Annotated in this window: 102 protein-coding genes and 3 tRNA genes (2 of these 105 cut by a window edge); 63 read left to right on the plus strand and 42 right to left on the minus strand. The window is 33.2% G+C overall.

Annotation, left to right across the window (positions count from 1 at the left end; all coding sequences use genetic code 11):
• Window positions 1–304 carry the 5' portion of a LacI family DNA-binding transcriptional regulator gene (locus IR010_RS12610; RefSeq protein ID WP_194604305.1) on the minus strand. The gene continues 743 nt to the left of window position 1, outside the view, so only the first 304 of its 1047 coding nucleotides appear in the window; its start codon is at window positions 302–304; its stop codon lies beyond the left edge, outside the window.
• 221 nt (window positions 305–525) lie between these two features.
• On the opposite strand from IR010_RS12610, the gene IR010_RS12615 reads away from it, so the two are divergent.
• A complete protein-coding gene (locus tag IR010_RS12615; protein ID WP_194604307.1) occupies window positions 526–3156 on the plus strand; it encodes a glycoside hydrolase family 3 C-terminal domain-containing protein in 2631 nt (876 codons plus the stop codon).
• A 6-nt stretch (window positions 3157–3162) separates the two neighbouring features.
• Here the strand turns inward: IR010_RS12615 and IR010_RS12620 are convergent, their stop codons facing one another.
• Window positions 3163–4260 (minus strand): AI-2E family transporter, encoded by a 1098-nt coding sequence (locus tag IR010_RS12620; RefSeq protein ID WP_194604310.1) that lies wholly within the window; start codon window positions 4258–4260, stop codon window positions 3163–3165.
• Window positions 4261–4743: 483 nt separating this feature from the next.
• Between IR010_RS12620 and IR010_RS12625 the strand changes: the two genes are divergently transcribed.
• A complete protein-coding gene (locus IR010_RS12625) occupies window positions 4744–6327 on the plus strand; it encodes a murein L,D-transpeptidase (RefSeq protein WP_194604313.1) in 1584 nt (527 codons plus the stop codon).
• Between the two features lie 133 nt (window positions 6328–6460).
• On the opposite strand, the gene IR010_RS12630 is transcribed toward IR010_RS12625, so the two are convergent.
• A complete protein-coding gene (locus IR010_RS12630) occupies window positions 6461–7426 on the minus strand; it encodes a hypothetical protein (protein ID WP_194604316.1) in 966 nt (321 codons plus the stop codon).
• A 383-nt stretch (window positions 7427–7809) separates the two neighbouring features.
• Between IR010_RS12630 and IR010_RS12635 the strand changes: the two genes are divergently transcribed.
• The 12 genes from IR010_RS12635 (at window position 7810) to IR010_RS12690 (ending at window position 17396) form a co-directional block, all read left to right on the plus strand.
• On the plus strand, window positions 7810–8004 hold the full coding sequence (locus tag IR010_RS12635) for a hypothetical protein (RefSeq protein WP_194604319.1): 195 nt from the start codon (window positions 7810–7812) through the stop codon (window positions 8002–8004).
• Between the two features lie 54 nt (window positions 8005–8058).
• Window positions 8059–9768, plus strand: coding sequence for a tetratricopeptide repeat-containing sensor histidine kinase (locus IR010_RS12640; protein ID WP_194604322.1), 1710 nt, complete (start codon window positions 8059–8061; stop codon window positions 9766–9768).
• Window positions 9769–9775: 7 nt separating this feature from the next.
• A complete protein-coding gene (locus IR010_RS12645; protein WP_194604325.1) occupies window positions 9776–10444 on the plus strand; it encodes a response regulator in 669 nt (222 codons plus the stop codon).
• 396 nt (window positions 10445–10840) lie between these two features.
• Window positions 10841–11068, plus strand: a complete 228-nt coding sequence (locus IR010_RS12650; RefSeq protein ID WP_035667255.1) for a DUF4236 domain-containing protein — start codon at window positions 10841–10843, stop codon at window positions 11066–11068.
• Window positions 11065–11307, plus strand: coding sequence for an excalibur calcium-binding domain-containing protein (locus tag IR010_RS12655; RefSeq protein WP_029272850.1), 243 nt, complete (start codon window positions 11065–11067; stop codon window positions 11305–11307). The genes IR010_RS12650 and IR010_RS12655 overlap by 4 nt, the downstream gene beginning before the upstream one ends.
• 12 nt (window positions 11308–11319) lie before the next feature.
• Window positions 11320–11715 (plus strand): hypothetical protein, encoded by a 396-nt coding sequence (locus tag IR010_RS12660; RefSeq protein WP_029272849.1) that lies wholly within the window; start codon window positions 11320–11322, stop codon window positions 11713–11715.
• Between the two features lie 2 nt (window positions 11716–11717).
• On the plus strand, window positions 11718–12986 hold the full coding sequence (locus tag IR010_RS12665) for an ABC transporter permease (protein ID WP_194604328.1): 1269 nt from the start codon (window positions 11718–11720) through the stop codon (window positions 12984–12986).
• Window positions 12987–12990: 4 nt separating this feature from the next.
• Window positions 12991–13887 (plus strand): hypothetical protein, encoded by an 897-nt coding sequence (locus tag IR010_RS12670; RefSeq protein WP_194604331.1) that lies wholly within the window; start codon window positions 12991–12993, stop codon window positions 13885–13887.
• A gap of 165 nt (window positions 13888–14052) precedes the next feature.
• A complete protein-coding gene (locus IR010_RS12675; RefSeq protein ID WP_029272846.1) occupies window positions 14053–15108 on the plus strand; it encodes a type I restriction endonuclease in 1056 nt (351 codons plus the stop codon).
• Window positions 15109–15192: 84 nt separating this feature from the next.
• Window positions 15193–15606 (plus strand): hypothetical protein, encoded by a 414-nt coding sequence (locus IR010_RS12680; protein WP_194604334.1) that lies wholly within the window; start codon window positions 15193–15195, stop codon window positions 15604–15606.
• Between the two features lie 17 nt (window positions 15607–15623).
• Complete coding sequence (locus IR010_RS12685; RefSeq protein ID WP_194604337.1) at window positions 15624–15833, plus strand: hypothetical protein; 210 nt, start codon at window positions 15624–15626, stop codon at window positions 15831–15833.
• Between the two features lie 210 nt (window positions 15834–16043).
• Complete coding sequence (locus IR010_RS12690) at window positions 16044–17396, plus strand: GH1 family beta-glucosidase (protein ID WP_194604340.1); 1353 nt, start codon at window positions 16044–16046, stop codon at window positions 17394–17396.
• A 14-nt stretch (window positions 17397–17410) separates the two neighbouring features.
• On the opposite strand, the gene IR010_RS12695 is transcribed toward IR010_RS12690, so the two are convergent.
• On the minus strand, window positions 17411–17776 hold the full coding sequence (locus tag IR010_RS12695; protein WP_194604342.1) for a hypothetical protein: 366 nt from the start codon (window positions 17774–17776) through the stop codon (window positions 17411–17413).
• Between the two features lie 365 nt (window positions 17777–18141).
• Complete coding sequence (locus IR010_RS12700) at window positions 18142–18771, minus strand: hypothetical protein (protein ID WP_051662776.1); 630 nt, start codon at window positions 18769–18771, stop codon at window positions 18142–18144.
• Window positions 18772–19098: 327 nt separating this feature from the next.
• On the opposite strand from IR010_RS12700, the gene IR010_RS12705 reads away from it, so the two are divergent.
• The gene (locus IR010_RS12705; RefSeq protein ID WP_194604345.1) at window positions 19099–19290 is read left to right on the plus strand and encodes a hypothetical protein; all 192 of its coding nucleotides are present in this window, start codon (window positions 19099–19101) and stop codon (window positions 19288–19290) included.
• 51 nt (window positions 19291–19341) lie between these two features.
• A complete protein-coding gene (locus tag IR010_RS12710; protein ID WP_194604348.1) occupies window positions 19342–21051 on the plus strand; it encodes an ATP-binding protein in 1710 nt (569 codons plus the stop codon).
• Between the two features lie 106 nt (window positions 21052–21157).
• Here IR010_RS12710 and IR010_RS12715 read toward each other — a convergent pair whose 3' ends face one another.
• From IR010_RS12715 to IR010_RS12735, 5 genes are all read right to left on the minus strand, one after another.
• A complete protein-coding gene (locus IR010_RS12715) occupies window positions 21158–22597 on the minus strand; it encodes a TolC family protein (RefSeq protein ID WP_029272838.1) in 1440 nt (479 codons plus the stop codon).
• On the minus strand, window positions 22590–25757 hold the full coding sequence (locus IR010_RS12720) for an efflux RND transporter permease subunit (protein WP_194604351.1): 3168 nt from the start codon (window positions 25755–25757) through the stop codon (window positions 22590–22592). The genes IR010_RS12715 and IR010_RS12720 overlap by 8 nt, the downstream gene beginning before the upstream one ends.
• Before the next feature lie 134 nt (window positions 25758–25891).
• Window positions 25892–26974 carry an efflux RND transporter periplasmic adaptor subunit gene (locus IR010_RS12725; protein WP_029272836.1) on the minus strand — a complete coding sequence of 361 codons (1083 nt, stop codon included), beginning with the start codon at window positions 26972–26974 and terminating at the stop codon, window positions 25892–25894.
• Window positions 26975–27149: 175 nt separating this feature from the next.
• Entirely contained in the window at window positions 27150–27533 is a 384-nt protein-coding gene (locus tag IR010_RS12730) for a hypothetical protein (protein ID WP_029272835.1), read from the minus strand.
• 259 nt (window positions 27534–27792) lie between these two features.
• Window positions 27793–28197: a GNAT family N-acetyltransferase gene (locus IR010_RS12735; RefSeq protein WP_029272834.1), complete on the minus strand. Its 405-nt coding sequence runs from the start codon at window positions 28195–28197 to the stop codon at window positions 27793–27795.
• A gap of 173 nt (window positions 28198–28370) precedes the next feature.
• Between IR010_RS12735 and IR010_RS12740 the strand changes: the two genes are divergently transcribed.
• Window positions 28371–28934: an outer membrane beta-barrel protein gene (locus tag IR010_RS12740; RefSeq protein WP_194604353.1), complete on the plus strand. Its 564-nt coding sequence runs from the start codon at window positions 28371–28373 to the stop codon at window positions 28932–28934.
• Window positions 28935–28969: 35 nt separating this feature from the next.
• Here the strand turns inward: IR010_RS12740 and IR010_RS12745 are convergent, their stop codons facing one another.
• The 4 genes from IR010_RS12745 to IR010_RS12760 form a co-directional block, all read right to left on the minus strand.
• Window positions 28970–29584, minus strand: coding sequence for a tetratricopeptide repeat protein (locus IR010_RS12745; RefSeq protein WP_194569904.1), 615 nt, complete (start codon window positions 29582–29584; stop codon window positions 28970–28972).
• A gap of 152 nt (window positions 29585–29736) precedes the next feature.
• Window positions 29737–31608 (minus strand): M1 family metallopeptidase, encoded by a 1872-nt coding sequence (locus IR010_RS12750; RefSeq protein ID WP_194569906.1) that lies wholly within the window; start codon window positions 31606–31608, stop codon window positions 29737–29739.
• A gap of 230 nt (window positions 31609–31838) precedes the next feature.
• A complete protein-coding gene (locus tag IR010_RS12755; RefSeq protein ID WP_194604356.1) occupies window positions 31839–33419 on the minus strand; it encodes an NADP-dependent glyceraldehyde-3-phosphate dehydrogenase in 1581 nt (526 codons plus the stop codon).
• 75 nt (window positions 33420–33494) lie between these two features.
• Window positions 33495–33806, minus strand: a complete 312-nt coding sequence (locus IR010_RS12760; protein WP_029272829.1) for a rhodanese-like domain-containing protein — start codon at window positions 33804–33806, stop codon at window positions 33495–33497.
• 386 nt (window positions 33807–34192) lie between these two features.
• On the opposite strand from IR010_RS12760, the gene IR010_RS12765 reads away from it, so the two are divergent.
• On the plus strand, window positions 34193–34834 hold the full coding sequence (locus IR010_RS12765; RefSeq protein ID WP_194569910.1) for a Crp/Fnr family transcriptional regulator: 642 nt from the start codon (window positions 34193–34195) through the stop codon (window positions 34832–34834).
• A 208-nt stretch (window positions 34835–35042) separates the two neighbouring features.
• The gene (locus tag IR010_RS12770) at window positions 35043–35825 is read left to right on the plus strand and encodes a sulfite exporter TauE/SafE family protein (RefSeq protein WP_194604359.1); all 783 of its coding nucleotides are present in this window, start codon (window positions 35043–35045) and stop codon (window positions 35823–35825) included.
• A 431-nt stretch (window positions 35826–36256) separates the two neighbouring features.
• Here IR010_RS12770 and cydB read toward each other — a convergent pair whose 3' ends face one another.
• The 3 genes from cydB to IR010_RS12785 all read right to left on the minus strand — a co-directional run bounded on the left by cydB (window position 36257) and on the right by IR010_RS12785 (window position 39639).
• Window positions 36257–37333, minus strand: coding sequence for a cytochrome d ubiquinol oxidase subunit II (cydB, locus tag IR010_RS12775; RefSeq protein WP_029272825.1), 1077 nt, complete (start codon window positions 37331–37333; stop codon window positions 36257–36259).
• Between the two features lie 2 nt (window positions 37334–37335).
• Window positions 37336–38682: a cytochrome ubiquinol oxidase subunit I gene (locus IR010_RS12780; protein ID WP_029272824.1), complete on the minus strand. Its 1347-nt coding sequence runs from the start codon at window positions 38680–38682 to the stop codon at window positions 37336–37338.
• Window positions 38683–39045: 363 nt separating this feature from the next.
• The gene (locus IR010_RS12785; RefSeq protein ID WP_194604361.1) at window positions 39046–39639 is read right to left on the minus strand and encodes an HD domain-containing protein; all 594 of its coding nucleotides are present in this window, start codon (window positions 39637–39639) and stop codon (window positions 39046–39048) included.
• 227 nt (window positions 39640–39866) lie between these two features.
• On the opposite strand from IR010_RS12785, the gene IR010_RS12790 reads away from it, so the two are divergent.
• From IR010_RS12790 to IR010_RS12890, 21 genes are all read left to right on the plus strand, one after another.
• A complete protein-coding gene (locus IR010_RS12790) occupies window positions 39867–41282 on the plus strand; it encodes an MBL fold metallo-hydrolase (protein ID WP_194604364.1) in 1416 nt (471 codons plus the stop codon).
• An 88-nt stretch (window positions 41283–41370) separates the two neighbouring features.
• Window positions 41371–41934: a YeeE/YedE family protein gene (locus tag IR010_RS12795; protein ID WP_194604367.1), complete on the plus strand. Its 564-nt coding sequence runs from the start codon at window positions 41371–41373 to the stop codon at window positions 41932–41934.
• Window positions 41935–41944: 10 nt separating this feature from the next.
• Window positions 41945–42424, plus strand: a complete 480-nt coding sequence (locus IR010_RS12800) for a DUF6691 family protein (protein WP_194604369.1) — start codon at window positions 41945–41947, stop codon at window positions 42422–42424.
• A gap of 481 nt (window positions 42425–42905) precedes the next feature.
• A complete protein-coding gene (locus tag IR010_RS12805) occupies window positions 42906–43367 on the plus strand; it encodes a MarR family winged helix-turn-helix transcriptional regulator (RefSeq protein ID WP_194604372.1) in 462 nt (153 codons plus the stop codon).
• 5 nt (window positions 43368–43372) lie between these two features.
• Window positions 43373–44005, plus strand: a complete 633-nt coding sequence (locus IR010_RS12810; protein WP_029272818.1) for an NAD(P)H-dependent oxidoreductase — start codon at window positions 43373–43375, stop codon at window positions 44003–44005.
• Between the two features lie 32 nt (window positions 44006–44037).
• Complete coding sequence (locus IR010_RS12815) at window positions 44038–44604, plus strand: YceI family protein (protein WP_194604375.1); 567 nt, start codon at window positions 44038–44040, stop codon at window positions 44602–44604.
• Between the two features lie 205 nt (window positions 44605–44809).
• Window positions 44810–46090, plus strand: a complete 1281-nt coding sequence (locus IR010_RS12820; protein WP_194569922.1) for a hypothetical protein — start codon at window positions 44810–44812, stop codon at window positions 46088–46090.
• A 297-nt stretch (window positions 46091–46387) separates the two neighbouring features.
• On the plus strand, window positions 46388–47788 hold the full coding sequence (locus IR010_RS12825) for an anthranilate synthase component I family protein (RefSeq protein ID WP_194604378.1): 1401 nt from the start codon (window positions 46388–46390) through the stop codon (window positions 47786–47788).
• An 87-nt stretch (window positions 47789–47875) separates the two neighbouring features.
• Window positions 47876–48319, plus strand: a complete 444-nt coding sequence (locus IR010_RS12830) for a hypothetical protein (protein ID WP_194604381.1) — start codon at window positions 47876–47878, stop codon at window positions 48317–48319.
• Between the two features lie 85 nt (window positions 48320–48404).
• Window positions 48405–48971: an anthranilate synthase component II gene (locus tag IR010_RS12835; RefSeq protein ID WP_194569926.1), complete on the plus strand. Its 567-nt coding sequence runs from the start codon at window positions 48405–48407 to the stop codon at window positions 48969–48971.
• A 100-nt stretch (window positions 48972–49071) separates the two neighbouring features.
• Window positions 49072–50064 carry an anthranilate phosphoribosyltransferase gene (trpD, locus tag IR010_RS12840; protein ID WP_194604384.1) on the plus strand — a complete coding sequence of 331 codons (993 nt, stop codon included), beginning with the start codon at window positions 49072–49074 and terminating at the stop codon, window positions 50062–50064.
• Window positions 50065–50154: 90 nt separating this feature from the next.
• A complete protein-coding gene (gene trpC, locus IR010_RS12845) occupies window positions 50155–50940 on the plus strand; it encodes an indole-3-glycerol phosphate synthase TrpC (RefSeq protein ID WP_194604387.1) in 786 nt (261 codons plus the stop codon).
• A gap of 99 nt (window positions 50941–51039) precedes the next feature.
• The gene (locus tag IR010_RS12850; RefSeq protein WP_194569932.1) at window positions 51040–51672 is read left to right on the plus strand and encodes a phosphoribosylanthranilate isomerase; all 633 of its coding nucleotides are present in this window, start codon (window positions 51040–51042) and stop codon (window positions 51670–51672) included.
• Window positions 51673–51684: 12 nt separating this feature from the next.
• On the plus strand, window positions 51685–52866 hold the full coding sequence (gene trpB / locus IR010_RS12855; RefSeq protein WP_029272808.1) for a tryptophan synthase subunit beta: 1182 nt from the start codon (window positions 51685–51687) through the stop codon (window positions 52864–52866).
• Between the two features lie 137 nt (window positions 52867–53003).
• Window positions 53004–53321, plus strand: a complete 318-nt coding sequence (locus tag IR010_RS12860) for a gamma-glutamylcyclotransferase family protein (protein WP_029272807.1) — start codon at window positions 53004–53006, stop codon at window positions 53319–53321.
• Window positions 53322–53337: 16 nt separating this feature from the next.
• Window positions 53338–54075, plus strand: coding sequence for a carbon-nitrogen hydrolase family protein (locus IR010_RS12865; protein ID WP_194569936.1), 738 nt, complete (start codon window positions 53338–53340; stop codon window positions 54073–54075).
• 243 nt (window positions 54076–54318) lie between these two features.
• Window positions 54319–55080, plus strand: coding sequence for a tryptophan synthase subunit alpha (trpA, locus tag IR010_RS12870; RefSeq protein ID WP_194604390.1), 762 nt, complete (start codon window positions 54319–54321; stop codon window positions 55078–55080).
• 278 nt (window positions 55081–55358) lie between these two features.
• Window positions 55359–55988 (plus strand): TetR/AcrR family transcriptional regulator, encoded by a 630-nt coding sequence (locus IR010_RS12875; RefSeq protein ID WP_029272804.1) that lies wholly within the window; start codon window positions 55359–55361, stop codon window positions 55986–55988.
• The gene (locus tag IR010_RS12880) at window positions 55978–57309 is read left to right on the plus strand and encodes a TolC family protein (protein ID WP_194569940.1); all 1332 of its coding nucleotides are present in this window, start codon (window positions 55978–55980) and stop codon (window positions 57307–57309) included. The genes IR010_RS12875 and IR010_RS12880 overlap by 11 nt, the downstream gene beginning before the upstream one ends.
• Window positions 57310–57321: 12 nt before the next feature.
• Window positions 57322–58401: an HlyD family secretion protein gene (locus tag IR010_RS12885; RefSeq protein WP_029272802.1), complete on the plus strand. Its 1080-nt coding sequence runs from the start codon at window positions 57322–57324 to the stop codon at window positions 58399–58401.
• A 1-nt stretch (window position 58402) separates the two neighbouring features.
• On the plus strand, window positions 58403–59989 hold the full coding sequence (locus IR010_RS12890; RefSeq protein WP_194604393.1) for an MDR family MFS transporter: 1587 nt from the start codon (window positions 58403–58405) through the stop codon (window positions 59987–59989).
• Between the two features lie 165 nt (window positions 59990–60154).
• Here IR010_RS12890 and yaaA read toward each other — a convergent pair whose 3' ends face one another.
• Window positions 60155–60913 (minus strand): peroxide stress protein YaaA, encoded by a 759-nt coding sequence (gene yaaA / locus IR010_RS12895; protein ID WP_194604396.1) that lies wholly within the window; start codon window positions 60911–60913, stop codon window positions 60155–60157.
• Window positions 60914–61232: 319 nt separating this feature from the next.
• Here yaaA and IR010_RS12900 point away from each other — a divergent pair, with 319 nt between their 5' ends.
• On the plus strand, window positions 61233–62666 hold the full coding sequence (locus tag IR010_RS12900) for a CCA tRNA nucleotidyltransferase (RefSeq protein ID WP_194569942.1): 1434 nt from the start codon (window positions 61233–61235) through the stop codon (window positions 62664–62666).
• Between the two features lie 110 nt (window positions 62667–62776).
• Entirely contained in the window at window positions 62777–63802 is a 1026-nt protein-coding gene (locus tag IR010_RS12905) for a COX15/CtaA family protein (RefSeq protein ID WP_194569944.1), read from the plus strand.
• On the opposite strand, the gene IR010_RS12910 is transcribed toward IR010_RS12905, so the two are convergent.
• The 8 genes from IR010_RS12910 to IR010_RS12945 form a co-directional block, all read right to left on the minus strand.
• Window positions 63783–64550 carry a LytR/AlgR family response regulator transcription factor gene (locus tag IR010_RS12910; protein ID WP_029272797.1) on the minus strand — a complete coding sequence of 256 codons (768 nt, stop codon included), beginning with the start codon at window positions 64548–64550 and terminating at the stop codon, window positions 63783–63785. The genes IR010_RS12905 and IR010_RS12910 overlap by 20 nt on opposite strands.
• A 37-nt stretch (window positions 64551–64587) precedes the next feature.
• Window positions 64588–64956, minus strand: coding sequence for a 2TM domain-containing protein (locus IR010_RS12915; RefSeq protein WP_194604399.1), 369 nt, complete (start codon window positions 64954–64956; stop codon window positions 64588–64590).
• A gap of 15 nt (window positions 64957–64971) precedes the next feature.
• On the minus strand, window positions 64972–65289 hold the full coding sequence (locus IR010_RS12920) for a 2TM domain-containing protein (protein WP_194604403.1): 318 nt from the start codon (window positions 65287–65289) through the stop codon (window positions 64972–64974).
• The gene (locus IR010_RS12925) at window positions 65280–65546 is read right to left on the minus strand and encodes a 2TM domain-containing protein (RefSeq protein ID WP_255526355.1); all 267 of its coding nucleotides are present in this window, start codon (window positions 65544–65546) and stop codon (window positions 65280–65282) included. Before IR010_RS12925 ends, IR010_RS12920 begins: the two co-directional genes overlap by 10 nt.
• A gap of 65 nt (window positions 65547–65611) precedes the next feature.
• Entirely contained in the window at window positions 65612–65914 is a 303-nt protein-coding gene (locus IR010_RS12930; RefSeq protein ID WP_029272793.1) for a 2TM domain-containing protein, read from the minus strand.
• 2 nt (window positions 65915–65916) lie between these two features.
• Window positions 65917–67275 carry a 2TM domain-containing protein gene (locus IR010_RS12935; RefSeq protein ID WP_029272792.1) on the minus strand — a complete coding sequence of 453 codons (1359 nt, stop codon included), beginning with the start codon at window positions 67273–67275 and terminating at the stop codon, window positions 65917–65919.
• Window positions 67276–67295: 20 nt separating this feature from the next.
• On the minus strand, window positions 67296–67919 hold the full coding sequence (locus IR010_RS12940) for a hypothetical protein (protein WP_194569950.1): 624 nt from the start codon (window positions 67917–67919) through the stop codon (window positions 67296–67298).
• 361 nt (window positions 67920–68280) lie between these two features.
• Window positions 68281–70446, minus strand: a complete 2166-nt coding sequence (locus tag IR010_RS12945) for a TonB-dependent receptor (protein WP_194569952.1) — start codon at window positions 70444–70446, stop codon at window positions 68281–68283.
• A 139-nt stretch (window positions 70447–70585) separates the two neighbouring features.
• Between IR010_RS12945 and IR010_RS12950 the strand changes: the two genes are divergently transcribed.
• From IR010_RS12950 to IR010_RS12985, 8 genes are all read left to right on the plus strand, one after another.
• Entirely contained in the window at window positions 70586–71044 is a 459-nt protein-coding gene (locus IR010_RS12950; RefSeq protein ID WP_029272788.1) for a DinB family protein, read from the plus strand.
• A 17-nt stretch (window positions 71045–71061) separates the two neighbouring features.
• Window positions 71062–71637, plus strand: coding sequence for a sugar O-acetyltransferase (locus tag IR010_RS12955; protein WP_194569954.1), 576 nt, complete (start codon window positions 71062–71064; stop codon window positions 71635–71637).
• A complete protein-coding gene (locus IR010_RS12960) occupies window positions 71637–72026 on the plus strand; it encodes a VOC family protein (RefSeq protein ID WP_029272786.1) in 390 nt (129 codons plus the stop codon). Before IR010_RS12955 ends, IR010_RS12960 begins: the two co-directional genes overlap by 1 nt.
• A 383-nt stretch (window positions 72027–72409) precedes the next feature.
• A complete protein-coding gene (locus IR010_RS12965; RefSeq protein ID WP_194604409.1) occupies window positions 72410–73690 on the plus strand; it encodes a chloride channel protein in 1281 nt (426 codons plus the stop codon).
• 90 nt (window positions 73691–73780) lie between these two features.
• Window positions 73781–74380, plus strand: a complete 600-nt coding sequence (locus tag IR010_RS12970) for an HPP family protein (RefSeq protein WP_194604412.1) — start codon at window positions 73781–73783, stop codon at window positions 74378–74380.
• A gap of 208 nt (window positions 74381–74588) precedes the next feature.
• A complete protein-coding gene (locus tag IR010_RS12975; RefSeq protein ID WP_029272783.1) occupies window positions 74589–75128 on the plus strand; it encodes an IS1096 element passenger TnpR family protein in 540 nt (179 codons plus the stop codon).
• A 91-nt stretch (window positions 75129–75219) separates the two neighbouring features.
• Window positions 75220–75579, plus strand: coding sequence for a four helix bundle protein (locus IR010_RS12980; RefSeq protein ID WP_194569960.1), 360 nt, complete (start codon window positions 75220–75222; stop codon window positions 75577–75579).
• A gap of 45 nt (window positions 75580–75624) precedes the next feature.
• Window positions 75625–76683: a nucleoid-associated protein gene (locus IR010_RS12985; RefSeq protein ID WP_029272781.1), complete on the plus strand. Its 1059-nt coding sequence runs from the start codon at window positions 75625–75627 to the stop codon at window positions 76681–76683.
• Window positions 76684–76774: 91 nt separating this feature from the next.
• Here IR010_RS12985 and IR010_RS12990 read toward each other — a convergent pair whose 3' ends face one another.
• Window positions 76775–77356, minus strand: a complete 582-nt coding sequence (locus tag IR010_RS12990; protein WP_194604416.1) for a TetR/AcrR family transcriptional regulator — start codon at window positions 77354–77356, stop codon at window positions 76775–76777.
• Between the two features lie 72 nt (window positions 77357–77428).
• Window positions 77429–78181, minus strand: a complete 753-nt coding sequence (locus IR010_RS12995; RefSeq protein WP_194569964.1) for an SDR family oxidoreductase — start codon at window positions 78179–78181, stop codon at window positions 77429–77431.
• Window positions 78182–78410: 229 nt separating this feature from the next.
• Between IR010_RS12995 and IR010_RS13000 the strand changes: the two genes are divergently transcribed.
• Window positions 78411–80780 carry a GAF domain-containing protein gene (locus IR010_RS13000; protein WP_194604419.1) on the plus strand — a complete coding sequence of 790 codons (2370 nt, stop codon included), beginning with the start codon at window positions 78411–78413 and terminating at the stop codon, window positions 80778–80780.
• A 22-nt stretch (window positions 80781–80802) separates the two neighbouring features.
• On the opposite strand, the gene IR010_RS13005 is transcribed toward IR010_RS13000, so the two are convergent.
• A complete protein-coding gene (locus IR010_RS13005; RefSeq protein WP_194604422.1) occupies window positions 80803–81981 on the minus strand; it encodes a Pycsar system effector family protein in 1179 nt (392 codons plus the stop codon).
• A gap of 26 nt (window positions 81982–82007) precedes the next feature.
• Between IR010_RS13005 and IR010_RS13010 the strand changes: the two genes are divergently transcribed.
• Window positions 82008–85742 (plus strand): metallophosphoesterase, encoded by a 3735-nt coding sequence (locus IR010_RS13010; RefSeq protein ID WP_194569970.1) that lies wholly within the window; start codon window positions 82008–82010, stop codon window positions 85740–85742.
• Window positions 85743–85905: 163 nt separating this feature from the next.
• On the opposite strand, the gene IR010_RS13015 is transcribed toward IR010_RS13010, so the two are convergent.
• Window positions 85906–86772 (minus strand): SdiA-regulated domain-containing protein, encoded by an 867-nt coding sequence (locus IR010_RS13015; protein ID WP_194569972.1) that lies wholly within the window; start codon window positions 86770–86772, stop codon window positions 85906–85908.
• A 57-nt stretch (window positions 86773–86829) separates the two neighbouring features.
• Window positions 86830–87882: a hypothetical protein gene (locus IR010_RS13020; RefSeq protein WP_194604425.1), complete on the minus strand. Its 1053-nt coding sequence runs from the start codon at window positions 87880–87882 to the stop codon at window positions 86830–86832.
• A 96-nt stretch (window positions 87883–87978) separates the two neighbouring features.
• On the opposite strand from IR010_RS13020, the gene IR010_RS13025 reads away from it, so the two are divergent.
• The 4 genes from IR010_RS13025 to IR010_RS13040 all read left to right on the plus strand — a co-directional run bounded on the left by IR010_RS13025 (window position 87979) and on the right by IR010_RS13040 (window position 96714).
• Window positions 87979–88887, plus strand: a complete 909-nt coding sequence (locus tag IR010_RS13025; protein ID WP_194569976.1) for an ABC transporter ATP-binding protein — start codon at window positions 87979–87981, stop codon at window positions 88885–88887.
• Between the two features lie 7 nt (window positions 88888–88894).
• The gene (locus tag IR010_RS13030; RefSeq protein ID WP_029272772.1) at window positions 88895–89731 is read left to right on the plus strand and encodes an ABC transporter permease; all 837 of its coding nucleotides are present in this window, start codon (window positions 88895–88897) and stop codon (window positions 89729–89731) included.
• 15 nt (window positions 89732–89746) lie between these two features.
• On the plus strand, window positions 89747–92071 hold the full coding sequence (locus IR010_RS13035; RefSeq protein WP_194569978.1) for a T9SS type B sorting domain-containing protein: 2325 nt from the start codon (window positions 89747–89749) through the stop codon (window positions 92069–92071).
• A 146-nt stretch (window positions 92072–92217) separates the two neighbouring features.
• Window positions 92218–96714, plus strand: a complete 4497-nt coding sequence (locus IR010_RS13040; RefSeq protein ID WP_194569981.1) for a T9SS type B sorting domain-containing protein — start codon at window positions 92218–92220, stop codon at window positions 96712–96714.
• A 128-nt stretch (window positions 96715–96842) separates the two neighbouring features.
• Here IR010_RS13040 and typA read toward each other — a convergent pair whose 3' ends face one another.
• On the minus strand, window positions 96843–98639 hold the full coding sequence (gene typA, locus IR010_RS13045; RefSeq protein ID WP_029272769.1) for a translational GTPase TypA: 1797 nt from the start codon (window positions 98637–98639) through the stop codon (window positions 96843–96845).
• Between the two features lie 223 nt (window positions 98640–98862).
• Between typA and IR010_RS13050 the strand changes: the two genes are divergently transcribed.
• Complete coding sequence (locus IR010_RS13050) at window positions 98863–100518, plus strand: PAS domain-containing sensor histidine kinase (RefSeq protein ID WP_228515162.1); 1656 nt, start codon at window positions 98863–98865, stop codon at window positions 100516–100518.
• Window positions 100519–100523: 5 nt separating this feature from the next.
• Complete coding sequence (locus IR010_RS13055) at window positions 100524–100937, plus strand: response regulator (RefSeq protein ID WP_194569982.1); 414 nt, start codon at window positions 100524–100526, stop codon at window positions 100935–100937.
• A gap of 145 nt (window positions 100938–101082) precedes the next feature.
• Here IR010_RS13055 and rpsT read toward each other — a convergent pair whose 3' ends face one another.
• From rpsT to proS, 5 genes are all read right to left on the minus strand, one after another.
• A complete protein-coding gene (rpsT, locus tag IR010_RS13060) occupies window positions 101083–101334 on the minus strand; it encodes a 30S ribosomal protein S20 (RefSeq protein WP_173966087.1) in 252 nt (83 codons plus the stop codon).
• Window positions 101335–101491: 157 nt separating this feature from the next.
• A tRNA-Glu gene (locus IR010_RS13065) sits at window positions 101492–101563 on the minus strand.
• 45 nt (window positions 101564–101608) lie between these two features.
• Window positions 101609–101680: transfer RNA gene (locus IR010_RS13070), tRNA-Glu, on the minus strand.
• 44 nt (window positions 101681–101724) lie between these two features.
• Window positions 101725–101796, minus strand: a tRNA-Glu gene (locus IR010_RS13075).
• 77 nt (window positions 101797–101873) lie between these two features.
• Entirely contained in the window at window positions 101874–103352 is a 1479-nt protein-coding gene (gene proS, locus IR010_RS13080; protein ID WP_194569984.1) for a proline--tRNA ligase, read from the minus strand.
• Window positions 103353–103453: 101 nt separating this feature from the next.
• On the opposite strand from proS, the gene IR010_RS13085 reads away from it, so the two are divergent.
• The 5 genes from IR010_RS13085 (at window position 103454) to IR010_RS13105 (ending at window position 108984) form a co-directional block, all read left to right on the plus strand.
• On the plus strand, window positions 103454–104428 hold the full coding sequence (locus tag IR010_RS13085) for a hypothetical protein (RefSeq protein WP_194604428.1): 975 nt from the start codon (window positions 103454–103456) through the stop codon (window positions 104426–104428).
• Window positions 104429–104470: 42 nt separating this feature from the next.
• On the plus strand, window positions 104471–105973 hold the full coding sequence (locus IR010_RS13090; RefSeq protein WP_194569988.1) for an OmpP1/FadL family transporter: 1503 nt from the start codon (window positions 104471–104473) through the stop codon (window positions 105971–105973).
• 176 nt (window positions 105974–106149) lie between these two features.
• Window positions 106150–107463 (plus strand): 30S ribosomal protein S12 methylthiotransferase RimO, encoded by a 1314-nt coding sequence (rimO, locus tag IR010_RS13095; protein WP_029272762.1) that lies wholly within the window; start codon window positions 106150–106152, stop codon window positions 107461–107463.
• 39 nt (window positions 107464–107502) lie between these two features.
• Complete coding sequence (locus tag IR010_RS13100) at window positions 107503–108045, plus strand: hypothetical protein (protein ID WP_194569990.1); 543 nt, start codon at window positions 107503–107505, stop codon at window positions 108043–108045.
• Window positions 108046–108078: 33 nt separating this feature from the next.
• Complete coding sequence (locus IR010_RS13105; protein ID WP_029272760.1) at window positions 108079–108984, plus strand: N-acetylmuramoyl-L-alanine amidase; 906 nt, start codon at window positions 108079–108081, stop codon at window positions 108982–108984.
• A gap of 288 nt (window positions 108985–109272) precedes the next feature.
• Here the strand turns inward: IR010_RS13105 and IR010_RS13110 are convergent, their stop codons facing one another.
• The 5 genes from IR010_RS13110 to IR010_RS13130 form a co-directional block, all read right to left on the minus strand.
• On the minus strand, window positions 109273–110349 hold the full coding sequence (locus IR010_RS13110) for an outer membrane beta-barrel protein (RefSeq protein WP_029272759.1): 1077 nt from the start codon (window positions 110347–110349) through the stop codon (window positions 109273–109275).
• Window positions 110350–110935: 586 nt separating this feature from the next.
• A complete protein-coding gene (locus IR010_RS13115) occupies window positions 110936–111901 on the minus strand; it encodes a glycoside hydrolase family 5 protein (RefSeq protein ID WP_194569992.1) in 966 nt (321 codons plus the stop codon).
• 10 nt (window positions 111902–111911) lie between these two features.
• Window positions 111912–113147: a glycoside hydrolase family 27 protein gene (locus IR010_RS13120; RefSeq protein WP_194604431.1), complete on the minus strand. Its 1236-nt coding sequence runs from the start codon at window positions 113145–113147 to the stop codon at window positions 111912–111914.
• Window positions 113148–113242: 95 nt separating this feature from the next.
• Window positions 113243–114301, minus strand: coding sequence for a hypothetical protein (locus IR010_RS13125; RefSeq protein WP_194569996.1), 1059 nt, complete (start codon window positions 114299–114301; stop codon window positions 113243–113245).
• A gap of 17 nt (window positions 114302–114318) precedes the next feature.
• A protein-coding gene (locus IR010_RS13130) for a RagB/SusD family nutrient uptake outer membrane protein (RefSeq protein ID WP_029272755.1) crosses the window boundary here: on the minus strand, window positions 114319–115343 show its 3' portion. 574 nt of this gene lie beyond the right edge of the window; the window shows 1025 of its 1599 coding nt (coding positions 575–1599); its start codon lies off the right edge, out of view; it ends in the stop codon at window positions 114319–114321.

The raw sequence follows: 115343 nt of genomic DNA on the forward strand, positions 1-115343 counted from the left end.
TTTGGGTGATCATGACGCTATAGCCTGCCTTTTGTGCGGTTTCTTCAATACCGCTGATCAAGGAAGAAATAAAAGGCCTGTTGATTCTGGAAACTAAGACGCCAATTATTTTAGTTTGATTGCCACGCAGGCCAGCGGCTAAAGTATTTGGGCGGAAACCCATTTCTTCGGCTGCTTTTTTTACTTTTTTTATCGTTTTATCACTTATTGTATGATGATCCTTTAAAGCTCTTGAAATTGTCGAAGTTGCAAGATTTAACCTCTGGGCAATGTCATAAATGGTAACATCTTTACTCTCTTCCATAAAAAATTTAATAAATAAAATAATTCGCAAATATACGTTTTTTAAATCTACACTAAAAGCTGAAGGAGATCAACTGAATGTCATTTCTAAGATTTAAATTCTTACTTTTTTGCGATAAAATTAAATTATTTTTTCTTTCTTTACACAATCGGTTGCAATTAAATTTTATCTCATCATTTGCTTACCGGAATTCTAACTAAATTGACTAAAAATAAGATCCTATGAAAAAATTAGCTACTGCTTCTCGAATCCTTATATTTTTATTTATTTCAATTTACTGCCAAGCACAGGAAAAAAAAGAAAAATTCCTTTCTCAGGATACGAATTTAACCTTCGAAACCAGAGTAAACGATCTTGTTAGCCGATTAACTCTAGAAGAAAAAGTTTCTCAGATGCTGAATTCATCTCCGGCTATTCCGCGTTTAGGAATTCCGGCTTACGACTGGTGGAATGAAACACTGCATGGCGTAGCACGAACTCCTTTTAAAACTACTGTTTACCCGCAGGCCATTGCTATGGCGGCGACATTCGATAAAAACTCACTTTATAAAATGGCCGATTATGCTGCTCTGGAAGGAAGAGCCATTTATAACAAGGCTGTTGCTTTAGGCCGAACTAATGAGCGTTATCTGGGGTTAACCTATTGGACTCCCAACATCAATATTTTTCGTGATCCACGTTGGGGACGCGGGCAGGAAACTTATGGCGAAGATCCTTTTTTGACAGCTGTATTAGGAGATTCATTTGTTGAAGGTTTGCAGGGAGACGATCCAAAATACTTAAAAGCCGCCGCTTGTGCCAAACATTACGCCGTACATAGCGGGCCTGAACCTTTGCGCCACACATTTGATGTAGATGTAACGCCTTATGAACTTTGGGATACGTATTTGCCAGCGTTTAAAAAATTAGTAACCGAATCAAAAGTAGCCGGCGTAATGTGTGCCTACAATGCTTTTAGAACACAGCCTTGTTGTGCTAGCGATCTTTTGATGAATGATATTTTGCGCAAGCAATGGAAATTTGATGGCTACGTAACATCGGATTGCTGGGCGATTGACGATTTCTTTAAAAATCACAAAACACATCCTGATGCTGAAGCTGCTGCTGCAGATGCTGTTTTTCACGGCACTGATATCGATTGTGGTACTGATGCATACAAAGCTTTGGTACAAGCTGTTAAAAATGGCAAAATAAGCGAAGATCAAATTGATATCTCGGTAAGAAGACTTTATATGATCCGATTTCGACTTGGAATGTTTGATCCGGTTTCTATGGTAAAATATGCTCAAACTCCGGAATCTGTTTTAGAAAGTAAAGAACACGCAGCTCATGCATTAAAAATGGCACAGCAATCGATGGTTCTCCTTAAAAATGAAAACAACACACTGCCTTTCAGCAAAAAATTAAAAAAGATAGCCATTCTTGGTCCTAATGCTGATAATTCGATTGCTATTTTAGGAAATTACAACGGAACTCCTTCTCATTTGTCAACTGTTTTGCAAGGTATAAAAGAGAAAGCAGGAAAAGATACGGAAGTGATTTATGAAAAAGCCATCAACTTTACGAGTGATACTCTGCTCGTGTATTCTGATTTTAAAAACCAATATAATTTTGAAGGCAAACAAGGTTTTAAAGCCGAATATTACAATAATAAAAACCTATCTGGAGAACCCGTTTACACCAGAACTGAATCAGCAATTAATAATTTATGGCAGGAAGGCGAAGCTGTTGCAAAAGACATTAAGGCCAATAATTTTGCAGCACGATACACAACTAATTTCACCGCCAATCAAGACGGCAAAATTACATTTGAACTTACTGCAGATGACGGTTACCGCTTTATTATTAATGGAAAAGAAGTTTTAAATGCATGGACAAAAAATCGCTGGGGCGGACAAACTTTTCAATTAAAAACAACAAAAAATACAGTTTACAATTTAGTTGTAGAATATTGGCAGGGAGACGGAAAAGGAAATGTAGCGCTGCATGCAGGAAATTATCAAAAAACCGATTTCAATGCGCTGGTTAATCGCTTAAAAGATGCTGATGCTTTTGTTTTTGTCGGCGGTATTTCACCTCAGCTTGAAGGCGAAGAAATGAAAGTAAATTATCCTGGGTTTTCTGGTGGAGACCGTACTTCGATTTTATTGCCGGCTGTTCAGACTGATTTAATGAAAGCATTAAAAACAACAGGAAAACCAGTTGCTTTTGTAATGATGACAGGAAGTGCCATTGCCATTCCGTGGGAGGCAGAAAATATTCCTGCAATTTTAAATTCATGGTATGGAGGCCAATCTGCAGGAACTGCGGTGGCTGATATTCTCTTTGGAGATTACAATCCTGCCGGAAGACTGCCGATTACTTTTTATAAAGGCGATCAAGATTTACCTGCTTTTGTAGATTATAAAATGGATAATCGTACTTATCGCTATTTTAAAGGAACGCCTCAATACGGATTTGGTTACGGACTCAGTTATACCACTTTTAAATACGACGAATTAAAAATACCTGCTAAAACAGTCAAAGGAAAAACTATTTCGGTTACGGTTCGGTTAACAAATACTGGTAAAATCGCTGGAGAAGAAGTCGCTCAACTTTACATCATAAATCAAGATTTAGCTATAAAAGCACCTTTAAAAACTTTAAAAGGTTTTCAGAGACTTTATCTTAAAGCAGGAGAAAGCAAAACGATACACTTTACACTTTCTCCTGAAGATGTTTCGTATGTTACCGCAGAAGGTAATTATCAACAATATCAAGGCGAATTAAAAATAGCCGTTGGCGGTCACCAGCCGTATGAACCTAATCAAGCAACGAGCAATATTATCAGTAAAACTATTTTAATTCAATAACAAGATTTATTCATCATGCAACGGAATGTCCTCTTCAAGCAAAGGTTCATTTTCCGGCTCCTCATCAAGCCAGGCTATAAATAATTTATAACCTATTGAAAAGACAATTGGTCCAACAAATAATCCTATAAATCCAGACATTATAAAGCCGCCAATAACACCTAAAAAAATAATAAGCATAGGAACCATTGCGCCTTTTCCTAATAAAAGCGGTTTTAAAATATTATCTGAAAGTCCGCTTATAATAAAGTAGGTTGTCCAGAAAATAGCATAGACTGAGTTTCCTGTTGAGAAAAGATAAATTATAATTCCAATATTGATTATAAAAGGGCCAATTTGCAGGATTGAAAATATCAGGCATAAAAGAGTTAATAGTCCTGCATAAGGAATCTCTGCAAAATAAAGGCCGATTGCCTGAATAATAGTTTGAATAATTGCCACTCCAATAATACCTTTTACCACTTGATAGGTTGTCGAAACCAAAATCGCTAAAATTTCTTCGCCTTTATTTCCTGCAATTCTCATAACAAATTTAGTAGCCATTGTTTTGGCGGAAGTAGATACAAGCAAAACTCCCGCAATAACAACCGATAAAAGAAACTGAAGAAACGCCAATCCCGAACTTAATACTCCAGCCATAATTACTTTTGAAACATCTTTGATTTCCTCACCGTATTTTAGAAGACTGTTTTGCAGATCAGAAGATAATGAATCTAAAAAATTGTGCAAAGGTTTTCCGATTACTGGCCAGTTTTTGATATATTCTGACGGCGTGCTAATTTTGAGTGCTCCGTCTTCAAAACCGCGTTTTAATTCTAAGAAATTGGATGTAACTGAGTTTAGGAAATACAATACAGGCAAAATCATCAATATTATAATAGAAACTGTAATTACAATTGAAGCCAAAGTTTTACGTCCTCTAAAAACTCTCTGAAGAAAATTAAAAAACGGATGCAAAATGATCGCCAATATTACCGCCCAAATCATAGGCATTATAAAGGGCAACATTAATTTGAAACAAAAGCCGACAATCAGGAAAATAAAAAAAAGATGCAAAATAGTTTCAAAAAGCTCTTTCCGGTTAGTCATTTTAGAATTTTTCATTTTTATTGTTTTTGAGGGATATTGTTTACATACTTTTTTTTAATTCCGAAATTCTCCACTATCAAATTGGGATTGGCTCCAGTTCTACCCTTTCAATTGGTCTACGCCAAAGCTTAAAAAGCAGAATAATTATAATGGGCAAAAAGCATACTGCTGTCATAACGAGACAAATATCTTTATAAGCCAATAATATTGATGCCTGTGCAGTTTTGTTAGAAAGACTTTTTTGGCGCTGCTGACGCTTCTTAAAAATAAGTCTTTTTATGTTAAATAAACTTCTTTATTTTTCATTTCAAATTACCGTTCTCTTTAGAGTTAACGGCTAAAATTATATTTCCTTGATTTACTCGAAAATCTGAAAGATATTTTTTATAAATTTGATGTAGAAAATTTTTTTCTATAGCATTTACCCCAAGTCATTTTTTTTAAATTTCCCGTTTTTGTATCAATTTTTAAAAGACTTAGTAACGAAAAATATAAAAAATGAAAAATTTTACCCTTACTGCCATTTTTTTAATGAGTACTTTTTTCATCACTACTTTTGCTCATTCAAAAAATAATTTAGAAACAGCGAAAACTATCATAGCAGAACCAACTATAAACAGCGCTTCGATCGTTGCTTTTTTTAAAAAATACACTGAATTAAAGGAATACCAAAACGACGTTGCTGCACTATATACAAAAAAAGCATACAAAGCAATTTGGTATGATGGCAATGATATAAACGAATTTGGGCATTTGTTATATCATAAATTAAATTCGACTTACGAAGAGGGCGTTCAAATAAAGATTCCGTATAAAGATAAAATTGATGAAGTTTTTGATGAAGATTCAACTTCAAAAATTTCAGATTCTGACACTGAACTTCTATTAACTTCGATGTATATTTTATATGCAAAACATGTCTATCAAGGTATGGATGCGGCGGAACAAGATAAAATTCAATGGTATTTGCCAAAGAAAAAAATATCTTATCAAACCTTGCTCGATTCTATTGTTACTAATCCGAATTTATTTCAGAAAAATGATAAGGTACTTTTCAGTCAATATTATAAACTTCAGGAAGTACTGAAAAAATATCGAGCCATCGAAAAAAATGGAACATGGAATAAAATAGCTATGGATACGACTTTTCAAGATTTAAGACCTGATGCCACTTCACAAACCATTGCAGACATAAGACAGCGTTTGGCTGTTGTTGGAGATTTAGCCAAAGATTCTAAAAGCAATTTCTACGACCAAGAGCTAATGGATGGAATCATGAAATACAAAGCACGTTATGCCCTTAAACCAAATTATATCATTACAAAAGATTTTATAGATCAGATGAATGAGCCGATAAGCGACCGTATTAAAACGCTTATGCTAAACATGGAACGTTGCAGATGGATTCCGCCAACGTTAGAAAAGCAGGATGAATTTGTCATGGTTAATATTCCGTCTTTCATGCTTTATTATGTTAGAAACGGAAATTATGATATTGTTTCGAATGTTTTTATCGGAACTCCATTAACTAAAACTGTAATTTTTAGCGGTCAGATCGATCGTATTGTTTTTAGTCCGTATTGGTATGTGCCGAGCAGTATAATTAAGAACGAACTGAAACTAAAAATGGCTGAGGATAAAAATTACCTAGCCGATCATAATATGGAATGGAACGGCGGGAATGTCAGACAAAAACCGGGTCCACAAAATGCTTTAGGTTTGGTGAAATTTATGTTCCCAAATCCGAATGACATTTATATGCATGACACGCCATCTAAAACCTTGTTCGGATTTGAAAAACGCATTTTCAGCCACGGATGTATTAATGTTGAAAAAGCAAAAGAATTGGCTATTTCTATGTTAAGAGATTATCCAGACTGGCCAGTTGAAAAAATTAACGCAGCAATGAGCGGTGAAAAAGAAACACCTTGTATGCTTAAGAAAAAAATTCCGATCTACATTGGTTATTTTACGGCTTGGGTAGATCGAGATGGTCAAATTGGCTTTTTTCCAGATGTTTATGATAGAGATACTCATTTGAATAGTATTTTATTTCCGGAGGATACTGGGTTTAAGAATTAAGAAGTAAAAGAGTTAAGAACAAAGAGAAAAGAGGAAAGAGGAAAGAACAAAGAGGAAAGAACAAAGAGGAAAGAACAAAGAGGAAAGATTAAGATTATATAAAAACCTCCAAAATTAGTTTTGGAGGTTTTTTTTATTCCTGCTTTTTATTATTGATGTATTTATCTAAAATATATTTTGTAACAGGTTTTAGCGGACTATTGTTTTCAGGATGCCTTCCATGACTATTAAAAAAATCTACACCATTTCCTCTTTTCGCATACCAAATAATTGCATTATGATTTTTATCAAAATAAACTGTCGTATCGCAAATCTTTACTTTCTTAAGGCCAACTAAATTTTTATCTAGCACCTCAACAGGATTGGCTGTTATTAATCCTTCTCCTTTAAAATTACAATCTACAATTTCATAGTGATCACCTGACCACTGCATACATTCTTTTTGTCGCAAGGCTAAATAAATAATTAAACATAATCCGAAGAGAATAGTAATAATTACTGCATATCTTACTCTTTTGAATATTGATTTATTGCCTACAGTAACAAAAGTCGATAGTATGTTTGGTATTGGTTCAGCTTCCTGACTTTTAAATAGTTCTGGTTTTTCCCTAACAAAATCTGTTGTTGAATCATTTAAAGTTTCTATTTCTAGTTGATCCCTCAAAATATCAGAAGAAATATCTTTATCAAAATTAGTAAGTCTCAACTCATTTATCAATTCTAAATCTTCCTTATCTATTTTTTTCTTAAACTCATTAAAAGGTCTTGGCTGAAGATCTACAAGTATTGCTGCCAATCGAATAGTATCTTCGGCTGGCTTCTCTGTTTTTCCTAAAAAAAACCTCTTAACGGCTTCTAATTTATTCAGCTCTTCTTCCCCAAATAAATTTTTTTTATCCTTATCAAATGGAAAATCAAAGAAAGATTCAAAAGTAATTAAGTCTTCTTTATTAGTATTTGATGTAAATCTTTTGATACATAAATTTCTAAGATTTGCAGTAGTTGGCGAACTTAAATTATTTGAATAATCCCCTTCAATTTCTTTTTCATATTTAGCTTTTATAGCTTTTCTGTAATCTTCAAAAGTAAAGTTTGACATACACATTTGAACTTTTTAAAACTTTTTCTAAAGCACTTTATTCTACTTTTTACGACTTCTTATGACTTCTTAGAACTTACCTCGACTTTAAAAAAATACATTAGACTTTCCTGACTTTCTGACCAATCCAGCGTTAAACTCCATATAAATTTGCCTTAACAAAATTAGTTAATGTTTTGGTCTGCAGGTCAAAAACAAATGTACAAAACTAGTTCTATTAAAAGTACGGAAAACCGTAAGACGGAATTTATCTGGGAAGTATAAATGAAAATCTTACTGTTCTACGCACTTCACTTCCCAAACAAAACTTGGTATTGCCATTTAACAAATTTCGGAAAAGTTCCGAACGGCCCTACCCATGTCCAATTTTTAAATCTAAAAAAATGAAAACATTATATTTATTGGGAGCGTGCGCGCTATTGTCAACTACATTATTTTCTTGTACAGCTGACGAAGATACGACAGAAAACAAAGCTGCAACTGAGGTAAAAAAAGCGGTAAGTCCTACACTGCCATCTTATGCTGATGGTCCAGATGATGATCCGATTAAGGTACCACCACCGCCAACTAAGGACTAAATAAAATTAGTTTTACTATAAATTTAATTAGTAAATTCGGGGAAAGTAAACTTTATGTTACGATCCCCGTTTTTATATTTATTTATTTTTCTTTTTCTTCTTTCCTGTGAGGAAAAAACGGGATCTATTAGTGGTAAAAACTCTCTAAATAAAGAAGCCAAAGCTTTTCGAGAAAAAGGAATAACAAATCTCGAAAAAGAAAATTTTAATAGCGCCTTTTATAACTTCAATAAATCAAAAATAGCTTTTGAAACGCTAAAAGATAGTGCCAATATCGTTTACAATCTAATTCAGATGGCTTCTATTCAGCAGATCAATGGCGATTATTATGGAAGCAAAGAAACGTTGACTGAAGCATTGCCTTTTGTTACAAAAAAAAATGTTTACAGTGCTTCTATCAATAATTTTTTCGGAATAGCAGATAAAGAACTTGCTATTTATAATGATGCAATCTATTATTATAAAGAGGCAATTAAAGACTGCACTGATTCCATATCAAAACAATCTCCATTAAATAATATCGCAGTTGTTTATATTCAACAGAAAAAATATGATAAAGCGATCCTTATTTTAGAATCTATTTTAAGCAAAAAAATATTAAACGATAATTCGCTAAAAACAACCAAAGCCAGAGTTACAGATAATCTGGGTTATGCTTATTTTAAAAAGGGAATTAACAACAAAGGTTTTTTGTTGATGAATGAAGGTTTTGATTTAAGAAAAGAAATAAACGATTCCTATGGCACTCTTCAAAGTAATCTTCATTTAGCCGAATATTTTATTAATACAGATCCAAAGAAAACAAATCAATACGCATTAGATGCTTATAATGAGGCAACAAAATTAAATACTATTGATGAACGTCTAGATGCATTATCGCTTTTGATTTCAAATAATTATAAAAATCAAAGCACTAAATATGCAAAAAAATACATCACGCTAAGTGACAGCATTATAAAAATCCGCAACAACTTTAAAAACAAATTTGCCAAGATTAAATACGACTCTAAAAAAGAGAAAGATGAAAACCAGAAACTTCGTTTAGAGAAAGCTGAAAATTTATTAGAACTTCAGGAAGCAAAATACCAAAGAATTTTGTTTGCCTCCGGAATCATTATATTATTCTTCGCCTTAATTTATCTGAGAAAATACTATAGAAATAAAAGCAGAGTCGAAAAAATAAAAACGGCGTATGATACTGAAACCAGAATTGCCAAAGATATTCATGACGAATTAGCGAACGACGTTTTTCATGCCATTACGTACACGCAGACACAGCCTTTAACTAACGAAAGTTCTAAAGAAACCTTACTACAAAAACTAGATCATATTTACAATCGAGTCAGAGGGATTTCACGAGAAAACAATGATATAGACACTGGTGCTAATTATCCGAATAATTTAAAAGAAATGCTTTCGACCTATAATAGCAGCAACACAAATGTTATTATTAATAATATAGAAAAAGTAAATTGGGATTTGGTTGAAGACCTAAAAAAAATTGCAATACAGCGCGTATTGCATGAATTGATGGTCAACATGAAAAAACATAGTGAGGCTTCTATCGTGGTTGTAAAGTTTGAAAGCAACTCAAATATTTTATTTATAAACTATACTGATAATGGAAAAGGCCACGAAAAAACACAAATTATAAAAAATGGTCTGCAAAATATGGAAAACCGTATTCTGGCAAATAAAGGAACTATTACTTTTGACACTGAACCAGATAAAGGTTTTAAAGTAAAAATAACGCTGCCTAAATAAAAGCCATATGTTTAAAAAAGTAATAATTGCCGAAGATCTCGACGTGATGAATTTAGGAATTCAACAAGTTTTAAAAGATTTGAATATAGTAGATTTTCAGCATTCAAAATTTTGTGACGAAGCATTTTTAAAAATACGCGCTGCAATTCATCAAAATGAACCTTATGATTTATTGATAAGCGATCTTTCATTCAAAGCTGATCATCGCAAAGCAGAAATTGTTAATGGAGATGAGCTTGTTCAAAAAGCTCGCGAACTGCAGCCTAACATTAAAATTATAGCCTATTCTGTAGAAGACAAAAGCTACCGAATCAAATCTCTTTTTGATAATGCAGGAATTGATGGTTTTGTATTAAAAGGCTTAAATAGTATCGAAGAGCTTAAAAAAGCGATCAATATTATTTCGAGTTCTGATCAAAAATTTATTTCACCTGAAATTGCTTCTGCACTTCATGAAAAAAACAATTATGAAATAGACGATTTTGATATTTTAATTCTAAAACATTTATCATCTGGAACACCACAAGACGATATTATAGTTATTCTTAAAGATTTAGGCTTAAAACCGAGCAGTAAAAGCGCCATGGAAAAAAGACTTTCTAAACTCAAAGACTTTTTTAAGGCAAACAATACTGTGCATTTGGTTTCTATTGTAAAAGATATGGGGATTATTTAGATCTCATTCCTATTATAAATTTTTCAAGCTCCTTCGGGAGCTTTTTTTATTTCTTGAAGATAAAAATTACGGATTATGGATTTCCGTAAAATACTGGTTTTAAATAGGTTTAAGTTTGAATTGTTAAATCAATAAAATTTAAAATTATGAAAAAATTAGTCGTTTTGTTTAGTTTATTCTTCTTAGTTCTAGGAGGCAGTATTGAAGCCCAAAGTGGCCATTACAAAAGTGGAAAAGGTAGTTCTCATAAAGGAGGAAAGTACAAGAATTCAAGTACTAATAACCACTATAAAAAAAGAAAATAATACTCTTGACTTCGATTGACATGAAAAAAGGAAACGTCAAAAGAAGTTTCTAAACAATAAAAAAAACTTTAATTAACTCAACCTAAAAATCATGGGCTTTCGATTTCAAAAAAGAATTAGACTTGGAGGAGGACTTGGATTAAACATTAGCAAATCTGGAATTTCTCCAAGTTTAAAAACAAAAATAGGAACATTTAGCAAAAATGGATATTCAACAAGAACTGGTATTCCTGGAGTACGATATCAAAATAGCGGATGCATGTTAGTTTTTGCATTCATTGGGGCATTAACATCTTTAATTTATATTATAAAATCATGAAAAATAGAATAAAATATACCTTAATATTTTTATCCCTAATAATATTAGGAGTAGTAATCTCATGTTCGGAGTCAGCAGAACCTTTAGGTACTCTACCTAGCTCAAATTGCCCAACAAAAACATGTGGCGATTTTACCTCTCAGGCTCAAGCACAAGCTACTTATAACAGTAATAGATCATGTTACAAAAATCTAGATGGTGACAGTGACGGAATTGCATGTGAAAACTTATCTAAATAAACATCTTAAACCATGATAACAATAGAACTAAAAAGCCATTTTTTGCGATTATATCAAATGGCATTATCTGACGATCAATTTGATGTATTAGAACTGCAAATGATGTATCATTTTGCTGATGAAAGAGGAATTCCGCGTGAAGAACTGGATAAACTTTTTTTAAATCCGATTAATACGGAACTTCTTATTCCTGAAGAATTAAATACAAGAATAGAGTATTTATATGACTTTACGCGTATCATTTGGGCAGATGGAAAAATTACAGATGACGAATTAAATATGCTTAAAAAATACTGCAGAAAATTTAATTTTCTCGACGAAAACATCAACGATTTATCTAATTATCTCATTGACTGTGTTCAGAAAAACATTCAAAAAGAAGAAATTATCAATCAGCTAAACTCTTAAAAATGAAGTCACTTACACAATTATTTAGCTTGAAAAAAGTAGAAGATGCGCCAGCAAATACTTTTGGAGAAGATGAAAATGACAGAGAACAAATAAGAATAACCTATTATCAAAGTGGTTTTGCTGCATCAGTAAAGGCAACGGGAAAACCTATTGTTCTAAAAGCATGCCTTCAAAATTTATATATGAGTTTTGAAGATCAATGCCGAAAACAAAAACTAGAACAAGACAGATTAAAACAGCCTTACAGAGAAGAACAGGAAAAAAGCAGAACTGAACTTAAAAAATCTGAAGCTGCAATTGGTATTTACGAAAAGAAAGAACAAGATATAAACGATGAAATCGATCAAATAAAAAGTGACATTATTGAAGTCAAACGCAATCCTGATAAATTCGGAATTGAGGATGGGAAAGGATTAAAAGCGCAATTTTATATCGGATTATTTTTGCTACTGCCGATAACGCTTTATTTATTAGTATTTTATATCTCAGCATCATATTCAGCTTTTTTCAAAGAATTTTCAAATGATAGTTTAACAGCGGCCATTTTTGACGCAGATGCGCTGACAAATTCTTTTATGGCAAGCTGGCTCGAGGGTGTTTTAGTAATCACGATTCCGTTTGTTTTTATGGGTTTGGGCTATATTATTCATATGGTACAAAAGAGCAAAGGAATTAAAAATGTCTTCAGAATGATTGCCTTGTTTGCAACAACATTTTTGTTTGATGCATTACTGGCTTACATAATAGAAAAGAAAATATATGAATTCAACAAAACAACAGAATCTTCTCCATATGATTTAAATATCGCGCTTGGCGAATCTGAATTCTGGATGATCATATTTGCTGGATTTGTAGTGTATATTATTTGGGGACTTGTGTTCGATTTTGTTATGAAAGAATTTGAAAACATTGATAAAATCAGGGCTTTTATTAGAGGTAAAAAAGAAAATTTATTAAACCTAGAAAAATTTAAAACAGAGTACATTAATAAAATCAATGATTTTAAAGAGCAAATTGTTACTATAAATGGGAAGATTTCAGAACTTCAATTAAAAATCGATGGTTTTGTGTTTCCAGTAAAGGAGTATCTGCATTATCATCATCAATACAAAGAAGGATGGTTTCAAGCCATTAATACTGAAATCGCTTTACCTCATAAAGAAAAAGTAGAATTGCTCGAAGGATGCGAAAATCTATCCGAAGAACATCTTGGAAGACTGAATTTAATCGATCCTGATTTTCAACATTTAGTATATTTTAAAAACTAATATTATGAAAAACACTTTACTAAAAATGGCAATGTCGTTGTTATTGATTTTATTTTTTTCATGCAAGAAAGATTCTGATAAAGAAGAAAAAGAAATTCCAGTTAAAAATTCTGTGGCAGAACATTATAACATCAGTATACTTCTTGATTTATCAGATCGAATAAGTTTAGAAAAAAATGCTAACCCAACGATGGAATATTATCAAAGGGATTTGGGATATATAAAGTCAGTTTCCGAAGCTTTTACAGAGCATTTAAAATCAAAAAGGATAAGACAAATGAATGATAAAATGCAATTATTTTTTAATCCTGAACCAAAAGATCCAGAGATAAATTCAATTGCTGAAAATTTAAAAATTACTATTGATAAAAATAATGCCTCAAAAGAATTTTTGAATTCAATTACCAAAAATTATGCGTCTAGTACATCAAAAATTTACCAGTCGGCTATAAAAGACAACAATTATATTGGTTCAGACATTTGGAGTTTTTTTGACAATAAGATACAAGATCAATGTATCGACAAAAAATACAGAAACATACTTATTATATTAACTGATGGATACATGTTTTACGATAATACTGTCATAAAAGAAGGAAATCGCACATCATACATCACTCCAGAGTTAATTAGAAAAAATGGATTAAATACTGTAGACTGGGAGAAAAAATTACACGACCAGGATTTTGGTTTTATCAAAACGAATGATAACTTATATAATCTTGAAGTTTTAGTTGTCGGAATAAATCCGAGCAAAAGTAATCCTTATGAAGAAAAAGTGATTCGCACATATTGGAGCAAATGGTTTACTGAAATGAAAATAAAACATTTTGAAATCAAAAATGCTGATCTGCCATCTAATATGGATAAAATAATTAAAGATTTTATTTTAGAGAAATAATAAACTCAAAACGATAGGTGTAAAAAGAGGAAATACAATGTCCTCTTTTTTTGTTTTAAATTCATATAATAAAACTTCATTATAAAATATCTCAATTACGGATTTCCATAAAATACTGATTTTGATTGGTTTTACATTTGAATAATTAATTTAAACTAAAAACCAATGGAAATTAATATTCAACTTAAATCATTAGCAGATAAAATTAATCAGCTTAAAAGTAAAATTGAAACTGAAGAATCTACAAAGCATGCTTTTGTACTGCCATTTATACATGTATTGGGATATGATGCTTTTAATCCACTTGAAGTTGTTCCTGAGTTTACTGCTGATCTGGGACTGAAAAAAGGCGAAAAGGTAGATTATGCCATCTTTCAGAATGGAGAACCAATTATAATTGTAGAATGCAAAAGCTGGAAAGAAAAACTGACCATACATAATTCACAATTATTTAGATATTTTCATGTTACTAAAACTCGTTTTGCTCTTTTAACAAATGGTATTCATTATCAGTTTTTCACTGATTTAGATGATCAAAACAAAATGGATCAAAAACCATTTCTGGAATTTGATATTACAAATCTCAAAGAAAATACTATCAATGAAATTGCAAAATTTCATAAAGCAAACTTTAATGTTGATAATATCATAAGCAATGCAAGTTCATTAAAATATATTAAAGAAATTAAAAAACTAATAAGCGCAGAGTTAGAAAATCCTTCAAACGATTTTACAAAACTTTTTGCTAATAAAGTATACGCAGGCAGACTTACTGAAAAAGTGGTTGATGAATTTAAAGACTTAGTTCAAAAATCAGTAAATCAATTTATTAATGATAAAATTAATGATCGATTGAATGCAGCTCTTACTAAAGAAACAATTAAACAGCAGGACGAAGAAGTTACAGCAGTTGAAGATGACAATAAAATTAATACAACTGAAGAAGAATTAGATGCTTATCGTATAGTAGTCGCAATCTTGAGACGAAAATTACCAACAAACAGAATTGTACATCGCGATACACAATCTTATTTCGGAATTTTGTTGGATGATAATAATCGTAAACCTTTATGCCGACTTCATTTAAATGGAGGCAAAAAATACATCAGTCTTTTTAACGATAATAAAAACGAGACAAAGTTAGCTATTTCGACTATCGATGATATTTATCAATTTGAAAAAGAATTGCTAGAAACTGCAGCGCTTTATGAAACAGAATAAAACACATTAATCACGTATAAATACGCTTTCAAACAATACTAGTTCCAACTACTTTTATCGAATACGTACCCTTATACAACGCCTATGCTAAAAAACTACCTGATTTCTCTTATTTTATTCGTTACAATTTCCTGCCAAAAAACAGATGGGCCGCCTTCATCTCAAATTAATACATTTTATAAGGAGGTAATTACTGCTGACGACCGCAAAGTAATTACTGCAGAAGAAGCAAAAACCTATCATGTTGACAAAAAATGCAAGTATGAATACAGAACCGGAAAATGTGGCCATTATGAATATAATTATGATGTAGTAGGCATTAATGTAAAAGGAGATTCGGTTTCTGGAAACATTAATATCGAAGGAAAGTACGGTGCCGGAATTTTGATTTCTGATTCGATAAAAGATCTCGAAATTAAAGCAGAGTGGATTGGATACGGAAAACTCAAAGCAACGGACCAAAAAGGAAATGAATATTATTTGATCGTACATCAATGATCACCAAATCTTATCAAATGAAAAAACTGACAATCGTGTTTTTTATTTTGCTGACATCTTTTAATACTGTTGAAACAAAAGTATATATCTGCGGTCCAACGGGAGCAAAAAAGTATCATTACAGCGAAAACTGCCGAGGTTTAACAGCCTGCCGGCATCAAATAACAAAAGTTTCCGTGGCTCAAGCCCAAGGCTACGGACTCACACTTTGCGGATGGGAAGATTAGTCGTGTTGGTTAAAATTTATATTTAATCATTTGATAATAATCACTTTACAATAAATTCACATTAGTTTTATTAATTTGAGTAAAACTAAATGTTATGAAATTCTTCAATCTAAATTTTTTGGTTTCATTCAAAGAATGGCTTTTTTTAAGAGCTATGCATTCTACTTTCCTTCATTAATAATTACAAGTTTAAAAGGAAAGTACATTTGAATGAATAAAGTTGAAAACTCATTTTTGCATAAAGACCAATTTGGAGACGATTTCTTGTGGGGTGTCTCAACTGCTGCTTTCCAAATTGAAGGGGCACATGATGCTGACGGAAAAGGCGCTTCAATCTGGGATGTTTTTACATCTCAAAAAGGAAAGATTAAAAATGGTCATCATGCTATAACCGCTTGTGATTTTTACAATTCGTATCAAAGCGACATCGATTTAATAAATCAATTAAATATTCCGAATTTTAGGTTTTCCATCAGCTGGACTCGAATCATGCCAACCGGAATTCATCCTGTAAATCAAGCCGGAATTGATTACTACAATAAAATCATCGATTCTTTACTTGCACAAGGCATAGAACCTTGGGTAACGCTTTATCATTGGGATTTGCCTAACGCGCTCGAATTAAAAGGCGGATGGACCAATCGCGAATCGGTTTCTTGGTTTTCAGAATATGTCGAAGTTTGTGCAAAACATTTTGGAGATCGCGTAAAAAATTGGATGGTGATTAACGAGCCATCTGTTTTTACAGGAGCCGGGTATTTTTTAGGCATTCACGCACCAGGAAAAAAAGGAATAACAAATTATCTAAAAGCCATGCATCACGTTACTTTAGCTACTGTTGCCGGCGCAAAAATACTTCGCGAAAAAGTAACTGATGCGAATATCGGAACTACTTTTTCCTGCACTCACATTGAGCCTTTCTCTCAAAACCAAAAAGATATTGAAGCCGCAAAACGTGTCGATACTTTACTAAACAGAACTTTTATAGAACCGCTTTTAGGTCTTGGTTATCCGCAGAAAGATTTGCCTGTTCTTAAAAAACTCAATAATTATATTTTAAAAGATGATCTAAATAATCTTGCGTTCGATTTTGATTTTATTGGTCTGCAATGTTATACACGAGAAGTCGTAAAATCTTCATTATTGATTCCGTACATAGGTGCCGAGTTAATCAGCGCTGAAAAAAGAAACGTCATAGCGACAGATATGGGTTGGGAAGTATATCCTCCTGCCCTATACAATATCTTAAAAAGATTTAACGAATATCAAGGCATCAGGAAAATTATAATTACTGAAAATGGTGCTGCTTTTCCAGACACCGTTACAAACGGAAAAGTATACGATATTAAGCGAACACATTACATTCAGGATCATTTAGAACAAATTCTAAAAGCCAAACAAGACGGTTATAGTGTCGATGGTTATTTTGTATGGAGTTTGACTGATAATTTTGAATGGGCAGAAGGCTACAGCGCCAGATTTGGATTAATTCATGTTGACTTTGAAACGCAAAAAAGAACTATAAAGCAATCTGGATTTTGGTTCAAAGATTTTTTAGCTTAAAACTGATATGAATATCAATTAAATCTAAACGGATATTGCTGTTTTAAAATTCCGATATGAATCTTGCCATTCTGTTTTAAATGAGCTGTTACAAGAACAAATTTTTCTTGGGGATAATTTAAATCATAACTAAAGGTTGTATCTTTTACTTTAACCTGAAGAAGATGTTTTCCCTCATCTGATATTGAAAGTTCTGCTGTTTCATAACTTGGCATTTCATTTGTTGCCTTTAAGTTAATCTCTTGAATTTTCTTTTTATCCAGAAATACTTCCAGTTTTAATTTATCCAGTTTCATATCTGTTGGCTGTTCAAACGAGACAACATATTTTTTACAGCCAAAAGTGCATAAAACAATTAATAGTAGGAGAAGCTTTTTCATAAAATATTTTTTTGAACTGATAGTTACGATCAAAATCTTTTATAATTTTTTATAAATATAAATAATTTTATGATAATTAATGACCTAGAAAAAGGTATGTTTTTTTGTCATTAAAATTAGAAATTGCCCACCAATAAATTCAAGAAAAAAATCTGTTTTTAAAGCAAAATAAACGCTTATTTCATTGATTTTATTAGGTTTATAAATTATTTTTCCTTATCTTTATAGTATAAATAACAGTTAATATATGCCAAAAAACAAACTTTTTAAATGCCTGAATTACTTCTTAAAAAATTATTCTTTTTACCTTCCAAAGCATTCTATATTTCAAAATGCTACCGACTTTCATTTAGAAAGTATTCTGTCTAATCTTTTTTCTGCACAAAGTATAAACACGCAGAAGTCACGAGAGCAATTGCTCCAATTCCAATCGTAATTATTTTTTGCGGATACATTTTCTGAGCCATTATTTTAGAAAATTTAGTTGCAAAATCAAAGAAAAGATTTCCTTTTTCAGGATGTTCTTTCGATTCTTCATTTTTATTTTCCACCAAAACAACTTTTTCTATGCCTTCATTCTCTCTTTCAACAATTACATCTTTGCCTATTTTTTCAATTCGTTTCGGCTCTTCAATTCTATACTTTTCATTAAACTTTTTAAAAGGACGCGGTTGAAAATCGACCATAATTGCGGCAAGGTTTATTGCATCAATATTTGATGGATCTGTTTCACCTTTAAAAAAGGTTTCAATAGGTCTAAACTTATCTTTTTGTTCTTTAAACTTATTCTTTTTGGTGTGATCAAAATCTAAACAAAATAAATTTTTAAAAACATTTAAATCATCCTGTGTTGGGTTATTCTCGAAAATAAGCCAGCACAAATCGCGGAGTTTTCCGCGCGAAGGACTGAACAAATAATCAAAATGTACTCCTTCTTTTTCTGTCTCGTATTTAATCTTAATCTCTTTTTTATATTCTTCTAATATCGTATGCATGGTATTTTTTTTAGGAATTTTTGGGAATTCATGGGAATCTCAGGAAAACGTGGGAATTCTGGGAATCCCTTATCTACAATGGTATAAAAGCGCCTTTACTTTGCCATAGAAATTAGTTCAAGTTTTGTCTGCAGACTAAAACAAAAATATAAAACTAGTTCTAATTAACAGTGTGGAAAACCGTAAGATTGAGTTTATTCGGGAAGTATAAATAACATCTTACAGTCCTACACGCTCTACTTCCCAAAATCAATTTGGTATTGTCTCAATAGACTCTGGATCATTCCGGACAGCAATACCTATGTCTAATTTCTAAATTAAATTAAAATGAAAAAACTATTACTTTTAAGCGCTTTTGCGTTGTTATTTACTATATTTTCTTGTACCGCTGACGAGTATGAAACGCAGCCAAAAAAGAAAACAGAAAAAATTGATCACTTAAAATCAACTCAGGCTGATGATGGTCCTGGTGATACAGGTCCTAAGACACCGCCACCGCCACCGCCAACTGATGAATAATATATATTTTAGTATCAAATTAATTACTATTTTCGGGGAAAGTAAATTTATATGTTACGGTCCCCTTTTTTTTGTTTTATCATGCTGCTTTTTCTTTTTTCCTGTCAAGAAAAAAAGACCGTTAATACTAACACAAAACCCATTCGAAAAGAAGCATTTAGCTTAAGAAATAAGGCGATTTCAAATTATGAAAAACAGAATTTTAACACTGCTTTTTATGAATTTAATAAATCAAAAATACTTTATGAAACTTTAAAAGACAGTGCTAATATTGGCTATATTCTTGTTCAAATGGCAGAAATTCAACAAGTAAATGGAGACTACTATGGCAGCAAGGAAACAGTAACGGAGGCATTACCTTATGTAAAAAAAGACAGAGAATATTTAGGTGTTATAAATAATAGATTAGGTATAGCTGATAAAGAACTTTCTCTTTATAATGACGCTATTCTTTATTATAAGAAATCATCAAATCAAATAACAGATCCCATAGAAAAACAAATTCCATTAAGTAATATTGCGCCAATTTATATCCAACAAAAAAAATACAACAAGGCGATTATACTTCTAGAATTAATTTTAAACAAGAATTCTTTTGAAGATAAAGCGAGAGCGTCTATCAAAGCTAGCATAAAAGACAATTTAGGTTACGCATATTTTAAAAACGGAATGGATGAAAAAGGCTTCAATTTAATGAAGGAAGCTCTTAAAATAAAAAATAAAATTAAGGATACCTACGGAAGTATTGAAAGCTATCTGCACTTGGCCGATTACTATGCTAAAAAAGACATTCAAAAATCAGATGAAAATGCTTTTGCTGCTTACAATATTGCTACAAAACTAAATAGTGTTGATGAAAGATTAGAATCGCTTCAAATTATAATTTCAAATAATCACAGCGAGAATCACAGCAAATATGTACAAAAGTATTTTACTTTAAACGACAGTATTATTAAGATTAGAAATAACTTTAAAAATAAGTTTGCGAAGATTAAATACGATGCTAAAATAGAAAAAGATGAAAACGCAAAACTTCGTCTAGAAAAAGCAGAAAACCTATTATCGCTTCAAAGAGCCAAATACATGCGGATTGTATTTGTAATTGTTTTTGTTTTTTTAGTCATTTTAATAGCGATTTTGATCCGTTATTATAAAAATAAAAACAAAGTCATTGAATTTAAGACTTCTTATAATACTGAAACCCGAATTGCTAAAAAAATCCATGATGAGTTGGCAAACGATGTATTTCAAGTGATTGCTTTTGCAGAATCTCAGCCCTTATCTAAGGAAAGCACTAAAGAGAATCTACTCCAAAAATTAGACGACATTTACGGACGTGTAAGAGGAATTTCGAGAGAAAATAATAGAATTGAAACTGGTATAGATTTCACCAATAGCATAAAAGAAATGCTTTTGGCTTATAATACAAGCGAAAGAAATATCATTGCTACTAATTTAGAAAATATAAACTGGGAAGTTATTGATGATACAAAAAAGATTACCATTAGTCGAATTTTACAGGAATTAATGGTAAATATGAAGAAACACAGTACAGCAAGTTTAGTTCTTATAAAATTTGAAGGTGATCAAAAATCAATTTTAATAAACTATACTGATAATGGTAAAGGAGCCGAAAAAAGTAAGATGATAAAAAATGGTCTCCAAAACATGGAAAGCCGTATTCAGGCTGTTAAAGGAACCATTGATTTTGATACAGAACCTGGAAAAGGGTTTAAAGCAAAAATAGCCATACCTAAGTAAAGATAATTCAAGTTTAATCTTCTCTAATAACTACTTATTTCCAAAAAAAACCTCCCAGAATTTTACTTCTGAGAGGTATCCTACTAATAACTATTAAAATGGTATTCTACTTCCAACCGCCGCCTAGGGACCTGTAAACATGAACCGCCGCATTCAGTTGTTCTTTTTTAGTATCGATCAATTCTAATTTCGATTCTAATGCATCACGCTGTGTCATTAAAACTTCAAAATAATCTACTCTAGCCGATTTAAATAAATCATTAGAGACATCAATTGAGGTGTTTAATGCATCAACCTGCTGTGATTTTAGATCATAGCTTTTTTGCAGATTATCGATCTTAGAAAGCTGATTAGACACTTCTAAATAAGCGTTTAAAATAGTTTTATCATAATTATATAAAGCTTGAAGCTGTCTTGCATTTGCACTAGAAAACTCAGCTTTGATTGCATTTCTGTTGATAAGCGGCGCCGCTAAATCTCCAGCTAAAGAATATAAAATCGATTCTGGAAACGTAAACAAGTAAGATGGCTTAAAGGCTTGTACTCCAAAAGCTGCAGAAATATCCAGTGAAGGGTAAAATTCAGCTTTGGCTACTTTTACATCTAGTTTTGCAGCGATCAATTCTAATTCTGCCTGTTTTACATCAGGACGATTCATTAATAATTGAGATGGAATTCCAGCGCTCACTGAAGCTGGCAGCAACGTTAAGAAGTTGGTGTTTGTTCTCTTAATTTCCTGCGGATAACGGCCTAACAAGAAATTGATTTTATTCTCCGTTTCTTTTATCTGCTGTAAAATATCAAACTCTAAACTTTTTGAAGTCAGAACTTCTGCTTCAAACTTTTTAACACCTAATTCTGTTGCTCTTGCAGCCTGCTTTTGAATTTTCACGATTTCTAAAGCGTTTGACTGCAAAGTAATTGTTTGTTTTACAATATCTAATTGGCTGTCTAAAGCTAATAATTCATAATAATTATCAGCGATCTCAGAGATAAGATTTGTAACCACAAAGTTTTTACCTTCAACTGATGCTAAATATCTGCTTACCGCTGCTTTTTTAGAATTGCGCAGTTTTCTCCAAATATCTACTTCCCAGTTTGCATACGCTGCAATTGTAAAATCGCCAAGCGGATCCGGAGTTTCTATACCTGGTTTAATTTCAGTAGTGGCATCACCAGCACCTTGGCTGGTATACCTTCCTACTTTTTCAACTCCAGCTCCGGCACGAATACCAGCAGATGGCAATAAAAGTCCTTTACGAACTCTAACATCATTCTTTGCTATTTCTATTTCCTGCAGCGTCATGTTTAATTCCTGATTGTTTTTCAGGGCTACATCAATCAAATCAACAAGGTTTTGATCTTTGAAAAATTCATTCCACTTTACAGCTGCTGTAGTAATTGTATCCTGAGCTTTAGCAGTACCAAATGCTTCAGGAACTGGTGTACTGGTCGTTGCAGTTTCTGCTACAGGAGCTTTACAGCTCGCTACAGCAAGGCAAAGACCTAATGCTACACTATATTGATATATTTTTAATTTAGACATGATTGTTATCAATTTCTTCAGTTAATGGATTCTCTTCTTCATGTTTCACCAGTTTGTGTTTCTCTGCAATTTTGGCAAAAATGTAATACAATCCTGGAATTACAAATACTCCACAAATAGTTCCGATAAGCATACCTCCGGCAGCTGCAGTACCAATTGTTCTGTTACCAATTTTACCAGGACCGGTAGCAAATGCAAGCGGTAATAATCCTGCAATAAAGGCAAATGAAGTCATCAAAATAGGACGGAACCTCGCTTTAGCTCCTTCCATTGCTGACTCAAGTACAGATTTTCCTGCTGCATGTCTCTGTATGGCAAACTCTACAATCAGAACGGCATTTTTACCCAATAAACCAATAAGCATTACCATGGCAACCTGAGCGTAAATATTATTTTCTAGTCCAGCAACCTTCAATAAAAGGAAAGCTCCAAAAATACCCGCTGGCAATGATAAGATAACTGATAAAGGCAGAATAAAACTTTCGTATTGAGCTGCTAAAACCAAGTACACAAATCCCAAACAAATCAAAAATACCCAAATTGCCTGATTACCTTGTGCAACCTCATCGGCAGAAATACCTGCCCAGTCAATGTCATATCCTCTAGGTAATTTTTTTGCCGCAACTTCCTGAATTACTTTAATTGCAGTTCCTGAACTATATCCTGGAGCTGCACCACCACTAATCTCAGTAGAAGTATACATATTGTGTCTTGTAATTTCAGAAAGACCATATACTTTTTCTAATCTCATAAAAGCTGAAAAAGGAACCATTTCATCACGATCATTTTTCACATAAAGCTTTAAGATATCATCTGGCTGTGCACGGTATTCTGGTGCTGCCTGAACGATTACTTTATAGTTAATTCCGTATTTGATAAAACTAATTTCATAGTTACTACCCACAAGAGTTGACAAAGTGTTCATCGCATTTTCGATAGAAACCCCTTTTTGCTGTGCCAAATCATTATCAACTTTCATCATGTACTGAGGGAAACTCGCACTGAAGAAACTAAATACGTTTGAAAGCTCTGGACGTTTGTTCAATTCTTCAACAAACTCTTTATTTACAGCTTCCAATTTTTTAAAATCACTAGTTCCTGTTTTATCTAACAGACGAAGCTCAAATCCTCCAGCTGCTCCATATCCTGGTACCGCCGGCGGTTGAAAAAATTCAATATTAGCTCCTGGAATATCTTTTGATTTTTCTTCCAGTTCTGTCATAATCTCCTGTACAGATTGTTTACGATCGTTCCAATCTTTTAAGTTGATCAAACAAGTACCTGCGTTAGATCCAGTACCTTCAGTCAAAATTTCATAACCTGCTAATGAAGAAACTGATTTTACTCCTTCCACACCTTCAGCAATTTTTTGCAGTTTCTCAGCAATATTATTTGTTCTTTCTAATGATGAACCTGGAGGTGTTTGAATAATAGCGTAAAACATACCCTGATCCTCATTCGGAATAAAACCTGATGGAACTGTGCTGCTGATCAACCATGTTCCTGCGCAAAAACCTAGAAGCGCAATAATAGTAACAGCTCTTCTGTTTACAATTTTACCTAATAAATTTTGGTATTTGCCTTGTGCAAGGTTAAACTTGTTATTGAAACCATCTATAAATCTATTTACTGGTGTTTTCTTTTTAGGCTGATCGTGATTGTTTTTTAACATCATCGCACAAAGTGCCGGTGTTAGAGTTAAAGCCACAATACCTGAAAGTATAATTGCAGTTGCCATTGTGATAGAAAACTGTCTGTAGAATACTCCAACAGGTCCTGACATAAATGCAACCGGTACAAACACCGCAGCCATCAAGAAAGTAATCGCAATAATTGCCCCTGCAATTTCGTGCATCGCTTTTTTAGTCGCTTTAAATGGCGAGAGATGTTCTTCCTCCATCTTGGCGTGAACGGCCTCGATAACTACGATCGCATCATCGACGACGACCCCAATTGCTAAAACCAAAGCAAATAATGTAATTAAGTTTAATGAAATATCAAAAAACGTCATGAACACAAAAGTTCCTACTAATGAAACGGGAACAGCAATTGCTGGAATAACCGTAGAACGCCAGTCTCCTAAGAAAAGGAAAACTACTAATCCTACCAATATAAACGCTTCAATCAAAGTGTGAATTACTTTTTCGATAGAGGCATCTAAGAATTTAGAAACGTCATATGAAATTTCATAATCCATTCCTTTTGGAAATTTCTGCTTAATTTTTTCCAGTTTAGCTTTTACGTCTTCAATAACCTGGTTTGCATTACTTCCAAAAGATTGTTTCAATACAATCGCTGCAGAAGGTTTTCCATTTAAGTTCGAATAAATATCATACATCGAACTTCCAAACTCTACTTTAGCAATATCTTTCAAACGTAAAAGTTCACCATTGCTAGTTGATCTTACAACGATATTCTCATATTGTTCTTTGGTTGTAAAACGTCCAGAATATTTCAATACATATTCAAATGCTTGAGAACGTTTACCAGAACTCTCACCAGTTTTACCAGGCGAAGCTTCTAAACTCTGGCTTGATAATGCTTCCATTACCTCATCAGCAGATATTTTATAAGCTAGCATACGATCTGGTTTTAACCAAATACGCATTGCATATTCACGTGTTCCTAAGATATCTCCAGATCCAACTCCATTTACCCTTTTCAATTCTGACAATACATTAATATCGGCATAGTTGTATAAGAACTTCATGTCGGTATTTTTATCAGTACTGTAAAGATTCACATACATCAACATACTTGGTACCTCGCGCGTAATCTTAACCCCTTCTCTTACTACTAATGGAGGTAATTTATTTGTAACCGAAGCCACACGATTCTGAACGTTAATTGCAGCCTGATTCGGATCTGTACCTAAGTTAAAAACGATCTGAATACTTGCTTCACCATCATTTCCTGCATCAGAAGTCATATATTTCATTCCAGGAACTCCGTTTAAGGCTCTTTCTAGAGGAATAACTACAGATTTGATCATCAGCTCACCATTAGATCCAGGATAATCCGCCGTAACGTTTACCATTGGAGGAGAGATGGACGGAAACTGGGTAATCGGCAAACTCATAACCGATAATACCCCTAAAAAGACAATTATAAGCGATATTACTATCGACAGAACTGGTCTTTGTATAAATTTATTAAACATCTATTTATTTTTTAATGATTAAACTAATTGGAATTTGCAATTGTCTTAAGTTTAAGATTTTAAGTTTTAAGTTTGAGATTCAGCGCGAAACTTGAAACCTAAAACTTGAAACCTGAAACACCTAAAACAAAACTTTACTCCGCTTTTAATCGTAAATTATTGATAACCTTTGAAGGAGCGATGTAAGTGAAGTTGATCTTATCATTCTCTTTTACTTTCTGAACTCCTTCCAGCAAGATTTTATCATTTTCAGTAAGACCGCTGCTTACAACGTATAAATCTGGAATTTCGCCTGTAATAGTAATTTCTTTAGAACTTACTTTATTGTTTTTGTCAACGATAAAAACATATTTTTTATCCTGAATTTCGTAAGTCGCTTTTTGCGGAATTACAATAGCGTTTTTCAACGGAACAAGCATTTGTACTTTTCCAGTTTCACCGTTTCTTAATAGTTTATTTGAATTAGGGAATCTTGCTCTAAAAGCAATATTTCCTGTTTCATTATTAAATTCACTTTCGATCACTTCTACATTTCCTTTTTCTTTAAAAATGTCGCCATTCGCTAAAAGCAAACTCACATTATTACCAGCGCGGTCTTTTACATCAGTTTGATATTGAAGATATTCTGGCTCAGAAACGTTGAAGTATGCAAACATTTGACTGTTGTCTGAAAGGCTTGTCAATAATTCACCTTCATCGATAAGACTTCCTAATTTTAATGGAATTCTATCAATAGTTCCGTCAAACGGTGCTCTGATTTCAGTAAATGATAAATGAAGTTTTGCCAAAGCAACTTCAGCTTTTGCTGATTGCAATTTTGCTTGAGCCACACTCAATTCGTTTTTAGAAACGATGTTTTTATCGGCAAGCAATTTAGAGTTTTGCAATTCAATTTCTACTGATTTTTGTTCAGCCTGAGCTTTAAGTAATTCAGCCTGATACATGTTTGGCATAATTTTGAACAACAGCTGGCCTTTTTTTACAAACTGTCCTTCATCGACAAAAATGTTTTGTAAAAACCCTTTTTCCTGGGCACGGAGTTCGATATTTCGAACAGATTTTATCTGCGAAACATATTCTTTTGTAAACGAAGTATCAATTCTTACCGGATTTGTAACGGTAAATTTTTCAGCTTCTTCTTTTTCTTCTTTTTTAGTTGTACAACTAGTAAGGCACACAAGGGCAAATAAGCCTGTGAACAAGATAATTCTTTTCATGATTTTATTGGAAATTAAGCGATTGAATGCTTGGAATACAGTGATTCCTTTAGATGAAAAAATGCATCGGGCAACCTTTGTTATAACTTAACTTTCATACAAGAAGAAGTAGAAAAAATATACATCAACAAGATATGCAGGATTACAACTTAAGTAACCGATGTATATTGGTAAATCAAATTCTTAAAACGCGTTGCGTAATATATATAGGATTTGATTGGCCACAAAATGGCACGAAGATTTTAAAACGATTGTAATCATTTGCTGCATTCTGACTTGAGAACGTCAGATACCAGCTGTCAAGCAGGCTGTAGTTTGCTGCATAAAACTTATTCGTAAGTCCATCATTAAGATCACCTCCAAGATATTCTTCCTCAAGATCAATATCTGCAGCATCTTCAATAACGGAACTGCCTTGATCTTGATTGGTGAATTTCACTCGGTGCTTTTTCTCAAAAGTATGAAGATGAGAATTGTGTAAAGTACCGGCATTAAGATATTGACCTCCGCCAAACAGAAGCAAATTCATGAATACTAAAAATACTATTAACTTTCTCATTTGGGTGCGAAAGTAATAAAAGATTGCAACAAAAAAAATAAAATAAGAAAGTCTTAACATGAAGAAATTAGCGAAAACGTTTTCTTTTTTTTAGCGTCCTCTATTTCATAATTAAATTGATGTTTTTATGTTAAAATCGCATAAAAATATAATTTGAAAGTGGAATTTCATCCTTGCTTTAAATTAGTCACAAAGAAATGAAGCAAAATCATAAATATCTAAGGCTGTACATTTTATTATGTAATTTTCAGCCTATTTTCTAGAGCAAAATTTCCATTATAGTAAATTCTTGTCCTTTTTTAATAAACGTTCTAGAGGTATCAACCATTCCAAATTTCTCATAAAATGATTTTTTATTGGTTCGAGCGTTGCACCAAACTTTTTTCATTTTTCTTTCTTTAGCATACTCAAAAATAAATTTTAGCAATTCTGCTGCGATTCCTTTTCCTTGAAATTTTTCTAGTGTAGCTAATTTTCTAAACTGCATTTCTTCATCAGTAAAAAAACAAGAAACTATAGAAACTAGTTTTTCATGATCAAATACTCCAAAGTGAAATCCTACATTGTCTTCTTCCAGCTGAACAAAATTAAAAGGCTGATCAGGCCACATTACTTCATGCCGTATTTGCCAAGTTTGTGAAGCTTCAATTTTTCTAATTTCCATTAAATACCTTTTTTTTAAAAACAAATTTAATCATTTTACAGTTTTGAAAATTTTCAACACTCAACATCACAGTTGTCTAATTATCAAAAACATATACTAAATAAATAAGATAAATCTTTCGAATCTAATTTTTAATATTTAATTTTATGGAATTAACTGCCAATAAATTCATTATGAAAAAATTCATTTTAGCCCTTTTATTAGGTATTAGTGTAAATGGTTTTGCACAATTAATACAGTTTGGACCACAAGTTTCATACAATATAACCTCGCCAATTACAGATGATTTTAACTCAAAAAGTTCAGGAACAGGAATGGGAGTTGCCGGATTTGCAAGAGTGAATTTATTGCTGTTTTATGGTCAAGGTGAATTTGGTTATGCGAAATCTAAATTTAGTGTTTCGCAAACCGGAATTGGCGAAACTGAATATGAAGTTTCTGGAACCGATGCGACTTTAATTGTAGGTTTTAAAGTGGTTCCTTTAGGAAAGCTGGGCAATATTCGCATTTTTGCAGGATACAATTGGAAAAATTACTCGGATATAAATGCAAATAACAGCCTTAATTATATTGCGCTAGAACGCAATAACAGCAGTATTCTAGGCGGTATTGGGGTTGACTTATGGAAACTCACTATCGATTACAGATACCTAGCCGGAATTACTGATCTTGATCCGTCAGGGAGAGATGTTAAAACCGGAATCTCAAATATTTCATTGGGATTTAAGTTTTTATAAATTAAAAAAGGGAATCACCATTGATTCCCTTTTAATTATTTTACTCTAGTATAAAAGTGTTCCAGATTGTCACTGGTTATTTTTTGAACTCCAGTATCATCTTTTTTGGCAATATTAATTACATGCAATGTATTTGAATCCTCACTCAGCAAACAACTCCAAATAGTTCCGTCAGAAAGAATGACATCTGAAAAAATAGCATCTGAAGCATCCTTATTGTAATAAACTAACGCTTCTGAATGTAGTAACTTTTTCGTTTTTGTCTCTTTATCCACTTCATAAAATGAAATCTGATTTTGAGTAATTTCGACAAATTCATCAATTTCTTTAGTAGAATTATCCGTCGCTGTAGAAGACCAAACGGGTTTATCTCCAGCCATTTTCCAAGTTCCGATGGCTTTATCCAAAATGTTTTTCCTTAAAATAATTTTTAAGGAATCTACTTTTTTGATGGACTCTCTGCCTACTTCGTTTTCGGGTTTAATTCTAGATGCTACAGAGAACAAATCAAGTGCTTTTTTAAAGTCTGCTTTTTTATAACAGGATAAAGCAAGATCATATCTGCTTTTCTGAAATGCGATTTTCGGATCGTTTTGAGCAAAACTTTTAAAACAAAGCAATAAAATAATGAGAATTAGGGGCTTTTTCATTAATTGCGAGTTTTTAAATTTCTGCAAACATAACTTTTAAATTCCATACTATTTTACGGAATTCCATATTTTCTTACTAAAATAAAAAATTATAAAAAAAACCATCTTATTCTATTGAAAAAGACGGTTTTATATATATTAAATAAAAAAAATTACTTTACTGACCAAGAATTATTTGCTGGAGTTGCATCCATAAAAATACCTCCGTCAACTGTAATTTGTTTGATTTGTTTTTTGCTTTTTACTTCAATTGTTGCCAACTTTTGATTGGCTTGCCAAACAGCCGGTGTCTGGTGAATTGTTTCTGTTGAATTATCTGCGTAAACGATATTTACGTCAAATGGAATGGCGAAACCACCAACATTTTCAATTGAAACCGTATTTTTTGCAACACTTTTTACTGAAACATCAATATAGTTGTTGGTAAAAAACCAGTTATTGAAAAACCAGTTCAGATTTTTTCCTGATGCCGAATTAATAGAATTAAAATAATCCCACGGAATTGGGTGCTTCCCATTCCAATTTTCCATGTATGCGTGTAATGCTTTTTTGAATAAATCGTCTCCTAGCAAATCTTTTAAAGCGATATACGAAAGAGATGCTTTACCATATGAATTATTTCCATAACCTGCATCTGAAACTTGAGATGACATTGAGATTATCGGCTGATCTTCTTCTGTTGAAGCATCGTTGATATATTGTTTAACACGAAATTCTTTGTAGAATTTATCTGCTGCTTCTTTACCGTGTTCAGCAATTCCAATTAAATATTCAAAAGTAGTAGCCCATCCTTCATCCATAAAAGCATAACGCGATTCATTAATTCCCATATAAAAAGGAAAATAAGTATGCGCTACTTCATGATCCTGAACCAATTGTGCAAAAACAGGATCTCCCATTTGAGAGTCGTTACACATCATTGGATATTCCATATCAGCAAAACCTTGAAACGCTGTCATTTTAGAAAACGGATACGGAACTCCCGGCCAATTGTTCGAAAACCAATCTAGTGCATATTGATTGTTTTTTACTGAATTAACAAAATCAGTTCCTTTTACATCATATGCAGCCTGAACACTCGCCCGACGATTTGCTTTTTTGTCTACTACAACACTGCTTGCATCCCATAAATAATGATCGCTAAGTCCGAAACAAACATCTGAAATATTTTTAGCTTCAAATTTCCAAACATTCCAATCGTTTTGTTTGGTTACTGCACCGCTTTTCATTTCCTGCTCGTTGGCAATATGCAAAACTTCATCCGTTGTGTATGATTTTTTTAAACGCGCTGCAAACTCTGGATTTAAAACCTCATCTGGATTTAATAAATCTCCCGTTGCGTACACCACATAATTTTTAGGTGCTTTTACAGAGTAGCTATAATCATTAAAATCATTATAAAACTCCTGGCGATCTGTATGAGGCAATCTGTCCCATTTGTTGTAATCATCAAAAACAGAAACACGCGGATAACTGTACGCTACAAAAAATGTAGTTTCATCAATTTGTCCTTCTCTTCCGCTCTCTTTTGATAAAGGATAATTCCAATCGATATTTATAGTTACTTTAGAATGCGGAGGAACTGGTTTTTTCATTTTTATATTCCCTACTGTTGCCCATTTTCTTCCGTCTTCTTTATAAACTTCATCTGCAATTTTAAGTGAAGTAATAGTTAATCCGTCACTTAAAAAATCTGGATTTACATTCCCGCTTCTTGGTGAGGAGGGTTTATGAAGATTATTTACAAAACGAATAGGCAGATTTTTTAAGGTATCACTGCTGTTGTTTTCATAAACAATAGTTTCTGTTCCGCTTACAATTTTTGTTTTGGCATCTACGGTAATTTCCATAGTGTATTTTCCATGATTCTGCCAATAATTTTTCCCTGGTTTTCCGTCCATAGAACGGGTTCCTTTTTCGTAAGCATTTTTTATATTTCTAGGCATATATAGCTCTTGAGCAAAGCTATTTTGTGCTAAAAACAAAAATGCAATTAACAATAATTGAACTGTTTTTTTTTTCATAACTGGTTTTAAGATTTTGATGATTTATAGTGATTACAATATTAGAAGAGTTTTTTAACTTTTTGTTACATCTGTTTAAAAAATAAATTCCAAATTTAAAATTCCAAAGTATAATTTTGAACGAAATCTTAGAACCTTATTATCTGAGTGACTCAGCAACTTTAAAAAGAAAAACCGTCTTACTCTAAAAAGAAAAGACGGCTTCTACAATTAATATATAACCTTGATAACTACAAAATATAATCGGTATTAATGAAATTAGATTCTTTGCTGTTTAGCAATTCCTGCAAAATTTCATTATTGTAAGCGATATCTTTTGAGGCTACGAACGTACGAATTGAGAAAGAGCGCAATGCATCAGGAATACTTAAAGTTCCTACGGCAGAATCTTTACGCCCTGTAAATGGGAAAGCATCAGGACCTCTCTGGCAAGAACTGTTGAGGTTTACTCTGCAAACTAAATTTACTAATGAATCGATAAGCGGTGCCAAAGTTTTAATGTCTTTTCCGAATAAACTCACTTGCTGACCATAGTTTGACTCGGCCATATCTTCTAGAGGTTCATCAATATCTTTAAAAGAAATAATAGGTACTACTGGACCAAATTGTTCTTCATGATACACTCTCATTTGCTTATTTACTGGATATAAAACCGCCGGAAAAATATAATTATCGGTATGTTTTCCTCCTTTTTCGTTTAATATTTTTGCTCCTTTTGAAGTTGCGTCGTCAATTAAACCTTGAATATAGGCTGGTTTATCAGTCTCTGGAAGCGGTGTCAATGAAACGCCGTTTTCCCACGGATTTCCAAATAATAATCCGTCTACTTTTTCAGAAAAACGTCTGTTGAATTCTTCTATAATTGATTCGTGAACATATAACACTTTTAAAGCTGTACAGCGCTGTCCGTTGAAAGACAAACTTCCTGCAATACATTCCTGAATCGCCAAATCTAAATCGGCGTCTGGTAAAATAATCGCCGGATTTTTAGCTTCTAAACCTAAAATCAAACGCAGCCTGTTTTTATTTGGATGCTGATCCTGCAAAGCAATCGCCGATTTACTGTTACCGATTAATGCCAAAACATCAATTTTTCCAGATTTCATAATCGGAGAAGCCACTTCACGGCCACGTCCGTAAACGATATTAATAACTCCTTTAGGAAAACTGCTTCTAAAAGCTTCTAATAAAGGCGAAATACATAAAACACCATGTTTTGCTGGCTTAAAAATAACCGCATTCCCCATAATTAAAGCAGGAATCAGCAAAGAGAAAGTTTCATTAAGCGGATAATTATAGGGCCCGAGGCACAAAACAACGCCAAGCGGTCCGCGGCGAATCATTGCATTTACACCCTGCACTTTTTCAAAATGCGAACTGCGTCCGTTTAATTCCTTATAGCTGGCAATAGTATCATAAATATATTCAACCGTTCTGTCAAATTCTTTTTGAGAATCGCCAAGGTTTTTTCCAATTTCCCACATCAAAAGTTTTACCACTTCTTCGCGGGTTTCTTTCATTTGCTTAACGAAATTTTCCATGCATTTAATGCGGTCAGCTACTTTCATAGTAGGCCATAAACCTTGGCCTTTATTGTAAGCAGTGTTTGCGGCATCAACCACTTCAGCGGCTTCTTTTTCTGCCATGAACGGAATCGATCCTAATAAAGTCGGCGTGTATTTTTCTGTAGAAGAAATAGTCGAAAAAACAGGTGTGGTTTGCCCTGTCCATTTTTTTAATTCTCCATTTACAAGATAAGTATCTTGATTTATAAGCGTACTAATTTGAAATTCTTCGGGTATTAAACTCATAATCTGGTAATTTATATTTGGTTATTAATAGCATATTAAACGAAAAAAGAGGCTTTTTTATGCCTCTTTTTCTTTTTATGGATTCACGGTTTCCCCTTCCCAGTCCAGAATTCCACCAAGCAGATTATAGGCATTGTTAATCCCTAATTCATTCATAATCTGACATGCTTTAGCACTTCTAGCTCCAGAACGGCAATACACATAGTAATTTTTATTTTTATCTAATTCTTCGATTTCATAAATAAAACCTTGACCTTTATTGATATCAATGTTTAAAGCATTTTCAATATAGCCGTCATTAAATTCGTCTTCAGTTCTTACGTCAAGTATAACTGCATTTTCGTCAGCGTTTAACTGAGCAACCCAATCTTCTTGTGATAAATTCATAATATGTGTTTTTTGTAAAATTACGACGTTTCTATTAATTAAAAACGTGCCAAATGCGATTTCGATTATTATTCTCAGAAAACGTTTTAGAGAAAGGATTATAATCAGTGAAATACAAATTTACTTACTATTTTTAAAAATATAGTCTATAAACTCGATCGAAAATAGGATTTTTTCATTTTCATAAAAAGGATCTTAAAATAGTTTTCTGATAATTAATGCCAATTCAATCTACTATCTTTGTAATAAATTATATGCTTTAATATTATTTTGACAAAAGTGCTGCAAATAATCAATTTGCAAAAATTAAATTAAATGGTGACAAAATAAAAACCTGCGATAATCTGTTCAATACGTAAATCTGTGCTTCATAATACTATAAATCAATGCAAAATTCATTAAAAAACATATTTCCTACTTTCTCTACAGAACTTATTTCGACTATCGAAGAAAACGGAAGTGCGCAAGATTTTGAAGCCGGAACGATTTTAATGCGCACGGGACAGTACATCAAAAACACGGTTTTGATCACCAAAGGAAAAATCAAAATTTATCGCGAAGGCGAAGATGGCGGCGAATTTTTAATGTATTATTTACAACCTGGTCAAGCCTGTGCAATTTCGATGATTTGTACTGCCAAAAGCGAAAAAAGCCAAATCATGGCAAAGGTCGTAGAAGATGTCTCCGTCATGATGATTCCCTTGCAAATGATGGACAAATGGATGATGGAACACAGATCTTGGTACGAATTTGTTATAGAAACTTACAGAAGCCGTTTTGAAGAAGTACTGGAAGTTGTCGATAATATTGCTTTCCGCTCTATGGATGAACGTTTAGAATTTTATTTAAAAAGACATTCTGATGCCTGTGGCTGTTCTGAAGTAAAACTTTCGCACCAAGAAATCGCAACCGAATTAAACACTTCACGGGAAGTCGTGTCAAGATTACTCAAAAAAATGGAACAGCGAGGTTTGGTCAAATTAAACCGAAACCAAATTGAGTTATTAAACACGAATTACACGGATTAACACTAATTTTTTTTGATTAAACCATTAAGATATTAAGATAATTAAGCTTACTTTTTTACCTCTTAATTTACTCAGGAAAAATTAAGCGCTGCATCTTCATTAACTTAATATCTTAATGGTAAAATTATTTTTTATCAATATTCTCTTCTGTGATAAATGTTACTGTAGATTCATAATTTCCGAATCACCTTTGTAAAAAATAAATACAATGGAATATTTAGGATATTTTGCTTCAATCATTATCGGAATCTCGCTTGGCTTAATTGGCGGTGGCGGTTCTATATTGACGATTCCTATTTTAGTGTATTTATTTAAAGTAAATCCGGAACAGGCAACATCTTACTCTTTATTTATTGTGGGTTTAACCGCTTTGTTTGGCAGTTACAGTCATTATAAAATGGGAAATCTTAAATTAAAATCGGCATTGTATTTTGCGATTCCATCTGTAATTTCCATTTTGATTATACGTGAAGTTATTTTTCCACAAATTGCTTCGACCTTATTTTCAATAGCTTCTTATTCTGTTTCAAAAGATTTTTTGATCATGATTATCTTTTCTGTTTTGATGATTACCGCAGCAATTTCGATGATTAGAAAAAGCCAGCCCAAAATTAAAGCAGAAACCAATTATATTCAATTAAGCATAATAGGTTTTGTTGTCGGAATTATAACAGGATTTCTTGGCGCCGGAGGTGGATTTTTAATTATTCCTGCTCTTTTATTTTTCGCTAATTTACCTATGAAACAAGCAGTAGGAACTTCGTTATTAATCATCACAATCAATTCTTCTATAGGTTTTGGGGGTGATTTATACATCGGAACTCCAATAAATTATCCTTTTTTATTAGGTGTTTCTGTAATGGCGCTTTCCGGAATGATTATCGGAAGCCAGCTTTCTAAAAAAATTGACGGAACTAAATTGAAGCCTATCTTTGGCTGGTTTGTTTTGGTTATGGGATTTTATATTATTACAAAAGAAGTTTTGTTTTAAGATTATTCCTCTCGCAGATCTGGCAGATTCAGAAGATTTTTTTTTATTAGAAATAGAATCTTAATATTTTGGGCGTTTCCTCCGGCCGGGCTATCCGCTATATCTTTTCCTTGCTAAAGAAGCAAGAAAAAGGATACCGCTTCTATCCCTAACGCAAACATTGGGTTACAAGTATTTTAATTTCAAAACCGTATCTGTTTTCATTTCTTTACTTATGAATTGCCTCCTGCTTTAGCTGGAGATAATCAAATATATACAAAAAAGGCTTTAGCCGAATTATAAAGTTCGGCTAAAGCCTGCTTCATTTTAAACAAAAAACCTCCAGTTAAAACTGGAGGCTATTGATTTTATACTTAGCTAAATTCTCATTAATGAAAAACATTGAATTGTTTCAAACGTTGGGTATTGTAGTGATTATGGTAAGAAAAAAATCAATGCTCCCCATACCCAACCTCATCCATTTTACCGCTAAAAACACGATATTGAATTATAAAATAAATAATCACCAAAAACAAGGCAATAAAAAACCAGCTCAATCCGGCATTTAAACCGTATTCTCCGGCGGCAGTGTTGTAAATCGTTAAGGACGGATTTACTTTATTCGTCGATGGCAAAACATTCGGGAAAATAGAAACTGCTGTTGAAGCAAAACCTCCCACTAAAAATAAGGTTGAAAATAAAAATCCGTGACCGTCTTTTTGAAACGAACGCACTTTGAATAAACCTGCAATTCCAACAAAAGTCATAATTGGGAAAAACCATAGAATAGGGTTTTCTACAAAATTATGAAACGGTTCCGGCTCGATAAAGTGCCAAATTCCCAAGGAAATAAAAACCAAAAGCAGTAAAACAATGTTCAGTTTAAACACCACATTTTTAAGTTGTGTATTTAAAGACGAATTGGTTTTAAAAATAATCCAGTTTGCACCGTGAATCGTTAAGGCAACGACACTTACGATTCCGAGGAAAAGCGTAAACCAATCTATAATTCCCAATTCATTCGCCTGCGGACTAAAAGTTGGATTCCATAAAGGCAAAAAGAAAAAATGCGGTTCTTGTGTAGAAACGCCATTTTGCACCATTCCGAGATTTACACCGCGTACGATATTCCCTAAAGCAATTCCGAAGAAAAGCGCTAAAAGCAAACTTGCGATTCCAAAAGCTTTATCCCAGATACTTTCCCACATCGGGTGATGTACTTGACCGCGCATTTCAAGTCCGATCGCACGGAAAATCAAAAGCCATAAAATCATAATCAAAGGCAGATAAAAGCCACTGAAAGAAGAAGCGTATAAAGTTGGGAACGCAAAAAACAAAACACCCCCGGCAGCGATAATCCAAACTTCGTTGGCATCCCAAAACGGACCGATAGCGCTGGTAATGGCTTTTTTATCTTTTTCTGTATCAGCAAAAAATAAATGAATAATTCCTGCTCCAAAATCGTAACCGTCTAAAACAATATAAACAGCTAAAATTCCCATTAAAACTACGTACCAAAAAAATTCCATACTTATATTTTTTCTGTTGAAAGTTCCACGTGATGAGGTCCTTTATTGATAATTTTTCCAATTAAAAGCAAAAACAGCATTCCGAGTAAAAGGTACAATCCTATAAAACCCAGCAAAGTAAACAAGGTGTTTCCGGATGAAACCGTTGGCGATGCTCCAGCTGCAGTTCGCATTAAATTGTAGACCAGCCAAGGCTGTCTTCCTAACTCAGCCGTGTACCAGCCTGTTGTATTAGCGATATACGGAAATGGCATCATGAACATTAGTGACCATAAAATCCATTTAGTTTCGTATAATTTTCTTCTTATTAATTGAAAAAGCGCCAAAATCATTAATCCGATAAATACCGTTCCGAGTCCGACCATAATGTGATACGCATAATACAATCCAGAAATATTAGTAGGATGAAGATCTTCTTCAAACTGATCTAAACCTTTAATTTCCTGATCCCAATTTCCGTAAGTAAGGAAACTCAAAATATTAGGAACGGCAATTTTATTATCGAGTTTTTTATCTTTTACATCGGGCTGACCAATTAAGACAATCTCAGAGCCTTTTTTCTCGGTATGAAAAATTCCTTCCATTCCGGCAAAAGTTACAGGTTGATATTTAACCACATTTTTTGCCAGTAAATCTCCAGTAGGAACGGCTACAACAATGCTAGAAATCAATCCGAAAATAACACCCGTTTTTAAGAACAATCTTCCGAAAGAAACATTCTTTTGGCTCAAAATATAAAAGGCTCCGATTCCCGCCACAACAAAAGAACTTGTAACTAAAGAAGCGGCCTGATTATGCAAATAAGAAGGCCAAAGCCAAGGATTTAGAAATAAGGCCTGAAAATTATTCAAAACAAATTTTCCGTTCTCGAGAATTTCATAACCTACTGGATTTTGCATCCACGAATGTGTAGCAATAATTAAAAAACCGCTGGCCCAAGAACCAATCATAATTAATAATCCCGTTACAAAATGCCATTTATGTCCGAGGATTTTTTCTCCAAATAAAAATATTCCCAGAAATGACGATTCGAGAAAGAAAGAAAACATTCCCTCCATTGCCAAAGTCTGACCAATAATACCGCCTGTTAACTCAGAGAATTTTGCCCAGTTTGTTCCAAACTGAAACTCCATCGGAATTCCGGTTACAACGCCCATCGCAAAATTGAGTGCGAAAATTTTCATCCAGAAATGAGTGGCGTGATTGTATTGTTCGTCTTTAGTTTTTAAGTATTTCCATTTGAAGTACACAATAATGAGCGAAAGACCCATTGTAAGCTGCGGAAAAAGATAGTGAAAGGTAATTGTGAAGGCGAATTGCATTCGGTCATAAAAAAGCATTTCTTCCATAGTGGTAATTTGTTTATGAAGTCTCACAAATTTACCCATTAAAACCCGAATTGTTAGCCTTAAAAAAAAGTTTATCGTCTTATATTTGTTAAACTTTTCAACAATTTAAAAGAGTACGTTACAATTTTATTTGGCTGTACTCCTCCAAGTTTGTCATTTCGACCAAAGGGAGAAATCGCACTAGAAGCTCCACAAGCAAAGTTTCCAATCTTTGTCGAATACCGCGTGTGATTTCTCCCTTTGGTCGAAATGACAAATTACGCCGTATATTCTTTGCGCTCCAATGGTTGAAACAATGGACTATGTTCTGACATCTCTATGTTTAAAATAGCCTAAGGTTCAAACTTGGGGACCATCGTCAATTTAATCTTTTTTCAAGATCCCTTTTTCGACACTTTCATGAATCAAACCTTCAGCGTAATTCCACAACGATTTTGAACCATTTTTTATAACACTCTTTTTTTCGTAAACCTTATCGTAAGCCACTCCAAACTCTCTCCAAGTGCCTCCGTTGTTAGAAGTGTTTTGCAGTAAAGGTTCTAATCGGTCCATCGATTTTGCAAATTTAGCTTCGTTGGTTTCTCCGGCTTCAAATTCTTCCCAAATCGAAATAAAATCTTCAGCTTGTTTTTTTGGAAGTAACCCAAAAATTCGATTCGCCGCCAAACGTTCTTCATCAGTATTTGAATGATTTTTTACTTCATCATAAATAAAAATATCTCCAGCGTCGATTTCTACAATATCGTGTATCAAAACCATTTTTACGACTTTTAATATATCAATCGGTTCATCTGAATGTTCTGCCAAAACAATTGCCATTAAAGCCAAATGCCAGCTGTGTTCTGCATCATTTTCATTACGGTCACTGTTAAACAATTTTGTTTTTCGCTGAATATATTTTACTTTATCAATTTCTTTTATAAAAGCAATTTGATTCAATAAATCTTCTGTCTTCATATCAATAATTTTCGTCAGTTGTAAAATTACATAGATTTTTTTTTGCACCATATAAGTGCTATAAGTAATCTAAAACAATCTGCAATCTGCGTGAAGCTAAAATAAAGGTATATCATTTATATGGTGAAATTGTTTTTTAATTAAAAATCAAATTTCTGTAACATTAGTCACTTATTTTCTAGAAAAACAAAGTTATCTTTGTAACCCATCATTCTTCAATTCATATCATGAAAATAGAACAAATTTACACCGGATGCCTGGCACAAGGTGCTTATTATATAACTTCAAACGGAGAAGCTGCGATTATTGATCCTTTACGAGAAATCCAGCCTTACTTAGATCGTTTAGAACGCGATAACGTTACATTAAAATATATTTTCGAAACGCATTTTCACGCTGATTTTGTTTCTGGACATATTGATTTAAGCAAAGAAACTAAGGCTCCAATTGTTTACGGACCAAATGCGGCTTGTGAGTTTGACTGCATTTCTGCAAAAGACGGACAAGAATTTAAAATCGGAAAAATTACTATAAAAGCATTGCATACTCCAGGTCATACAATGGAAAGCACAACGTATTTATTGATTGACGAAAATGGAAAAGACTATGCTATTTTTTCTGGTGATACTTTGTTCATTGGAGATGTTGGCCGACCAGATTTAGCTCAAAAAGCTGCTGGAATGACACAAGATGAATTGGCTGGGATTTTATTTCATTCCTTAAGAAATAAAATTATGACTTTGGCCGATGATGTAATCGTTTATCCGGCGCATGGTGCGGGAAGCGCGTGCGGAAAAAACATGAGTAAAGAAACTGTTTCGACAATTGGGAATCAAAAAGCGACGAATTACGCTTTGCGTGCGAATATGACAGAAGCTGAGTTTGTTGAAGAAGTAACCGACGGTCTATTGCCTCCTCCAGCCTATTTCAGCATGAATGTGGCAATGAACAAGCAAGGTTACGAAAGTTTCGAATCGGTTTTGCATAATGGAATGAAAACTATTAAAGCAACAGATTTTGAGGCTGTCGCCGAAGAAACTGGAGCTTTAGTTTTAGATACTCGCAAAAGCGGTGATTTTGCAAAAGGATTTATTCCGCAGTCAATTAATATCGGGATCAATGGTGATTTTGCGCCGTGGGTTGGAACTTTGATTGCGAATGTAAAACAGCCTATTATATTAGTTACTGAAAATGGCTTAGAAGAAGAAACCGTAACACGTTTAAGCCGTGTAGGTTTTGATTCGATTATCGGACATTTAGAAGGCGGATTTGAAGCTTGGCAAAAAGCTGGTTTTGAAGTTGATACCGTTAATCGAATTACCGCAGAACAATTCGCAAGCGAATTTAAGATTGAAGACGATAAAGTAATCGATATTCGAAAAGAAACAGAATATGAAGCGGAACATATTGATAATGCTTACAGCAAACCTCTTGCCTATATAAATGACTGGGTAAAAGATATTAACCCAAACGAGCATTTTTATCTGCATTGTGCGGGCGGATATCGAAGTATGATTGCAGCTTCTATTTTGCAGGCACGCGGTTTTAGAAACTTCAGCGAAGTTGACGGCGGTTTTGGAGCGATTGCAAAAACCGAAATACCAAAATCAGATTTTGTTTGTCAGAGTAAAGTATTAAAATAAATTTTTAAGGTACAGAGAGACAAAGGTTCAAAGCTGCAAAGTTTTTCCCTTTGAACCTCTGTTCCTTTGAACCTTTGAACCTAAAAAAATGTTAGAAATTATAAAAGAACCTTGGCCTTGGTATGTTGCGGGTCCGTTGATCGGGTTGACTGTGCCTGTATTGTTGATTATCGGAAATAAATCTTTTGGGATCAGCTCTTCATTGCGCCATATTTGCGCCATGTGTATTCCGGCGAATATTTCGTTTTTTAAATACGATTGGAAAAAAGAAAGCTGGAATTTATTTTTTGTTTTCGGAATTTTTCTTGGCGGAATCATTGCTGCTTATTTGTTAGCAAATCCAAATCCAGTTGAAATTACGCCACAGCTTTCTGAACAATTAGCTTCTTACGGAATTACAGATCATTCTGGATTATTGCCAAAAGAACTTTTTTCTTGGGAAAGTTTATTGACACTTCGTGGTTTTATCATGATTGTAGTTGGCAGCTTCTTAGTCGGTTTTGGAACACGTTACGCAGGCGGATGCACGAGCGGGCATGCTATTATGGGAATTTCAAATTTGCAATGGCCTTCATTAGTTGCCACAATCTGTTTTATGATTGGCGGTTTTGTTATGGCTAATTTGATTCTGCCTTATATTCTTTCACTTTAAAATTTCAAAAATGAATAATTTAGAAAATAAAAATACAGATACAGAAGGAATCAACGGAAGTCAATTGAAAGATTCTGGATTAGGAAATTTAAAATATCTTCTGGTTGGAATCTTTTTTGGAATTGTATTCGTAAAAGCCGAAATCATCAGCTGGTTTCGTATTCAAGAAATGTTTCAATTGCAATCGTTCTTTATGTACGGCGTAATTGGAAGTGCTGTTGTGGTTGGAATCATTTCAGTACAAGTGATTAAAAAATTCAACATTAAAACCATTCAAGGAGAAAAAATAGAAATTCAGCCTAAAGTTTTCAGTAAAGGACAAATCTATGGCGGATTACTGTTTGGTTTTGGATGGGCCATTACTGGCGCTTGTCCGGGACCGCTATTTGCACAAATTGGAACTGGAGTTACTGTAATTGTAGTTACTTTATTGAGCGCAATTGCCGGAACTTGGTTTTATGGGTTGATAAAAGATAAATTGCCTCATTAAGATTCCTAATTATTATTTATATACTATACCAAACCTAACAGGTTTTTAAAACCTGTTAGGTTTATTCTTATCAAACCCGGCATCTTTTCTAAACATGCCGGGTTTTTCATGTCGTGTGCTCGCGTGAGGGATAGAAGCTAACTGCCGAAGCAGTGCGGATAGCCCGACAGCATCGCGATAAAAGGGCGTATATGCGCATAGTTCTTTTGCCCTTTTATCGCGATGGTGGCACGCCCCTATCTGTAAAATTTAGATTAATTTCTTTACTATTAGAACTTTAAGATTTAGTTAAATATCAAAAAATCAATATTTTACATTTTTAAATTAATTATTTTTATTCTCATTTTTATTCTTATTTTTAGTTAGTTTTCATATGTGTTATGCCCTATGAAATTTGAATTAACAAAAAATTAACATCACATTTGTATATACAACTATTAAAACCTGTACATTTGTATATACAAATTATACACTTACGACTATGACAATTGAAGAGGTTATAAAAAGTACAGTTAAGATGGATAATGCGAAAAAAGTTATTCTGAATATCATGTACACGCAAAATGTGATTCAGGATCATTTCAACGAGTTGATAAAACCGTATGATTTATCTGGAGAACAATATAATGTGTTGCGTATATTAAGAGGACAAAAAGGAAAACCTGCTAATATGTGCGTCATTCAGGAACGTATGCTTGCAAAAACAAGCAACACAACCCGATTAGTCGACAAACTGTTATTGAAGGATTTTGTGACACGAAATGTTTGCCCTGGCAATCGACGTAAAATTGAAGTTTCGATAACCCAAAAAGGTTTGGATGTATTAAAGGAATTAGACCCCAAAGTAGATGAGCACGAACGCATATTTGCTGAGAACATAACCCAAAAGGAATTAGAATTATTAAATCAATTATTAGAAAAATACCGAACCCAACAAAATTAATATTTATGAGCACATTATTAGAAAATCTAAATTGGAGATATGCAACTAAAAAGTATGATGCAACTAAAAAAATCTCTGCTGCTGATTTAAATACAATAAAAGAAGCTGTTAGACTAAGCGCCTCTTCTTATGGATTGCAATTATACAAAGTAATAATTGTTGAAAATCCAGAAATTAGAGCAAAATTAAAAGAAGCTGCCTATGGTCAGACTCAAATTACAGATGCTTCTCAAATATTTGTTTTTGCAAGTCAAACTGCAGTAGATGATTCACATATTAATGGATATATTCAAAACATTTCTAAAACAAGAAATATTCCTGAAGAAGCATTAGCTGGATTTAGCGACTATATGAAAGGTGCTATTAGTCCAATGTCTGATGATCTTAAAAAAATCTGGACAGCTAAACAAACTTATATCGCTTTAGGAAACTTATTAAGTGCTGCAGCAGAATTAAAAATTGACGCAACACCAATGGAAGGTTTTAATCCGACAGCTTTCAATGAAATCTTAGGTTTAGACAAACTAGGCTTAAACGCTTCTGTAATTGCCGCTGTAGGTTACAGACATGAAGAAGATGACACACAGCATTACAAAAAAGTTAGAAAATCTCAAGAAGAATTATTTATCACTATATAATTAATATTAATCCAAAATCAATTTTAAACAACATGAAAAATTTAAAAACAATTGCAATAGCATTATTCGTAGCAGCGGCTAGTATTTCAATAAATGCTCAAACTAAAAAAATCGACGTAAAAGCATCTACTATTAAATGGGTAGGAAAAAAAGTAACTGGAGAGCACTCTGGAACTGTAAACTTTAAAGATGGAGCTTTAGTTTTCAAAGGAAAAAAATTAACTGGAGGAAGCTTTACTGTTGATATGACTTCATTAACTTCTACAGATTTAACTGGAGAATACCAAGGGAAATTGAATGGTCACTTAAAAGCTGACGATTTCTTTGGAACTGATAAATATCCAACTGCAAAATTAGTTTTCAAAACTATCGGAGCTAAATCTACTGATGTTTACACTGTTACTGCTGACTTAACTATCAAAGGAATCACTAAACCTGTAACTTTTGACATCACTGTGGCTGGAAACACTGCTACAACTGCTTTCAAAGTTGACAGAACTAAATACGATATCAAATACAACTCTGGTAACTTCTTCGAAAACTTAGGAGACAAAACTATCAATGACGATTTCGAATTAGCTGTAACTTTAAAATTCTAATATTTTAAACGAAGTAATTCTTACATAAACAAACCCCAATAGCCCAGTGTTATTGGGGTTTGTTATTTTATTTACTTTTCAAAAAGATAACGTTCTTAATACTGCACTAACACTTTCATAACAACAGACCGTGTTTTGATTAACATTCGGCCTCTAATTTTGGGCTAACAAAAAAAATCAAAAACTAGAAATCAAAATCATAGTTATGAAAACAAAAATGCAATTTGCAATTCTTACTCTTTTAAGCTCTTTTTTTCTTCAAGCCCAGCAACAGCCCAAAGGAATTATAGGCAATAACAACTGGATGAGCAACTGGACCAATTTTAAACCTGCCAATACCGAATATAACGAAGCAACCAATATTATCGCCGGAACTATAGATAAAGACACTAAATTATTAAAACGCAATACCTACCAGCTTGTTGGCGTAGTATACGTAACCAATAATGCCGTTTTAACCATAGAACCTGGAACAGTAATTCGTGGCGACGATAAAACTTGCGGTACTCTTGTTATTGCAAACGGATCTAAAATTATGGCCGAAGGTTTAGAAACTGATCCCATTGTTTTTACTTCAAATAAAGAAAAAGCAGATAGAAAACCTGGTGATTGGGGCGGTATCATTGTTCTTGGAAAAGCACCCATAAATACCCTTGGCGGATTACATACATTGCCTTTTGACTTGGAGCCTGGACTAAATCATTACGGAGGACAGGATGCTGAAGACAATTCTGGAATTTTAAAATATGTTCGTATTGAGTACTCTGGAAGAAAATTAAGTGCTTTAAAAGAACTTAATGGGCTTTCTTTAGCAGGAGTTGGAAGAAAAACAGTTTTAAGCAACATACAAATCAGCTATTCTAATGATGATTCTTTTGAATGTTATGGAGGCGATCTGAACCTGAATAATTTAATTTCTTACCGAACTACAGATGATGATTTTGATTTTACACAAGGCGCTCAAATCAATATAAATAACAGTATTGCTATTCGTCATCCGTTTTCATCTGATGTCTCAGGTTCAAGGTGTTTTGAAGTTGATTCCTACGATAAAATTGGAAATACAGATATGACCAAAAAAATGACTAAAATTAATGCCAGCAATATCACTTTAGTAAATCTAGAAGAAAACAATCAAGGACTAGTAAGAGAGTCGGTTTATGTTAGAGAAGATACTTTCTTTAATTTATCAAACAGCATTATTTCTGGTTTTACACCTTTTGTTTTATTAGAAGGAAACATTGGAAATGGTGAAGTAAATTTAGCTAAACTTACTTTTAAAAACCTAGTTGTTAACAATTGCAATGGCGGTATTACAAGTGAAGCCGGAAGCGGAAACAAAGAAATTCAAAGCTTTTATAACAAGCCAGAAGCAGATATACAATACACAAATATTAAAAATAGTGAGTTGTTTACTATGCCAAGCATCAAAGGAAATCCGGATTTTAGGATGAATGTAAACAACACGCTGGCAATTGGAAATTAAGGTCCTGACTAAGCTTTAATTTTAAAATTTAACAAAATTCAAAAATTAGAAAAGATTTTTTTGAAATTTTATGTATTCTAATCCAAATTACATTTATATCTTTGTGAAATCAAAATAAGATATGAGAACAATAATGAACAATACTTGGTGGTGGAAGAATTTACGTCAAACGTCGTGAACTAAGCTTCCTATGGTATTTTCAAAACTATAAATATAAAAGGCTTGTCATCACGACAAGCCTTTTTTTTTGGTCATAACTCAAACGAAAAAATAAATAGAAATTAAAAACAACATACTTTGAAACCTTTTATACTCAACACACATTACAAACAAATTCTGGCAGACACGATTACGCCGGTAAGTATTTATTTTAAAATTAGAGATAGATTCCCAAATAGTTTATTGCTGGAAAGTAGTGATTATCATGGAAATGACAATAGTTTTTCTTACATCTGCTGCAACCCGATCGCAACAATTAAAATTGAAAACGAAACTATTTCAAAGACTTTTCCAGATGGAACTTCAGAAAAAATTTCAATTGATGCTTCGACCAATATTCCAGAAGTAATTCAGGAATTTTCAAGTCAGTTTAAGTCGGAGAAAAATGACTTTAAATTCATCAATAACGGTCTATTCGGATACATTTCTTATGATGCTGTTCGTTATTTCGAAAAAGTTTCTATTGCCAAAAAAGACAATGCTACATCAATTCCGGATGTTTTTTATGCGGTTTATCAAAACATTATAGCCATCAATCACTTTAAAAACGAAGCCTACATTTTTTGCCACAGTGTAGATGGAAGAAACAACATATCTGAAATTGAACAATTATTGCAATCACGAAATATTGCATCCTATAAATTCACAAAAGAAGGCGAAGGATTCTCAAATTTAACTGATGATGAATTCAAACATAATGTAGCTTTGGCTAAGAAGCATTGTTTTAGAGGAGACGTTTTTCAATTGGTTTTATCCCGTCGTTTTACACAAGGTTTTAAAGGTGACGAATTCAATGTTTACAGAGCTTTAAGAAGCATTAATCCATCTCCTTACTTATTCTTTTTTGATTATGGAGATTTCAAAATATTTGGGTCTTCGCCCGAAGCACAGATTATCGTAAAAAATAGAAAAGCCGAAATTCACCCCATCGCAGGAACTTTTAAAAGAACCGGAAATGATGAACGCGACGCACTTTTAGCCAAAGAACTTTCTGAAGATAAAAAAGAAAACAGCGAACACGTTATGTTGGTTGACTTGGCAAGAAATGATTTAAGCCGAAATGGTCATGATGTAAACGTAGAAAAATACAGAGAAGTTCAGTTTTTCTCTCACGTTATTCACTTAGTTTCTAAAGTTACAGGACATTTACATGAAAAAGCAACGACGATGCAAGTTGTTGCCGATACTTTCCCAGCCGGAACATTAAGCGGTGCTCCAAAACACAGAGCAATGCAATTGATTGAAGATTATGAAAAAACAAATCGTAATTTTTACGGCGGAGCAATTGGTTTCATGGATTTTGAAGGCAACTTTAATCACGCCATTATGATTCGAACTTTCCTGAGTAAAAATCACCAACTACATTGTCAAGCCGGAGCGGGAATTGTTGCCAGTTCTGATGAAGAAAGTGAAATGCAGGAAGTGTATAATAAATTGAGAGCTTTGAATACAGCGCTGGAAATGGCAGAGAAAATTTAATTTTTGTTTCAAGTTTCAGGTTTCAAGTTATTGGAACGTGAAACTTGAAGCTAAAAAAACCTGAAACCTGAAACAAAATTTAAACTTATGAAAAATATAATTCCGTTTGTAATTGCTGTTTTATTGTTCGCTTCATGCGAGACGAAGAAAGAATCAAATACAATTCCGATAACCGGAACCTGGCGTCTGATATCGGCACAAACGACTGAAAAAGATTCGACTTTTTCGACTTTTAATCCAAAAACAAAAATGATTAAAATTATAAATGATACTCATTTTGCTTTTTTTAATCATGATTTGAATAATGGAAAAGACAGTTCAGCAGTTTTCTTTGGCGGAGGAGGAAAATATACTTTGAAAGATAGTATTTATACAGAAAATCTGGAATTTTTCAATAACCGTCAATGGGAAAACGGCAAATTTGAGTTTGTAGTAAAAATTAAAAACGACACCTTAATTCAAAAAGGAATCGAAAAAGTAGAAAAATTAGGAATCAACCGTATTATCACTGAAAAGTACGTTCGAGAGTAAAAAATAGTTTCAGGTTTAAAGTTTCAGGTTTCACGTTGTTGGAACTTGAAACCAAAAAAACCTGAAACATGAAACAAAAAACAACATGAAAAAAATATTAGTTATAGACAATTACGATAGTTTCACTTATAATTTGGTGCACTATTTAGAAGATTTAAACTGCGAAGTAACGGTTTACAGAAATGACGAATTCGAAATTGACGAAATCGCTTCTTTCGATAAAATATTACTTTCTCCAGGACCTGGAATTCCGGATGAAGCGGGTTTACTAAAAGCAGTAATCCAGAAATACGCGCCAACAAAAAGCATTTTAGGTGTTTGTTTAGGACAACAAGCGATTGGAGAAGTTTTTGGCGGAACACTTTCAAATCTTGATAAAGTATACCACGGCGTTGCTACAAATGTAAAAACGGTAGTTTCTGATGAAATTTTGTTTGAAGGTTTAGGAAACGAATTCGAAGTGGGAAGATATCATTCATGGGTTGTTGATGCTAATTTGCCAGATGTTTTAGAAGCAACTTCAATCGACGAAAATGGACAAATTATGTCGCTAAGACACAAAATTTTTGATGTAAGAGGTGTTCAGTTTCATCCTGAAAGTGTGCTTACCCCAAAAGGAAAAAGAATTTTAGAGAATTGGATTAGAAGCTAGTTTTTTTGTTTCAGGTTTCACGTTTCAAGTTGTTTGAACGTGAAACCTGAAACCTGAAACTTGAAACTTAGAACCTCAGAACCTTAGCAACTTAAAAAAAATGAAAACTATATTAAACAAACTAATCAATCACGAAGTGCTTTCTAAAGAAGAGGCAAAAAATGTGTTGATTAATATTTCAAGCGGTCAGTACAATCCAAGTCAGATTTCGGCATTTTTGACCGTATTTATGATGCGAAGCATTACGATCGATGAACTTTCGGGTTTCCGTGAAGCTTTATTAGAATTGTGTGTTCGCGTTGATTTATCAGCCTATAACACAATCGATTTATGCGGAACCGGTGGTGACGGAAAAGATACTTTCAATATTTCGACTTTAGCTTCTTTCATTTCAGCCGGAGCGGGAATAAAAGTAGCAAAACACGGAAATTACGGTGTTTCATCTATTTCCGGATCAAGCAACGTGATGGAAAAAATGGGAATTAAATTCAGCAATGATCCTTCGTTTTTAGAAAAATGTATTGATAAAGCCGGAATTTGCGTTTTGCACGCTCCCCTATTTCACCCAGCTATGAAAAATGTTGGACCAATTCGTAAAGAATTAGCCGTAAAAACGTTCTTTAACATGTTGGGACCAATGGTAAATCCGTCATTTCCACAAAATCAATTGGTTGGCGTTTTCAACTTAGAATTGGCGAGAATGTATGCCTATTTATATCAAAATACGGATATCAATTTCACCATTTTACATTCGCTTGACGGTTATGACGAAATCTCGTTAACAGGTCCAACCAAAACGATCACATCACACATGGAAGGAATGTTGAAGCCCGAAGATTTTGGCGTGAGACTTTTATCACAAACAGAAATTGAAGGCGGAAAAACTATCGAAGAATCGGCTAAAATTTTCACCAACATCATTTCAGGAAAAGGAACCGAAGCGCAAAACAATGTGGTTTTAGCCAATGCCGCAATGGCAATTGCAACGGTTACAAAATGTTCTCCTTTAGAAGGATTTGAATTAGCAAAAGAAAGTCTATTCTCCGGAAAAGGACATCAAGCTCTAAAAAAGTTACAAGAATTAAGTAAATAAAAATTTAGTTTCAAGTTTTCTTTGTTTCAGGTTTCAAGTTATTGGAGCGAACCTGAAACTTGAAACCTGAAACCTGAAACAAATAAAAAAATGAACATACTCGATAAAATCATATTTGACAAACAAAGAGAAGTCGTTCTTAAAAAATCGATTATTCCAGTCTCGCAATTGGAAGCTTCGGTATTTTTTGGAAGAGAAACAATTTCATTAAGTCAGAAACTAAAAACAAGTTCAACCGGAATTATCGCCGAACACAAACGCCGTTCTCCTTCAAAATCAGTAATCAACCATAGTTTTACGGTTGAAGAAGTCGTAAAGGGTTATAAAAACGCAGGTGCTTGTGGAATCTCGGTTTTAACGGACGGTAAATATTTTGGAGGTTCTCTTGACGATTTACTTTTAGCCAGAGCGAGTGTAAATATTCCGCTTTTGCGAAAAGAATTTATAGTCGATGAATACCAAATTTTAGAAGCCAAAGCTTTTGGAGCCGATTTAATTTTGTTAATCGCAGCAGTTTTAACCCGCGAAGAAATAAAATCTTTATCTGAATTTGCAAAGAAATTAGGTTTAGAAGTTTTACTAGAAGTTCACAATCAGGAAGAACTGGAAAAATCGATTATGCCAACTTTAGACATGATTGGAGTAAACAACAGAAACTTAAAAACGTTTGAAGTAAGTTTAGATTTCAGTAAAGAATTAGCATCACAAATCCCAAATGAATTTGTAAAAGTTTCAGAAAGCGGTATTTCATCAATCGAAGCCATTCAGGAACTAAAACCTTACGGATACAAAGGTTTCTTAATTGGAGAAAACTTCATGAAAACCGACAATGCCGGACAAGCCGCAACAGAATTTATAAATAATCTAAAGGCGTAAAAGTTTACCACGAATTTAATAATGAAATTCGTGAAATTCGTGGAAAAAAAATAAAAAAACTTAGTGTCTTAGCGCCTTCGTGGCAAAAACAAAAATAAAATGAAACTCAAAATATGCGGCATGAAATATCCCGAAAACATTCTCGAAGTAGGCGCACTCCTACCCGATTATATGGGATTTATTTTCTGGGAGAAATCCGCGCGATACTTTAACGGAGAAATTCCGGAACTTATACAAACAATCAAAAAAGTGGGTGTTTTTGTCAATCAGAGTCAGGAAGAAATTCTCGAAAAAGTTTCAAAATACAATCTGCAAGCCGTTCAGCTTCATGGAAATGAATCTGTAGCATTTTTATCAGAACTAAAAAAACAATTACCAAAGAAAACCGAAATCATAAAAGTATTTTCGGCCGATGAAAATTTCGATTTTGAAGTTATAAAGCCTTTTGAAGCTGTCTGCAATTATTTTATGTTTGACACCAAAGGAAAATTACCTGGCGGAAACGGAACCACTTTTGACTGGACGATATTAAAAAAATACAAGTCTGATAAACCCTTCTTTTTGAGCGGTGGCATCGGAATAAACGAATTAAAAGCGATCGAAGAAATTTCAAAAACCAATCTTCCTATTTATGCAGTCGATATAAATAGTAAATTTGAAATCGAACCGGGACTTAAAAACAGAAACTTATTTAGCAATTTCAAACGAAAATTTGATGTTGCCAACTTTTAAAATTGGAATAAAATGAATTTTAACGTTAACGAAAAAGGATATTACGGTGAATTTGGCGGAGCATATATTCCTGAAATGCTGTATCCAAATGTAGAAGAATTACGCCAGAATTATTTAAAAATAACCAGCGAACCTGATTTTAAGGCCGAGTTTGATCAATTGCTGAAAGATTACGTTGGGCGCCCAAGTCCATTGTATTTTGCCAAGCGTTTGTCTGAAAAATACAATACGAAAGTTTACTTAAAAAGAGAAGACTTAAATCATACTGGAGCACATAAAGTAAACAATACGATCGGCCAGATATTGGTTGCCAGACGTTTAGGCAAAAAAAGAATTATTGCCGAAACCGGAGCTGGTCAGCACGGAGTTGCAACTGCAACAGTTTGTGCCTTAATGGGTATGGAGTGCATCGTGTACATGGGAGAAATAGACATTGCGCGTCAGGCTCCAAACGTTGCCCGTATGAAAATGTTAGGTGCAGAAGTTCGTCCGGCACTTTCGGGTTCAAGAACATTGAAAGATGCTACAAATGAAGCGATTCGAGATTGGATTAATAATCCGGTTGACACACATTATATTATAGGATCTGCTATTGGCCCGCATCCTTATCCGGATATGGTTACGCGTTTTCAAAGTGTAATTTCCGAAGAAATTAAATGGCAGTTAAAGGAAAAAGAAGGACGTGAAAACCCTGATTATGTTGTAGCTTGCATTGGCGGAGGAAGTAATGCTGCCGGAACTTATTATCACTTTTTGCACGAGCCAGAAGTTGGAATTATTGCGGTTGAAGCTGCCGGAAAAGGTGTTGACAGTGGTCACAGCGCAGCAACGAGCAAATTAGGAAAAGTGGGCGTTATTCACGGCTGTAAAACGCTTTTGATGCAAACTTCAGACGGACAAATTACAGAACCGTATTCTATTTCTGCAGGTTTAGATTATCCTGGTGTTGGCCCAATGCATGCACATTTGGCACAAACGGGCCGTGGTGAATTTTTCTCTGTAACAGATGATGATGCTATGAACGCAGGGTTGCAATTAACTAAACTAGAAGGAATTATTCCGGCTATTGAAAGTGCGCACGCTTTTGCAGTTTTAGATCAGAAAAAATTTAAACCGACAGATATTGTGGTTATTAGTCTTTCCGGAAGAGGTGATAAAGATTTAGACAATTATATCGATTATTTTAAATTATAACAGAATAGCAATTTAGGCGTTACCTTCGGCCGGGCTATCCGCTATATCTTTTTTATGGCAGAAAAAGCCATAAAAAAGGATACCGCTCCTATCCCTAACGCAAAAACAAATAACGAGGAAAATAACAAATAGCAATTATGGAAAAATTATTCTCTTACGGAACATTAAGATCAAAAGAAATTCAAAGGCGGGTTTTTAATAAATTATTAACCGGAACTCCAGATCAGCTTCTTGGCTATAAACTAAAAAGCCTGCAGATCGAAGAAGAATTTGGAATGGCAGACTATGTTGTGGTAGTACCAAGTGAAAATCCATCAGAAATTATACATGGTGTTGCTTTCTCTATTTCTAAAGCTGATTTAGCTAAAGCAGATCAATTTGAATCTAATTCTTACAAAAGAGTTCAGGTTACCTTAAATTCGGGAACAACTGCTTGGGTATATATCGAAAATTAATAATTGTAAACAGAAAATGATTCTAGCTGCCGCACAGACAAAACCAACTCGAGGAAATATTGAGGCTAATTTATTAGATCATTATCGCCTTATCGAATTGGCTGTAAAAAATGGAGCACAATTAATTGCATTTCCTGAATTGTCAATTTCAGGTTATGAAAGAGAAAATGCACAGAAATTAGCCTTCAAAAAAGACGATGCACGTTTGGATCATCTGAAAAAGTTAGCTGTCAAAAATAATATTGTAATTATTGCCGGGGCGCCAATTCAAATTGAACATCAATTGTTTATTGGCGAATTTGTAATTTCTCCCGATAATTCGGTTGCAATTTACACGAAACAATTTCTGCATGAAGGCGAAGATGATTTTTTTCAATCTTCATTTGATTACAATCCGATGCTGGAAATTGAAAATCAAAAGATCTCCTTTGCCATTTGTGCCGATATTGATAATCCGTTGCATCCAGAAAATGCGTGCAAAAAAGAAACTGATATTTACATTGCGAGTATTTTCTTTTCCCCAAACGGAATTCCGAATGCATATCGAGATTTGCAAAGTTATGCTCAAAAACACAAAATGAATGTTTTGATGTCCAACTTCAGCGGTGAATCGTGGGGTTATCCGTCGGGCGGAAAAAGTGCTTTTTGGAATAATAAGGGTGAATTAATTGCACAAATGAATGATTCGGATTCGGGATTATTATTGGTAGAAAAGAACAATGATAATTGGATAAGCAGGATAGTGAAAATTTAAAATTAATACCAAAGATTAAAGATTAAAAAAAATTGGTTTCATGCAGATTAAGCAGATTAGAGCAGATTTAAATTAATTAAAAGATCTGCGCAAATTGGCTTAAATAGATTTTAATCTCAGTGAAATAAAGTTGCAGTTAATCCGTAAAATCCTTTATCCCGAGAACTTCGGGAGTGGCAAAAATAAAAACTAATACCTAACAGGTTTTGAAAACCTGCTAGGAGAAAAAATAAAAAAAACGAAATGAACAGAATAACTCAAAAATTACAAGAAGATAAAAAGATCCTTTCTATTTATTTTTCTGCGGGATATCCTAACTTAAATGATACATTTCAGATTATTCAGGATTTAGAAAAAAACGGTGTTGATTTAATCGAAATTGGTTTGCCATTTAGCGATCCTTTGGCAGACGGACCAACGATTCAGGCCAGTTCTACAGCGGCACTTCATAACGGAATGACAACCCAAGTTCTTTTCGATCAGCTGAAAGACATCCGCGAAAGCGTAAAAATTCCGTTGATTATTATGGGATATTTTAATCCGATGTTGCAATATGGAGTTGAGGCTTTTTGCAAAAAATGTGCAGAGATTGGCATCGACGGACTTATTATTCCTGATTTACCAGTTGATGTTTATGCAGATGAATACAAAGCGATTTTCGAAAAATACGGATTAATAAATGTGTTTTTGATTACGCCACAAACTTCAGACGAACGTATTCGTTTTATTGACAGCGTTTCAAACGGATTTATTTATATGGTAAGTTCTGCAAGTGTTACGGGATCTCAATCTGGTTTTGGAAATGTTCAGGAAGATTATTTCGAAAGAATATCAAATATGAATTTGAAAAATCCACAAATTATTGGTTTCGGAATTTCAAATAAAGAAACTTTTACTCAAGCAACTAAATTTGCAAAAGGGGCTATTATCGGAAGTGCTTTTATTAAGCATTTGAGTGAAAGCGGTTCTGGAAAAATCAAAGAGTTTGTTGGGGAGATTCGTTAATTATCGAAACTAAACATCCTGTTTGTCATTCCGACGAAGGAGGAATCTCACTAGAAATTCTGCTTGCAAAGTCGCCAATCTTTGTCGAATTATTAGTGTGATTCCTCCTTCGTCGGAATGACAAAATAAAGTAATACAGCTGAAACACTTAGTGTTTCAGCTTTTTTTTTGCTTTAAATAATCGAAACCGTTTTATGTTAATATTTTGTTAAATAAAAATTAAACACCTGTTTAAATTAAACGCTTGTTTAATTTTGTACTTAATTAGAAAAAATACCATGTTAAACATCGAATTAAACGATAAAAAAATCCAGATTCTAGATGTTGCTGAAAAGCTATTTTCAGAAAAAGGATTTGAAGGTACATCGATACGGGATATTTCCAAAGAGGCAAAAATTAACATTGCCATGGTTTCGTATTATTTTGGTTCAAAAGAAAGACTTCTTGAAGCTTTAATTCTTTACAAAACTTCTGATTTAAAATTACAATTAGAAAATTTATTGCAGGAAAATCTAGAACCTTTAGATAAAGTCAATAAATTAATCGAAATTTACATTAACAGAATAAATTGTAACAGAGGAATTTTCAGAATCTTACACTTTGAATTTACCTCAAAAAAAAGAGAACAGAATTTAATGGCGTTTACAGAACTGAAAAAAGGAAATTTAAAATCGCTGGAAAGCATTATCCGAGAAGGTCAGACAAAAGGCGTTTTCAGAAAAGATATTATTATCCCGCTGATTACCCCAACTATAATGGGGACATTTTTTCATTTTCACATGAACAAATTATTCTTTCAGGATTTGCTTCATTTAAATACCGAAGCATTGTACAATGATTATATTAATACCAGTCTTACAAAGCACATTCAACAAACTATAAAAGCTCTACTTGTTTATGAAAATTAATCAATTAATGCTCTTTGGGATTTTCTTTATCGGAATATCATCAATAGAAGCACAAGAAAAAACAAGTTTAACCTTAGATGAAGCCGTGAAAATGGCTTGGGAAAAAAGTAACGAAGTTACGCTTGCCAATACTAAGGTAAACACAAAAAAATACGAATTACAAGAGGTTAAAAACAATCAATATCCTGATCTAAAAATTTCAGGGCAATACCAAAGATTGACAAAAGCTTCTATTGATCTTCATAATAATGGTGGTGATCAAGCAAGTGCTGAACCTATGGCATCTCCAGATCAGGCGATGCTTGGAATGGCTAATCTTAGCTTGCCTATATTTTCAGGTTTTAAAATTAAAAACAGCATCATCGCTTCTGATAATTTATACGAAGCGGAAAGTTCTTATGCTGCAAAAACCAAAGAAGATGTTGCTTTACGCGTAATCACCTATTACACTGCATTATACAAAGCACAAAAAACATTAGATCTTTTAAACGAAAATCAAAAACAAGCAAAACAGCGTGTAACTGATTTTACGGAATTGGAGAAAAACGGAATCATTCCGAGAAATGATTTATTGAAATCACAGTTATTAGTTTCAAAAACGCAATTATCAATTGATGAAGCAAATAACAACATCAATAACATCAACTTTTACCTGACAACGCTATTAAAATTAGATCCGAGTGTAAAACTTCAGATTAATGAAGCTGACTTCTTTAATTTAAAAACAAGCAATGCGCCAACATCTGATGCATTGGCACTTGAGAACAGAAAAGATTTAGAAGCAATTCGTTTCCAGCAAAAAGCCAGCGAAGCCAACATTAAGATTGCAAAATCAGGATATTATCCTTCGCTTGCATTATTAGGCGGTTATACAGCTTTGGATCTTAAAGATTTTATCACTGTTAAATATGCAATGAATTTTGGAATTGGTTTATCTTATGATTTATCAGGAATTCTAAAAAACAGCGCCAATGTAAAAGCTGCTGAAAGCAGAGCTTTAGAAGTAAAAAGCACAGAAGCTGTAATGACAGATCGTATTAAAGTGGAAGTTCAGAAATCTATAGAAGATTATGACTTGGCTATTAATCAAAGTGTTGTTTATGATGAAGCACTTCTTCAAGCTGCAGAAAACTACAGACTTGTAAAAGATAAATTTGACAATGGCTTATCAGATACAAATGACCTAGTTGAAGCGGATGTAGAACATCTGAATGCCAAAATAAATACAGCTTTGTCTAAAGCAACTATTATTCAAAAATATTACGAATTACTTTCAGTATCAGGACAATTATCTCAATCATTCAATCTTTCTAAAATATAATCGATAGCTCTCATGGAAAAGAAAAAAACAAATACTAAATTCATCATTATACTAACCGTATTGATTTTGGTGGGCGGAACTTACGGAATAACAAAATACATGCACTCGTTAGCACACGAAGAAACTGATGATGCTCAAATTGAGAAAAAAATGAATCCAATTATTCCTAGAGTATCTGGATACATCAGCAAAGTGTATGTAAAAGATAATGATTTTGTAAAAAAAGGAGATACTTTATTTACTATCGACAAGAGAGATTATCAATTGAAAATTGATGAAGCTAATGCTGCATTACTAGGTGCTGAAGGTCAATACGAAGCTGCAAAAGCTGATATTGGAAGTGCTTATGCAAGCATCTCCGTTTCTGATGCGAATATGAAATCTGCCGGTGGTTCTATCGAAAGTGCAAAAATTAGATTGAGACAGCTTACGAATGATTTCAACCGTTACAATAATTTGTATAAAACTCATACCATTACAAAACAACAATTTGAACAAGCTCAGACTGCAAAAGACGAAGCAGAAAACCAAGTACGTGTTTTAGAACAACAGCAAAGAGCAAGTTCGTACCAAAAATCTGTAATTCAGTCAAAATCTAAAGTTTCTGACAAACAAACTGAGGTTGCTGCAGCAAACATTAAAAGAGCTAAAACGATGTTGGATGTTGCAAAATTAAACCTTACTTATACTGTTGTAACTGCTGCAATTGACGGACAGGTTTCTAAAGTTGACATTCAGCCAGGACAATTGGTACAGCCAGGACAATCTTTATTTTATATTATTAATAATAATGAAGCTTGGGTTGTAGCTAACTTCAAAGAAACACAATTAAACAAAATGATTGTGGGACAAAAAGTTAGTTTAAAAGTTGATGCTTATCCTAATTATGAGTTTAAAGGAATTGTAACTTCATTCTCACCTGCTACAGGATCTCGTTTTTCTTTATTGCCTCCTGATAATGCAACAGGTAACTTCGTAAAAACAATTCAAAGATTGCCAGTAAAAATTAGTTTAGACCCAACAAATGATCCTGAGAAAGTAAAATTATTGAGACCAGGAATGAATGTTGATGTAGACGTACATTTAAAATAAAATGACAGCAGTACAAGGAGAAGACGATTTAGTAGAATACGGTTACAGACGTGTCATTATTACGATTACCGCAGTACTTTGTGCACTGCTGGAAATCGTTGATACCACGATCGTAAACGTAGCGCTAACAGACATGCGAGGAAGCCTTGGTGCTACCTTGACTGATGTGGCTTGGGTAATTACAGCATACGCAATTGCGAATGTTATCGTAATTCCGATGACGAGCTGGCTGTCACAGCAATTTGGGAGACGTAATTATTTTGTGGCTTCTATCATAATTTTTACCGTCTGTTCTTTTCTGTGTGGAAATGCCAGTAATATATGGGAACTAGTAGCTTTTAGGTTCGTACAAGGTATGGGAGGGGGAGCTTTGCTGGTTACTGCCCAGACTATTATTACCGAAAGTTATCCTGTAGCAAAACGTGGTATGGCGCAAGCTATTTACGGTATGGGAGTAATTGTTGGTCCTACACTTGGTCCGCCTTTGGGAGGATATTTAGTAGATCATTACTCTTGGCCTTATATATTTTATATTAATATTCCATTAGGAATTATCGCTACTATTTTGGCAATTACTTTCGTTAGAAGTCCAAAATATGGAGAAAAATTAAAAGCAAATCAGGTTGACTGGTGGGGAATTATTTTATTGGCCTCATTTATTGGATCTTTGCAATTCGTATTAGAACACGGTCAGCAAGACGATTGGTTTAACGACACAACCATCATAACTTTGAGTGTTGTTACTATACTAGGATTGATATTGTTTATCTGGCGAGAGCTCACTTATAAACATCCAATTGTAAATTTAAGTGTTTTAAAAGATGGAAACTTAAGAATCGGAACTGTCATGTGTTTTATACTTGGTTTCGGTTTATACGGATCAACATTAATTATCCCGATTTATACGCAGTCTATTTTAGGATGGACAGCAACTGACGCAGGTTTACTGTTGATTCCAGGTTCGATTACAACAGCTTTTATGATGCCAATTGTTGGTAATATGATTCAAAAAGGTGTGCCTCAAGCTTATATGGTAGGAATTGGATTTTTAATTTTCTTCTTCTTTACTTTCATGATGCACAACAGGCTTACACCTGACACTGGAGTTGAACATTTATTCTGGCCTTTAATTTTAAGAGGGATTGGTTTAGGATTACTTTTTGTACCTATTACAACTCTTTCTCTTTCAACATTAAAAGGAAAACATATTGGTGAAGGAGCTGCGTTTACAGGTATGATGAGACAATTAGGAGGATCATTTGGTATTGCGATCATTACCACTTTTATCACTCGTTTAAGTCAAGAACACCGAGTAAATTTATTAACGAATTTAGATCCTGCAAAATATGATGTTCAACAACGTCTTGCAGGAATGCAGCGCGCTTTTATGGCAAAAGGATACAGCGCCGATATTGCGCTTAAAAAAGCCTATCAAGCTATAGATTATGCCGTTCTAAAACAAAGTACCGTAATGTCATACATGGATATTTTCATGTATTTAGGAATAATGTTCTTATGTTGTATTCCAATTATCCTTTTTATTAAAAGAGGCAAAAACAAGATTAATCCTGCTGATGCAATGCATTAATAATAATTGATTTATAATACGAAAGCCGAGTTAATAATTTAACTCGGCTTTTTATTATGATATCTTCAAATTGGAAAAGATTAAACCCTTTCTAAAATATTTCCCGAGTCTAGCTCTTAAACCTTTGCAGCTTTTGAACCTTTGTTACTCTGAACCTTTGCAGTTCTAACGTGTAAAAACCAAATGATTTCCCTTAGAAAGATTCGAATCAAACTGATAACCTTCATAATTAAAACCTTTTAAGTCTTCAACTGTTTCGGCATTTGTATCGATAATATAACGCACCATCATACCTCTCGCCTTCTTGGCAAAGAAACTGATCATTTTTAGTTTTCCGTCTTTATAGTCTTTAAAATCTGGAGTAATAATCGGAACTTTTAATGCTTTTGCATCAACAGCTGAAAAATATTCGTTACTTGCCAAATTCACAAATAATTCTCCTTTTTTCAATTCTTTATTTAGAGCTTTTGTCACAATAGGTTTCCAAAACTCATGCAGATTTTTGTATTCTCCAACGGGCAATTTCGTTCCCATTTCTAAACGGTAGGCCTGCATTAGATCTAACGGTTTTAAAACACCGTAAAGTCCAGATAAAATTCGGAGTTTGCTTTGTAGCGCATCTAATTTTTCTAACGGAATTGAATACGCATCTAATCCTGTATAAACATCTCCATCAAAAGTATAAACTGCCGGTCGTGCATTTTCTGCTGAAAAAGGAGTTTTCCATTTTTGATTTCGATCCCAATTTAAATCAGCTAATTTGTCTGAAATTGACATTAATTCAGACAATTCACCCGGTTTTTTAGGTTTTAAAACTTTATGAACAAGACGCGCTTCTTTTAAAAAAGAAGGTTCAGTATATTGAGTTGTTGGTAATTCTTTTTCAAAATTTAAAGACTTCGCGGGAGATATAACAATTTTCATTTGTGCGTTTTTATAGAATTCAAAAATACAAATTGAATTTCTAAAAATATATCATTGCAATTGATTTGTTTTATAGATGTATAAATGTTTTTTTCGCCACAAATTATACTAATTTTTACTCTGTAATATAAATTTCAATTCGTGTTAATTCATGAAATTAATGGCAACCTTTTCTCATTTTATAAAATTTGACTGCTTAAACTATGAATTTAGTCAAAAAAGTGAACGATACATTATAAAAGGCATTTTCTATGTTGTAAATTTGCACACGTTTTATTCTCTTCAAGAATAGAACTGTCATTTAAAAATTAGTAAATTCGTGGCTATACAAACAAACTACAAAACAGCTTTACAACATAAAATCTTCGGAGTAATTTCGAAAGCATCTCAAGAACTAAACGTTGACAGTTACGTTATTGGCGGATTTGTTCGTGATTTACTTTTAAATCGAGGGTCTAAAAAAGACATTGATGTTGTTGCAGTTGGAAGCGGAATTGAATTAGCACTTAAAGTATCAGAATTCCTTCCAAAAAAGCCAAAAGTACAGGTTTTTAAAACGTACGGAACAGCAATGCTGCGCTTTGAAGATACTGATATTGAATTTGTTGGAGCTCGAAAAGAATCGTATCATTTTGACAGCCGAAATCCAGTTGTGGAGAACGGAACTTTAGAAGATGACCAAAACCGTCGTGATTTTACCATTAATGCATTGGCTTTATCATTAAATGAAAAAACTTTTGGAGATCTTTCTGATCCTTTTAATGGTTTGACAGATTTAGAAAATAAAACAATAAAAACGCCTTTGGATCCGGATATTACTTATTCTGATGATCCATTGCGAATGCTTCGTGCAATTCGTTTTGCTAATCAATTGGGTTTTGAAATCGAAAAAAAATCCCTTGATGCGATTACTAAGAACGCGGAGAGAATCAAAATTATTTCTGGAGAGCGTATTGTCGATGAATTAAATAAAATTCTTTCGACAGCTAAACCCTCTATCGGATTTTTGCTTTTATATCAAACTGGACTTTTAGATATTATTCTTCCTGAATTAACTGCCTTAAATCAGGTTGAAGAAATTGAAGGCCATACCCATAAAAATAACTTTTATCACACTTTAGAAGTTGTCGATAATATTTGTCCAAATACAGATGATGTTTGGTTGCGATGGTCTGCTTTATTGCACGATATTGGGAAAGCGCCAACAAAACGTTTCAACAAAAAACAAGGCTGGACTTTTCACGGACATGAATTTTTAGGCGGTAAAATGGCTAAAAAAATATTCGAGCGTCTGCATATGCCGTTGAATCACAAAATGAAATTTGTGCAAAAGATGGTAATTATGAGTTCACGCCCAATTGTTTTAGCACAAGATATCGTAACAGACAGCGCGGTTCGCCGTTTGGTTTTTGATGCTGGTGAAGATGTAGAAGATTTAATGACATTGTGCGAAGCTGATATTACGACCAAAAATCCATCAAAATTTAAAAAATACCATAAAAATTTTGAAATCGTCCGCAAGAAAATTGTTGAAGTTGAAGAAAGAGATCATGTTCGTAATTTTCAACCGCCAATATCTGGAGAAGAAATTATGGAAATGTTCGATTTAAAGCCTTCGCGAGAGATTGGGGTTTTAAAAGAAGCGGTAAAAGAAGCTATTTTAGAAGGCGATATTCCTAACGAATATCAAGCGGCTTACGATTTTATTCTAAAAAGAGCAGAAAAATTAGGTTTAAAAAAAGTTTCAAAGTAATAAACTCATAAAACAGCAAAGATTTTTTTATTATTAAAATATTAATGTTTCAAATCAAGTTCAAAACTCTGAACCTCTGCAACTTTGAAACTTTGCAACTAAAAAAAAGAATGAAAAAGCACTTCCCTACAATCGCAAAAACAGCATTGGTTTTAGTTTATTTAGTAATTGTTGCCGGGGCGTTAGTCCGTATGACCGGCTCTGGAATGGGTTGTCCGGATTGGCCAAAATGTTTTGGCTATTATATTCCGCCAACTGATTTACAAGAATTAACCTGGACACCAAATCGTGCATTTGAAAAAGGTCAGGTAATTATTAAAGATGAAACTTTATTAGTTGCAAAAGATAATTTTACAACACAAACTACTTTTGATGCTTCACACTGGGAAAAATATACCAAACACGACTACGCACTTTTTAATCCGATTCATACTTGGATTGAATACATCAACAGATTGTTTGGAGCCTTAGCCGGAATAGCGTGCTTTTTTATGGCAGTTGCTTCCTTTAGATTTTGGAAACAAAACAAAAAAATTACCTTACTGTCTTGGCTGGTTGTTTTTATGATGGGATTTCAGGCTTGGCTAGGAGCAAAAGTGGTTTATTCTGTGTTAAATCCAATTAAAATAACGGTTCACATGGTTATGGCTTTGGTAATTGTTGCAGTAATTCTGTACATCATTCAATTGGCTCGACCAAAATTAGCTGTGGTAAAATATAATTCTAACTTCAGAAATGTACTTTTATTTGCCTTGCTATTAACGTTAATTCAAGTAGCAATAGGAACGCAAGTGCGTCAGTTTGTAGATGAGCAAGTAAAAAATGGATTAACAGCAAGCATACTTTGGCTGCAAAACCCTTCTATTACATTTTATGTTCATCGCTCTTTCTCCATATTAATCTTATTTGTGAATTTGTATTTGTATGTAAGAAATACCAAATTAGGCTTGGGTTTCTCTAAACAAAAATGGGTACTCTCTATAATCGCGATTGAAATTGCAACCGGAATAGCAATGGCTTATTTTGATTTTCCAATAGGAAGTCAGGCTATACATTTAGTTTTGGCTTCGATCCTATTCGGAATTCAGTTTTATATGATTTTGGAGGCTAGAAAAACTAGCCCAGCCAACTCTTAAAATCTTGTACTTTTTCGCGGCTTACAATTACCTCATCTTCTTTATAAGTAGGTAAAATTACTTTAAGGCGAGAATTGGTGTATACCTGAATTTCTTTTATGGCCGGAAGCGGTACAATAAATTTTCTGCTTACGCGAAAGAAATTTTTCATATCTAATTCTTGCTCTAAAATCTCCAAAGTCGAGTCGATCAAGTAATTTCGATTATCGAAAGTATGAATATACGTTCCTTTGTTTTCACTAAAAAAACATTCGATTTCGTCAGTAGTAATTACTTTTAAATGCTGCCCGATTTTAACCGTGAATCGCTTTTTGTAATTCTTCTCAAAAGGATTAGACAGCATTCTGCGTATCTGTTCAAAATCAAGCTGCAGGTTTTGCGTTTCTGATTCTGCTTTTGGCAAACGTGTTTTGAATTTAGCGACAGCAATTTCTAAATCATCTTCGTCAATTGGTTTTAGGAGATAATCTATACTATTCAATTTAAAAGCTTTTAACGCATATTCATCATATGCAGTTGTAAAAATGATTGCGCTTTTAATATCTATTTTTTCAAAAATTTCAAACGACAAACCGTCAGACAGCTGAATATCTAAAAAAATCAAATCTGGATGTTGGTTGTTGGTAAACCATTCTACAGATTCTTCTACAGAATGCAGCATGGTTTCTACGGCAATATCTAACTTCTCGAGCTTTCGCTGTAATAATCTTGCTGCCGGTTTTTCGTCTTCTATAATTAATGTGGTCATTGATTTGGCTGAAAAATTTAAAAAATTTAATTTAAAATTACTCCCATTTATTGTTATTTGATGACTGTTTGTTCATGTATTCCTGAATTTTCTTTTGCTCCCAATCTCTATTAAAAAAGATATCAGGTCCAAACACTGAAAAGGCATGAATAAGCAACGCAATCCCCCAATAAAAAGCAGTAGAATAGGTATTCCAATCAAATAATCCATTATCATTAAATTTTATCATAGAAAAATCTCTGCTTAAATTTGACACAATAATGATCAAATTAACGATAATATATACTTTTAAATGCGAGTAAAAACCTTTTATTTTTTTTACTTTTCTGTAAGCTATATTAAAGCTTTCGTCGTTGGTAAATTCTTGTCCGTACTCTTCGTACATGCGTCTTCTATAACGTCCCATTTTTTATGATTTAAATTATTGCCATTTGTTTTTGTTCTCTTCTTCTTTCTCCATCAGCTCTTTGATTTTTCTTTCCTCCCAGCCTTTTCCAAGAACCGGAAATATTTCAAAAACCTTCAATCCGTGAAAAACTACTCCTACTCCCCACCACATTAATGGCCAATAAAACCATAAATGATTAGGTGTTGTGTATAAATTGATAAAAATCAATAAGATATTTACGCAAATAAATGATGTTAGATTTCCGTAAAATCCTTTTATATTCTCGACTTTCTTTTTTGCCAAGTAATATCTATCTTCTTCGTTATAATTTATTTCCATTATTACTCCCATTTTTGTGTTTTTGTTTTTTTATCTAAAAGACTTTTCATTTTTCGTTCTTCCCATTCTTCGTCGAAGATTTTATAAGAAGCAAATAAATCAATTGCGGACACTAAAAATACACTTGTCCAAATTACCATTACTACAGAATTTATACATCGTATTGGAAAAAAATTAAACGGAACTCCATAATAGTCTTTCAGTACATAAATTAGTAATCCAATGACGTAAATAAATGCATGTACATAAAAGGATTTAAGCTTAAACATCTTTTTGCTAAAAATCTCTTGAAACTCAAATTTTTCTCGATCAATATTACAATTTGTTTCCATGATTATTTCCAAGTTTTCTTATTCTTTTCTTTTTCTATAATCTCTCTGATTTTACGTTCTTCCCATTCTTTGCTAAAAGATGGTGAAATTCTAAAAGCTTTCAATCCGTGAAAAACCACCCCAATTCCCCAACCCAGCAAGCACCAGACAAACCAAAAATATTCTGGCGAAGTGATAAGATTTATACCAATTAGAATAATACTTACAAGAATAAAAACCATTAAATGTTCATAAAATCCTTTAATTTCTTTTACTCTTTTCTGGGCCTGATAATAACGTTCTCTTTCAGTATAATCGGGTTCCATGATTATTTCCAAGTTTGCTTGTTATTTTCTTTTTCGAGAATCTCTCTGATTTTTCGTTCTTCCCAATCTGAGCTGTAACCAAAAACTTTAAAAGCATGCATTACTACTCCAAATCCCCATCCTAAAGCCGAGAACCAAAACCATTGAAATCCAGGAGAATATCTCAAATTTATAAAAATCAGAAACGGAATCACACAACAATATGAAATTACATTTCCATAAAATCCTTTTAGTTCTTCTACTCTTTTTTTAGCTCTGAAATAGGCTTTATTCTCATCGCTGTAATCTGCATTTGTTTCCATAACTGTAATTTGTTTTGTTAAAATCGGAATCTTAACCGTAAAATTTTCTTCGTTTTGTTCGATTATCACCTTCCTGTTGGTTATAATTCCGTATCGGTTTATGATATTTTGAAGCCCAACTCCTTGCCTGTCCTGCAATACTTCTTTCTTTTGAAAATCGTTTTGAATTGCTAAATAATCTCCATCAATAAAAATCCGAATATGCAATGGTTTCTGCTCGCTTACCACATTATGCTTTACTGTGTTTTCGAGCAAAAGCTGTAATGACAACGGAACTACTTTTGCGTCTGGATTTATATCTGCTGTAGGCAATTCGTAAAACAAACTGTTTTCAAATCGCATTTTCAGCAAATTCATATAAGTTTTTGCAAATGACAATTCATCTTCGACAGAAACCAATTCTTTGTCTTTTTGCTCTAAAACGTAACGATAAATTTTAGATAAAGAAGTTGTAAATCGCTGCGCATTATCTGGATTTTCTTCGATTAGAGAACTTAAAACATTTAAGCTGTTAAAAAGAAAATGCGGATCGATCTGATTTTTTAAACTTTCGAATTTTGCACTCGCTGTTCCTGCGATAATCTTTTGCTGCGTTATTTCAAATTTTGATGCCTGTTTCCATTTAATCATGAAACTTCTGGCTTGCATAAAAATCGAAACTCCTAATGAGAGAATAATATAAAAAAGATGTACCCAAAGCATTCTTTCTCCAAAAAACTCCTTTAAAGTCATGTCTTGCAGAACCATAAAAATATAGTAGTTTATTCCTAAAACTACCGGAACTGTGTACAAAATAGTTACCAGAATTCCGTAATATACCCTGAGGTTTGTCTGCTCAAGCCAATCCCATTTTCGATCTAAAAGAAGGTTTAAAAAACCATTACCAAAACCTAATCCGAAAGAATAAAGACAACTTATAAAGAAAGTAATAAGAACGTTTCGAACATTTAAATCTTCTCCCAAAAAAGTTATAAATATTACTGTAAAGACCATAGAAATCTTTAATGAAACGATTGTTCCGCTTTTTAAGTTTCTATAAGATGTTCTATGATCCTTCATAATATTGATATACTTATTAATTAATTTTTACAATTTTTTTGAGTTTCCAAGGCTCTGTCTAATCCCCATTTTGGAGAAAAAGGTGTTGCCGGTTTAAAAGTAGCAAAAAGTTCAACAGCTTTATCAACTTGTACACATAATGGTTTTGTGTCAACACCTGACCATTTTGCTCCTCCAATCTGATAATCAGCTTCGCCAAAAACGATTCTTGGATTATTTGGATCTATTGCTTTTCCTTTTGCGTAAGCTTCCATCACTTTAGCCGAATATTTCATTCCGTTTGTCATCGGATCAGCTACTACCCAAGCTGTGTAAATTAAAGCTTGAAGAGCATAAAGTTCAGCATTGTTTTGGTCTTTTATAAATTCGATATCCAATGCGTCTTGTGCTTTTGTCAGCAATAAATCGATTTTTGTTTTATCTTTTTCACTAAACGCAGATGTAGTATTAATTAAAGCTACATAATAATTTGGCAAATAACTTGTTTTTTCTGCTGCTGCAATTCTTTCGAACATTGCAGATGCTTCAGCATTTTTTCCTTCTTTCCAAAGCCCAAAAGCTTTTCCCATTCCTTGTTCAAATTGTGTTTGTGCAGATAATAAACTGCAGATAAATAACGTGATTACTGTAATAATTTTGGTCATGATTTCTTGTTTTTTAAGTTATTAAGGTTTTAAGATTCTAAGTTTTTTTTTGATGATTAAAACTCTTTGTTATTGTTATTGTTATTGTTATTGTTATTGTTATTTCTAATTATACTTCAAAAGTATGTTGGATTTTACTGTTTTAAAATTAAATGATACTGAGTTGTCGAATTTGGTTACTGAATTGTTTTTTCTCAGGTTCAAAGATTCACAGTGGAAAAGAGGCAAAGGTTTTTTGTAATATTAATTTTTGATTTTCTTTATTAAAACATAAAATCTTTGAACTTTCGAGAAGATTCGCTGCAGTGCAACTCTACAGAAAACCTTTGCCTCTTTTCCACTCTGAACCTTTGCCCCTTTTTTAAAGATTTTTCAACTGATTATCATTCTTATTCTTGCTGATCGTCCAGAAGAACCCTACGAAGAAGAATCGGTCTGCTGTTGGGGTCACGGCTTGTCTTTGATAAACTCCGTTCGGATCTGGTAATTTTGCGTAATCATAACCAAAAACGTTTTGGCTTCCTAATACATTTGAAACTGAGAAATACAAGATTTTTTGTGTTGTCAGTAAATATGCCCAGTTAAAACTCAAACTGTTGTACGATTTTGTTTTTCCGTTCATGAATTGTGTCTGGTTCGGATCATTGTATGGACGGCCTGAACTGTAACTGTTCGTGAAGCCAATTTGCGATTTCCAATCTGTGATGAAATATTTAGTTACAATTGACAAACTGTGATTGGCAATAAAACTTGGTGTTGCCATGTTTGGAAAATTCTTGTATTGTCTTTCAGAATCGATATAAGAATATGAAATCCAATATTCTAAGTTTTTATACAAATTGCTGTCTCTCCAAAATAAATCTAAACCTTTTGCATATCCCGAACCGTTATTATTGAAAACCGAGTTATACCCAATATCTTTTGTGTCATACTGCACTAAATTGCTGTAATCTTTGTAATAAGCTTCGGCTCTAAAAGTTTGTCCTGGTTTTGAAAATTGATAGTTTAAAATATAATGCTGTGCTTTTTCGCTTTCAAATTGATGGTATTTTGAATATTTAATATAATCAACAACAGGCGTTTGTGTAAAATCTCCATAAGCAAATGAAAATTGACTGCTTTTTGAAACTTTGTAAGCAATTGAAGCTCTTGGCGCAATATTAGTTTCATCTAACAAACTATTATTAGAAAGTCGCAAACCTACTTTTAACGCTAGATTTTTCGAAAATAAAATATCTCCTTCTGTATAAAATGCAGCAATATTAGAGTTGTAGCCATTTGAAACTTGAATTGAGGCATTATCATCAAAATTTTCATTGAATTTGGTAATGAAATAGTCCCCTCCAAAAGATAATTTAAAATGGTTTGAGAAGCTTTTTCTCAACTTCAATTTTAACTGTGCAGCATTTTCATTGCTGTCCACATCGTTTATATCGTATGTGATTTTGTTTTTGCTGTAACCATAACTTATTCCTGATGTTAGCTGCCATCCAGTTCCAAAATCTCCTTTGTAAGAGGCATTCAAATAAAAGTTATTATTGTTTAAGTCCGTTCTTACCGGATCAGCAAAATTTATATTTTTTTGATTTAAATCAAATTTCTCAGAATCAAATGCCGCGTACAATTTAAAAATTCCTCTTTCAAAATGATAACGGTAAACCGCTTCACCACCTAAAGATTGATAAGGATTATTCCAATCTACATTTTGTGGAATAACTGCCTGATAAGGGGCAAGATTAATATAATTTGTATTAATACTAAAAGAGCTTTTTTCCCATTTTTGAGTATTTCCAACTCCTAAACCAACCGTCATTAAGGCAATATCTGTTTTATTTTGATCTGGCTCATCTTGCGTATTCAACAACAAAACACTAGATAAAGCTTCGCCATATTCTGCTGAATATCCTCCAGTAGAAAAGGCAATTCCGCTAAATAAGAAAGGTGAAAATCTGCTTCGGGTTGGCAAATTATTAGTTGTCGCTCCGTATGGCTGTGCAACGCGAAGTCCGTCAACAAAAGTTTGCGTTTCGCTGGCTTCTCCTCCACGAACAAACAAACGCCCATCTTCTCCAACAGTTTGAGTTCCCGGTAAAGTCTGCAGTGCGGCTATAATATTTCCTGCAGAACCAGCTGTTGTTACAATATCTAAAGGTTTTAAAACTGAAACACGTGCTTTGTCTCCAGATTCTAATGTTCCGGCAGTAATGACAACGGCATCAAGCGCATTTACATTTTCTCTCAGCTTAACGGTTTGATCTTTAAAATTAGTAACATCAATTTCTTTTTTGAATGTTTCATAAAGTAAAAAACTCACTATTATAAACTGATTCCCAGTCGCAGTTGTTTCAAATGAAAAATCTCCCGTTTCAGAACTTGTTGCTCCGTCGTAAGTTCCATCAATATAAATATTTGCTCCAGGAACTGGTTTACCCTTCTCGTCGAGCACTTTTCCTGAAATAGTGTTTTGAGCGAAAAAAAATGTTGTTATAAATAAAAAGGCGATTGTAAAAAATAATTTGGTTTTCATGGTTTGTTATTTTGATGAAGCAAATGTATTTTAAGAGACTAAGTTAAAAAATATTAAATAACCCAATTGTAGAAATTCAAGGATGAGTTGTAAAATACTTATTTGTATCTTAGCTTTTAAGTTTCTAAAACTATCAATTATGTCAGAAAGCAAAAGAATTTCGAATTTATATCAATCCATTTATAATGGGAATCCGTGGCTGGAAGTTACTTTGGCCCACACTTTAGAAAATGTAACTGCGGCGCAGGCTTACAGAAAAGTAAATCCTAACTTAAATACGATTTGGGAAATTGTCAACCATTTAATACAATGGAGAAGGAATATTTTGAGGCGTGTTCAAGGAGAAACAGTCCTAACTCCTGACCATAATTATTTTGTACCTGTTTTAGATTCTTCTGAAGCTGCATGGGAGCAATCGATTCAAAATCTGGCAAAGTCGCAAGAATTATGGAATGCCTTTTTTGAGGATTTTGATGACGCCGATTTAGACAAAATATATGTTAATAATGGCCACACGTTCTACGAACATATCCACGGAATTATTCAGCATGATGTTTATCATTTAGGTCAAATTGTAATTTTGAAAAAATTCATTTAAAAAAACATTTCAAATTTATGAAAACTGAAAAGGAGAAAATGATTTCGGGTGAATATTACAATGCATTAGATCCTATTCTGGCAAAAGAACGCCGAAAAGCGAAAAACTTGCTGCATAGATTAAACGTAACCGAATATCGTTTAACAAAAAAAGCCAAAGAAATTTTAGCCGAATTAATTCCGAATACTGGTGCGGGTTTCTATATTGAACCGCCTTTTCACTGTGATTATGGTTACAATATTACTTGTGGTGACAATGTTTATTTTAATGTCAATTGCGTAGTTTTAGACTGCGCTCCGGTAAATATTGGATCGAATGTGTTTTTTGCCCCAAATGTTCAAATCTATACTGCAACTCATCCGCTTAACGCTGAATTGAGAAAATCTCTAGAAAATGCATTGCCAATTTCTATTGGAGACGATTGCTGGATTGGCGGAAATTCTGTAATTTGCCCAGGCATAACTATCGGAAAAGGCTGCGTTATTGGTGCCGGATCTGTAGTTACAAAAGATATTCCAGACAATTCATTAGCCGTTGGAAATCCGGCCAAAATAATTAGAAAATTAAATCAAGAATCTGAACCAAATACATAATGCTTACCTTAAATAAAGTTCATCATATTGCCATTTTATGCTCTGATTATCAAAAATCTAAAACATTTTATACAGAAGTTTTAGGATTAACTGTTATTAGAGAAATTTATCGTGAAGAACGACAATCCTATAAATTAGATTTGGCTTTAAACGGCACATATGTTGTTGAATTATTCTCATTCCCAAATCCGCCAAAACGACCTTCTCGACCAGAAGCGGTTGGCTTAAGACATCTGGCTTTTGAAGTAATTAATTTAGAAGAAACTATCGCTTTTTTAAATACAAAAAACATAGAATCAGAACCAATTCGAATTGATGAAACGACTGAAAAACGTTTTACATTTATTGCTGATCCGGATGAGCTGCCAATTGAGTTTTATGAGAGGTAAATAATGAGAGGTTCAAAGGCTCAAAGCTACAAAGGTTCATAGGTTTTATTTTTTCATTTTTTCATTTATGAATAACACGTTCAATTTGTCATTTCGACGAAAGAGAAATCACCTGCGAAATTCCGCAAGGTATATTACCAATCTTTTTCGATTAACTAGTGTGATTTCTCCTTCGTCGCAATGACAGAAATGAGAAAAACTTTACCCCTTTGCAGCTTTAAACCTTTGAACCTAATTAAAAGCTATTCAAGCAAAACATACTGAACGAATTTTCTTATTGACATCGGTTTTAACACACTAAAAGAATTATTTACTACATAAAATCAATTTTGATGCTTAATTTTGTAATCCGCATATAAAATGCGAATTCAAATTTACTTCTGATGAACAAAACGGCGCAAATCAAAAAAAATCACCAATTTATTAAGTTCAGAAAATTAGTTATTGTTTCCATTTTAATTGGTTTTTTATCTGCTTTTTTAGGAATTTCACTTAAAAAAATAACCGAATATTATGAAGAAATCTTCTATAATGAAGTGACAATTCATCCGCTTTATTATGTTATTTTTCCAGTTTTTGGATTATCTGTAATTTACTTTCTGAGACAATATCTCTTTAAGAAAAAAGAAAACAAAGGAATCAAAGAAGTATTTGAAAGCACACAATCAAAAACGAAAAATCTTCCATCTTATAAGATTCCATCTCACTTTATAAACGGATTATTAACCGTTATTTTTGGAGGGTCAACAGGAATAGAAGTTTCTACGGTTGTTGCCACAGCTACAATTGGATCAGTTGCACAGCAAAAAGAAAATGTATTTCGTCAGTACAAAACAGAACTAATCTGTGCAGGAGTTGCGGCGGGTGTTACAGCACTTTTCAGCAGCCCAATTGCCGGAATTTTATTTGCTCTAGAAGTTATTTCACGAAAAGTGACTCGAGCTTTTATTACATCTAATATCATTGCAGTTTCAATTGCTTTTGGATTGCTTTCTATTTTAAAAGAAGAACCCCTATTCGTAGTTTCGATTACCACTTGGCATTTAAAAGCGATTCCCTATTTTATTCTTTTAGGAATTTTGGCAGGAATGAATTCAGTTTACTTAACGAGATGTGTATTATTTTTTAAATCTCAATTCGGAAAAATAAATACGCATTATTATAAAATCATAATAGGATCTGCAGTTTTAAGTATTTCACTTTTTATTTTTCCGCAACTTTACGGAGAAGGTTATCACGCTATAAAAGGGATTTTTGAAAATGCGGCTGAAATTCCATTAACGATAACTTTAGCATTCACTTTTATTGGAATTTTGATTTTAAAACCAATTGTAACTTCAATAACTTTAGCTTCTGGAGGTGATGGCGGTGTTTTTGCTCCCAGTCTTTTTATCGGTGCTTTTTTAGGATTATTATTGGCTTCATTTTTAAATTCGGTTTTTCATGTAAATGTAATTCCGGTTAACTTTATGATCATCGGAATGGCTGCCGTTTTGAGTGCCAGTATCCATGCACCATTTACAGCTATATTTTTAGTTTGTGGCTTAACAAACGATTATACTTTGTTTTTACCAATACTTGTGGTTTGCTTAATTTCTAAATATACTGCAAAAACAATTTATCCTTATACTGTATATAGTTACGCTCCAAGCTTGACAAAATAAATTATACAGCCACAAATTCAGCTATTCACACAGATTTCCAATTATTTTTTAATCTGTAAAATCTCTGGCAAAAAAATTCATATTACTATTATGCCCACTCAAAAAATCAGACGAAGCTATCGAAAAACACGTTACATTCTTTACAAGGAAACCTTAATCGATTTTAAAGAACATTTTTGGTCTTTTATTGGCTCATTTGTGGGAATCGGAATATTGGCTTATCTTGAATCTATACATTTCTCAGGAAATGATATGGTTTATTTAATTGGATCATTTGGAGCATCAAGTGTATTAATTTATGGCATAATTCAAAGTCCGTTTTCACAGCCACGAAATTTAATTGGCGGTCATTTGATCTCCGCATTTATTGGTGTAAGCGTAAATAAATTGGTTCCTGATATTGTTTGGATAGCCGCTCCATTGGCAGTTTCTCTTTCTATTGTATTCATGCAAATCACCAAAACACTTCATCCGCCTGGAGGTGCGACTGCCCTTATTGCTGTTACCGCTTCAAGTCAAATAAAAAATTTGGGTTATATGTATGTTATATCGCCCGTTTTAGTCGGCGTCTTGATTTTATTTATAACTGCTTTAATCTTTAATAATATAACTTCAAGCAGGAGTTATCCTAGTCATTGTACTTACCACAAGCATTATCATAAAATTCGAAAAAGATTGACTGTAAGGTAAAGTTTGTCATTTCGAGGAACGAGAAATCATACTAGAAACTCCACGTAGCGTTGATAATCTTTGTGGATCAGCATGTGTGATTTCTCGTTCCTCGAAATGACAAGCTACTCAAAGCTTAAAACAAAAAAATCTTTTCAACAAATCGTAATTCCTAATTCGTATTTCGTTTTTTATATTTTACCTTTGACCTTTCATTAAAACAAAGATTATGGTTTATAAATTTAGAGTAATTCTAGACGCCGAAGAAGATATTTTTAGAGACATTGCAATTCTTGAAGACGATACTCTTGAAGATTTACACAATGCGATCTTCAACGCTTTTGGTTTTGACGGGATGGAAGTAGCTTCGTTTTATACCTGCGATGAAACTTGGAATCAAGAAGATGAAATTCCGCTTTTTGATACTGGAGACGTTCCTGGCGAACAAAAAACTATGGCTGATTATCCGTTATCTTCTATCTTAGATGAGCAAAATACTAAAATAATCTATGTATACGATTTCATTAATATGTGGACTTTCTTAGTTGAATTGGCTGCTATTGAAGATCAAATTGCTGGAGCACCTTATCCTGAAACTCTATTTTCTCATGGAGAAATGCCAGACGAAGCCATTGAAAAAAACTTTGAAGCCGATATGCATGATGATATTTACGGCGAATTTGAAGATGACTTAGACGAAGAAGATCTTGACATGTTCGAAGGCGACGACAGCTTCGAAGATTACGGATTTGAGGAGAATTGGAATTAAGCTAAGTTACTAAGTTTCTGAGACGCTAAGTTTCTAAGTTTTTCTAATTGAAAGATTTTTCTTATTTTTGAAGTTAATTTAAAAATAAATAATGAGTCATTTTAGAAAAATCTTAGTTTGGCAGAAATCCATTACCTTAGTTACCAAAATTTACAAAGCAACAAGCACTTTTCCAAAAGAAGAAACGTTTGGATTAACTTCTCAAATACGGCGGAGTTCAGTTTCTATTCCAAGTAATATTGCAGAAGGATCTGGTAGAGAAAGTAATAAAGATTTTTTGCGGTTTTTATATATTTCTCTAGGTTCTATATTTGAAATGCAGACTCAGCTTGAAATTGCAAAAAACATTATATACATAAAAGAAGAAGAATTTAACCTTTTATATGAGGACAGTCGAGAGATCGAAAGAATGTTAGCGTCATTAATAAGAAAATTAAAAGACCCTATTTAAAAAACTTAGAATCTTAGAAACTTAGAATCTCAGCAACTCAAAAAAATGATCAACTTATTCAACACCCACATCGAGACGCTTGCGATACACCGCGTAGGGAACAAAAGCAGAAACGAAGCGATTTTTTTATCGGAACAGCCTTTTAACTTAAATGACGAAATTGTGCCTCTGATAAAAGAGTACTTTTTTAAACCTTTTAGAGAGAAAGAAGAAAACTATTATCAGTTTGCACACGAAGTTGATTTGGATTATAATGACATGTTTAAATATGCTACTGAGATTTTTGATAATCCGAGCAGATTACAAGAAGTTTCTAAAAATATTACTACGCATTTATTCGAGCAATCAAACCATCCGCATATTAAAAACGGAGAAGTCTATGTAACGTATTTAACAAATTTGAGCATTGACAATAATGTTGTTGACGCTATCGGAATTTTTAAAAGCGAATTGCAAGCAGACTTTTTACAGTTTGAAGAAAAAGACAGCAATCTTGAAATGATTTTGCAACAGGGAATTAACCTTAGCAAATTAGATAAAGGATGTTTGATTTTTAATTATAAAAAAGACGAAGGATATAAAATTTTAACTGTAGACAGTAATCGTTACGACGCGCGTTACTGGTTAGAGCACTTTTTATCTGTCGATGCCTTTGAAGATGAAAACTTCATCACCAAAAAATACTTGAAATTTTGTCAAAACTTCGCAAAAGATGTTGTTTTGCCAGCAGAAGACAAAAAAGAAGAAGTTATGTTTATGAACCGATCTGTGAACTATTTCGCTAAAAATGATCAGTTTGAAGAACAAAATTTCTTGAACGAAGTATTAGATAATCCAGACTTGATTCCTGAATTCAAAAATTATAAAGTTGATAAAGGAGAAAAATACAGCATCGAAGATGTAACCTCATTTCCAATTGCAAACGCAGCAGTTTCTGACGCTAGAAAATCGATTAAAAACGTAATTAATCTGGATACTCACATTCAGATTAAAATGGATTTTATCAATCCTGAAAGTGCAGAAAAATTTGTTGAAAAAGGCTGGGATGAAGAAAAACAAATGTATTATTATTTAGTTTATTTCAATAAGGAAGAAAAAAGCTAATCATTATTCATTTTCTATTACTTACTTAAACACAAAAAACGGCAACTACATTATTGTAATTGCCGTTTTTTATTTTACATGTCTTCTAATCTTAAAATAAGGAAAACATTGCTTTTAAAATATCATCGTAAACCTGTTTGTCTTTTTCACCGGCACGAGCCAAAACTCTAATTCCAGAATAGGTATTGAAAATAAATCTAGCAAGTACACGGGCATCGTTTTTGGTTGAAATTTGTCCTCCATCCTGCCCTTTTTTAACAGCAGTGTAAAACACATCTTCCATAATTTTCTGATTACCGCTAACTATTTTAGCAATTTCTTCATCGTGCATGGCAAGTTCTACTGCAGAATTAACCATAAAACATCCTTTCGTAATGCGATCTTCCAGACTTTCAACAACTGCCAATTTAAAAATAACAGTCAGTGTTTCTTTAATGTTTGTCGACGTGTCAAGCATTTCTTTAACCTTGACATAATTATCGTTTTGATACTTATTTAAAGCTTTTACAAAAAGTTTTTGCTTATCACCAAAAGTATCATATAAACTAGAACGGCTCAAACCTAAATGCGTTACCAAATCCTGAGCCGAAGTGCCATTATAACCTTTGTGCCAAAAAATTTCGACAGCCTTGTCTAAAGCTTGTTCTTCGTTAAATTCTTTTGTTCTAGCCATAACCTTAAATTTAAATTCCTTTACAAAAGTATAAAAAATATGGAACAATCGTTCCTAAATTTTTGCAAAAAATTAAACCACAGCGTTTACAGTAAGTCCGCCATCGACAACAATTTCAGAACCTGTAATAAATGATGCATCGTCTGAAGCAAGAAATCCAACAGTTTTAGCAATTTCTGAAGACTGAGCAAAACGCTTCAATAAAATTTTCTCTCCTAAAAGTGCTCCAAAACCTTCTACTTCTGCTTTTTCTAAACCTAATTTGCCATAAAGCGGTGTTTCAACTGGGCCAGGAGAAACGGCATTTACTCTAATTTTTCTTGGCGCTAATTCTGTAGCAAAAACTTTGTTTAAAGATAAAACTGCCGCCTTGCTTGCTGCATAAACACTTGAATTTGGCATACCTAAATGCGCATTAACAGAAGTATTAAAAATAATAGAAGCTCCATCATTTAAAATTGGCAATAATTTTTGAACTGTAAAATAAACTCCTTTTACATTGACATTCATAATACTGTCATAATGCTCTTCTGAAGCTGAATCTACTGGAGCGAAAGATGCGATTCCGGCATTTAAAAATACAATATCAATTTTTCCATATTGAGCTGCAACTTTTTCTACTAAGGCCTCAATAGATTTTAAATCAGATTGATCTGCTACAATTCCAGTTACATTTAATTCTGCTTCAGCTTTTGCCAACGCTTCTTTATTTCTTCCTGTTACAATTACGTTTGCGCCTTTTGCTTTTAATTCAGCTGCAGCTGCGTACCCGATTCCGCTATTTCCTCCAGTTACGATAGCTACCTTGTTTTCTAAATTTTTCATTTTATTTGTTTTTAAGTTATTGATTATTCAATTATTATGGTACAAAGATACAATAACGGAACGATCGTTCCGTTATTGTTGATGTTAATATTTAGTTAAAATAATTAATGCCTTTCAAAAGCCCTTATTTTTCTAAGAAAAAATCTATCCTGCCATAAGCGAAACAAATAAGAAAACGTGAAAGATTCTTAATTTATGCTTAATTTTGTAGCCTAAAAACAAAAATCTGATGGATATTCAATTACACAACGAAAGTCCTTTCCAAACCATCATCTCCTTTCATAAGCTGATTGAATCTTTTGAGGAAATTGCTTCATCAAACGTTGACTACCGTGCCAATTATGCCAAAGCCCTATTAAAAGAAATAGAACATTTACCAGAATTTAGAACAGGTATTCTGGATTATTCTGTCATTAAAAACAATGAGGCTTTAATTAAAAATCTTTTAGCCGATTTATTTCCAACCGCTTTAAGTCAGAATGAGATAAAAGCAGTTACGATTCCTTTTCAAAATATATCTTTTAATTATACAGACCGTTTCAAAAAAATTCTGCGCAACGCCGGAGATGAATTCTATATGGAAATTCGTGATTTTGATGATCACCAATTTTATGTAAATAACTGCTGCTTGATTTTAAGCAGTTATTACAAACAGCATATCGATTTTAACAAACCCTTTTTCTATGACATTCCGGACGAAAGCGGTATAGAAAAGCATTATCGTATTTTGTACAATGCTGATTTTATGGAAATTATCCCAACAGAAAATGCAGTTCATTTGACTCAAGATGACATTGATTTACTGCTTGATAATTATAGTGACATTGAACTATGGAAATCTAAATTTCCTAAAGGAAGCTGGATTTTAAAAGGTTTTGGAATTGTTTCATTGTTTGATGCTACTACAGAAAGCGCAATTTCGATACTAAAAAGTAACTTATTAAAGCCTAATACAAAAACAGTTGCAAAAGATGAAGTTGTTGCAAATATCTTTAGATCAATATTTAAAATACCAAATTTAAAAGTTGGTTTCATTATCTATAATCCTGAAGAAGAGAAATTTATCAGGCCTGTTAAATTTGATAATCAATTACAAAGTTTTTTGCTTTCAAAAGAACAGGAAGTAGACTGTAAAAATGCCTTTTTTGGATGTTCATTTGAAAACTTATTAGACAAAAACGAACCTTTTGTTATTTCGAATGTCAAAAAATTCATTGAAGAATCGCCAAACAAAAGAATGGGCGAACACTTATTACGACAAGGAATTCAAAGCTGTGTTTTTGCACCTGTTGTAAAAGACGGCCATTTACTAGGCGTAGTTGAATTGGTTTCAGAAAATCCTAGAGAATTGAATAGCGTTAATGCAACAAAACTAGAATTGGTTTTGCCGTATTTGACAGACACAATCGACCGCTATAATACTGATATGCAACACCAGATTGAGGCAATTATTCAGCGAGAATATACCACAATTCACCCAAGTGTATATTGGAAATTCAGAAAAGAATCTCAAAACTATTTTCAAAATATCAATCATACAAAAGATTATATTTTTAAAGAAATTGTTTTTAAAAATGTATATCCGTTATACGGTCAAATTGATATCAAAGGTTCTTCTGAGCATAGAAATGAAACCGTTAAAAGAGATTTGAAAAATCAGCTTACAACGCTTTTAGAAATTTTTGATAATCAAAAACCAAATGCAAATCTGGTACTTTTAGAACAACGAAAGTTTGAACTAGAATCGCTTAGAAATGAATTAGAATTTCCATTAAAAGCAGATACAGAACAACATATTCAGCGTTATATAGAAGAAGAAATTCATCCGATTTTAAAAAACACTAAAGGTTCTGCGAAAAACGAGAAATTAGAAGAATTGTATTTTGAAAGCCTTGATGAAAAAACAGGTTTATTTTATCAGGAAAGAAAGAAATTTGATAATGCAATGTCGATTATCAACAAGAAATTAGCTTCGGTTTTAGACAGAAAACAACTGGAAGCGCAACAAATTTATCCGCATTATTACGAGCGTTTTAAAACGGATGGTGTTGAACATAATTTATATATTGGAGCTTCAATTTCGCCAACAAAACCTTTTGATATAATGTACCTGCATAACTTACGCTTGTGGCAATTGCAGACTTTATGCGAAATGGAGCTAGAACATCATCAGCTTAAAGAATCGCTTCCTTATGAACTAGACGTGACTTCATTGATTTTAGTTTTCAGTGCACCGCTTTCCATTCGTTTTAGAATGGATGAAAAACGTTTTGATGTTGACGGAACTTACAATGCGAGATACGAAGTCGTAAAAAAACGTATTGACAAATCGAACATTAAAGGAACTAAAGAGCGAATTACAGAAAAGGAAAAAATTACGATCGTATACTCGCAAAATAATGAAGAAACTGAATATTTGAAATACATCAAATATCTGCAGCATAAAAAAATATTAGAACCTGCAATTGAACAATTTGAAGTTGAAGATCTTCAAGGCGTTTCTGGTTTGCGAGCGATTCGCGTAAAAGTGATTAACAATACCGCTAATCTGGCAGCGAAAAAAATTACTTATCAGGATTTATTAGATGAGCTCAATTAATTGAGCTCATTTTTTTATTTTTTTAAATGGATTTAAATGCAATAACAAACGCGATAACGGTAATGACAATTCCGACCATGAAAAAATTGTAGGCAATACGAAGCAAATTGTATTTTCGCTGCAGGACTAATCCAAGAAAATATAAATCTTTGATCATATTTGAATATAAATAATCGCGGTCTTTCATCATTTCGTTCATTGCCCAATCGTATTCTTCTAGAGGCATTTTATAGAAATTTCCAAAAAACAGTAAGTTTATTTTTTTATTCTCGATGTCTTCTCTTGTAAAAACACCAGAAGTAACTTTTGGACGTGTCGAAAGAATCGCAAAAATAATCGTAATAACGCTAGACATCAGCATAATAAATGTCGGAATAACCAAATGTGCATTTTTCGGGCTGTCTAATTTTGGAATAATCGAAGAAAGTGCAATTGAAATAATAATCGCATTAACAGACAGCAAGATATTAGCTTTACTATCAGCAATACCGCTTAATCGGGTATGATTTCCTAGAGTAACACGAAACAAAGTATCTACGCCACGATCTGGTTTTTCAACTTTATCTTTCTTTTTATTTTCAGCTTCAATTAAGGCTGCAGCTTTCTTTTCTTGCTTGTTTATTTTCTTCTGTATCAAAAGCAAGTTTTTTTCTTTTAGAGGCTGCCATTTTTTTTGAGCATAATCAGTATAAAAACGGTGTTTGTTCAGCAAAAATCCCATGTTTTCTTTCGCCCACTCGGCATTAGAAAAATTGAGATTCCAAGTGTTTTTTAATTCAATACGCAACAGTTCACAAGTAGTTTCATATTCCGTACCCATCAAATGAGCAAAATCTGCATCTTTAATTATCTTTTCTAAATGTGTTTTCGGAACGTATTCCTTGATTGTAGCCAAAATCAAACTCGATACTTTTTCTATATACTCATCTGATTGTCCCTTCTCTTTCAAGAAATTGGATGCAATTTTGACACTTTCTTTTTCATGGTTTTCATAACCTACAGTATATCCTGTGTCATGAAACCAAGCTGCCACTAGAAGCATTTCTTTTTCATCTCCCCCTACATCTTCTTTCTTACAAAGCTCTTTTACTGCATTTACTACGGTTAAAGTATGGTTAAAATTATGGTAAGAATATAAATTAGAAAGTTTATCTTTGAGTAAAATACTGACGAAATCTTCGGATTGTTCTATTAGATTCATAAAGAATATTTTTATACCACTAAATTATGAAATTGTTTTTGGATAACCATTTTATTGCAAAGATTAAAAAATATTCTTTGGCAATTGTTGTCATAATACTTGTTAATTCGTGTGCAACGCATAAAGCGCAGTACGGAAAAAATGTAAGTGCCAACGAAACAGAAAACGCGACTGACACTATAAAAATTGCACATACTTTTTATTTAGTTGGAGATGCAGGAAATGCCGATGAAGAACAAGCGCAGCAAACGTTGGAACTTCTTCATAAAAAACTTAAGAAGTCTAATAAAAAGGCTACTTTATTATTTCTGGGAGACAACATATATCCGAAAGGATTTCCTAGTGACGGCAATGCTGCAGAAAAAGCTGCTGCAGAAACAAAGCTTAAAAACCAATTGGATTTGGCTAAAGGATTTAGAGGAAAAACAATTGTGATTCCCGGAAATCATGATTGGTATAACGGCATCAAAGGCTTAGAACTTCAGGCTGAATTTGTTACCAAATATCTAAATGATAAAAAGGCCTTTATGCCAAGAAAATCATGCCCTATCGAAGATGTAAAAATTGATAGCACTACTACATTAGTTACTGTTGACAGCGAATGGTTTCTAGAAGACTGGGACAATCACCCAACAATCAACGATAATTGCGACATTAAAACCAGAGAAGATTTTTTTAAGGAATTAGAAAATATCCTAAATAAAAATCAAGAAAAAACAGTTGTTCTTGCTATCCATCATCCTCTGATGAGCAACGGATCGCATGGCGGACAATATTCTTGGGAAAAACAATTGTTCCCTTTAGAGAAAAAAATTCCGCTTCCGGTAATTGGTTCTTTTATCAATTTACTGCGAAAAACATCTGGCGTAAGTCCACAAGACCTTCAAAACAAACAATATACTATTTATGCCAAGAGGATTAAAACACTATTGCAGGGCCAGAAAAATGTAATTGTTGTTTCCGGACATGATCATAATCTCCAATATGTCAACAAAGAAAATATAAACCAGATCATTAGTGGTGCAGGCTCAAAATCTGAAGCTGCGAGAGCAATAAATTCAACTGAATTTTCATACGGAGGAAATGGCTATGCAACCCTTACTTTATTTAAAAGCGGTGACGCAAAAGTCTCTTTCTTTGGAAATGAAAACAATAAGGAAAAGCTTCTTTTTGAGCATGAAATTATAAAAGCGAAAGAAATTAATTGGGCTTCAAAAGTTGACAATAAATTTCCTGCAACCATTATGACTTCGATCTATACGCCAGAAATGACACAAAAGAGCTTAGTACATAGGTTCTTGTTTGGAAATCATTATCGAAAATATTACAGCGTGCCAATTGAAGCTAAGATAGCAACTTTAGACACTTTAAAGGGCGGTCTAAAACCAATTCGCGAAGGCGGGGGACATCAATCTATTTCGCTTCGAATGTCAGATCCAAAAGGGCGCGAATATGTCATGCGTGCGATGAAAAAAAGCGCGACAGTATTTTTGCAGTCTGTTGCTTTTAAAGACCAATATATTGTAAACGATTTTCAAAAAACATATACAGAAAATTTCCTTTTAGATTTTTATACTACTTCTCACCCTTATGCTTCCTATGTAACATCCAGTATGTCTGACAAATTGGGAATTTTGCATACTAATCCGATTTTATATTATATTCCAAAACAAGATGGTTTAGAAGAGTTTAACTCGAATTTTGGAGATGAATTATACATGATTGAGGAAAGACCAGCTGATAATCATTTAGATGGTAAAAACTTTGGAAACCCAACTAATATTATCAGTACTGATGATATGATGCAAAATCTGCACAAAGACGAAAAATACTCGGTAGACGAAAAAGAATATATAAAGGCACGTTTGTTTGATATGCTGATTGGCGACTGGGACAGACACAGCGACCAATGGCGCTGGGGAGAACATAAAAAAGGAGACAAAGTAGTTTACACGCCAATTCCTCGTGATCGCGACCAAGCTTTTGCTAAATACGACGGAACATTGCTTTCGATTTTAATGAATATTCCTGCGCTTCGTCATATGCGCACTTTTAAAAGCAAAATTGACAATGTAAAATGGCTTAATAGAGAACCTTATCCGATGGATTTAGCTTTCTTGCGAACTGCTGAAGAAAAAGACTGGATTGCGCAAGCAAAATTTATTCAGCAAAATTTAACAGACAAAGATATCGATGAGGCTTTTAAAAATATGCCAAAAGAAGTTCAAGATCAAACTGTTGAAGAAATAAAACAAAAATTAAAAATTAGAAAAAAAGATCTTCAAAAATACGCTTCTGAATATTTTGATATTTTGAGCCATACTGTAATGATTGCAGGAACTGACAAAAAAGACAAATTTGTTATCAATCATAATGCTAAAAAAAGCATTGAAATTAAAGTTTATAGAGTTAAAAAAGAAGGTGATGATTTAGTTTATACTAAAACAGTAACAGATTCAAAAACTTCAAATTTGTGGATTTATGGTTTAGATGACAGTGATGAATTCCAAGTAATTGGAGATCAAAAATCGAGTATAAAAATTCGTTTGATCGGTGGTCAAAACAATGACACTTACAACATTGAAAACGGAAAAAAAGTTATTGTATATGATTTTAAATCAAAAGAAAACACTTACAACCTCGACTCAAAAACAAAAACACAGCTTACAGATGACTATGATGTAAATTTATATAATTTTCAAAAACCAAAGTATAATGTAATTTCTGGACTTCCAAATATTGGCTACAATCCAGATGATGGCGTAAAAGTGGGTATTAATTTAAATTATACAGTTAACAATTTTAAACAAAATCCGTACACACAAAGGCATGTTTTTAATGCTTTCTATTATTTTGCAACTGGAGGTTTAGAATTTAATTATGCTGCACATTTTCCTGGATTACTTGGTAAATGGGTTATTGACGTTGAATCGCAATACACTACTCCAAATTTTGCGATGAATTATTTTGGATACGGAAATGAAACACAAAATAACGATGATGATTATGGAATGGATTATAACAGGGTTCGTATCCGAAAATTTAATGCATCTGGAGCTATCAGACATGTTGGAAGATATGGGAGTGAGTTTAGCGTTCAGCCAATTTTTGAGAGAATGACAGTTGAAGAAACTGAAAACAGATATATTGATATACCTAATATTGTAAACCCTACTGTTTTTGATAGTCAGAATTATGGCGGTTTGAAGGTAAAATATCAATTCAAAAATGCTGATTTTGTCTCAAAACCAACATTAGGAATTGGTTTTATGGTAGCCGCAACTTGGACAACAAATTTGAATGAAACCAAACAAAATTTTCCAACTATTGAAAGTTTATTAGGTTTCACCCACAAAATTGATCACAACGGAAAATTAGTTTTAGCCACAATAATAAAAGGAAAAGCGATCTTAAACAACAACTACGAATTCTATCAAGGTGCTGCTTTAGGAGGCGATAAAGATCTGCGCGGTTATAGAAACGAACGCTTTTTAGGAAGTTCGTATTTTTCTCAGAGTAGTGATTTGCGTTTTAGTCTTGGAAAAATTCATCGTACAGTTGCGCCATTAACCTACGGTATTTTAGGCGGATTTGACTACGGAAGAATTTGGCTTGATGGAGAAAATTCTAAAAAATGGCATCAAGATTATGGCGGTGGACTTTGGTTAAATGCAATTAATGTTTTAACGGCCAGAATCTCTTATTTCAAATCTCCGGATGAAGTGGGAAGAGTTATTTTTGGAGCAGCGTATAGTTTTTAAGATTTTAAGCCACTAAGTTGCTAAGATTCTAAGTTTTTTAGCCACGAATTCACGAATTACTTTAATTACATTCTTGAATTTGTGGCTTTTTTTAGTCTTATTTTACCTCACGCCAGCTTATGATTTGTAGTTTACTGCTTTTTTAAACTTAGTGCTTAGAAACTTAGTAGCTTAGAATCTTAAATTCATAAACATTCCCTCCTACTTTATTTGTTTTTTCATCGGCGATAAGCAAAGTGTTATTGTCTTTAAAAACTATAGCTTCTTTTTGAGAAAAGTGGTTTAGTTTTATTTCGGTTTGAGAACCTTTGTGAAATAAGTCGCCTTTAAAACCTTGAAATAAAACAATTTTATCATGGCTTAATAAAACTACTTTTTTACCATCTGGACTAATAGTTGCACTGGTCAAAACACAATGGTTGTAATTATTGCAAGTTTTAAATTCGCCAATTTTTACTGCTTTTTGAGTTCCTGGTGCATTTAATATTTTGTATATAAAAGCTGTACCGTCAAAACCTTTGCTTCTATTTTTTGTAAATAAGTAAAAATAATTTCCATGTTCGAAGAAACCTTCAACATCATAAAATAATTCTTTTTTCTTTGGAGGAAATTCAGTTTGTTCCGGATACGAGAATGAAACTTTATATTCGGCGGAAGCCTGATCTCTATTCAGCTGATTTTTATTTACTTTATAAATACAAAGATCTTTGCGTTCGTTGTCGTTGTTGCCAAAATCTCCTATATAAATATTTCCCTTCTTATCTTTTGTAATATCTTCCCAATCAACATTTTTAGCATTCGCAATGGTAATCGTTTTGGTTAATTTTCCATCCGAATTTATCGCATAAATTGCATTTTTATTCCCGCTGTCTTCTAAAGTATAAATTAATTTATTTTCTGGAAAATATGTAATTCCAGATACTTCTTTTAGTTTTTTAGGAATAGAATAAAGCGTTTTTAAATCATTATCTGATTGCTGCTGACAAGCTAGTAAAGCAATTGTAATTGCCAGTAAAAAAAACTTTTTCATAAGATTGTTTTTTAAAATGTAAAGTCAATTTTAAAACATATATGTTTTAAAAAAACTCTAAATTAAATTTGTATTTTTAAAGTTCCGCGTTATAAACTCAAATGCTGCAAACATTACGTGTCCCATCGATTTTGCATTTTTGAATTTCATATCATTAGTATAACGGTACAATTCCATTTTTAGCTGATTTAGATGTTCCTCTGTCGAAATGGTATCATGACACATAATGTTCAATAATTTTTTAATTCTGTTTTCTGCAGAATGAATACGCTTAGCCAGAATCGCCCTTTCTTCATCTTTATATTGAATAATAGAACGTTCTTCTAATTTATCTTTAATAAGTTTTATCATCGGATAATTTTCTTTGAAAAACTGCGGGCGATAAACCTTAAAATTTCCTTCGTAACATTGCTGATCAAAATCGATTGGACGAATTTTATAGACAACTTGATCAAAATCATGAATTGGGACAATCACATAATTGTAAGCGCGCATATCGCCCAAAAGCCTGATCATGCAACGTTCGTTAAACTTCACAAACTCTTTTGCAATTTGTGATTTTTCCATTTCCGTACAATTATCCAATAAGGTTTCCATAAAAACATCACCCGGAATTCCGATAATATGTTCCTCAATTAAAGTGTCTTTATAAACCAAAAAGTTGATTTTATCTGGCGAAAGAATATCTTCTAATTCTAAACCGTAAATTCTTGAAGCATCTGCTTTTTTAATGTAAAAATGAACATAGTTGTCATTGAGAATATTTCTGACTTTAATCCGGAAAGGTTTCGAATTTCCGAAAGTACAATAATCAATCGCGTCGATATTTAGAAACTGAATAATTTCACTGTTTCCATCAGAATGCAGCAGTGAATAGATTTTTTTTAGATTCAAATCGATTTCGTTTCTTTCGAATTCACCGTAATAAACGCGAATCCATAAAGTATCTGTTTCATTTTTATCGTAGACATTTACAGAGCCAGAAAATCGCAATAAGTCATCATAGAACACAGATACTTTCGAAATGCGTTCGTATCTGTCTAAATAACTTAATAGAGATTGTGTTAAAGGGTAAGTAGGTTTTTTTAACACCATTAAAGGTTCGCTCATTTTGAATATCTTTAATGCAAATTTACATTAAATTACATTTAGCCGTAACAATTAACAAGTTGATTCGTCATACTTAAAACTAAAACCGAAATAAATTTGGAAACCATTCTTACCATTGAAAATCTACACAAAAGATACGGCCGTATTCAGGCGCTAAAAAATGTATCTTTTGAAATACAAAAAGGCCGTGTTTACGGCATTTTAGGTCCCAACGGAAGCGGCAAATCGACCACTTTAGGAATCGTATTAAATGTTGTTAACCGTACATCAGGCAGTTACAGCTGGTTTGACGGAAAAATAGAAACGCATGAAGCGCTAAAAAAAGTAGGCGCAATTATCGAAAGACCAAACTTTTATCCGTACATGACGGCTGAAGAAAATTTAAAATTGGTTTGTAAAATAAAAAACATCAACTATTCTAAAGTCAATGAAAAACTGGATTTAGTAGGTTTATCTGAAAGAAAAGACAGCAAATTCAGCACTTTTTCGTTAGGAATGAAACAGCGTTTAGCAATTGCTTCGGCACTTTTAAACGATCCTGAAATTTTGATTTTAGACGAACCAACGAATGGTTTAGATCCGCAGGGAATTCATCAGATTCGAGATATTATTAAAAAAATTGCATCGCAGGGAACAACTATTTTATTGGCTTCGCATTTATTAGATGAAGTCGAAAAAGTTTGTACGCATGTGGTAGTTTTAAGAAAAGGCGAAATTTTATATTCAGGGTCTGTTGACGGAATGTCTGCAAACGAAGGCTTTTTTGAAATTTCTTCGAATGATAATACGGCATTAAAATCAATTTTGAATGAGCATCAGGCAGTTAATCAGATTAAAGAGGAAGACGGAAAAGTTTTAGTCTATTTAAAATCTGAATTATCTGCTTCAGAATTAAATCAGTATTTATTCTCAAAAAATATTGTTTTGAGTCATTTGGTAAAACGAAAAAATAGTCTGGAAGCACAATTTTTAGAATTAACAAAAAATACAAATCCAAAAATCTAATTAAGCCATGAACAGACTTATCTCTATAGAATTACAAAAAATCTGGATGAATAAAGCCAGCCGTATTCTCACTTTAACTTATTTTATTCTGCTTTCCTTTATAGCTTTAATTGCCTCTATTAAATTTGATATTGGTCCTTTTAAATTCCATTTGGCAGAAATGGGAATTTTTAATTTTCCATTTATATGGCACTTCAATACTTATGTCGCTGCTATTTTAAAATTATTTCTTGCTATTGTAATTGTTTCCATGATGGCTAATGAATACAGCTACGGAACACTGAAACAAAATTTAATTGACGGCTTGAGCAAAAAAGAATTTATTCTGTCAAAGTTCCTTACAGTTGTTTTATTCTCATTTGTTTCAACTGTCTTCATTTTTGTTATGAGTTTGATTTTAGGTTTGATTTTTTCTTCTTACACTGAGATTGATATCATCTTTAGCGACTTAGATTATCTACTTGCCTTTTTCGTAAAATTAACCGGATTCTTTTCATTCTGTTTATTTCTTGGAATTTTGGTAAAAAGATCTGCCTTTGCATTAGGTTTTCTTTTAGTTTGGAATATAATCGAAGGAATAATCAGAGGTTTATTAGCCTTTAAAATTTTCCCTGACAGCAATATCGATGAGAAAATCACACAGTTTCTGCCTTTAGAATCAATGTCTAATTTAATTGCTAATCCTGGCCCAAGATTGTCTGTAGTAAAGAGTATTGGCTCACAAATAGGAATTGACACAGATATGGATTATAGCGTAAGTTATTTTGCAATTTTAATTGTTTTAATCTGGACATTTTTATTTATATACTTTTCTTACAAATTATTAAAAAATAGAGATTTATAGTATATTTGTTTTACTATGAATTATTTTAAAAGTTTTATTGTCATTTTATCCATTTGCCTTCTCTCTTCAAAGATGAATGCGCAGTTTATAAATATTGATGATCAGAAAACACCACAGCAGCTTATACAAGATATTTTAGTAAATAGTTCTTGTGCTTCTGCAACAAATACAACAGGAAAAGGAGATACGTTTACACCCGGAAAAAATAGCTTTGCCTATTTCAACGCCGGCACAAGCGGATTTCCTTTTTCTGAAGGTATTGTTTTAACCACTTCTACAAGCACAGAAGGAGTTGGTCCTTATGTTAGTAATGATGGCGGGGGAAGTCCAAATTGGCTCGGAGATTCAGATTTGAATCAGATATTAGGAATCAACTCGATAAATGCAACCGTGCTTGAATTTGATTTTGTTCCTTTATCAGATTTAATAAGTTTTAATTATATTTTTGCTTCTAACGAATATCAATATTCTTATCCTTGTGAATATTCAGATGGTTTTGCCTTCCTAATTAAAGAAGCAGGATCAGCAGATCCTTATAAAAATCTAGCTGTAATACCCAATACTGCTATACCTGTTTCATCAGTAAATGTACGTCCGCAAATTGGACCCGGCACGCGTCCAAACGGAAGCCCATATACCGGATGTCCTGCATCTAATGAAAATTATTTTAATGGATTAAATAACAATACAAGTCCAATTAATTATGCTGGTCAAACCGTTGTATTAAATGCACAAACTTCTGTAACTAAAGGAAAAACCTATCATATCAAACTTGTAATTGCTGATGCCTCACAGCGCTATTATGATTCAGCAGTATTTTTACAAGCGGGCAGTTTTGCTTCAAAAATTGACTTTGGTCCTAATAGAACTTCTACAAGCAATAATCCTTTATGCTATGGAGAAACTTTTTTATTAGATCCAAAATTATCAACAGCATACTCTTATAAATGGTTTAAAAACAATGTGCAAGTAGCAACAACACCAACTTATAATGTCACTGATGCGGGCGATTATAGAGTTGAAGTTGTATTAAGTCCTTCTACTTGCAGCTTAGTCGGACAAATTAAAATTGATTATGCGCCAGAAGTTTTATCGAGCAATACAGCTTTAGTGCAATGTGATGACAATACAGATGGAATTGCAATTTTTAATTTGACTAAAGCAGATAAAATCGTAAAAAATAATGTTTCAGAAATTTTAAACAAAGGATATTATGAATCATTAGCAGATGCTCAAACTAAAATAAATCCTATTTTAAATCCTGAAAAATATACTAATAAAAGTGCCAATCAAGTTATTTTTGCCAGACTCGAAAACACTTATGGCTGTTATAAAATTGCCGAGGTAACACTTCAAATTTCAAACAACCAGATTGTTAATCAAAATCCAGTATCAACTTGTGATGGAGATGACAAGCAAGATGGCTTATATCAATTTGATCTTAATGCACAAGTTACGCCTCAAATTGTTTCAGGATTACCTAACGGATTAAATGTTACTTATTATTTGAATTCAAATGATGCTTTGACAGAAACAAATTCTTTACCAAATATTTTTAAAAACACAACTGCTTTTTCACAAACCATTTTTGCAAGAGTAGTAAACGGACCTGATTGTTATGATATTACACCAATAACACTTGTTGTAAATACTTTTTCTCCGCCTAATTTTGAAGATGAAACCAAAGTAGTATGCAAGGGAGGAGAAACTACATTAAGTGTCGCTACAGGCTTTTCAAGCTATTTATGGAATACCGGAAGCACAACTAATTTTATCACCGTAAATTCACCAGGAGACTATTCAGTTGTAGTTCAAGATGCGAACGGCTGTGAGAAAACTAAAAAATTCAAAGTAAATTTATCTGAAATTGCCGTACTAACGGATGCTGTTGTAAAAGATTTTTCTGGGGTCGATAATTCAGTATTATTGCAATATACTGGAACCGGTAATTACGAATTTTCATTAGACGGAATTGTTTATCAAGATAATCCGTTATTTACAGGAATAAATCCTGGAATTTATTATGCCGTAGCACGAGATAAAAACGGCTGTGGAATATCAAATACTTTTTTAGTGTATGTTTTAGATTATCCAAAATTCTTTACACCAAACGGTGATGGTTACAATGATTTATGGACAATTAATTCTTTTGACCAGCTTCCTGATTATAATATTTTCATTTACGATCGTTATGGGAAATTTTTGAAACAGATGAATCAAAACAGTGTTGGCTGGAACGGACAATTTAATGGTCAGCAATTAGCAGCAGATGATTATTGGTTTAATTTAATATTTGACAACGGTAAAAATGTTAAAGGTCATTTTAGTTTGAAAAGATAAAAATAATTTCTATTTAAAATATAAGTTCCATAAATCTTAATTTCAAATATTTAGAAAGAAAAACACTATATTTTTCAAAGAAATTAAAATAAAACTTATTTTTGGTTTGGGAGAATCAATTCATGATATCTCCATTACTAAAGCTAATGAAAAAAACATTACATTTCTTGCTATTCCTGTTTTGCACAATAAACTGTTTTTCACAATTTAGCAAGACACATTACATACCACCATTAATTTCTACTAAAGGAGGCGCGGAAGATCAATATTTATACATTTCTACTCCAAGTCTTTCCAATGTAAATTTTAAAATCATAGCCAATGGAGGGAATGTAATTAACGGAACCGTAAACAGTACTACTCCCTATCAATATTTTATCGGAAAAGGAACTGACACTCAATTATTTACTCCTTTAGAAAATATTGGAATTGTAGCGAACCGAGGCTATATTATTGAAGCTGAAGATCTTATTTACGTAAGTGCAAGAGTCAATGCGGTTGCTAATCAGCAGGGAGGCTATAATCATGCAGGAGGTTTAGTTTCTAAAGGAAACAGTGCCCTGGGTACAACTTTTAGATTAGGCGCAATGTTAAATCCGCTTTATGATGAAACATTATTGAACTTTACTTCTATAATGGCTACTGAAAACGGAACTAAAGTTAGCATTTCAAATATTCAAAATGGCACTCAGCTTTTAGACGGAACAATTATTTCGGGACCAATAAATGTTACCCTAAACAAAAACGAAAGCTATGTACTTGCACTAAAAAATTATAATGCTGTTAATACTGCATCAAATAGTTCTAAAATAATTGGTGCATTGGTTACTTCAGATAAACCAGTGGCAGTAAATTCAGGTTCATTTGGAGGAAGCAACAGTACAGTACTAGTACCAAATGAAAGTGGCAATTTTGTTCCGTGGGGAAGAGATGTTGGTTTCGATCAAATTGTTTCATTAGAAAAAACAGGAAATGAATATATATTTATTAAAGGTCTAGGGTCAGATGAATTAGAACGCGTTTTATTAGTAGCACATTACGATAATACAGAAATATTTCTTAATGGCTCTCCTGTTTCTTATAAGACACTTAATAGTGGAGAATACATAGCAATTGATGGAAGCCAATTTAATAACGGAAGTTTGTATGTAAAAACATCTGCTAAAGTATTTGCTTATCAAAGCATTGGAGGAACAACAAATCCTGCCAATCAAAACTTATTTTTTGTCCCTCCTATAAATTGTGCGACTCCTAATACGGTTGATAATATTCCTCAAATACAATCAATTGGAACTAATACTTTTAACGGATTTCTAAATATTGTCACAGAAACGGGTGCCGCAATTTTGTTAAACAATAATCCGATTTCAGCTCTTCCGCTTGCAATTGAAGGAACACCGGCATTTGTGCGTTACAACGTGCCCAATTTATCTGGAAATATAGTTGTCAAATCCTCTAAGCAAGTATATGTTTCTTATTTTGGAACAAATGGAGCTGCTACCTATGGGGGTTACTATTCCGGTTTTGATTTGAAACCTGAAATTGTCAGCAGCAAAATTGCATTAACCAGTTCATCTTGTATTCCAAATGTATCTTTAAAAATCAATTCTTTGTCGTCTTACGATACTTTTCAATGGTACAAAGATGATGTCGTTATTCCGGGTGAAATTAAAAATAACTTCAGTCCAAGTCAGCCTGGTTTTTACCAAGTAAGAGGAAGTATCTCAGGTTGCGTAAGCAATGTTTTTTCAGATAAAATTCCAGTAAGTGAATGCCCCATTAATCTAGATAATGATTTAGCAAATGACAATATCGACATTGATTATGACAATGACGGATTAACAAACTGTACTGAATCTTATGGAGATTTAAGTTTGAATATTTCAAATTCCAATTCAGGTTTGGTAACAACAGGAACGTATTCTAATTCATTTTCAGGTACAGTTACCAATTCAACGCCTTCTGCAGCAGTTCCTTTTACCGGAAATACAGATGGAAGTTTTGTTACCGAAGTGATGGCTGGAAAAGGTTTTTCTGTAAGTTATAATTTGAATTTTGCAAAACCAATAAATCTTAGTTTAGAATATGTCACCACTGGAGATACGGCTGATTTACTAAATTCGGATTCCGAATACATTATTAATGTAGACATTGATAAAACTGTTACCGTCCTAAATCCGACCGATCAATTATTAATCGACACAAATTATGACGGAATTTACGAAAGTGGCGTTACACAATTTTCATCTTTCGAAATTCGCTTCCGATTAAATGGTAATATTCCGTTACAGCCTGGAACTGGAACATTTAAATTCCAATCTTTTCAAAATAAAACATTTAAAGTCACACACAAAAATCTGCTTGACAGCGCTAGCAATAAATCAACATTCAGGTTAATTGCTACTTGTGTTCCAAAAGATTCTGATGGTGACGGAATTCCCGATCAATTAGATTTAGATTCTGATAATGATGGCATTCCAGATGTTATTGAATCACAAACAAAACCAGTAGCTTTATCTAATATTGACTCTAACTTAAATGGATTAGATGAAATTTTTGAATTCTCACAAACACCAATAGATTCCGACAATGATGGCATTCCAAATTATCTTGATTTGGATAGTGACAATGACGGGATTTATGATTTGGTTGAATCAGGAAGCAATGCGCCAGATCTTAACAAAGATGGAATCATTGATACTTTGACTTTTGGAACCAATGGATTATCAGATTCTTTAGAAACAGATCCTGATAATGGCATCTTAAAATATACAGTTTCAGATTCTGATAATGATGGCATAAAAAACTATACAGAAATTGACAGCGACAACGATGGCTGCAATGATGTTACTGAAGCTGGCTTTACAGATCAAGATTTTGACGGACAACTGGGCAACGCACCTGTAAGTGTAAACGCTAAAGGAATTGTAATCAGCAAAATTGATGGTTACACGGTGCCTAATGGCAATTATATTATTGCAACTCCTATTTTAATTAGCAAACAACCTGAAAACCAAACTGTTTGCGAATTACAAAAAGCAACTTTCAGTATTGAGTCTAATGCTGATAGCTTTCAATGGCAACTTTCCATTGATAATGGCAATACATGGAATAATTTGAATGATAATACAACATATTCCGGAACTAAAACTGCGTCTGTAACGATCCAAAAAGCAAATTCGCAAATGAATGAATACTATTATCGTGTTTTATTAAATAGAAATAACAATGCCTGTGGATTAACTTCGGCTAACTCGGTAAAGCTAATTCTTTTTGCCTTGCCTATTTTAAACTCTCCAATTACTCTAGTTCAGTGTGATGATGATACCGACGGAATTTCGAACTTTAATATAACCGAGAAAAACAGTTTTATTTCATCTAATTTCGCCAATGAAACATTTTCTTATTATACTACTTTGGCAGGAGCAAACACGAAAGATCCCGTTGCCTTAATTTCAAATTCTCTTGCATTTTCTAGCAGTAATAATACTATTTGGGCACGCGTTGATAATTCAAACGGATGCTTTTCAATTGCTCAATTAAATCTAGTGGTTTCAACAACACAAATTAATTCTGGTTTTAAAAGATCATTTAACATCTGTGATGATTTTATCGACGATTCCAATAATGACAAAGACGGGATTGCATCTTTTGATTTCAGCAGTGTAACAAATGATATTCAGGCAATGCTTCCTTCAAACACAAATTATTCCATAAAATATTACTCGAATGAAGCTGATGCCTTAGCAGAAATGAATACAATTGCAGACCCTTCTAATTACAGAAATACAATACCAAACCAGCAAGAAATTTGGGTACGTGTAGACAGCAATCTAGACAATGCCTGTTTTGGATTAGGATCCTACATTACGCTTATAGTAAATCCTAAACCTGAAATTGATAGTAATAGCAACCTGAGTGGCGACCAATTGGTTTGCTCTAATTTACCATCTTTTTTTGTCAAACTCGATGCAGGAATTATTGGCAATATACCTTCTAGCAGTTACACGTATGTCTGGTCAAAAGATGGAAGCGTAATTCCCGAAGAAACTAATGAAACTTTAGATGTAAATGAAGAAGGAAAATATACTGTTGAAGTTTTCACTAAAAGCGAAAATAGATGCAGCAGAATGCGAACTATTAACGTAACTGCCTCTGACATTGCGCATCTTGATTCTGTTTCAATCTCAGACTTATCTGATTTAAATACTGTTCAAGCAAATGTTTCGGGGTCTGGAAATTATGAGTATAGTATTGATGATCCTAACGGTTCTTTTCAAGAATCTAATTTCTTTGAAGATATTCCTTCAGGAATACATGAACTATATATTAAGGATAAAAATGGTTGCGGAACAATTTCTAAAACTATAGCAGTTCTTGGAGTTCCTAAATTTTTTACACCGAATAATGATGGCTATAATGACTACTGGAATATAAAAGGAGCAAATGACGCTTTTAATTCAAATACAAAAATTCTTATTTTCGATCGATACGGCAAGCTAATCAAGCAAATTACACCGTCATCAGTCAACGGCTGGGACGGAACCTATTCAGGCAGCCCTTTGCCAGCAGATGATTATTGGTATACCATTAAACTTGAGGATGGACGGGAAACAAAAGGACATTTCAGTTTAAAAAGATAAAAGAAATTTTAAAATTCCTGCACTAAGCTTGGGAGACTGAAACCTGAAACTTCGTATAAAATAAAAACCCAAACTCCTATCCGATTTCGGGAGGAATTTGGGTTTTTTATATTAAAAATTTAAATGTATTAGATTTTAAATCTTTTTCTATCAGTTTCTGTCAAATAGATTTTTCTCAAACGAATAGATTTTGGAGTTACCTCTACATATTCATCTTTTTGAATGTACTCCAAAGCTTCTTCAAGAGAGAAAATAATTGGAGGAATGATTCTTGCTTTTTCATCATTTCCAGATGAACGAACGTTAGATTGTTTTTTCTCTTTAGTTACGTTTACGCACATATCATCACCACGAGAGTTTTCTCCAATTACCTGACCTTCGTAAATTTCAGCATTTGGTTCAACAAAAAACTTACCACGATCTTGCAATTTATCAATAGAATAAGGAATAGCTTTTCCTTTTTCCATAGAAATCAATGACCCTTTATTACGTCCGGCAATTTCTCCTTTGTAAGGCTCGTATCCTATAAAACGGTGTGCCATAATAGCCTCACCCGCTGTTGCAGTAAGTAATTGGTTACGCAATCCAATAATTCCACGTGATGGAATATTAAATTTTACAATCATACGCTCCCCTTTAGTTTCCATACTTAGCATTTCACCTTTACGCATAGTAACGAACTCAACTGCTCTACCTGAAAGATTTTCTGGTAAGTCGATAGTTAATTCCTCAATTGGCTCACATTTTTTACCATCAATTTCTTTGATGATAACTTGTGGCTGACCAATTTGCAACTCATACCCTTCTCTTCTCATTGTTTCAATAAGAACAGATAAGTGAAGTACTCCACGACCAAAAACCATGAATTTATCAGCAGAATCAGTTTCACCCAATTTCATTGCTAAGTTTTTCTCTAACTCTTTTGTAAGTCTTTCTCTAATATGGCGAGAAGTTACAAATTTACCTTCTTTACCAAAGAAAGGTGAGTCGTTGATAGTAAACAACATACTCATAGTAGGCTCGTCAATATCAATTGTTTTTAGACCTTCCGGATTTTCAAAATCAGCAATAGTATCACCAATTTCAAAACCTTCAACTCCAATGATTGCACAAATATCTCCAGCAATAACCTCTTGTACTTTTTTACGACCAAGTCCTTCAAAAGTATGAAGTTCTTTGATACGAGATTTAGATACAGTACCATCTCTTTTTACTAATGAGATTGGCATACCTTCTTTAAGAACTCCTCTTTCAAGACGACCAATAGCGATACGACCTGTAAATGCAGAGAAATCTAAAGAAGTAATCAACATTTGTGGTGTTCCTTCAGAAACTTTAGGAGCAGGTACATTTTCAACAACCATATCTAATAATGCTTCAACATTATCAGTTACGTTTTCCCAATGATCAGACATCCAATTATTTTTAGCAGAACCATAAACTGTTGGAAAATCCAACTGCCATTCTTCAGCACCTAATTCAAACATTAAGTCAAAAACTTTTTCATGAACTTCTTCAGGAGTACAGTTTTCTTTATCAACTTTATTGATAACAACACAAGGCTTAAGACCTAAGTCAATAGCTTTTTGTAATACAAAACGAGTTTGTGGCATTGGACCCTCAAAAGCATCCACTAGCAAACATACACCATCGGCCATGTTCAATACACGTTCTACTTCACCTCCAAAATCCGCGTGGCCAGGAGTGTCAATAATATTGATTTTTGTTCCTTTATATTGAACTGATACGTTCTTAGAAGTAATAGTAATACCTCTCTCACGCTCTAAATCGTTATTATCAAGAATTAAATCACCTGTGTTTTCGTTGTCACGAAATAATTGACAGTGATACATAATTTTATCAACCAAAGTGGTTTTACCGTGATCGACGTGGGCAATAATTGCAATGTTTCTAATAGATTCCATCTGTGATTTTTAATGGGTGCAAAGGTACACTTTATTTTGATATAAAAAACGTTTCTGCGATAGTTTGCGTATTAACAAGTAATTAGTTCATCTAAATGAGCATTAATTTAAGTGTAAAATGAACTTTTCTTATTGTTTATTTATACTTAATTTAACTATATTTGAAGTAATGAAAAGTAAAACTCTCCAAATTACTCTAGTTTATATTATCATATCGTTATTTATGGCAATCGTCTGTCATAAAATACTTATTACTTACTTTTCTGACACTAAATACTTTTATGTTTTTTTCTTAAAGGATATTTTTTTTATTCTAACCACTGCTCTCTTTTTCAAGTACATAGTTTCTAAAAATGAAAAAAGGAACATTACTGTTTTTAAAAAATTAAAAGAAACTAACGAAGAAATTAAGGAATCTAACGAAAAATATGACATAGTAGCAAAAGCAACAAGCGACACGATTTGGGATTGGAAAATACAAGAAGACAGCATTAATTGGAACAAAGGCATAGAAAGTGTATTTGGTTATAATCAAACCGAAGTTGGAAAAACTTCAAAATGGTGGTTTGACAAAATTCACCCCGAAGACAGCATCAGAATGTCTATTAAATTATATTCTTTTATTGAGCAAAAAACCGAAAAATGGCAGGATCAATATCGTTTTAGATGTGCCGACGGAACTTATAAATATGTTTTAGACAGAGGTTTTTTATTGAAAGATGAAAACGGAAGGGCCATCAGGATGATTGGAGCGATTCAAGATATTACCAAGCAAAAAGAGGAAGAACAGCGATTAAAACTTTTAGAAACTGTAATTACGCAATCTAAAGATTCTATTTTAATTACAGAAGCAAATTCAGCAGATCGAAAAATTCCTAAAATCGTATATGTAAATCCAGCATTTTCGCAGATGTCAGGTTATTTATCAAATGAAATAATCGGTAAATCCCCAACAATTTTTAAAGGAACAAATTCAGATTCAGAAGCACTTAAAAAACTATTAAGAGCAATAAAAAATGAAGAAGAATGTTTAATAGAAACAATCAGCTACACCAAACAAAATGAAGAATATTGGGTGCGCTTTTCCATGATTCCAATTTTCAATAATGAAGGAGTAATTTCACACTGGATATCAATACAAAGAGACATAACAGATGAAAAGAAATTAGAAACAGAAAAAGAGCATCTTATTCGAGAATTAACCCAGAACAATAAGGATTTAAAGCAATTTTCATACATTACATCTCATAATTTAAGAGCACCACTATCTAATTTAATTGGACTTTTAAATCTAATTGAAGATATTCCAATAGAAAATCCAGAGCTTGAAGAAATCTTAACCGGTTTTACCAAATCAACACATCTATTAAATGAAACGATAAATGATCTAGTAAAAGTTATTATTATTAAAGACAACCCTTCGATGCAAAAAGAAGAAGTTTCTTTAGAAGAAGTTTTCGAAAATGTCTTTAGCCAGCTCTCCTTTCAAATTGAATTGCACAAACCAATTATTAAATTAAAATTTGACCGCGTACCAATATTAAACACAAACAAAGCCTATATCGAAAGCATTTTACTCAATTTACTGACGAATTCAATAAAATACAAATCTGAAAATCGAAAATTAAAAATATCAATTATCGCCGAACAGATAGATCACAAAGCGATATTAACCTTTAAAGACAACGGAATTGGTATTGATTTAGAAAGAAATCGTGACAAAGTTTTTGGTCTTTATCAAAGATTTCATAATTACCCAGATAGCAAAGGATTAGGTCTATATCTTGTAAAATCTCAAGTTGAAACGATGGGAGGAACAATCAGTATAGACAGCGAAGTAAACAAAGGCACAACATTTACAATAACATTTAAAAATTAATACCTATGCTAGAGCAAATTCTATGCATTGACGACGATCCAATCACGTTAATGTTATGTAAAAAAGTAATTTCAAAATCCGAATTTTCGAATGAAATTATTACGGCTCAAAATGGCGAAGAAGCACTGCATCATTTCAATACCCTAAAATACACTAATAACAAAAATAAAGTAAACAAAAAACCACAGCTGATTTTTCTCGACCTAAACATGCCTGTTATGGGAGGCTGGGAGTTTTTAGATCATTTTACTTCTCCAGATTACGCTGAATTTAATACTGTAAATGTTATTGTATTATCCTCAACAATTGATCCCGAAGATTTAGCAAAAGCAAAAAAATACCCAATAATAATTGACTTCCTTTCAAAGCCAATTACACAGCCTATGCTGGAATATCTTAAAAAGAAAATCAACCAATAAATTACAATAATAAAATTCCAAATTCCAATCTCTGCTTGATATTAAACCAACATACATTAGAATTTGAAATTTTTCTGTAGTTTTTTCTAAAACAAAAAAATCCTCTAAAAGAGGATTTTTTATATATTTAGGAAATTGTAATTAATTACAATTTAGCAACATGTTTCGTTAATTTAGACTTCAAGTTAGAAGCTTTGTTATCGTGAATGATGTTCTTTTTAGCTAATTTATCAATCATAGAGATTACAGTTGATAATTTAGATGATGCATCAGATTTATCAGTAGCTAATCTTAATGCTTTAATAGCGTTACGAGTAGTTTTATGTTGATATCTGTTAAGAACTCTTCTTTTTTCGTTACTTCTGATTCTTTTTAATGCTGACTTATGATTTGCCATTTTGTTTTAATTTTAGATGTAATAATTATTATAGAATACTAGTTAAAAAAGAAAAACCTCCCACAATTGCAAAAACAATCACTTTGGTTTTAACTAATAAAACAAAAATCGAGACACCAATTTTTATTTTATAAAACTTATTCACAACTAATTTTAGTAGTCTGTAAGGGAATCGAACCCCTGTTACCAGGACGAAAGCCTGGAGTCCTAACCCCTAGACGAACAGACCATTATCGTTCTAAGTTTTTCTATATTAAATATAGAGGTATTATTGTAGCCCGTAGCGGAATCGAACCGCTCTTACATGGATGAAAACCATGCGTCCTAACCGATAGACGAACGGGCCATTTTAATTCTCAGTATTTCAAGAACAATTCGCAGTAAAAGTAGTAGCCCGTAGCGGAATCGAACCGCTCTTACATGGATGAAAACCATGCGTCCTAACCGATAGACGAACGGGCCTGCTTCTCTAATGCGGATGCAAAAATACAACTATTTTTAAGATGTACAATACCTGATGCAAAAAAAATTAAAATTTTTTAATATGCCTTAGCAAACAGCACTCTTTTTGAAGAAGGATTCCCAGTAAATACACAGGTTCCCGCCTCTTCTTTAGCATCTAAAGGAATACAACGAATTGTTGCTTTTGTCAAGTCTTTTATTTTCTCTTCAGTAGCGGCAGTGCCATCCCAATGAGCCGAAACAAAACCAGTTTTTCCTTCCAAAACTTCCTTAAACTCCTCAAAATTATTTACTTCCGTAATATGAGTATTACGATAGTCTAATGCCTTATTAAATAAATCCGTTTGAATCTGTTCTAACAAGTCATTTATATAAGTTACGATTCCTTCTCCAGAAACTACTTCTTTTGTCAACGTATCGCGTCTTGCAACTTCAAAAGTTCCGTTTTCTAAATCTTTTGGACCAACAGCAATTCTGACCGGCACACCTTTCAATTCCCATTCAGCAAATTTGAATCCTGGTTTTTGAGTTGTTCTGTCATCATACTTAACTGAAATCTTCAGCTTTTTAAGTTTAGCCGTTAAATCATTTACAGCTGCAGTAATGTCAGCCAATTGTTCATCTGTTTTATATATAGGAACTACAACAACTTGTATAGGCGCTAAATTTGGAGGCAACACTAATCCTTGATCATCTGAATGCGTCATTACGAGAGCACCCATTAAACGAGTAGAAACCCCCCAAGAAGTTCCCCAAACATGCTCTTGTTTTCCTTCAGCATTAGCAAACTTCACATCAAATGCTTTTGCAAAATTTTGTCCTAAAAAGTGCGACGTTCCTGCCTGTAATGCTTTTCCGTCCTGCATTAGAGCTTCAATACAATAAGTCTCATCTGCTCCAGCAAAACGCTCTGTTTCAGTCTTAATACCTTTTACAACCGGAATTGCCATAAAATTCTCTGCAAAATTAGCATAAACGTTCATCATTTTTACAGATTCTTCTAAAGCTTCAGTCTTTGTAGCATGAGCCGTATGTCCTTCCTGCCATAAAAACTCAGCAGTTCTTAAAAACAAACGCGTACGCATTTCCCATCGTACAACATTTGCCCATTGATTAATCAATAATGGCAAATCTCTATAAGATTGTACCCATCCTTTATATGTAGACCAAATAATTGCCTCACTAGTAGGACGAACAATTAGTTCCTCTTCTAATTTAGCATTCGGATCAACCATTAGCTTTCCGGGCTTATCTGGATCATTTTTTAATCTATAATGCGTTACAATAGCACATTCTTTTGCAAATCCTTCTGCATTTTTCTCTTCTGCCTCAAACATGCTTTTAGGCACAAATAAAGGAAAATAAGCATTTTGATGTCCTGTTTCTTTAAACATTCTATCTAACTCCGCCTGCATTTTTTCCCAAATGGCATATCCGTAAGGTTTAATAACCATACATCCTCTAACTCCCGAGTTTTCAGCTAAATCTGCCTTAACAACCAGCTCGTTATACCATTTCGAATAATCTTCTGATCTTGTAGTGAGGTTCTTACTCATATTGAATAGTTTGGCACAAATTTTGTTTTAATAATTTTAACTAAATAGTTTGACAAAACTAACTATTTTTGTAATGTGCAACAATAAAAAACACCACAGATATGAAAACTTCTACATCTCTTCGCCAAAACTCAAGTCATTTTTACTTAATTGGAATACTGAGTTTTCTATTAGCATCGTGTGGTTCTTATCAAAACTCATCTTATCATGATAATGATGGAGTATATAGTAATTCATCAAACACGTATGCACAAACAAATACCACAAGCGCAAACAATCAATATAAGGATTACTTTAAATCACTGCAGGATGACGGTCAGCCAACTGAAATTTTCACAGATGTAGACAGCTATGGAAATTATTCTGACACCGACAGCACACAGACTGCACAAGCAACAGCTTACCCAGCTTGGGGAAGCGCTAATTCTGAAGTAGCCGTAAACGTTTACTCTAACCCATCTTGGTCATGGGGAGTTGGATTCGGATTCGGATACCCATATTATGGATATGGTTACGGATACGGATGGGGATACCCATATTATGGATGGGGATATCCTGGTTATTGGGGCCCTGGATATGGATATCCTGGATATTGGGGACCTGGATACTACAACAACTACTCTTATACTTATGGAAGAAGAGGCTCTGCTGCTTATTATGGATCGAGAGGCTATGCTTCAAGAAACTCATACTACTCAGGCAGAAACTATGCTGGCAGAAACAGCTATTCTACAAACAGAAACAGCTATTACAACAATACCAATAGAAGAAGCGCAAGCTACTCAGATTACAGAAGAAGCTCTAATGTAAACGGAAGAAGCTATTCTAGCCCAACTTTTAGCAACAGAAGAAGTACAGCTCAAGGACAAAACAGCTATGATTATTCTAACAGAAGATCAAGCGGTACTACAACAACAAATAGAAGCTACAACAATACCAACAGCAATTCTTCTAGAACATACTCTCCTAGCCCTTCTCGCTCAATGAACAGTGGCGGCGGCGGCGGAAGCATGAGAAGCTCTGGCGGTGGCGGAGGCGGTGGAAGATCTGGTGGCGGAGGCGGTGGAAGAAGATAATATCTTTCACACATCGTTAAATCACATTAAAAAATTAACCAAATGAAAAAAATATTTTTCCTACTTATAACAGGACTGTCTTTTAGCGTCTCACATTCTCAAGAAGTATCAGATGCTGTTCGATATTCGCAAGACAATTTAACTGGAACTGCAAGATTCAGAGCCTTAAGCGGTGCATTTGGAGCCGTTGGTGGAGATTTATCTGCCATAACTGTCAATCCTGCCGGATCTGCCATTTTCAACAACAATCAGGTTGGAATTACTTTTAGCAATGAGTCGATTAAAAATAATTCTAATTATTTTGGAACTCAAACCAGCGATAAAGAAAATTCTTTTATCCTGAATCAAGCTGGCGGTGTATTTGTTTTTCACGATCATAACCCAAACAATAAATGGAAAAAAATTGTTTTAGGCGCCAGCTATGAAAACACTAATAATTTCAATAATGACGTTTTTTCAGCAGGAACAAATCCGACAAACTCTGTTGACAAATACTTTTTAGCCTATGCTAACGGAATTCCTTTAGCAGATATCACAGGTATTCCTTATAGAGATCAGTTTTACAATGAGCAACAAGCTTATTTTGGCTACAAAGGATACGTAATAAATCCTGTTTCAGATACAGGAAATAATACTCAGTATATAACAAATGTACCTGCTGGCGGAAATTATTATCATGAAAATGAAATTTATTCTAGAGGATATAATAGCAAATTGAGTTTTAACATCGCTACTTCTTATGATGACAGAATTTATTTCGGAGCAAACTTAAATGCGCATATTACTGATTATAGAAGATCTACAAGTTTCTACGAAGATAACAGCAATCCGTTACAGCCAGAAGAAACAATTTCAAGTTTGCGTTTTAATAATGATTTATACACTTACGGAAATGGGTTTTCTTTTCAGTTAGGAGCAATTGCTAAAGTTACAGAAGCTTTCAGACTTGGTATTGCTTATGAATCTAATACTTGGTACGAACTTTATGATGAAGTTTCACAAAGTTTAGCGACAACAAGACAAGCGGACGGCGGACAGCCAATTAATGAATTTATAAATCCAGATGTTGTAAATGTTTACGAATCTTACACTTTACAAACTCCAGGAAAATTCACTTTTAGCGGCGCTTACGTTTTTGGAAAATCAGGATTAATCAGTGTCGATTACTCTATTAAAGATTATGCAAACACAAAATACAAACCAACCAGTGATCTTGGTTTTAATGGGTTAAACAATGACATCAGTAATCAATTAACATCAAACGGTGAATTGAGAATTGGAGCTGAATACAAAATTCAGCAATTAAGCTTGCGCGGTGGATACCGTTTTGAAGGAAGCCCATACAAAAACGGAACTACAATTGGAGATTTAAACAGTTATTCTGCAGGTTTAGGATATAGCTTTGGAGCTACAAAAATAGATTTAGCCTATTCATATTTAGAAAGAAAATCAAATCAAGGATTTTTTGCCACTGGATTTACTGACGGAGCTAATATTTCATCCAAATTAAACAATGTTACGTTGTCTTTATTATTTGAATTGTAATTAGAAATAAAATAGAAGAATGAAAATTTCCGTCAGGTCAACACTTGACGGATTTTTTTTTAGCTCTTTTCACCAGAAGACGCAACACATTATCTTCATAAAAAACAGCTAAAAGAATGACAAACAGGCGGTGTTTGAATAAAAAAGTGTAATTTTGCACTCCAATTTATAAAAGTATGAGAACCAAGTCTTTAAAAAAGAACAAAATTAACGTAATCACTCTTGGGTGTTCGAAAAATGTATATGACAGTGAAGTGTTGATGGGCCAGCTTCGTGCAAACGGAAAAGAAGTTGAACATGAAGCACCAGCAGAAAGAGAAGGAAACATTATCGTAATAAACACTTGTGGTTTTATTGATAACGCGAAAGCAGAATCAGTAAACATGATTTTGGAATATGCAGATAAAAAAGACAGAGGATTAGTTGATAAGGTTTTCGTTACCGGATGTTTGTCTGAACGTTACAGACCTGATTTAGAAAAAGAGATCCCAAATGTTGATCAATATTTTGGTACAACTGAGTTACCTCAACTATTGAAAGCGTTAGGGGCTGATTATAAACATGAATTATTAGGAGAACGTTTAACTACAACTCCAAAAAATTACGCCTATTTAAAAATTGCCGAAGGTTGCGACAGACCTTGCAGTTTTTGTGCTATTCCGCTTATGCGCGGCAAACACGTTTCTCAGCCTATTGAGAAACTGGTTAAAGAAGCACAAGGTCTTGCCAAAAACGGCGTAAAAGAATTAATCTTAATTGCCCAAGACTTAACTTATTATGGTCTTGATATTTATAAAAAAAGAAACCTTGCTGAACTTTTAGAAGAATTAGCAAAAGTAGAAGGCATCGAATGGATTCGTTTGCACTATGCATACCCTACAGGTTTCCCTATGGACGTTTTAGAATTAATGAAACGCGAACCTAAGATTTGCAATTATATTGACATTCCTCTACAGCATATTTCAGATTCTATTTTAAAATCGATGCGTCGTGGAACAACTCAAGCTAAGACTACTCAATTATTAAAAGATTTTCGTGCAGCAGTTCCCGGAATGGCAATTAGAACAACTTTAATTGTTGGATATCCTGGTGAAACACAAGAAGATTTTGAAATTTTGAAAGATTTTGTTCAAGAAATGAAATTTGACAGAATGGGATGTTTCGCTTATTCTCATGAAGAAAACACTCACGCTTATTTATTAGAAGACGATGTTCCAGACGATGTTAAGCAAGCAAGAGCAAATGAAATAATGGAATTGCAATCTCAGATTTCTTGGGATATGAATCAAGAAAAAATCGGGCAAGTTTACAAATGTATCATCGACAGAAAAGAAGGTGCTCATTTTGTGGGAAGAACTGAATTTGACAGTCCAGATGTCGACAATGAAGTTTTAATTGACGCATCTAAACATTATGTAAAAACAGGTGAATTTGTTAATATCCGAATAATAGAGGCAACAGAATTTGATTTATACGGAGAACCTGCTTAAATTTACGCTAAACAATTATCAATTTAGATAAATACTATTATGAAACCTACACACACACTTTTTCTATTGGTTTTCACTTTATTCTGTTTTAATTCAGCTTCAGCACAATATGGAGGCGGATACAATAATGGCTACGGAGGAGGAGGTTACGGAAGAGGCGGCGGAATGGGTATGGATAGAAGTATGATGGCTGGACAACAAGGTACTCCAAGCAAACCTAAAGAAATACCTGCTGAAGAAACTGCTGCAAAAATTGTAGAACAAATGAAACCAGAGGTAAATCTTGATGAACTTCAAGCAATTGCGATTGCAAATGTTTTAGCAGACAGCATGAAAGAACAAGGAATTCTTTTGAAAAACGAAGGCAGTTCTCAAGATCAAAAATTAGAGCAAATAAATGCATTAAGAGAAAGTACAAATAAAAAGATCATTGCTTTTTTGAACAAGGATCAAGTAGAAAAATTCAACACTTTTATGGCGAATTTTAAAGAAATGAAAAAGCCTAAATCAAAAAAGAAAAAAGATTCTAAAGACCAAAAAGAAGTTAAAGAAGAAGAACAAACAATAAAAACTGAAGAATAGTGTTTTAAACTTCATCTTAAAATGTAAATGACCATGGTAAAAAAACACCTTTGTTATGTGATTTTAGCAATCATTATAACTTCTTGCTCTACAAATCCATATAAAGCTACTGAAAAAGCTTACGATCAACAGCTTAAAACTTTAGAAAACCAAATTACAAGCAAAGATCCGCAGCCAATTCCTGCTGTTAGTCCGGTAGTTATTGACACTACTTATGCCCAACAGCTGGGTATCGTAAAAGATACTTTATCAAAAACAGGATCTACACTTTTATTAAATGGAATAAATACAGAATGGATTGGAACTGTAAATTTCAATTTAAGAAAACCTAGTTTTATTATTATTCATCATACTGCTCAGGATTCTCTAAAACAAACAATCAACACGTTTACTAAAGTCAAAACTCAGGTAAGCGCTCATTATGTGATTTCTGAAAATGGAAAAGTAGTTCAAATGCTGAATGACTATTTAAGAGCTTGGCATGCAGGCGCATCTACGTGGGGTAAAAATACAGATATTAATTCAAGCTCTATTGGCATCGAATTAGACAATAACGGTTTTAAACCTTTTACAGAAACACAAATCAGCAGTTTAGTAGCACTTTTGACTAAATTAAAAAAAGATTATAACATTCCGACTCAAAATATATTAGGCCATTCAGATATCGCTCCAGGCAGAAAACAAGACCCAAGCTCTTTATTTCCATGGAAAACATTAGCAGAAAAAGGATTTGGAATCTGGCCGGACGAAGTTTTAGAAGAAGCTCCATTTGATTTTAAAATTGAACCCGCTTTAAGAATTATTGGCTACAATACAAAAAATCTTTCGGCTGCAATTATGGCTTTTAAATTACATTATATTCAAACTGACTTAACAGCTACTTTAGACAGAAAAACAATAGATACTATTTATTCTATTTATAAAAAACAAATTCAATAGTATTTCATAAATATAAAAAAGCGCGTTTCTGATTCTTTAGAAACGCGCTTTTTTATTGACTAATTTGATTATTTGGAACTGTAAAGACCGAAATAATTATTAAGACAGTATTTAATTAACTGCAAAGTTTTGCCACACATTGAAGGATTATAAAGATTATATTATCTAAACTATTTTCAGAAATTTTAGTCATCTTGCTCTTTCACTCTTAAAGAAAATAAAAAAGCTGCCAAAACATTAGTATGTTTCGACAGCTCCAAAAAAAAAAAAAAATATCAATCTTTATCTCTAGAAAGAGTATGTTGTAGCAATTAATCCGTAGAATGATCCTCCTGTTGGAAGCGCGTCACTATCTAAAAAGATATCTTCAGAAGCAGCGTCGTATCTTAACTCTGGTATAATTGTTAGTTTTCCAACTTTATAATTTAACGAAACAGTGTTAGCAAAAACACTAGATCCAGTTAATGTCCCTAAACTAGGAGCTGCATCTTTAGCATCAAAATACTCCACTCTGTATGCTAAAAGCAATGATGGGCTAAATGAATAATTAGCATAACCTACTAATGAAAACCACTCACCGTCTAAAGTGCTGTCAAAATCATTTTTAGTTTTAGCATAAGTAGCATTCAATCCAAGTCCGAAACTATCACTAATTGTTTTTGAAGCAACTAAATCTATTTGAGATTTATTTTCATCAGATGCTGGATTACTGCTTCCTGATGTAAAATTCAAATATGCACTTCCTGTTTCACCAATGTACCCAACTTGTCCTATATACGTTTTTTGTGTTGATCCAGCATCCATAGCCGATTTAAAATCAGTAGGATTTGTTATACCAAACATCGCCGTAAACTTTCCAGACGTGTATTGCGCTTTTACCCCAGTGTTAAAAAATGGCCCGTATGAAAACGCATATGACATACTGTAGTTTTTATTATCTACAGCATCTAACACTTCATATCCTATATGTGTACCAAAACTACCTGCAACAACTTTAAATTCATCTGTAATCTGGTAGGTAAAAAATAATTGTTTAATTAAAAATTTTGCTGTTATATCCTTATCTGTTGTTTCATTATATGAAAATTCTCCCGCTCTTTTTCCAAATCCTAAGTCTACAAAAACTGAGGCTTTTCCGAATGTATGACCTGCTTCTATCGAAGCCATTCCTAATTCAAATGAATCTTGAGAGTTGGTAAAGCTCGTTAATCCATTCATTTGTTTTGAAAAATCATATTTATAGTACGCATCTGCTGATCCTCCCCAAGTAGTTGCTGGTACAACTGCAGTAGTTTCAGTATCATCTTGAGCAAAAGCAAAAGAACTTGTTAACATAGCGGCTACAACGTGTAATACTTTTTTCATGTGTAAATTGGTTTTTAGTTATTAATTGATTCTGGTTAGTTAATCTTTATATATCTGTAGTTACCTAGTATATGACACTTCTAAAACCTAATAATCTCCCCCTAAAACCTCTTCATTTTCATTAGCGAATTTATTAACTTTTGTATGAGTAAAAGAATTGAAAAGTAATTTTTTGATGTTTTTCGGAAAGAATTATGGATTACAAAAATTAAATTAACAATAATCAGGATTTGACATTAATACCGATTTATTTTTGAAAATTCAACAACCAGATTTTACCAATTACCAATAAAATAAAAGGGTTTTAACTAAATTTGTTTACTAAAATGGATAAAAAATAATTATAAAACGTCTAAAAAAATAAACACCCCTATAAAAATTAGGGGTAATTTAAAATTTAAAAATAAAATACAAATTTAAAGACACTGTCTTTATTATAAAATACTCATTAACTCAAACAATCAAAATTCTTACAAAAAACAATTCAATACTTATACATAAACAGAAGACGGATAAGTCAAAAATTAGCTTAAAAAAAATCCTATTCAATTTTGAATAAGATTTTATAACTATTAATATATATAAATTATTTTTGAGTATTATATCTTCTTAAGTACTCACGAACCTTTAATCCCGCTTCCTTTAAATCTTCATCTTTCCATTTTCCTTCTGATTTTGCTGATTTTTTCAGAATAGAACAAGTTTCATCTTTATCAGAAACAGACCAAGTAATCCAGCTTAATTTTCTAGCTTCCATCCAATCGATATATTCTTGCCATGCTTTACTATTTAAAGGTCCATCTCCAGAAGCTTCCATTCCAGCAGATTCAGAAATAAAAACAGGCAAACCGCTTTTGATTGCTGCATCTGTTCTATCCCTCAGTTCTTTGCCGTGTGTTGCCGCATAAAAATGCATTGTATACATTATATTAGAATAGCCCATAATAGGATCAGCTGCTGGAAGATTAATATCTTGATCCCAATGAGGGCAACCTACTAAAATTACATTATTAGGATCGTTATCCCGAATTACTTTGATTATTTCTTCGGAGTAAGCTTTTACTTCTTGCCAACTTTCTTGATCAGGCTCATTAAATACCTCATATATAATATTGGGATGTTTGGCATATTTTTTAGACATCTCTGCAAAAAATTCCTTTGCTTCTTTTAGATTTATGTTATGACTGTGCCAATCAATAATAACATATATATCTGATTTTATGGCTCCGTCTATAACAGCTTCAATTTTTTCTTTTGAAAACTTCGGTTCTTTCTTGTAAGACATTGTTCCGAGTTCGATGCCCATTGCCGCACGAACAACATTGCAATTAAAATCTTTCTTTAACCAGTCCACGGCTTTTTCATTATAAAATCTCGGCCACATACTATGCCATCCAAAACTCATACCGCGCAATACAATCGGTTCATTATTTTGATCTGTTAACTGCGTTCCTTTAACACTAAGCTGTCCGTGGTGTTTTACAAATTGAGCTTTTGAATAAGCAAACACAAGTAACAATATAAGAGTAAAAAACAGTGCTTTTGATTTCATAAATTCAGGTTTAAGGAATTAATCGTAACGTAATCACATCATGAGAAGCCAGATCTGAAACAAAATTCTTTTTAGTATTTCCGATTTCTTTATTTCTCCAAAGATCTTTTATTTTATAAGTCATCTTTTTAAAATCAGCTTCGTAACCAAAATCAGCATCTTTAATACTATTCTTTTTAAAGTCAAAATTGATTTTCTTCGTCACCTCGCTTCTATTCAAAAAAGTAATCGCCCAGTTTCCATCAGATAAGGGTTTCGCCCAAACTTCTATTCCATCTTCTGTCAAATATTTAAACCCTTGAATTCCTAATTTATCTTGATTAACTGCAATTAACTCTTTATTGGTTAAAATGACTAATGTTTCTTTTGACATTTTTCTAAAATCATTTCCCGCAATTAATGGAGATGCCATCATCGACCACATTGTAAAGTGTGCTTTATCTTCGGTATTTGTCATTCCGTCCCCAACTTCCATCATATCAAAATCGTTCCAATGATCCGGACCAGAATATTTACGGATATCTTTTCTCATTTCGATAATTTTCATAAATCCCCAAGAAGACCAATTTCCTTCTTCATGTTTAAATTCACAATCAAAACAAGGATAAATATCTCCAGAAATTCGCCAAAGATTTCCAACTGGTTTTCCCCATTCCCAAGGCTGGTTATCACCCCATTCACAAAGACTGAAGACAATTGGTTTTCCAGCCGTTTTAAGTGCGTTGCTCATTGTCGTATAAGCTTCTTTAGCTGTAATTCCCTGCGTATTACACCAATCGTATTTTAAGAAATCGATTCCTAGTTTAGCATAAAAACGAGCATCTTGATATTCGTAACCACGTGTTCCAGGATAACCGGCACAAGTTTGCGTTCCTGCACAATTGTACAAACCAAATTTCAAACCTTTGCTGTGGACATAATCAATTAAAGCTTTCATGCCAGTTGGAAATTTTGCAGGATCTGGAACTAAATCTCCATTAGCATCACGTTCCTTTGTCATCCAGCCGTCATCTAAAACTATATAATTGTATCCCGCGGCTGCCATTCCAGATGAAACCATAATATCTGCGGTTTCCTTTATTAATTTCTCATCTATAGTTGTTTCGAAAGTATTCCACGAATTCCATCCCATTGGCGGTGTCATCGCTAAACCTTCAAATTTTCCTGCTTTCTGAGTATGTGTATTTCCTTGGCTAAAGCCAAAACCAGAAACACTCAATACAAGCGCTAAAATGATTTTTTTCATTATTAAAAATTCAATAATTAATTATATTAAAAAAGTATTCCCTAATGGATAGATTAGGGAATACTTGAACAAAACTCAAAATAAATAGATACTTTCTATTTTAATACAAAGCCTATGTCATCAAACAATACGGTATTACCGCCATCATTATTAGATTCTTGAAACGTAAGCATAGTAACGCTAGAAGGATTTCCTAGCTTGCTCAATGGAATTTCCATATAAACCCAAGTCGTAGTAACCGGAATTACATAATTTGAGCCGCCATTTACACTAAAGTTAACCTGACCGTTTTTAGCACCTTTGACAGCGATTCTCATGGCTTTATAACGTGTCATATCAACGTTAAAGCCCCAGTTTCCGCCATCCCAGCCACCAAAAACCCATTGCCAAGATTTACCGCCTTGATACGAATCTCCGTCAAAATCGAAATTAACTCCTTTTCCTGACCAAGGTCCGCCCCATTCCATTCCGTATAACTTATCATCATATAAAGCTGTTCCTATAGCTTCAAGTGAAGTTGCAGTTCCAGATATATTAGTAACAGCAAGATTTCGATAATTTGCATTAGCAGGTATTTTAACCACAATCTCTTCAAGAGTTGATGATATTACAGTAACCGGAACTTCTGGCTCTGTGGCTGTTTTTGCAAGCGTAACAATAGGATTTAAGAAATATTTACCTTTAATAGTTACCTGATCACCTTCTGCACAATTTATATAATTAAAGCTTGTAAATGTTGGTACTGGAGGCGCTACTTTAAAATCAAAAACTGCAGTTCCGCTATTTGTGACAACTTTTAATTGATTGGAAGCATTTGCATATGGTGTATTTTCATCAATCAATACAATGATATCGGTATCTGTTACAAAAGTTGGCCTGAAATAAGTGTCAAAATCATTAAAATAGATTTTTTGTGTTGACAACAATCCTTTTCCGTGAATGACATAATAGTTTTTTGGATCGCCAATAGTAACCGGTGTTAATGGTTTCAGGCTTCCATCCGCATTATAACCTGAAGGCGATACTGATTCTATAACCGGCGCGCCAGTATAAACTGATGCGCTGCTATCATCATTTGAGCATGAAGTAAAAACCAGCAAGGTTAATACCCATGCTATACATGCTGTAAACGAAACAATTTTTATATTTTTCATCTTTTTATTTTTAAAAATTATTTAAAAGTATACGGTGCTACTTCTGTCAATTTTGGATTTTTAATCAAATCATCAGCTGGATAAGGCAATAAAAGGTTTGTTGCAGAAATCGAAATGTGTTTCTCTGTTTCTTTATCACCTCTATTTTGAGCCTCTAATATCGCTTTCGCTTTTGCAAATGGCAAACGCCCTAAGTCAAAATAATAATCGCCTTCACAAGCTAATTCGGCACGTCTTTCTTTAAAAATATCATCGAAAGTAATAGATGCTTTTATAGGAAGACCAGCTCTTTTTCGAACTGCATTGAACGATTTTAGTGCCATTGCATCTGAAGTACTTCCTGATTGTCCGCCTAAAATAGCTTCTGCATGAATTAATAATAATTCGGCATAACGCATCATATAACTGTTCATACTGCTTTCTCCATTAAATGGAGCATTGAAAGGCCCTGTGATTGGCAGGTTTTCTTTTCCGATTACATATTTTTTCAATCCGGCACCTGAGTTTTGAGCTTCGTTTTCTAATGCAAATGTGTATCCTAAAATAAGCGGTGAATCAACATCAAGTGTTTTAGCATACGTCAGATTTGGATAAAAATCTCCAGGAAGCATAAAAGTTTCAATTCTTCTTTTATCTCCATTTTCAAAAACATTATGGATTAAATCTTGCGATGGCGCTATCTGACCTGAATAAGTAGTTTCAACCAATCTGTTTTCTGGAGCAAATAATGTATTCGAGAAATTCCCTTCAAAGTAAGTTCCAGATCCTGTCCATTGCCATGAAAAAATCGACTCTTCATTGTTATTATTTTTTTGCAAAAATAAATCAGCAAAAGATTTTGTTGGCAACTCATCGCCGCCTAACAATTTAAACTCGCCGCTGTTTATTACTTCTTGCGCCATAGCTCTTGCTAAATCATATTTTTTCTCATATAAATACACTTTTGCTAAAAAAGCTTTCGCTGATCCGCTTGACACGTGTGCGTTTGCAGCATAATCGCCACCTCTGTTTTTAACCCTTAAATTAGCAATAGCAAATTTTA

Origin of the sequence: Flavobacterium sp. MR2016-29 (assembly GCF_015350695.1) — a bacterium.
GTDB lineage: Bacteria > Bacteroidota > Bacteroidia > Flavobacteriales > Flavobacteriaceae > Flavobacterium.

What these genes read in the sequence shown, in the direction of transcription:
- IR010_RS12615 (WP_194604307.1), top strand. Translation starts at nt 526, where the DNA reads ATGAAAAAATTAGCTACTGCTTCTCGAATCCTTATATTTTTATTTATT.
- IR010_RS12620 (WP_194604310.1), bottom strand. Translation starts at nt 4,260, where the DNA reads ATGAAAAATTCTAAAATGACTAACCGGAAAGAGCTTTTTGAAACTATT.
- IR010_RS12625 (WP_194604313.1), top strand. Translation starts at nt 4,744, where the DNA reads ATGAAAAATTTTACCCTTACTGCCATTTTTTTAATGAGTACTTTTTTC.
- IR010_RS12630 (WP_194604316.1), bottom strand. Translation starts at nt 7,426, where the DNA reads ATGTCAAACTTTACTTTTGAAGATTACAGAAAAGCTATAAAAGCTAAA.
- IR010_RS12635 (WP_194604319.1), top strand. Translation starts at nt 7,810, where the DNA reads ATGAAAACATTATATTTATTGGGAGCGTGCGCGCTATTGTCAACTACA.
- IR010_RS12640 (WP_194604322.1), top strand. Translation starts at nt 8,059, where the DNA reads ATGTTACGATCCCCGTTTTTATATTTATTTATTTTTCTTTTTCTTCTT.
- IR010_RS12645 (WP_194604325.1), top strand. Translation starts at nt 9,776, where the DNA reads ATGTTTAAAAAAGTAATAATTGCCGAAGATCTCGACGTGATGAATTTA.
- IR010_RS12650 (WP_035667255.1), top strand. Translation starts at nt 10,841, where the DNA reads ATGGGCTTTCGATTTCAAAAAAGAATTAGACTTGGAGGAGGACTTGGA.
- IR010_RS12655 (WP_029272850.1), top strand. Translation starts at nt 11,065, where the DNA reads ATGAAAAATAGAATAAAATATACCTTAATATTTTTATCCCTAATAATA.
- IR010_RS12660 (WP_029272849.1), top strand. Translation starts at nt 11,320, where the DNA reads ATGATAACAATAGAACTAAAAAGCCATTTTTTGCGATTATATCAAATG.
- IR010_RS12665 (WP_194604328.1), top strand. Translation starts at nt 11,718, where the DNA reads ATGAAGTCACTTACACAATTATTTAGCTTGAAAAAAGTAGAAGATGCG.
- IR010_RS12670 (WP_194604331.1), top strand. Translation starts at nt 12,991, where the DNA reads ATGAAAAACACTTTACTAAAAATGGCAATGTCGTTGTTATTGATTTTA.
- IR010_RS12675 (WP_029272846.1), top strand. Translation starts at nt 14,053, where the DNA reads ATGGAAATTAATATTCAACTTAAATCATTAGCAGATAAAATTAATCAG.
- IR010_RS12680 (WP_194604334.1), top strand. Translation starts at nt 15,193, where the DNA reads ATGCTAAAAAACTACCTGATTTCTCTTATTTTATTCGTTACAATTTCC.
- IR010_RS12685 (WP_194604337.1), top strand. Translation starts at nt 15,624, where the DNA reads ATGAAAAAACTGACAATCGTGTTTTTTATTTTGCTGACATCTTTTAAT.
- IR010_RS12690 (WP_194604340.1), top strand. Translation starts at nt 16,044, where the DNA reads ATGAATAAAGTTGAAAACTCATTTTTGCATAAAGACCAATTTGGAGAC.
- IR010_RS12695 (WP_194604342.1), bottom strand. Translation starts at nt 17,776, where the DNA reads ATGAAAAAGCTTCTCCTACTATTAATTGTTTTATGCACTTTTGGCTGT.
- IR010_RS12700 (WP_051662776.1), bottom strand. Translation starts at nt 18,771, where the DNA reads ATGCATACGATATTAGAAGAATATAAAAAAGAGATTAAGATTAAATAC.
- IR010_RS12705 (WP_194604345.1), top strand. Translation starts at nt 19,099, where the DNA reads ATGAAAAAACTATTACTTTTAAGCGCTTTTGCGTTGTTATTTACTATA.
- IR010_RS12710 (WP_194604348.1), top strand. Translation starts at nt 19,342, where the DNA reads ATGTTACGGTCCCCTTTTTTTTGTTTTATCATGCTGCTTTTTCTTTTT.
- IR010_RS12715 (WP_029272838.1), bottom strand. Translation starts at nt 22,597, where the DNA reads ATGTCTAAATTAAAAATATATCAATATAGTGTAGCATTAGGTCTTTGC.
- IR010_RS12720 (WP_194604351.1), bottom strand. Translation starts at nt 25,757, where the DNA reads ATGTTTAATAAATTTATACAAAGACCAGTTCTGTCGATAGTAATATCG.
- IR010_RS12725 (WP_029272836.1), bottom strand. Translation starts at nt 26,974, where the DNA reads ATGAAAAGAATTATCTTGTTCACAGGCTTATTTGCCCTTGTGTGCCTT.
- IR010_RS12730 (WP_029272835.1), bottom strand. Translation starts at nt 27,533, where the DNA reads ATGAGAAAGTTAATAGTATTTTTAGTATTCATGAATTTGCTTCTGTTT.
- IR010_RS12735 (WP_029272834.1), bottom strand. Translation starts at nt 28,197, where the DNA reads ATGGAAATTAGAAAAATTGAAGCTTCACAAACTTGGCAAATACGGCAT.
- IR010_RS12740 (WP_194604353.1), top strand. Translation starts at nt 28,371, where the DNA reads ATGAAAAAATTCATTTTAGCCCTTTTATTAGGTATTAGTGTAAATGGT.
- IR010_RS12745 (WP_194569904.1), bottom strand. Translation starts at nt 29,584, where the DNA reads ATGAAAAAGCCCCTAATTCTCATTATTTTATTGCTTTGTTTTAAAAGT.
- IR010_RS12750 (WP_194569906.1), bottom strand. Translation starts at nt 31,608, where the DNA reads ATGAAAAAAAAAACAGTTCAATTATTGTTAATTGCATTTTTGTTTTTA.
- IR010_RS12755 (WP_194604356.1), bottom strand. Translation starts at nt 33,419, where the DNA reads ATGAGTTTAATACCCGAAGAATTTCAAATTAGTACGCTTATAAATCAA.
- IR010_RS12760 (WP_029272829.1), bottom strand. Translation starts at nt 33,806, where the DNA reads ATGAATTTATCACAAGAAGATTGGGTTGCTCAGTTAAACGCTGACGAA.
- IR010_RS12765 (WP_194569910.1), top strand. Translation starts at nt 34,193, where the DNA reads ATGCAAAATTCATTAAAAAACATATTTCCTACTTTCTCTACAGAACTT.
- IR010_RS12770 (WP_194604359.1), top strand. Translation starts at nt 35,043, where the DNA reads ATGGAATATTTAGGATATTTTGCTTCAATCATTATCGGAATCTCGCTT.
- cydB (WP_029272825.1), bottom strand. Translation starts at nt 37,333, where the DNA reads ATGGAATTTTTTTGGTACGTAGTTTTAATGGGAATTTTAGCTGTTTAT.
- IR010_RS12780 (WP_029272824.1), bottom strand. Translation starts at nt 38,682, where the DNA reads ATGGAAGAAATGCTTTTTTATGACCGAATGCAATTCGCCTTCACAATT.
- IR010_RS12785 (WP_194604361.1), bottom strand. Translation starts at nt 39,639, where the DNA reads ATGAAGACAGAAGATTTATTGAATCAAATTGCTTTTATAAAAGAAATT.
- IR010_RS12790 (WP_194604364.1), top strand. Translation starts at nt 39,867, where the DNA reads ATGAAAATAGAACAAATTTACACCGGATGCCTGGCACAAGGTGCTTAT.
- IR010_RS12795 (WP_194604367.1), top strand. Translation starts at nt 41,371, where the DNA reads ATGTTAGAAATTATAAAAGAACCTTGGCCTTGGTATGTTGCGGGTCCG.
- IR010_RS12800 (WP_194604369.1), top strand. Translation starts at nt 41,945, where the DNA reads ATGAATAATTTAGAAAATAAAAATACAGATACAGAAGGAATCAACGGA.
- IR010_RS12805 (WP_194604372.1), top strand. Translation starts at nt 42,906, where the DNA reads ATGACAATTGAAGAGGTTATAAAAAGTACAGTTAAGATGGATAATGCG.
- IR010_RS12810 (WP_029272818.1), top strand. Translation starts at nt 43,373, where the DNA reads ATGAGCACATTATTAGAAAATCTAAATTGGAGATATGCAACTAAAAAG.
- IR010_RS12815 (WP_194604375.1), top strand. Translation starts at nt 44,038, where the DNA reads ATGAAAAATTTAAAAACAATTGCAATAGCATTATTCGTAGCAGCGGCT.
- IR010_RS12820 (WP_194569922.1), top strand. Translation starts at nt 44,810, where the DNA reads ATGAAAACAAAAATGCAATTTGCAATTCTTACTCTTTTAAGCTCTTTT.
- IR010_RS12830 (WP_194604381.1), top strand. Translation starts at nt 47,876, where the DNA reads ATGAAAAATATAATTCCGTTTGTAATTGCTGTTTTATTGTTCGCTTCA.
- IR010_RS12835 (WP_194569926.1), top strand. Translation starts at nt 48,405, where the DNA reads ATGAAAAAAATATTAGTTATAGACAATTACGATAGTTTCACTTATAAT.
- trpD (WP_194604384.1), top strand. Translation starts at nt 49,072, where the DNA reads ATGAAAACTATATTAAACAAACTAATCAATCACGAAGTGCTTTCTAAA.
- trpC (WP_194604387.1), top strand. Translation starts at nt 50,155, where the DNA reads ATGAACATACTCGATAAAATCATATTTGACAAACAAAGAGAAGTCGTT.
- IR010_RS12850 (WP_194569932.1), top strand. Translation starts at nt 51,040, where the DNA reads ATGAAACTCAAAATATGCGGCATGAAATATCCCGAAAACATTCTCGAA.
- trpB (WP_029272808.1), top strand. Translation starts at nt 51,685, where the DNA reads ATGAATTTTAACGTTAACGAAAAAGGATATTACGGTGAATTTGGCGGA.
- IR010_RS12860 (WP_029272807.1), top strand. Translation starts at nt 53,004, where the DNA reads ATGGAAAAATTATTCTCTTACGGAACATTAAGATCAAAAGAAATTCAA.
- IR010_RS12865 (WP_194569936.1), top strand. Translation starts at nt 53,338, where the DNA reads ATGATTCTAGCTGCCGCACAGACAAAACCAACTCGAGGAAATATTGAG.
- trpA (WP_194604390.1), top strand. Translation starts at nt 54,319, where the DNA reads ATGAACAGAATAACTCAAAAATTACAAGAAGATAAAAAGATCCTTTCT.
- IR010_RS12875 (WP_029272804.1), top strand. Translation starts at nt 55,359, where the DNA reads ATGTTAAACATCGAATTAAACGATAAAAAAATCCAGATTCTAGATGTT.
- IR010_RS12880 (WP_194569940.1), top strand. Translation starts at nt 55,978, where the DNA reads ATGAAAATTAATCAATTAATGCTCTTTGGGATTTTCTTTATCGGAATA.
- IR010_RS12885 (WP_029272802.1), top strand. Translation starts at nt 57,322, where the DNA reads ATGGAAAAGAAAAAAACAAATACTAAATTCATCATTATACTAACCGTA.
- IR010_RS12890 (WP_194604393.1), top strand. Translation starts at nt 58,403, where the DNA reads ATGACAGCAGTACAAGGAGAAGACGATTTAGTAGAATACGGTTACAGA.
- yaaA (WP_194604396.1), bottom strand. Translation starts at nt 60,913, where the DNA reads ATGAAAATTGTTATATCTCCCGCGAAGTCTTTAAATTTTGAAAAAGAA.
- IR010_RS12905 (WP_194569944.1), top strand. Translation starts at nt 62,777, where the DNA reads ATGAAAAAGCACTTCCCTACAATCGCAAAAACAGCATTGGTTTTAGTT.
- IR010_RS12910 (WP_029272797.1), bottom strand. Translation starts at nt 64,550, where the DNA reads ATGACCACATTAATTATAGAAGACGAAAAACCGGCAGCAAGATTATTA.
- IR010_RS12915 (WP_194604399.1), bottom strand. Translation starts at nt 64,956, where the DNA reads ATGGGACGTTATAGAAGACGCATGTACGAAGAGTACGGACAAGAATTT.
- IR010_RS12920 (WP_194604403.1), bottom strand. Translation starts at nt 65,289, where the DNA reads ATGGGAGTAATAATGGAAATAAATTATAACGAAGAAGATAGATATTAC.
- IR010_RS12925 (WP_255526355.1), bottom strand. Translation starts at nt 65,546, where the DNA reads ATGTTTAAGCTTAAATCCTTTTATGTACATGCATTTATTTACGTCATT.
- IR010_RS12930 (WP_029272793.1), bottom strand. Translation starts at nt 65,914, where the DNA reads ATGGAACCCGATTATACTGAAAGAGAACGTTATTATCAGGCCCAGAAA.
- IR010_RS12935 (WP_029272792.1), bottom strand. Translation starts at nt 67,275, where the DNA reads ATGAAGGATCATAGAACATCTTATAGAAACTTAAAAAGCGGAACAATC.
- IR010_RS12940 (WP_194569950.1), bottom strand. Translation starts at nt 67,919, where the DNA reads ATGACCAAAATTATTACAGTAATCACGTTATTTATCTGCAGTTTATTA.
- IR010_RS12945 (WP_194569952.1), bottom strand. Translation starts at nt 70,446, where the DNA reads ATGAAAACCAAATTATTTTTTACAATCGCCTTTTTATTTATAACAACA.
- IR010_RS12950 (WP_029272788.1), top strand. Translation starts at nt 70,586, where the DNA reads ATGTCAGAAAGCAAAAGAATTTCGAATTTATATCAATCCATTTATAAT.
- IR010_RS12955 (WP_194569954.1), top strand. Translation starts at nt 71,062, where the DNA reads ATGAAAACTGAAAAGGAGAAAATGATTTCGGGTGAATATTACAATGCA.
- IR010_RS12960 (WP_029272786.1), top strand. Translation starts at nt 71,637, where the DNA reads ATGCTTACCTTAAATAAAGTTCATCATATTGCCATTTTATGCTCTGAT.
- IR010_RS12965 (WP_194604409.1), top strand. Translation starts at nt 72,410, where the DNA reads ATGAACAAAACGGCGCAAATCAAAAAAAATCACCAATTTATTAAGTTC.
- IR010_RS12970 (WP_194604412.1), top strand. Translation starts at nt 73,781, where the DNA reads ATGCCCACTCAAAAAATCAGACGAAGCTATCGAAAAACACGTTACATT.
- IR010_RS12975 (WP_029272783.1), top strand. Translation starts at nt 74,589, where the DNA reads ATGGTTTATAAATTTAGAGTAATTCTAGACGCCGAAGAAGATATTTTT.
- IR010_RS12980 (WP_194569960.1), top strand. Translation starts at nt 75,220, where the DNA reads ATGAGTCATTTTAGAAAAATCTTAGTTTGGCAGAAATCCATTACCTTA.
- IR010_RS12985 (WP_029272781.1), top strand. Translation starts at nt 75,625, where the DNA reads ATGATCAACTTATTCAACACCCACATCGAGACGCTTGCGATACACCGC.
- IR010_RS12990 (WP_194604416.1), bottom strand. Translation starts at nt 77,356, where the DNA reads ATGGCTAGAACAAAAGAATTTAACGAAGAACAAGCTTTAGACAAGGCT.
- IR010_RS12995 (WP_194569964.1), bottom strand. Translation starts at nt 78,181, where the DNA reads ATGAAAAATTTAGAAAACAAGGTAGCTATCGTAACTGGAGGAAATAGC.
- IR010_RS13000 (WP_194604419.1), top strand. Translation starts at nt 78,411, where the DNA reads ATGGATATTCAATTACACAACGAAAGTCCTTTCCAAACCATCATCTCC.
- IR010_RS13005 (WP_194604422.1), bottom strand. Translation starts at nt 81,981, where the DNA reads ATGAATCTAATAGAACAATCCGAAGATTTCGTCAGTATTTTACTCAAA.
- IR010_RS13010 (WP_194569970.1), top strand. Translation starts at nt 82,008, where the DNA reads ATGAAATTGTTTTTGGATAACCATTTTATTGCAAAGATTAAAAAATAT.
- IR010_RS13015 (WP_194569972.1), bottom strand. Translation starts at nt 86,772, where the DNA reads ATGAAAAAGTTTTTTTTACTGGCAATTACAATTGCTTTACTAGCTTGT.
- IR010_RS13020 (WP_194604425.1), bottom strand. Translation starts at nt 87,882, where the DNA reads ATGAGCGAACCTTTAATGGTGTTAAAAAAACCTACTTACCCTTTAACA.
- IR010_RS13030 (WP_029272772.1), top strand. Translation starts at nt 88,895, where the DNA reads ATGAACAGACTTATCTCTATAGAATTACAAAAAATCTGGATGAATAAA.
- IR010_RS13035 (WP_194569978.1), top strand. Translation starts at nt 89,747, where the DNA reads ATGAATTATTTTAAAAGTTTTATTGTCATTTTATCCATTTGCCTTCTC.
- IR010_RS13040 (WP_194569981.1), top strand. Translation starts at nt 92,218, where the DNA reads ATGAAAAAAACATTACATTTCTTGCTATTCCTGTTTTGCACAATAAAC.
- typA (WP_029272769.1), bottom strand. Translation starts at nt 98,639, where the DNA reads ATGGAATCTATTAGAAACATTGCAATTATTGCCCACGTCGATCACGGT.
- IR010_RS13050 (WP_228515162.1), top strand. Translation starts at nt 98,863, where the DNA reads ATGGCAATCGTCTGTCATAAAATACTTATTACTTACTTTTCTGACACT.
- IR010_RS13055 (WP_194569982.1), top strand. Translation starts at nt 100,524, where the DNA reads ATGCTAGAGCAAATTCTATGCATTGACGACGATCCAATCACGTTAATG.
- rpsT (WP_173966087.1), bottom strand. Translation starts at nt 101,334, where the DNA reads ATGGCAAATCATAAGTCAGCATTAAAAAGAATCAGAAGTAACGAAAAA.
- proS (WP_194569984.1), bottom strand. Translation starts at nt 103,352, where the DNA reads ATGAGTAAGAACCTCACTACAAGATCAGAAGATTATTCGAAATGGTAT.
- IR010_RS13085 (WP_194604428.1), top strand. Translation starts at nt 103,454, where the DNA reads ATGAAAACTTCTACATCTCTTCGCCAAAACTCAAGTCATTTTTACTTA.
- IR010_RS13090 (WP_194569988.1), top strand. Translation starts at nt 104,471, where the DNA reads ATGAAAAAAATATTTTTCCTACTTATAACAGGACTGTCTTTTAGCGTC.
- rimO (WP_029272762.1), top strand. Translation starts at nt 106,150, where the DNA reads ATGAGAACCAAGTCTTTAAAAAAGAACAAAATTAACGTAATCACTCTT.
- IR010_RS13100 (WP_194569990.1), top strand. Translation starts at nt 107,503, where the DNA reads ATGAAACCTACACACACACTTTTTCTATTGGTTTTCACTTTATTCTGT.
- IR010_RS13105 (WP_029272760.1), top strand. Translation starts at nt 108,079, where the DNA reads ATGGTAAAAAAACACCTTTGTTATGTGATTTTAGCAATCATTATAACT.
- IR010_RS13110 (WP_029272759.1), bottom strand. Translation starts at nt 110,349, where the DNA reads ATGAAAAAAGTATTACACGTTGTAGCCGCTATGTTAACAAGTTCTTTT.
- IR010_RS13115 (WP_194569992.1), bottom strand. Translation starts at nt 111,901, where the DNA reads ATGAAATCAAAAGCACTGTTTTTTACTCTTATATTGTTACTTGTGTTT.
- IR010_RS13120 (WP_194604431.1), bottom strand. Translation starts at nt 113,147, where the DNA reads ATGAAAAAAATCATTTTAGCGCTTGTATTGAGTGTTTCTGGTTTTGGC.
- IR010_RS13125 (WP_194569996.1), bottom strand. Translation starts at nt 114,301, where the DNA reads ATGAAAAATATAAAAATTGTTTCGTTTACAGCATGTATAGCATGGGTA.